Below are 112,624 nucleotides of genomic sequence, written 5' to 3'. Positions count from 1 at the left end.
TCTGGAAACGCCGTCGCCGTTCACGCCGCTCGGCGCGAAAGGACTCGGCGAGGGCAACAACATGAGTACGCCGCCGTGCATCGCGAATGCGGTGGCGGACGCGCTCGGCGTCGACGATATCCGTTTGCCGCTGACGCCTTCGAAGGTCATGGCGCTGATCGGCATCGACGATCCGGAGCCGTCGCGACCCGAGTTGCGTGAAGCGCCCGCCGCCAAACCGGCGGCGCCGGGTGGCGGCAAGGCGCTCACCGCGCAGGGCAGCGTCGATTTGCCGGCGTCGCCGGAAGCGATTTTTGCCGTGCTGCTCGATCCGAACGCGCTCGCCAGGGTGATACCCGGCTGCCATGCGCTCGAAGCCGAAGGCACGAACCAGTATCGCGCCGACGTGACGGCAGGCGTCGGCATGATCAAGGCGCGTTTCGAAGCGAAGATCGGCTTGTCGGAGATCGACGCGCCGCGTCGGCTGCGTCTGGCGGGCGCGGGCATATCGTCGCTCGGCAGCGCGCGTGGCAGCGGCCTCGTCGAACTGACGCCGATCGAAAACGGCACGCGTCTTTCCTACGACTACGAAGCGCAGGTCTCGGGCAAGGTCGCGGCAGTGGGCGGACGCATGCTCGAAGGCGCGGCCAAGGTCGTGTTGCGCCAACTGTTCGAATCGCTCGGCCGTCAGGCGGCGGGCAAACCAGTTCACACCGGCGGCTCATGGCTTTCGCGCCTGCTGGGCCGTTTCAGGAGACAGCCATGAAGCCCGCGCCGTTCGATTATCTGCGGGCCATGACGACGCAGCATGCGCTCGACGCCCTCGCGCAACACGGCGAGGACGCCCGCGTGCTGGCCGGCGGCCAGTCGCTGATGGCGGTTCTGAACATGCGCCTCGCGCAGCCGCGCATGTTGATCGATATCTCGCGCACCGACGAGCTGAACTCGGTGCGTGTCGATCACAAGGCCGGCTTGCTGGCGGTGGGCGCGGCGGCGACGCAAGGCAGCGTCGAGTGGCGCGAATCGCTGCGCGACGAAGTGCCGTTACTGGCGATGGCGTTCCCGCATATCTCGCACTTTCAGATCCGCAATCGCGGCACGGTGTGCGGCTCGATAGCGCATGCCGACCCGAGCGCGGAATTGCCGCTGGTGCTCGCCGCGCTCGGCGGCGACGTGATGCTGCGCTCGAAAAAGAAACACCGCGTGGTGCCTGCCGGCGAGTTTTTCCAAGGCATGTTGATGACTGCGCGCGAGCCGGACGAACTGGTCGAAGCCGTGCGCTTCCCGTTGAAGCGGCCGGGCGAGCGCTATGGCTTCACGGAGTTCTCCGCGCGCCACGGCGACTTCGCGATGGCCGCGTGCGCGGCTGTCGTGACGAGCGATTCGATCCGCCTCGCGGTGGGTGGCGTCGCGGACCGGCCGGTGGTCGAGCAATGGCCGCGTCTGCGTGACGAGGATCTGCGCAGCGCACTGAACGATTTGAGCTGGAAACTAGGCGCACAGGACGACGCGCATATCAGCGCGGCGTATCGCCGGCATCTGGTCCGGCAACTGGGATGGCGCGTGATCGAGGAGGCGAAGTGAGCAACACATCGAACGGCAACGTCGTGCACATAGTGCGGCAGGGCGAACGGCAATGCGTCACGCTGACGCTCAACGGCCGTGAACGCAGCGGCTATTGCGAGCCGCGCGAACTGCTGTCGGATTTCATCCGTCATGAACTGGGCGCGACCGGCACGCACGTCGGCTGCGAGCATGGCGTGTGCGGCGCGTGCACGGTGCACGTGGACGGCGTGGCGGGACGCTCGTGCCTGATGCTGGCGGTGCAGGCCGATGGCCGCCGCATCGACACGGTGGAGGGACTCGCACCCGACCTGAAGCTCGGCGATCTGCAGCAGGCGTTCCAGCGTCATCACGCGTTGCAGTGCGGTTTCTGTACGGCCGGGATACTGATGTCGTGCGCGGACTATCTGCAGCGCGTGCCCGATCCGAGCGAAGCCCAGGTGCGCGACATGCTCTCGGGCCATCTGTGCCGCTGTACGGGCTATACGCCGATCGTCGCCGCGGTGCTCGACGTGGCGGCACGGCGCCGGCAAGGCAAGGCGGCTAGTGAAACCGTGGAGGCCGCTCATGCTTGACCTCGGCCGAACTTTTTTGCAGAGCGTGGAACGCAGCCCCAATGCGCTCGCTCTCGTCGACGGTGAACTGGCGCTGACGTACGCGCAGTGGCATCCCCTCATCGTGAAGGTGGCCGAAGGTCTGCGCGGTCTGGGTCTCGGGCATGGCGACCGCTTGCTGGTGGTACTGCAAAACCGCTGGGAAATGGCGACCCTGCATTGGGCCTGCCAGTTCGCGGGCGTGGTGATCGTGCCGCTGAACTGGCGCGCGAAACCCGATGAACTCGAATACTGCGTAACCGATGCCGGTGTGAAGGCCATCGTGTACGAACCGGTCTGCGCCGATGCCGTGGCGCAAAGTCCCGCCGCGCAGCGCTTGCCGCGTATCGGTCTCGACGACGTGCAAGGCTGCACCGCGAGCTTCGACACACTGCTGGCGCAAGCCGCGCCGGACACGTCGAACGACGCGCAAGCGCGCGCGGATGCCAACGACTACTCGCTGATGCTCTACACATCAGGCACCACCGGCAAGGCCAAAGGCGTGCCGCGCCGTCATCGCCATGAACGCGCCGCGGCGCTCGCGCATGTCGCGCAGAACCAGTACGGCCACGGCGAACGCACGCTCGGCGTGATGCCGCTTTATCACACCATGGGCGTGCGCTCGCTGCTCTCGATGGCGCTGGTGGATGGCCTGTTCGTCTGTGTGCGCCGCTGGAATGCGCGCTTCGCACTCGCTGCGATCGAGCAACACAAGCTCACCTGCCTCTATCTGGTGCCGACGCTGTACCACGATCTGCTGGCCGATCCGGCTTTCGCGTCGACGGATACATCGACGGTGAGCAAGCTCGGTTTCGCCGGCGCGCCGATGAACGACGGTCTGCTCAAGCGCCTCTCAGCGGCGTTCGAACCGGACCTGTTCGTCAATCACTACGGCTCGTCCGAGGTCTACACCTTCAGCATCGATCAGGACGCCACGCGCAAGCCAGGCAGTGCGGGGCGCGCGGGCATCAACACGCGCTTGCGCGTCGTCAGGCTCGACGCCCTCACGCCCGAAGACCTGGCGCAAGCGGGCGAGGAAGGCCAGATCATCGCCGACCTGCTCGGCGACGAAGCCTTCGAAGGCTACTGGAATCGTCCCGATGCGAACGCCAAATCGTTGCGTGAGGGCTGGTACTTCACGGGCGACACGGGTTTCTTCGACGCCGACGGCGACCTGTACGTCTCCGGCCGCGTCGACGACATGATCATCAGCGGCGGTGAGAACATCTCGCCGGTCGATATCGAGTCGGTGCTGTCGCTGCATCCCGCGGTCGACGAGGTCGCGGTGGCCGGCGTGAAGGACGAGCGCTGGGGACAGCGTGTGGTCGCCTTCGTGAAACGCCGCGAGTACGTCGACGCCGACGCACTCGACGCGCACTGCCGCACCTCCGACCTCGTCAACTTCAAGCGTCCGCGCGAATACGTATTCGTGGACGACATACCGAAGTCGCCGGTCGGCAAGATTCTGCGCCGCAAGCTGTCCGCGGGCGAGTACGAGCCCGACACCCGCGGCGAAGCTATTGCATCTCACACGCAAACTACCAAGGAGTGAACCCATGACCGAATTGACTCACCGCGGCCAGAGCCTGTTGCAGGATCTCGACGGCTTTTCCATCGAGATCGACGCAGAGCGCGAGCGTGCCGACATCGTCCTGCACCGGCCGCCGTTCAACGTGATTTCGATGCATGCGCGCGATCAGTTGCGCGCCGCCTTCGAGGCGCTCGACGACGACCCGCGTGTGCGCGTGATCGTGGTGCGCGCCCAGGGGGAGCACTTTTCGAGTGGCGGCGACATCAAGGGATTTCTGGAAGCATCGCCGGAAACCGTGTCGAAGCTCGCCTGGAATATCGCGGCGCCCGCGCGTTGTTCGAAGCCGGTGATCGCGGCCAATCGCGGCTTCTGTTTCGGCGTGGGTTTCGAACTGTCGCTCGCGTGCGATTTCCGCATTGCCACCGACACCAGTTTCTACGCGCTGCCGGAACAGAAACTCGGGCAGATTCCGGGCTCCGGCGGCTCGGCGCGGTTGCAGCAGATGGTCGGCATCGGCCGCACCAAGGACATCGTGATGCGCTCGCGCCGCATTCCGGGCAAGCAGGCTTACGAGTGGGGCATCGCAGTCGAATGCGTGGCCGACTCGGAACTCGAGGCGACGACCGACGCGCTGGTGGATGAACTGCGCGCGTTCTCACCGCTCGCGCAACGCACCGCGAAGAAGCTGCTCAACGATACCGAGGACGCACCGCTGTCGATCGCGATCGAACTCGAAGGGCACTGCTATAGCCGGTTGCGCGCCTCGGACGATTTCCGCGAAGGCGTCGAGGCGTTTCACGGTAAGCGCAAGCCGGTGTTTCGCGGCAGTTGAGGCGAACGCTGGGCAAAGGGAAATCGGAAGATGCTTCGCATGGGACCGGAGTAAGCGCTGAAGCGCTAACTCCGGTCGACAAGGGAGACAGGTAGATGGAACGCTTCGATTACGTGATCGTCGGCGGCGGATCGGCAGGGTGCGTGCTCGCGCATCGTCTGTCGGCAGTCGCGTCGCTGCGCGTCGCGCTGATCGAAGCCGGCGCGGATACGCCGCCCGGCAAGGTGCCCGCGGCGATTCTCGACAGCTATCCGATGCCGGTTTTCTGCGGCGACAAATACATCTGGCCGGAACTGAAGGCAAGCGCCTCACGCACCGCCGCGCCTCGCGTCTACGAGCAGGGCCGGGTGATGGGCGGCGGGTCGAGCATCAACGTGCAGTCAGCCAATCGCGGCCTGCCGCGCGACTACGACGACTGGGCCGCCAACGGTGCGAGCGGCTGGGCATGGCAGGACGTACTGCCGTATTTCCGCAAACTCGAACGCGATGTAGATTTTCCGGCCGGTGAGTTGCACGGCAGAGATGGTCCGGTGCCGATCCGCCGCATTCTGCCGGCGTACTGGCCGGCGTTCTGCGATGCCTTCGCCGACGGCATGCGGAAAAATGGTTTCGCGGCCTTGCAGGATCAGAACGCCGAGTTCGGCGACGGTTATTTTCCCGGCGCGTTTTCGAATCTCGACGACCGGCGCGTATCGACCGCAACGGCCTATCTGGACGAAGCGACGCGTCAGCGCCGCAATCTGCGCATCTATGCGGACTTGCGCGTCGAGTCGATCCTCATGGAAGGGCGTGTGGCGCGCGGCGTGGTCGCGGTAGAGCGCAGCGGCGCGCGCATCCGTTTCGACGCCAACGAAGTCATAGTGAGCGCGGGCGCGTTGCAATCCCCCGCGTTGCTGATGCGCGCCGGCATCGGCGCGAAGGCGGAACTGGACGCGCTCGGCATCGAGTGCAGAGTCGATCTGCCGGGCGTGGGACGCAATCTCCAGGATCATCCGTCGCTCACGTTCTGTCATTTTCTCGAGCGGCGTTTTCGCATGCCGCTCTCGCGCCGCCGCGCGAGCATGACGGCCGCGCGTTTTACCTCGGGCATAGCGGGCTGCGACGAGTCCGATCTGTATCTGTCGAGTGCGACGCGCGCCGCCTGGCATGCGCTCGGCAACCGGCTCGGCCTGTTTTTCCTCTGGTGCAACCGGCCTTATTCGCGCGGCCGCGTGCAACTCGTGTCCGCCGATCCAGCGGTGGCGCCGCGCGTCGATCTGAATCTGCTCGATGATCCGCGCGATCTCGCGCGCCTCGTCCACGGCGTGCGGATACTCGCGAAGATCGTCGAGGCGTCGGGTCTCGGCGACAATCCGCGCGACTTTTTCCCGGCCGCGTTTTCACCGCGTGTGAAAGCGCTAAGCCGCGTCGGCAAGGGCAATGCGGCGCTAACCTCGCTGCTCGGCATGCTGCTCGATACGCCCGCGCCGTTGCGGCGTCTGCTGATCGAGCGTTTCTTCACGCGAGGCCAGCGCATGTCGGCGCTGCTGGCCGAGCCGGGCGCGCTCGAAGACTTTGTCCGCGCGAATGTGTTCGGCGTCTGGCACGCGAGCGGTACTTGCCGGATGGGCGACGCGCACGACGCCACGGCGGTAACCGACACTTCCGGCCGTGTGCACGGCGCGCACGGCCTGCGGGTCGTCGACGCCTCGCTGATGCCGCGCCTGCCCGCGGCGAATACGAATATCCCGACCATCATGATGGCCGAAAAGATTGCCGACGCGATGCTCGCGCGACGCGAGGCAAATGCTGGATCGAAGACGGCGCCGCTCACCGCGGCCTCGCCATAAGGTTTCTTAACACCACCAAGAGCACGCGCAAGAGAACGTGCCTACAAACGGGGACGATCGAGAGACGGCCCGCTGATAGTCAAGGAGATGACGATGTCTGTAGCAGCGCAAAATGGCGCCGCCTTGCCCGCGGTAGACCAGCGGCAAGTGATGGGTGCGGTAATGGCCTCGTGCCTGGGCTGGGCACTGGATCTGTTCGATCTGTTCGTATTGCTGTTCGTCGCGCCGGTGGTCGGGCGGCTGTTCTTTCCGTCCGAGCACGCGATGCTCTCGCTCGCGGCGGTGTATGCGTCGTTTGCCGTGACATTGCTGATGCGCCCGCTGGGTTCGGCATGGTTCGGCTCCTACGCGGACCGCCACGGACGCAAGGGCGCGATGATCATCGCGGTGGTCGGCGTGGGACTTTCCACGGCCGCGTTCGGCGTGCTGCCGACCGTCGCGCAGGTGGGTCTCGTCGCGCCGATCCTGTTCCTCATGCTGCGGCTCGTGCAGGGCGTGTTCGTGGGCGGCGTGGTGGCATCGACGCATACCATCGGCACCGAATCGGTCGCGCCGAAATATCGCGGCGCGGTGTCGGGGCTGATCGGCGGCGGCGGAGCGGGGCTCGGCGCGTTGCTCGCCTCGCTCACGTATCTGGCGATGTCGGCGCTATTCCCCGGCGCGGCGTTCGAGGTGTGGGGCTGGCGCTGCATGTTTTTCACCGGCATCATCAGTTCGGTGCTCGGACTGTTCGTCTTCAGCAGTCTCGAAGAGTCGCCGCTGTGGAAAAAGCTCGCCGCCGAAAAGGCCGCCAAGGCCGCGGCACAGAAGCACGACACGCCGGTCGAAATCGCGCGCTCGCCCGTGCGCACGCTGTTTTCCCGCGACTATCGGTCGATTCTGTTCGTCAACCTGCTGCTGACTATCGGCGGCGGCAGCGGCTATTACCTGACCTCGGGCTATCTGCCCACCTTCCTCAAGGTGGTCAGCCACGCGCCGAACGGTGCCGCGGCGGCGATCCTGCTGATCTGCAGCGTGGCGGTGGTTATCGCGTCGGTGGCGGCGGGGCATCTGAGCACTTTCATTGGCCGCAAGTCCACTTTCATCTGGCTCGGCCTGATCCGGCTCTTCGCGTTGCCCGCGCTGTTCCTGCTGCTGCCCACGGCGCAAAGCGTCACCATGATCGGCGTGTACGCGGTGATTCTCAGCGCGCTCGGCAGCGCGGGCTATGCGCCGATCCTGATCTTCCTGAACGAACGGTTCCCGACCGCGATTCGCGCGACCGGCACCGGGCTTTCATGGAACATCGGCTTTGCCATTGGCGGGATGATGCCGACCGCCGTCTCGCTGGTGGCGAAAGATGCGAGCGAGTTGCCGATGACGCTGGCGATCTTCGTCGGCGCGATCAGCGTGATTTTCCTGATCGGCGCGTTCGTCGTGCCGGAAACGCGCGGGCGGCTCGAACAGGCCGCGGCGCGCGAACCGGCTTAGCTCGCGGAGGGGTCGACGGGTGCGCCCGTCGTCACGCGCCGGATCTCTTCGCCGATGATCTCGATCAGCGCGTGCGCCGCGGGCCCGATCGGCCGCTTCGGATGGCTCACGCGGATGATGTGCCGCACGATCGGCGGCGACGTGATGGTGCGCGCGCACAGCACCCCCTCGTCGACCTTGCGCTGAACCACCACGCGCGGCAGGATCGTCGCGACACTGCTCTGTTCGACGAACTGCACGATGGTGTTCAGCAGGTCGATCTCGAACTTCGGCTTGATGACCACGTCTTCGGCCAGCAGCGCCGCGTCCAGTACGCCGCGCAGGCCGTTGCGGCGGGTCGGCAGCACCAGCTCGATGCCGGCCAGCTGCGCGAGATCGACGGCCGGCGGCAACTCGGGGCCGAGCGCGGCGCTCGTCACCAGCACCATTTCCTCGTCGACCAGCGGCACCACGTCGAGCGTGAGACGCCCGCGCGGCTTGTTGATGATGGCTGCATCCAGCCGGCCCGCTTCGACCGCGTCGATCAACTGCGCGCTGAACCCGTCGGCGACCGATACTTCGACTTGCGGGAACATTGCGTTGAACCTGGCGAGCGACTCCGGCAGCACGCTTTCCGCCTCGGACGACACCATGCCGAGCGACACTCGCCCGGTCACGATCGCGTCCTGGCGGCTCAACTGGTCGCGCGCCCGCTCGATATCGCGCATGATCGGTGTGTACAGGCGGAACATCTGGCGCGCCGCGTCGGTCGGCGTCATGCCGTGCGGGCCGCGCTCGAAGAGTTTCTGGCGCAATTCGGTTTCGAGCTTCGAAATCTGCATGCTGAGCGCGGGCTGGACAATATTGAGCCGCTTCGCCGCGCGCGTGACGGAGCCGTCTTCGAACAGCGTGATGAAATACTGGATTTGCTTGAGGTCCATGAAACGCGGGAGCGGGTCGGAAACCGATGTAAAAAACGCGGGGAAACAGGGCGGGAAGGACCGGAAGCTCCGAGTTTAACCGTGCCGCGCCGCGCCTGCTTGCAAGCCCGCGCGGCGCGGCGTGCGCGTCGTCACGAACCTGTTTCCTTACACTGCTACAATCTCGTCTTTCTCGATCGACTGTGCGCTATGGGTTTCGAACAACTCGCTGAACTGAAGAAGCAATTGGCCGCGGCTCGCCGCGAGGCTGCGCCTGCCGCGAAGTCCGGCGCCAGGCCTGCTTCGAAGGACGCATCCAAGCCGGCCAAGGACGCTTCCAAGCCCGCTTCCAAGCCCGCCGCCAAAGACGCCGCCAAAGACGCCGCCAAGCCGGGCGCGAGGCCTGCCCGCAAGCCGGCGCCGCCGCGCCGTGCCTCACCTGCAGCCGCGTCCGACGCCAAACCGGCGGTGGAGGCGAAGCCGGTGGACCCGGTGGTGAAATCGATCGGGCGGCTGCAGAAACGCTTCCCCATTGCTTTCCCCAAGAATCCGGCGCCCAAGCTGCCGCTCAAGGTCGGTATTTTCGAAGACCTCGTGGTGCACGCCAAGGAACTGTCGCTGAGCGAAGCCGAATTGCGCGACGCCATCAAGACCTGGTGCCGTGGCAGCCGCTATTGGAAATGTCTCGTGGAAGGCGCGGCGCGCGTCGATCTGACGGGCGCCGAGGCGGGCAAGGTCACGGCGCAGGAAGCCGCCGGTGCGCAGCGTCTGCAGGCGCATCGCGCGGGCAGGGGTGCGGCGAAGGCGGCAGCCGGCGCGGCGAACGCAAACGCGGCCGGCGAGGCAGGCACGGAAGCGGGCGCTCAAGCCGCTGCCGAAACGCCGAATGCGCCAGCCGACACAACCATTGCGCCGGCCGAAGCCGCTGCGGACTCGCAAGCCGCCGAAGCAGGCACGCCGCAGGCCGATTCGACGGCTACGCCGGTCGCCCACGAAGCGGCCGCCGAACCGGCCGACTCGCCGGCCACCCGCGAAGCGTAAAACCCGCCACCCCGCCTAAGGGTGGCTGCCTTGCCGCGACGCAGCCGCCAGCCGGCTGCGCACGAAGCCGACGTGTTCACGCAGTACATAGAACGCGTCGGCGTAAGCGAGCGGCATGCGCAGCCGATTCAACGAATCCTCGATCTGGTCCAGTTCCGCGAAGAGCCGCTTGCGCTCCTCGTCGGTCGAACCGATGAGCGCGCCGCGTTCGATCGCAATCAGCGAACCATAGTAGCGATAGATGCGCGAGCGCACCCGCCAGCGATACAGCGCCGGAATCAGGCGCATGGCCGGGAACAGCAGCACGGCCAACGGCAGCAGCAGAACCAGCGTACGGTCGCCGATGCTGGCCAGCCAGAACGGCAGCGTGCGGTACAGAAAGCTCTTGCCGGTTTTGTAGTAGCGCTGCGCGTCCTCGCTGATCTGATATTCACGCGCGACCGGACTCGGAAATTCTCCCGCCCGCTGCAACAGCCCCGGCATGCCGTGCACTTCCTGCGCCGCTTCGATCAGCAGGTCGGAAATGGCCGGATGCAGCGTGGTGCGCGCCACCAGTTCGCCGGTCGGGCTGATCAGATGCACCGTTTCCGGCGGAATCCGGCGCTTCAGATCCAGCACGCCGGCGGGCAGGTCGATCTGGTCCAGATAGGGAAAAAGACGCGTATAGGCGCCCGCTTCGTCGAAGTTCATCACCGACACGCCGGGCACCTTGAGCAGGCGCAGCATCAGGCCGCGCGTGGCAGAGTCGCCGTTCAGGATCGCCGCGTCCACCTTGCCGGCCACCAGTTGGGTGGCGGCCTGCAGGCCGTCGCTCGGCACCAGCGTGGTGTCGCCGCCCGGCTCGATGCCGTTCGCTTCCAGCAGTTTCAGTGCGAGCAGGCGCGTGCCGCTGCCTTCGCGACCCACCGCGATGCGCTTGCCTTCCAGTTGAGAAAGCTGGCTCAAGCCCGTGCCGCGATAGAACACCACCACCGGAATATAGAAAACGCTGCCGAGCGACATGAGCGACGAGGTGTCGAGCCCGTTGGCCACGCCGCCTTGCACGAGCGCGACGTCGACGTGCTGCTTCGGGTCCAGCAGCCGTTGCAGATTCTGCACGGAGCCATCGGACTCCAGCACGTTCAGCTTGATGCCGTTGCGGGCGAGAATTTTCCGGTACTGCTCGGCGGCGATGAAAAACGAGCTGTCGCGCGGGCCGGCGCTCAAGGTGATCGTTTTGGGCGGCGCCGGATCGATCAGCCAGACGACCAGCGTGACCGTCAGAATGATGGCCGTCGCCACGACGGCATAGAGCAGGGTATGGTCGCGCCACTCGGCATGCGGTTCTTCGCCGGGAAAGTGCGGGGGACGCGGGCGCTGCGCTTTCATGGACACTCCGTGCCGGGAGCCGGGATGATCGCATTGTCCACTGTCCGTGGCGGCTTTGCCGTCGGCAGTTTGCTCTATTGACCGTGGCATAATCCGCGACAGCTTCCCCATTGTGGCGCCGGGCGCATCGTGAGTCGTTTCTATCGGAAGATCGGCAGTTGGCTGGGATTGTTCGCGATCCTGATGGCCACGCTCGCGCCGACGATCTCGCACACGCTCGCCGCTCGCGCCGATGAAGGCGCCATGTCGGACGAGCATTGCGATATGCCGTCGATGGCGTCCATGGGGTCGATGGACGCCATGCGAAAGGACATGCCGGACGCGTCGTCGGTCGTGTCGGGCACATCCGGTCAGGCCGCCGGCAAAGACACCGACCATACCGGCCATACCGGCCACACCGCCATGTCCGACGGCGACGCCTGCGGTTATTGCAGCCTGCTCGCCCACATGCCGGCCGTGCCGAGCGTCGAGGCACTGTTCGTCGTTGCCATCCGCGCTCTGCAGCACACCGTCGCGACCCGCTTCGAAAGCGTGCGTCGCGTCGAGCCGCTTACGTTCGCTCAACCCCGCGCCCCTCCGTTCGCATCCTGATTCGAGTCACCACGGCGCGATGCATCGACTGCATCGCGGCTGCCGCCGCACGTCCCTGTCGACTGTGCGCGCCGGCATTGTCACGACCCATGAAACAGGATGAATCATGCTTATCCCCTCGACGCCCCGCGCGCAGCCGCTGCGCTCGGCGGCGCTGCTCGTCACTATTGCCGCCATTGCCGGCGCCTTGCTGTGCGCGCCAACGCTCGCCGGCGCCCACGCCATTGCGGGCAACCGGGTTTTCCCAGCGACGCTGGCCGTCGACGACCCCGGCGTCGGCGACGAAGCCAACCTCCAGTTCGGCCATCAACGCGTGCCTGGCGAGAACGGCGACCAGAGCATCAATACCTTCGACTTCGAGTACGACAAGCTGATCACGTCGCGGCTCGCGGTGTCCGTCGACGGCACGTATGCGATGCAGAACAACCCGCGGGCGAGCGGTTTCGACAACTTCGGCGTCGGCTTGAAGTACCTGCTGTACGTCAACGACGCGCACGAGTTCATGACCTCGATCGGCGTGGATGCCGAACTCGGCGGCACGGGCAGCCGCGCGATCGCGGATAACTTCTCGACCATCTCGCCCACCGTCTACGTCGGCAAGGGCATGGGCGATCTGCCCGAGTCGCTCGCGTATCTGCGGCCGATCGCGATCACGGGCGAAGCGGGGCCGGCGCTGACCACCGGTGCGGGACAGCCGAACGCGTTCAACTACGGGTTCACCGTGCAGTACAGCTTGCCGTATTTGCAGCAGCACGTGCGCGATGTCGGCCTGCCGCAACCGTTCGCCAATCTGATTCCGCTGGTGGAAATTCCATTGTCGCGCAGCCAGGGGCAGACGACCGGCACGGTCAATCCGGGCTTCATCTGGATCAACCGTTATGGACAGTTCGGCGTAGAGGCGCAAATCCCGATCAATCGCGCAAGCGGCTCGCATGTGGGCATCCTGGTGCAGGCGCATATCTTCTTCGACGATGTCGCGCCGACCACGATCGGCAAACCGCTGTTTCAGTGACGCAGGAGAGTAACGATGAATGACACGATGAAACATCCACGTTTGCGTGGCACACGTACCGTGGCGAAACTGGCGTCGTTGTTCGCCGGACTTGCATTGGCAAGCGCGGCTTTCGCGCATGTCTTTCCGCAGAAGCAGGAGCCGGGCGCGGGCGCAACGGTGACGTCACCCGCGCAGGTGCGCGTGATGTTCGACGGCCCGCTCGAAGCCGCGTTCAGTTCGCTGACGGTGACCGACGCGAGCGGCAAGCAGGTCAACACGGAGAAGGCCACGGTCGATGAGCATCAGCGGGCCTTGATCACCGTGCCGTTGCCGGCGCTCGCGGCCGGTCACTACACGGTGCACTGGGTGGCCGTGGCGTCGGACGGACATCGCACCCACGGCGACTATGCGTTCAATGTGAAGTAGCTGAAGCGGTGATGCGCTGCGTCATCCATCGGGCGATGGCGCAGCGTCTGAAAAGGTCTATTATCGAAAAGACGCTTTGAGCGCCAGGCTGTGCAAAGCAGCCGTCTTCGCCTTCGCTCTGAGGAGAAGAACACATGACGGAGTCCGTGAAGGCGTTTCCGACAGCGGCGCCGGGCCACCAGCGCCGGCGGATCGCCTGGCTCTACGCGTCGCTATTGACCTTCAATCTCGCCGCATGGCTTGCGGCCCTCGCGGCGTTTCGCGGCTATCCGCTGCTGATGGGTTCCTGCCTGCTGGCTTATTCGCTCGGCTTGCGGCACGCCGTGGACGCGGACCACATCGCCGCCATCGACAACGTCACGCGCAAGCTCATGCAGTCCGGCCAGCGTCCGCTGAGCGCAGGGCTGATGTTCTCGCTCGGCCATTCCACCATCGTCGTACTGGCGACGCTCGGCATTGCCGTCACCGCGATGGCCCTGCAAACCCGGCTGGGCGGATTCAGGGAAACGGGCGCGATGATCGGCACGCTCGTGTCGACGTTTTTCCTGTTTGCCATCGCGCTGCTGAACCTCATCGTGCTGCGTTCCGTGCTGCGCGCGTTTCGGCGCGTGCGCCGCGGCGAGCCGTATGTCGACGAAGATCTCGACATGCTGCTCGCCAATCGCGGCTTTCTCGCGCGCTTCTTCCGTCCGCTGTTTCGCCTGATCACACGAAGCTGGCATATGTACCCGCTCGGCTTTCTGTTCGGCCTTGGTTTCGATACCGCGACCGAAGTCGGCTTGCTCGGCATTTCCGCGGCGGGCGCCGCGCAAGGCATGTCGATCTGGTCGATCCTCGTGTTCCCGATGCTGTTTACGGCGGGCATGACGCTGATCGATACCACCGACAGCATCCTCATGCTGGGCGCCTACGGCTGGGCCTTCGTGAAGCCGGTCCGCAAGCTCTACTACAACCTCACCATCACGACGATTTCGGTGCTGGTGACACTGCTGGTCGGCAGCATCGAAGGACTTGGGCTCGCGGCCGACAAGCTGCATTTAAATGGCGGATTCTGGCAGACGGTGGCGCTTCTTAACGATCACGTCGGCATGCTCGGCTATGCGATCGTTTGCGTCTTCGCGGCCGCCTGGTTATTGTCCGCCGCGGTTTATAAGTGGCGGCGAATCGGCGAAATGGAAATCCGTTCCTGATGACCGCGCATGAAAAATAAGCGTGGCCCGAACCCTTAAGGGCTATCGTCAGAGAATTGCACAGGCGCACGGATGCGGTTATCGCCGCACGCGAAGTTTCACGAAAAGCTATGAAAATTGGGGTATTTCGTATCGCTGAACTATACTCGAACAAGTTTTTCGGGCTCATTGCGATGAGCACCATTCAAACGAAAACATGCAGCAAATCCGATCTTTTTAACCGCTCCCCACGCGGAAATGACCCCTGATCGATTGCTGGACACGTGACTGCCGTGCGGCGCTCGCCACGTATCTTTGCTTGTCCAAAAAGAACGTGAACGTAGTGGAGACACATCATGGCGGAAGCAGACAACGTCCCCTATGGGCGCAAGACTCAGCACGCGCCGGCCCTCAAGGAAGTGCACATCATCTGGATTACCGCGGGCCTCGGCTGCGACGGCGATTCGGTATCCATCACCGCGGCCACCCAACCGAGTATCGAGGACGTGATTCTCGGCGCGATTCCCGGCTTGCCGAAGGTCCATCTCCACAATCCCGTACTGGCGTACGAAAACGGCGACGAGTTTCTCAAGCCGTTTCATCAGGCGGCGCGTGGCGAACTGGATAACTTCGTGCTGGTGATGGAAGGCTCGATTCCCAATGAGCGTATCAATCGCGAGGGCTATTGGGCCGCCCTGGGCACCGACCCGGACACGGGCGACCCGATCACGATTCCGCAATGGCTCGACCGGCTCGCGCCGCGCGCGCTGGCGGTGGTCGGCGCGGGAACCTGCGCGACGTATGGCGGCATTCACGCGATGCAAGGCAACCCCACCGGCTGTATGGGCCTCGCCGATTATCTCGGCTGGGACTGGAAGTCGAAAGCAGGCCTGCCGATCGTCAACGTGCCGGGCTGTCCGGTGCAGCCGGATAACTTCATGGAGACGCTGCTGTATCTGCTGTATCAGCTCGCGGGCCTCGCACCCATGATTCCACTCGACGACGCATTGCGGCCGAAGTGGTTGTTCACGCGCACCGTGCACGACGGGTGCGACCGGGCCGGTTCGTACGAGCAGGCGATCTTCGCGACCGAATACGGCAGCCCGAATTGCATCGTCAAGCTCGGTTGCTGGGGACCGGTCGTGCAATGCAACGTGCCCAAACGCGGCTGGATGGCGGGCATAGGCGGCTGTCCGAACGTGGGCGGCATCTGCATCGGCTGCACGATGCCGGGCTTTCCTGACAAGTTCATGCCGTTCATGGACGAGCCGCCCGGCGCGGTGCTGTCGTCGAATCTGATCAGGAGCTATGGCCCGCTGATCCGCAGCTTGCGCAAACTGACCAGAAACACGCTCAACGATGAGCCGAAATGGCGTCACAACCGTTCGGAACTCACCACCGGTTACCGTCGCTGAGCAGGCGGATTTCGCGCAGTCAGTGTCGTCAGCATAGTCAGCAGGAGAAGGTCATGGCCGTCAGCACCGCACCTGAAGCGACCAGCACCACCCAGGCAGCGCCGGGCAAGCTGGTCGAAATGAACTGGGATCCGATTACGCGGATCGTCGGCAGTCTGGGGATTTACACCAAGATCGATTTTGCGAACCGTCGGGTGGCGGAATGCTACAGCACGTCGTCGATCTTTCGCGGCTATAGCATTTTCATGAAGGGCAAGGACCCGCGCGACGCGCATTTCATTACGAGCCGGATCTGCGGCATTTGCGGCGACAATCACGCGACCTGCTCGGTCTACGCGCAGAACATGGCCTACGGCGTGAAGCCGCCGATGATCGCCGAGTGGATCGTCAACCTCGGCGAAGCGGCCGAATACATGTTCGACCACAACATCTTCCAGGACAACCTGGTGGGCGTGGACTTCTGCGAGACGATGGTCAAGGAAACGAATCCGGGCGTGTGGGCCAAGGCGCAAAAAACACCCGCTGCGCATGCGGACAAGCACGGCTATAAAACCATCGCGGAGATCATGACCGCGCTCAATCCGTTTACCGGCGAGTTCTACCGCGAGACGCTGATGGTGAGCCGCTACACGCGCGAAATGTTCTGCCTGATGGAAGGGCGCCACGTGCATCCGTCGACGCTATATCCCGGCGGTGTGGGCACCGTGCCGACCATTCAGCTCTTCACCGACTACATCACGCGCCTGATGAAATACGTGGAGTTCATGAAGAAGGTCGTGCCGCTGCACGACGATCTGTTCGACTTCTTCTACGAGGCATTGCCCGGTTATGAAGAAGTGGGCCGGCGCCGTGTTCTGCTCGGCTGCTGGGGCTCGTTCCAGGACCCGAACGTGTGCGACTACAACTACAACACCATGACGCAATGGGGTCGCGGCATGTTCGTCACGCCGGGCGTGGTGGTGGACGGAGAACTGGTCACGACCGATCTCGTCGACATCAACCTGAACATTCGCATTCTGCTCGGCAGTTCCTATTACGACGACTGGGATCACGAAGAAACCTTCGTGAAGAACGACCCGCTGGGCAATCCGGTGGACCGCAAGCATCCGTGGAATCAGACCACGCTGCCGCATCCGCAGAAGCGCAAATTCGACGGCAACTATACGTGGGTAATGTCGCCGCGCTGGCTCGACAAGCGCACGGGCGACCACCTCGCGCTCGATACCGGTGGCGGTCCGATTGCGCGACTGTGGTCCACGGCGTTGGCGGGACTGGTGGATATCGGCTATATCAAGGCGACCGGTCACAGCGTGAAGATCTATTTGCCGAAGACCGCGCTCAAGCCCGAGGTCGAATTCGAATGGAAGATTCCGAAGTGGAGCAATGCGCTCGAACGCGATCGCGCCCGGACGTATTTTCAGGCTTATTCGGCAGCCGCGGCGCTGTATTTCGCCGAGCAGGCGCTCGCCGAATTGCACGCGGGCCGCACCCGCACGTTCAGCGACTTCACGGTGCCGGAAGAAGGGCTCGGCTGCGGCTTCCATGAGGCGGTGCGCGGCGTGCTCTCGCATCACCTGGTGATCCGCGAGGGCAAGATCGCCAACTACCATCCGTATCCGCCCACGCCATGGAACGCCAATCCGCGCGATATCTACGGCACGCCCGGACCTTATGAAGACGCCGTGCAGAACACGCCGATCTTCGAAGAGAACGGCCCCGACAAGTTCAAGGGCATCGACATCATGCGCGCGGTGCGCAGCTTCGATCCATGCCTGCCGTGCGGCGTGCATATGTACGTGGGCAACGGCAAGACCATCGACACCTCGCACTCGCCGACCTTCGGTGTGATGCAGGGAGCGCATACGTGAGCACCCGCACGAGCGACCAAAGCCCGGTCGCCGCCCAGCAACGCCGCATCGAGGAACTGATTGCGGCGCTGGAGACGCTCGACGATCCGGCGGCGCGCGAGAGCGCTCAGGAACTGCTGCAGGTGGTGCTCGATCTGCATGCGAACGGGCTCGCGCGTCTGCTGGAAATCGTTTCGTCCGTCGGGGCGATGGACGACGCCATGCTCGAAGCATTCGAACGCGACGCCGGCGTATCGGCGCTGCTGCTGTTGCACGGTTTGCATCCGCAAGACCTGCCGACGCGCGTGTCGCGAGCGGTGGAGAAGATGCGGCCGTTGCTCGGCGTGCAGGGCATCCAGATCGAATTGCTCGACGCCGCCGAAGAAGCGGTACGCGTGAAAGTGGCCGGGCGTCTGCAAGGCAAGCACAATTCGATCGGCGAATTGCGGCAGGAAATCGAGCTTGCGATTTTCGAAGCCGCGCCGGAGGCGACGCGTGTCGACATTGCGGGTTTGCAGGACGTCAACGTGCATGAACTGCGCTTCATGCCTAATACGCGCACTGAGACGCAAACCAGGGTAGCCGGCCGGACCGAGGCCGGCGCGCAATGACGTCCGCCGTCGCCACGACGCGCGGCTGGGTCGCGGCCGTGCGCCATTTCGTGCGCAAAGCCGACGACACGCACTGCGAGTTGTGCGGCGCGCTGCTGCTGGCCGACCATCCTCATCTGTTCGAGATCGCCAAACGGCAACTGCATTGCTGCTGCCGTGCCTGCGCATTGTTGTTCGGCAATCAGCAGAACGCGCGCTATCGTCCGGTGCCGCGCGACGCGCGTTATCTCGACGGCTTTCGCATGAGCGACGCGCAGTGGGACGCGCTGGCGATTCCCATCGACATGGCTTTCTTCTTTCACGACAGTTCGGCGCAACATATCGTCGCGCTGTATCCCGGACCGGCGGGCGGCACGCAGTCGCTGCTGGATCTGCAGGCGTGGACCGAACTCGTTGCCGACAACCCGTGGCTCGCGCAACTGGAGCCCGACGTCGAAGCGCTGCTCGTGAACCGCAGCGAAGGCGCGCGCGAGTATTACCGTGTGCCGATCGACCAATGTTATGCGCTGACCGGCGTGATTCGCGCGCGATGGCGCGGCGTCTCGGGCGGCCGGCAGGCCTGGGATGCGATCCATCGTTTCTTCGCCGCGTTGAAAACTCATGGCCGCGTACCGGAGGGCTTGCTTCATGCCTGATCTCGCATTCACCGTCGAGTCGGCGGAAGTGGTGCCGTTTGCGGTGGCGCCGCTGCTGATGTTTAAGCTGCATATCGTCGATACGGCGGCTGACCCATCGGCGCAGCTCGAGATCGCCAGCATCATGCTGCAATGCCAGATCCAGATCGAGGCCGCGAAACGTCGCTACGCATCCTCCGAGCAGTACGGGCTCGAAGACCTGTTCGGTATTCCACCGCGCTGGGGCGATACGTTGCGCACGATGCTGTGGACGCATGCGTCGGCGGTCGCGCCACCGTTCACCGGCGAATGCACGCTCGATCTGACCGTGCCGTGCAGCTACGACTTCAATGTGGCCGCCACCAAATACTTTCACGGTCTGGAAGAGGGCGAGATTCCGCTGATGCTGCAGTTCAGCGGCACCGTATTCTATCGCGAGCCCGACGGCGCATTGCAGGCCGCGCCGATTCCATGGCACAAGGAGGCGGCGTACCGTCTTCCGGTGGCGTTATGGCGCGACATGATGGCTCGCTATTACCCGAACGGCGCGTGGCTATGCCTGCATCGTGACGTGTTCGATCGCCTCTCCCGTTTTAAAACCCGTGGCGGTCTGACGAGTTGGGAGCAGGCGGTGACGAGTCTGCTCGACAAGCTCGAGGAGGACATATCGTGAACGCGGTCGAGAGCGTGGTGCAGGCGGTGCTGTACGAAGGCTACATGCTGTATCCGTACCGGCCGACTTCGGTGAAGAACCGGCAACGCTGGACCTTCGGCGGCGTTTATCCGCGCGCCTATGCGGAGGCATCCGGCAGCGATCCGTGGGTGACGCAAAGCGAGTGTCTGCTGCGCGGCGGCGAGCACACGCGCGTGGCCGTGCGGCCCGGCTTTTTGCAGGTGATCGAGCGGACGGTGCTGGACGTCTCGGAGAGCGCCGCGGTGCGGCCGGAGTCGGGCGAGCCGGCATGGCGCACGGTATCCCGGCTCGATATCGACGAACAGCGCTACACGCCGTGGCAGGAAGCGGCGGAACAGCATCTCGCGCTGCCCGTGCTGGTGCTCGGCGAGTTGCTGAACGCCCCACGTGAGATTCCCTTTTCATTCGATGCCGGCCATGAACTCGAACCGCTGGCGGACTGGCATGGCACGCTGCGTGGCGCGTTGCGCCGCACGCGTGCGGCGCTGCAAGGCCGCGTCGAAATCAGTGCGGCGAGCGTGGCGGCGGGCGTCTATCGGCTGAAGGTGCGCATCGTCAATGAAACGCCGCTCGAGCAGGCGCGCAACCTCACGCGCGATGCCGCGTCGCTGTATGCACTGGTCTCGTGCCATACCGTGCTGAACATCGAGCGCGGCACATGGATCTCGTCGATCGATCCGCCCGACGACCTCGCGGCGGCCTCGGCCGCGTGCCGCAATATCGGCGTGTGGCCGGTGCTGGTCGGCGATGAAAAGCGGCCCGACACGATGCTCGCCTCGCCGATCATCCTCTACGATTTCCCGCAGATCGCGCCCGAAAGCGCAGGCGATCTGTTCGACGCTACGGAGATCGACGAGATTCTCACGCTGCGCATTCTCACCATGACCGACGATGAAAAGCGCGAAATGGTCGCCACCGACGAGCGCGCTCGCGCCTTGCTCGCGCGCACCGAAGGTCTGGGCGCCGAGCAGATGCAGAAGCTGCACGGCACCTTGCGGCAGGTGCGCGCGCTCGATGCGGCGAGCGTGGACGCGCCGGTTTCTCCGGCACGGAGCGCCGTGCCGGCTTCGCCGTGGGCCGAACTCGATGCGCGACCGCATCTTGCCTGCGTGCGGGTCGCGGGCGTGGAGATTCGCATCGGCGATCAGGTGCGTCTGCGCCCGCGCGGCCGCGCGGACATCTTCGATATCGCGCTGAGCGGCATGGTCGCGACGATCGAATCGATCGAGCGCGATTTCGACGACCACGTGCACGTTGCCGTGACCATCGACGACGATCCGGGCAAGGACTTCGGCGTGCAGCGCATGCCGGGCCACCGGTTCTTCTTCGGGCCGGACGAAATCGAGCCGCTCGGCCAGGCCGCCGGCGCACGGCGGGGGCTCGTATGAGCGCGATTCTGGTGGCCGGCATCGGCAACGTGTTTCTCGGCGACGACGGCTTCGGCGTCGAAGTGGTGCGCCGTTTGCAGCAGCAGTTGGCCGCGGGCGACTTGCCGGGATTCGCGGCGGACGTGGACGTCGCGGACTTCGGCATTCGCGGCGTCGATCTGTGTTACGCGCTTCTCGACGGCGTGGACAGCGCGATCCTGATCGACGCCACGCAGCGCGGCGGCGCGCCGGGCACGCTGTACGTGATCGAGCCGTCCATCGACGAGTCGGGCAGTACAGCGAGCGAAGATCCGTACGCGCTGCCGATCCTGATGTCGCCGCATGAGATGGTCCCCGCCAAGGTATTGCATACCGTGCGCATGCTCGGCGGCGGCTGCGAGGACATTGTCGTGCTCGGCTGCGAGCCGCAGGATTTCGGTTGCGAACAAGGCGAAGAAGGGCGAATGAGTTTGAGCCGCCCCGTGGCGGCTGCGGTGGAACTGGCCGCTGACGTAGTGGTGCGGCTCGTGACGGCGAGGCTCGCGCAGCGCGCCGCGCGCGTGGCCTGATATGCGGGGTGTGCGGACACGTCATGCATACGGCGTGGAATAACTGAAGCGGGAGACATCATGAAAGGTTTTTTCAAGTACCTCTTATTGCCGGCATTGGTGGTGAGCGTGTTGGCAAATATGAAGGACATCAAGCGCTATATCCGAATTCGCAACATGTAGGCGGCGTCGGTCAGGGAGATGGCGATGAGCACGCATGCACAGCCCGCCGGGCCGGGTTCGACGCAGCATCCGGCGGTCGCGGGACCGGTGGGTGAAGAGATCCGCGTGCGCGGGCTGGTGCAGGGCGTCGGCTTCCGGCCGACCGTGTGGCGGCTGGCGCATGCCTGCGGCGTGGTGGGCGACGTGTGCAACGACAGCGACGGCGTGCTGATTCACGCATGGGGCGACGCGTGGATGCTGCAGCGTTTCATCGACAGCCTGAGCGCCGAGTGTCCGCCGCTCGCGCGGATCGACGCGATCGAGCGGCATGAGTTGAACGAGGCGGCCGGAGCAAGCGACTTTCGTATCGTGCCGAGCGTGCGCGGCCCGGTGCAAACCGGCGTCACGCCCGACGCGGTCATCTGCGCCGACTGCGCGGCGGATACCGCCGACCCGGCGAACCGCCGCTATCGCTACCCCTTTACGAACTGCACGCACTGCGGCCCCCGGCTGTCGATCGTGCAGGCCATTCCCTACGATCGCGCCAATACGACCATGGCGGCCTTCGTCATGTGCGACGCGTGCCGTGCGGAATACGACGATCCCGCCAACCGGCGCTTTCACGCGCAACCGGTCGCGTGCCCCGCATGCGGCCCGCGTGTCTGGCTGGAGAGCCGCGATGGCGCGCGCGTGCGCGGCGACGATCCGTGCCGCGCGGCAAGCCAGTTGCTGCGGCATGGCGCGATCGTCGCGATCAAGGGCTTAGGCGGTTTTCAACTGGCCTGCCGCGCGAACGATGAAACCGCGGTCGCGCGTCTGCGGCGGCTGAAACGGCGCGAGTGCAAACCCTTTGCGCTGATGGCGCGCGACCTGCAAGCCGTGCACCGGTATTGCACACCGAATCAAGCCGAATGCGCGCTGCTCGCGAGCGCCGGCGGACCTATCGTGATTCTGTCAGCCGATGGCGCCGAATGCGTCGCGCCGAGTGTTGCACCGGGCGTCGGCACATTGGGCTTCATGCTGCCGACCACGCCGCTGCATCGGCTGCTGATGGAGTCGATCGATTCCGCGCTGGTCGTGACGAGCGGCAACACCAGCGACGAGCCGCCGTGCATCGATAATGCGGACGCCCGCGCGCGTCTCGGCCGTATCGCCGATGTCTTCCTGATGCACGACCGCGACATTTCGCGCCGGGTCGACGATTCGGTCGCGCGCGTGGTGCGGGGAACGGCGCGGATCGTGCGGCGCGCGCGCGGCTATGCGCCGGCGCCGCTGCTGTTGCCTAAAGGTTTCGCCGATACGCCGGCCGTGCTGGCGACGGGCGGCGAACTCAAGAACACCTTCTGCCTTGCGCGAGATGCGCAGGCGATCGTCTCGCATCACATCGGCGATCTGGAAGACGCGCTGACGTATGCGGACTATCGCCGCGCGGTGGCGCAGTATCTGCGTCTGTTCGAGCATGAGCCGCGGGCAATCGCGCTCGACCTTCATCCTGAGTATCTGTCGCGCAAGATCGGCTACGAGCTCGCGCAAGCCTCGCAGATTCCAGTGGTCGAAGTGCAGCATCATCACGCCCATCTCGCCGCGTGCATGGCCGAAAACGGCGTGCCCTTCGATGCGTCGCCGATGCTGGGCGTCGCGCTCGACGGTCTCGGTTACGGCGACGACGGCACGCTGTGGGGCGGCGAATTCATGCTGGCCGACTATCGCGGCTATACGCGGCTCGGCCGCTTCAAACCGGTGGCGATGCCGGGCGGCACGCGCGCCATCGACGAGCCGTGGCGCAATGCCTACGCGCATCTGCGGGCGGCTTTCGACTGGTACGGATTCACGCGGCACTACAGCGGTCTGGAGATGCAGCAATTCCTGAGCAGCCGCCCGCGCGCGGCGCTCGACTCGATGATCGCGCAGCGCGTGAACAGCCCGCTCGCGAGTTCGGCGGGCCGTTTGTTCGACGCGGTGGCCGCCACGCTCGGCGTGTGCCGTGAGCGCGTGCTTTACGAAGGTCAGGCCGCGATCGAACTGGAGGCGCTGGTCGATCAGCACACACTGCGCAACGACAGCGACGCGCATGCGTATCCGTTCGAGCTGACCAACACCATGCCAGGAGGGTTGCGCTGCATCGAACCCCGGCCAATGTGGGAAGCCTTGCTCGACGATCTGCTGCGCTGCACGCCCGTGCCGGTGATCGCGGCGCGTTTTCACAAGGGCATGGCGATCGCGATCGTGCGCATGGTGGAGTGTCTTGCCGATCTGCTGACGGGCCCGGCCGACACGCGCAGCGTCGCGCTGTCGGGCGGCGTGTTCCAGAACCGCATCCTGTTCGAACAGGTCGCCACGCGCCTCAACGAAGGGGGTTTTCGCGTGCTGACGCATCGCCAGGTGCCGGCTAACGACGGCGGATTGTCGCTCGGGCAGGCGGTGATCGCGGCGGCACGGACGCGCGATGAGGGTTGATAGTTTGCACGGGGTAGAGGGGAGAGCGACATGTGTCTGGGCATTCCAGGGCAGATCGTCGAAGTGACGGATGCGGCGAACGATCTCGCGCTCGTCAATGTCGGCGGTGTGCGGCGCGTGATCAACATCGCCTTCGTGATCGACGAAGACCGGCCGGCTAGCGCGTGCGTCGGCGAATGGGTGCTGGTGCATGTCGGCTTTGCGATGAGCCGCGTCGACGAGCGGGAGGCGGCGCGCACGCTTGCGCTGCTGCATGAACTGGGCGTCGCGCAGGGCGAGATGGATGAGTTGCGCGGCGCGCCGTGAGCGCGCCGGCACCCGCACACGGAGACCGGTCATGCCCGAACACGAATCGCTGCAAGCGCTGTATCCGTTCCTGCATGGCGCGCATCAGGACGCGGAGCGGCTCGACGCCGCCCTGCTCGAATCGGTGCGTCGCAAGGCGCAGGACAGCGTGGACGCGAAAACGCGTTTCTTCGAGGAAAGCGCGCCCGAGGTCGTGCGCGTGGCTCACGCGATTGCCGATGTGTATCGCCGTGGCGGACGGCTCTTCGCGATGGGCAATGGCGGTTCGAGTTGCGACGCGGCGCATATCGCGGTCGAGTTTCTTCATCCGGTCACGACAGGACGCCCCGCGCTCACCGCCGTCAATCTCGTCGCCGACATGGCCATGTTGACGGCGGTCGGCAACGACGTCGGCTTCAATCATATTTTCGTCCGGCAACTGGTGGCACAGGCACGGCGCGGCGATGCGCTGATCGGCGTGTCGACGAGCGGCAATTCGGAGAACCTGCTGGCGGCATTCGCGAAGGCGAAAGAGATGGAACTGCTGACCATCGGACTCTCCGGTCACGACGGCGGACGCATGGCCACGAGCGCCGCGCTCGATCATTGCCTCGTGGTGAGAAGCGACAGCATTCATCGCGTGCAGGAGACGCATGTCGCGATTTATCACATTCTGTGGGATCTCGTGCATACGCTGCTCGCCGACGATCGCGGCGGTCTCGGCGCTTCGGCCACGGTTGCTGCGGGAGGCACGCCATGAAATACGTCGATGAGTTTCGCGACCCGGACAAGGCGAAAACGCTCGCGAAAGAAATCCGCGCGCTGGTGTCGCGCATCGAGCGCGCGAAGCAAAGGCCGCTGCAAATCATGGAAGTGTGCGGCGGCCACACTCACACGATTTTCCGCTACGGCATCCAGCAACTGCTGCCCGACACCGTAGAGTTCGTTCACGGTCCCGGCTGTCCCGTGTGCGTGCTGCCGATGGGTCGTGTCGACGATTGTGTCGCGCTGGCGGAGCGTCCGGAAGTGATTTTCACGACATTCGGCGACGCGATGCGCGTGCCCGGTTCGAAGAAAAGCCTGCTCAAGGCGAAAGCCGACGGTGCCGACGTGCGCATGGTCTATTCGCCGCTCGACGCATTGAAGATCGCGCAACTCAATCCGCACCGCGAGGTGATCTTCTTCGGCCTTGGCTTCGAGACGACCATGCCGAGCACCGCGATGACCGTCTTGCGGGCGCATGCGCAAAAGGTCGCGAATTTCTCGCTGTTCTGCAATCACATCACCATCATTCCGACCATCAAGGCGATTCTCGATTCGCCGGACTTGCACCTCGACGGCTTTCTCGGCCCCGGACATGTCAGCATGGTGATCGGCACGCGCCCGTACGACTTCATCGCACGGCACTATCGCAAGCCGATCACGGTGGCCGGCTTCGAGCCGCTCGACGTGCTGCAGTCGATGTGGATGGTGCTCAGGCAGATCGCGGACGGCCGCTGCGAGGTCGAGAACCAGTATGGACGCATCGTGCCGGAGGATGGCAACGCGCAGGCGCTGTCGGCGGTGGCGCGGGTGTTTGAGACGCGTGAGTTTTTCGAATGGCGTGGACTCGGCTCGATCGATCATTCCGGCGTGCGGATGCGCGAGACATTCGCGGCATTCGACGCCGAGCGCAAGTTCGCGGTGCCGAATCTGAAGATCGCCGATCCGAAAGCCTGTCAATGTGGCGAGGTGCTCAAGGGCGTGATCAAGCCGCATCAATGCAAGGTGTTCGGCACAGCGTGTACGCCCGAGTCGCCGCTCGGCGCGCTGATGGTCTCGAGCGAAGGGGCGTGCGCGGCGTATTACAACTATGGGCGCATCGATACGTCGCGGATCGATGAACGGCGCGCGGCGCGGCAAGCGGCGGCTGAGTTGGCGACTCAGGTAGCGCCGTGTCTCGGCGCGGGCGGCGTGGCCGATGCGGCTGCGGCGATGCTCGCCACCTCCACCGTGCGAGGCGGCCCATGAATGACCGCGCTGCCACCTCGATCAAATCCAGCGCGCCACGCCGCGTGCGGGACGCATCCGTCAATCTCGCGCACGGTGGCGGTGGCCGCGCAATGCGCGATCTGATCGAAGACGTGTTCGTGTCGGCGTTCGACAATCCCACGCTCGCGGCGCTGGAAGATCAGGCCGTCTTCGCGCTTGCCGATCTCGCCGCGCACGGCGACCGGCTTGCCTTTACGACCGATAGCTATGTGGTCGATCCGCTGTTCTTTCCGGGCGGCGACATCGGCACGCTGGCGGTGTCCGGTACGGTGAACGACCTGGCGGTGTGCGGCGCGACGCCTTTATATTTGTCGTGCGCGGTGGTGATCGAAGAGGGATTCTCCGTCGATCTTCTGCGCCGCGTGGCGGCGAGCATGCAGCGTGTCGCGCTCGAAGCCGGCGTCGCGATCGTCACGGGCGACACGAAAGTGGTGGAGCGCGGTTGCGCCGACAAACTGTTCATCAACACCGCGGGAATTGGTGTGGTGCGCCGCGATGTCGCGATCTCGGCGCGCCACGCGCGTCCCGGCGACGTGGTGATCGTCAACGGGTATCTCGGCGATCACGGCGCGGCGATTCTGGTGGCGCGTCAGCAGCTTGCCCTCGAAGCCGACATGGGAAGCGACTGCTGTCCGCTCAACGGCCTGATCGCGGCGATGCTCGACGCGTGCCCGCAGATCCACTGTCTGCGCGATGCGACGCGCGGCGGCGTCGCGACCGTGCTCAATGAATTCGCGCAAAGTTCGAACGTGACGATACGGCTCGTTGAAGCCGCGCTGCCCTTGCGTGAACAGGTGAAGGGCGCGTGCGAGATTCTCGGCCTGGACCCGCTGTATCTCGCCAATGAAGGCAAGCTGGTGGCCGTCGTGCCGGCCGATGCCGCCGAACGCGTGCTGGCGGCCATGCGTGCGCATCCTGAGGGACGCGAGGCGGCGGTGATCGGCACGGTCGAACGCAGCGAGGCGGAGGCGAGCGGACTTGTCGTCATGCAGACGGTGTGCGGCGGACAACGCATCGTCGATATGCTGGTGGGCGAGCAACTGCCGCGCATCTGCTGAGCGGTCAAAGGGAGCGCGGCGTGCACGAGTTGAGCATTGCGAACAGCGTCGTCGAGATTTGCGCGGAACAGGCACACGGCGCGCGCGTGCGGCGCGTGACGCTGGAGATCGGGCAACTGTCGGCGGTGATGCCGGAGGCGATCCGGTTCTGCTTCGACGTGTGCGCGAAGGATACGTCGGTGGAAGGCGCGGCGCTCGAGATCGTCGTGATGCCGGGCGAGGCGCGCTGTCTCACGTGCGGTGCAACGGTCGCGCTCGAGGTGCCGTACGGGCAGTGCGCCTGCGGGAGCGAGAGTCTCGAACTGATTTCCGGTCAGCAGTTGAAGATCCGGCAGATGGAGGTGGTGTGATGTGTACGACATGCGGATGTTCGAATACGCAGAGCGCGGCAGTGACCGATCTGGATGAGACGGTGGAGGGTGGTGCACAGACGCGGCCGGAAAGCAGCAGCGCGGGTTCAGCTGCAAACGCTTATCGGCGAGTCGGCGCGCATCCGCATGCGGGTGTCGGTGGCCATTTGCATTCACACTCACACTCACACTCACACAGCCAACGCGATGATCACGAGCATGAGCACGGAGATGTCCCACACCATCATCACGAACATGAACACAGCACCTCGATCGACCTCGAACGCGACATCCTGGCAAAAAACCAGCTACTGGCCGAACGCAATCGCGGCTGGCTCGCCGGCCGTTCGATACTCGCGCTGAACCTGATGAGTTCGCCGGGCGCCGGCAAGACGACCTTACTCGAACGGACGATCCGCGATCTGGGTAACGCGTTCCCGCTGACAGTGATCGAAGGCGATCAGGCTACGCTCAATGACGCCGAGCGGATTCGCGCAACCGGCGCGCGAGTGGTGCAGATCAACACCGGCACTGGGTGCCATCTCGACGCGGAGATGGCGTCGAGGGCGCTGACACAACTCGACCCGCCGTTGCATTCGGTGGTGATGATCGAAAACGTCGGCAATCTGGTGTGCCCGGCGTTATTCGATCTCGGTGAAGCGGCCAAGGTTTTGATTCTTTCGGTGACTGAAGGCGAGGATAAGCCGATCAAGTATCCGCATATGTTCCGGGCGTGTTCGCTGCTGTTGCTGAACAAGATCGACTTGCTGCCGCATTTGCGCTTCGATGTAGAGCGCTGTGTCGCGTATGCGAAGCGTGTCAATCCGCAAATGGAGATTCTTCAGGTGTCGGCGCAGAGCGGGGAGGGGATGGATGGGTGGTATGGGTGGTTGCGGACGAGAGCAACCTCGATTCACGCGTAGAGTGAGGAGCGAGGCCACCGCATATACACGGTGAGCCACCGCTTCTGCGAGCCAGAGTCAGAATTTATGGCGCATGCCAATCCGCACCACCGCCTGCTTATCATCCGCCGAAGCAGATGGCCCGTTGATCGCGGCAACCGCCTGTTTCATGCCGACCTACGGGCAAATCGGTCGGCCTGCGATTATCTGATCGACTGTTTCGTCGAAGCCGTCGCGTCGGCACCGGTTTTCCAGTTCGATACCGTTCGCGCTGATGCGCTCTGACTGCCACACACACCGCCACTGTGCGTGATCAATGCGATGCCACGCGTTTGATGCGATGGAAGTTGCGATCGAAGTAGATCAACCCGTCGCCATCGCTGCGCACGCTGATGCGTGTGGTCTTCACGAACATCACCGAGTGCGAGCCGACTTCCTTCAGGTCGACGATCTCGCCTTGCAAACTCGCCAGCGCGTCGCGCAGGACCGGCACGCCGTGCGCGCCTTCATCCCAGATCGGCCAGCCGAAGCGTTCTTCCATCGGCACCTGGGTCATGCCCGCGAAGTGGCGTGCGAGCAGTTCGTGTTCGCCGGGCAGCACATTGACGCAAACCTGCCGGTTGCTCTGGAAGGCCGCATGCATCGCGCTCGACCGGTTCAGGCAGACCAGCAGTGTGGGCGGCGTATCGGTGACGGAGCACACGGCGCTGGCGGTCACGCCGCAACGTCCGTGCGGGCCGGCTGTCGTGATGACGTTCACGGCGGCACTGAGGTGCGCCATGGCTTGACGGAACTGCTGTTTGACGTCGATAAGAGCGTCGGCGTCGGGCATCGCGTGTTGGGTCGGCGTCATCGTTTGGATTCCTCGGGCAGGTGTCGAGTGATTGGATTCAAGCGTACCCAATCGCCATGCAGAAAAAAATCCGCGCGAGCGGCAGGCGGGCAGGCGTGTTTCCCAGTGCATCTAAAGCTTTCCCCAATGTGTGGTTGAACACTGGACACACGCACCACGATTAATGAGTCTTTCAGGGTAACTATCGCTTTGCAGCGCTTTTCTCGCTGGTTATGATGAACCGGGTATTACGCTTCGAATCGCATCTACAACGACCACCATGCCCCAACCCTCGCCATCCGCCACGCCCCTCGCACCGATCGTCTATATCGTCGATGACGACAGCGGCATGCGCACGTCGCTCGCGTGGCTGCTCGAATCGGTTGGCGTGAAGTCGGCGGGTTTCGCCAATGCGAGCGAGTTTCTCGGCGCATTCAATGCGGACGTGCCCGCCTGTCTCGTGCTCGACGTGCGCATGCCGGAGCAAAGCGGCTTCGACGTGCAAGCGGAATTGAATCGCCAGGGCGTCACGTTGCCGATCATTTTCGTGAGCGGCCACGGCGATATTCCGATGTCGGTGCGCGCGCTGCAAAACGGCGCGATCGATTTCGTCGAGAAACCGTATAACTCGCAGCAGATGCTCGACCGCGTGCAAAGCGCACTGAAGCTCGCGGCGCATCGTCATGCGGCCGGCCAGAAGCAGCGCGAGTTGCGCAAGCGGATCGAGTCGCTGACCGCGCGTGAAAAAGAAGTCTTGCGTGGCGTGATCGACGGCAAAGGTAGCAAGCGCATCGCCAGCGATCTGTCGATCAGCGTCAAGACCGTCGACGTGCATCGCGCGAGCATCAAGGACAAGCTCGGCGCGGCGTCGATTGCGATGCTGGTGCGCGAGGTGATGGCGGTGTGGGATCAGGACGCGAACGTGGGTGCCATTCCGCGTTGATGCATGCATGCCGCTGTGGCGTTCGCGCGCGACCGCAACTGAATCAGCATCAACATCAGCGCATGAAGAGTCCGCCGTTCACATCCCAGCACGCGCCGTTCGCGAAGTAGGCATGTTCCGCGGCGAGCATCACCGCGACATCGGCGATATAGTCCGCGGAGCCCAGACGTCCCGCTGGAATGTTCGCGATCACCGCCTTCAGTTTGTCGGGCGCCACGCTTTCATGCACGATCGGCAGATCCATAGGTCCGGGCGAAATGGCGTTGACGGTCACGCCCGCCGCGCCGAGATCGCGCGCGAAGACCTTGGTGAGCGTAATCACACCGCCTTTCGCGGCCGCATAATGCGCGCCGGTTGCGGAGCCGCCGTTCTGTCCCGCAAGCGACGCGATATTGACGATACGGCCCGCGCCGACGTCGGCGAAGTGCTGGCCGAAAACCTGGCAGCCGAACAGCACGCTGCGCAAGTTGACGTTGATGACCTGATCGAATTGCTCGGCCGTTATTTCCATCACGGAGACGACTTTGGAGGCCCCCGCGTTATTCACCAACGCGTCGATACGCCCCCAGCGCTGCAGGATCGCGTCGCGCGCCGTCGTGAAGGCGGCTTTCGCGGTGACGTCGAGATTCAGCGCGAACGCAGTGGAACCGTCGGCGCTGAGATCACGCGCGAGCGCTTGTGCGGCATCGAACGCGATATCGCCGATGGCGACCGCGTAACCCGCCGCATGAAAGCGCGTGGCGATCGCGGCGCCCAGACCGCGCGCGGCGCCGGTGACAAGAACGACTCTCTTCTGCATTGCATCCACTCCACTTCGAAATAGCGGCCGCTGTTCGAGCGGCCCGAGGCATCGCCGAAGCGAATCAAGCGGCGAGGGCGGCTTCGAAACGCGCCGCGATCGCGCATACCTGCTCATCCTGGCCTTTGCGTCCGACGATCTGCAAACCTGCCTTGAGCGACGAGCCGCGGATCGGCAACGGCAAACTCAGCGCGGGATGGCCGCTCAGATTGAACGGCCGGATCAGCGACGACATGGCGATCACCGACGTGCCGCTGCGCGCCTGTTCAAGTGTGATCGGCAGCGCAGGAAGCGTGGGCAGAATCAGCACGTCGACATTGTCGAGCGCGTGGTCGACCGCCGCGGTGAAGTCGCGGCGCACCTGTTCCGCCGCGTCGAGTTGCGCGGCGGTGGTGTTGGCCGCGGCGCGCAGGCGCGCGTCGAGATCCGCGCCGAGTTTGCCGCTCGCCACCAGATGCCCGAACGCGCGCGAGGTCTCGACGTTGATCACGGCGACGCCCGCGTCGAAGGCGGCGGCGAGACCTGCAAGCGCCAGCGTATGCGCGACACAATCCGCCTTGTCGGCCACGCGCGTGACGGCGTCGAGGATTTCGGCCGTGGCCTCCGCCTGCACGATGCCGACCTTGCACGCACCTTGCCGCGCGTGCGCGGCATTCGTATCGAAGTTAGCGGTGATGGCCTGCATCGCGGCAACGAGCGTGCGCATGTCGCGTGCAAACGGTCCGACACAATCGAGCGTGGATTCTCGGGGCGCCACGCCGAGCCGCGACACGCGCCCGAAGGTGGGCTTCAATCCGATCACGCCGCAGCAGGCGGCGGGTCCGCGAATCGAGCCGCCGGCGTCGGTGCCGAGCGCGGCGTCGGCGAGTTTCAGGCCGACTGCCGCCGCCGATCCGCTCGACGATCCGCCCGGGATGCGCGCAGCGTCCTGCGGATTCTGCGGCGTGCCGGTGTAGTCGTTGATACCGGTCATGCCGAACGCCAGCTCATGCATGTTCGCCTTGCCGACAATGTGCCAGCCGGCGGAAAGCAAACGTTCGACGACTTCCGCATGCCGTTGCGCGGGCGGCGTATCGGCGAGCGCGCGGCTCGCGGCGGTGGTGGCGTAACCGGCGATATCGATCGTGTCCTTGATCGCGATGCTCGGACCGGTGCCGCCTAACGACAGCGTCTGGATAAACTCGTTCATGGGTGCGGTTTCCTTGCATTGACTTGCCACGGCGCGTCGAACAGGCGCTCCGTGCGAAAGTGCGTGATGAGCCAGTCGCGGCCGTTATCGGCAGGCGCGAAATCCACTTCGAGACGCGCCGAGATCAGTTCGGCCGGCGCATCGACATAGCCCGATGCCTGCAGCATGATCCAGCGGCCTTTCGCGCTCGCCGCCTGAACGTCGATGGTTTCCGACGTGAGGAAGTGCACGTTCACCGAGAAATGCGGCGAGGGCGGCAGGTAGCGTGTGAGCATAGCGAGAATTTCAGCGTGGCCAGTCAGGCGGCCGAACTTGTTCGCGTACTGTGGGCCGATGCCTTCCCAGATCGCGTCGGCGCGGAAGAGAGCGGCGAGCGTTTCGCCTTCGACCACACCGGACGGAACGTCGCATAGCGCCATATAGCGCGCCATGGTGCGGCGCACGGCCGATTCGGCTTCGAGCGCGGCAAGCCGTTCGGTCAACTTGGCAAGCGTATCCTGGTTCGCGTTCATTGCAGTGCGCTCCGATACACTTAAGCGGCGTTGGCATGTTGCGGCGGCACTTGCAGCGCGCGTCCGACACGCGCTTCGATCTTGCCATAGCGCCACAGGTTGTATTCACCCACCGGCGTGGTGCGATACAGATTGCACACGGCGACAGTCGTGTCGAAATCGCGCACGTCCGCCATGATGTAGAAGGTCCACGGCGAGTTGTCGGCATGGCCCACGGTGAGGCGGTCGTCGTCCATGATGCCGAGCACCTTGACGCCTTCCATCGACTCGATCGCGGCCAGCATCTTGCCGTAAGCCTGCCAGACTTCGCCGATCTGTTCGCGCGGCAGGTCGAAGAAATTCTGCGTGACGCCGCAGCAGAACAGAACACGCAGTGGCAGCGTTGAGGTATCGGACATGAGAGGTTGCTCCTTGCAATCTGGTTGTGCGGATAGTGACGGATCAGAAAATGGCTTACAGGTAGCCCGGAATCGGCGGCACGCCGACAAACACCGCGCCTGCGCCGTCATAGTTGCCTTCGCCGAGAAACGCGTGCTGGGTCACGACCATCGAATCGCGCATCAGGCGTTGCAGCGGATGCGAGCGATATATCGCCATCGTGCCGCCGAGCCGGTAAGCGCGCTGCACGACGTCGGCGCCTTCGCGGGCGATCTGCGTCGCCGAAAGACGCAGCAGGCTCACCTGATCCGCGGTGACGGGATTGCCGGCGAGGATCGATTGCCAGACCTGGTGAGTGGTGTCGTAGAAAAATGCGCGCGCCGAGCGCAATTGGGCCTCGGCTTTCGCGAGTTCGATGCGGTAGTACGCGCGGTCGGCGTGTTGCGGCGCGCCTGTGGTCGTCTTGCGGCCGCCGGCCATGTGGTTGGCGACGTCGAGCGCGGCGCGGGCGAGTCCGAGGTTGACCACGGCGAGCACTTGCGCGGCGTAGGCGATGGTTGGATAGCGATACAACGGCTCGTCCACGCACGGTTCGCCGCCACGCACGAAGGTCCAGTCATCCGCGACGAACTGGTCGGAGACGCGCAGATCGTGACTGCCGGTGCCCTGCATGCCGACCACCTCCCAGTTCTCGACGATCTCCACCTGATGCGCACGGAACACGGCCGTGCGCGGTTTGCCGCCCGCACCTGGAGCACCGACACCGATGCCCACGCCGAGCCAGTCCGCGCCTTTGCAGCCGCTCGCGAACTTCCATGTGCCGTTCACACGCCAGCCGCCTTCAGCGGGCTGCGCAGGCTGCACCGGGAAGAGGCCGCCCGCGAACACCTGGTCGGGGCCGTCGGCATAGATTTCCGCTTGCGTATGCAACGGCAGCGCCGCCAGATAGACGTTGGCCGAGCCGAAGCTCGCGACCCAAGCCGCCGAACCGTCCGCGACCGCGATGCGCTCGATCATGTCGAGAAACAGGGCAGGCGCCAGCGCGTCGCCGCCGAACCGCCTCGGCGTGGCCGCGCGATACACACCCGCACGCTTGAGCTTCGCGATCACGTCACGCGGCACATGCGAAAGGCGGTCGAATTCATCGCGGCGCGCGACGATCTCGGCGATCACTTCGTCGAGCGGCAGGCGGGCGGTATTCGACGTGTTCGATGTATTCGATGTATTCGATGTATTCGACTGTTCGGCAGCAACGGTGGCGGTGGCGGACATGGTGGGGCTTCTCCTTGATTCGTTATTGACTGAAACGCACGACGTTGGGCCCGAAACGACGAGCCGCGCAGATTCAGACCAGTCTAGAAATGCAAAAAGAACGCTTCAATTGGGACGCGGCGCGCAGTTTTAGGTAATGCTCCGGGGTCGTCTAAAGAAATCTTCAGAGGCGCAACACGCGCACTGGTGTTATGTTTCCGTCCATACGTAATCGAACCTGCGTGCCGTACTCCCCGATGAATTTCCCCGCCGAAGAAGACTTCCACCGCCTGCTCGACGCGCTCACGCTGTGCGTGCTGCTGCACGACGCCGACACCAAGGCGATCGTGTGGGCCAATCGCGCGGCCTGCGAGGCGCTCGGCTTCACGCTCGCCGAATTGCTGCCGCTCAAGGCGAAGGACATGACGCGGCCGGTGCCGAAATACCGCCGCGAGATCGGCGTCGGCGCGATGGACCGTTCGATCACCGAAGGCCCGCAGGTCTACGAGTGGTGTTACCGCTCGCGCACCGGTGCCGACATGTTGTCCGAGGCAATCGCCACTTACGTGCCGCTGCGCGAGCGCGCGGTGGTGATGGTGCAGTTCCGCGACATCAGCGTCGAAGACACGCTCAAGCAAACGCTGCGCCGTTACGAATCGCGGCTGCGCGAATTCATGCAGGATCTCGGCGAAGGCGTCGCGGTGCTGACGCCCGTGGGCGAAGTGGAATTCGTCAGCGAATCCGGCCGGCGCGTGCTCGGCCTGGAAGAGGGCGCGCCGATGGGCGCCGTGCTCGACTATTGCAGCGAGCCGGACCGCGAGCGTCTGCTGGAACAGCTCGCGAACGCGCCGCGGATTCAGCCGTCGGTGCCGCAGCGTTACCGCATCACACGCCGCGACGGCAAGCCGCGCTGGCTGCGTATTACGTGCCGCCGTATCGAGATCGAAAACGACCTGAACGGAAGGCTGCTGCACTTTCGCGACGTGACGGACGAAGTCGCCGTCGAAGACGCGCGACGCAACGAAGCGCGTTTGCTGGAATATGCGGGACGTTACAACGCGATGGGGGAAATGGCGACCGCCATCGCTCATGAATTGAGCCAGCCGCTTGCCGCCGTGCGCAACTTCATCGAAGGCTCGATCCGGCGGCTCGCGCAACCCGCTTCGATCGACGACGCCGTATGGGGTTTGCGCAGCGCCGATCGTCAGGCTGAGCATGCTGCATTGATCATCAAGAGTGTGCGCGATTACATCGTCAAGCGCGAGCCGAGCGAGACGCATGCGGATCTGCGCGAGGTGCTCGCGGACGTTGCGTACTTTATCGAGTTGCGCGCGCGCGAGGCGGGCGTGACGCTCACGATCGAGCAGGCGACGCAGCCGCTGCCCGTGTACGTTGAGCGTGTATTGATCGGTCAGGTGGTGTTGAATCTGGCCTTCAACGCGATCGAAGCGCTGGGAGAAGGGACAAACAAAAGCGTAACCCCGGAGAGCCGTGAGCTTCGCCTCGTCACGCACCTGCGCGGCAAATACGCGATTGCCCAGGTCATCGACAACGGCCCAGGCGTTCCCGCCGATGCTCACGGCCGTCTGTTCGACGGCTTCTCTTCGTCGAAAGCGGGCGGCAACGGCATCGGGCTTTCGCTGTGCAAGAACATCGTCACGCGACACGGCGGCGAGATCTGGGCAAAACCGGCTAGGCATGGCGGGCTCGAATGCAGCTTCTCGCTGCCGCTCGCCGCCGCGCCGGCCGGTTGAGTGCAACAGATCAATCATGCGTGGTGCTGGTGTTGCGCGGAATCGTCACGAGCGTGAGCGCGGTAATTACGCCGAAGCCGATCAGCATCAGCGCGACCGGCCACGGTGCGCGCACTTGTGCGTACAGCGCGGTAGCGACGAGCGGCGCGAGTCCGCCCGAAAACACCGAAGCGATTTCGTGGCCGAGCGCCATGCCCGAGTAGCGCACTTCGGTAGGGAACAGTTCGCCCATCAACGCGGGTTGTGTGCCGATCATGGCCGCGTGGCAGAAGGGCAGGCCGAGCACCAGCGAGAGGAACACCAGCATCGGTTGATGCGTGTCGATCAGCCAGAAGGCGGGAAATGCAATCACCACCAGCCCGAGCGCGCCGATCATATACACGGGCCGCCGTCCGATTACATCCGATAGACGTCCCCACAACACGATCGTCACGAGTTCGAGCAGCATGGCGGCCATCACGCCGCCGAGCATCACCGAAACCGGCACGCCGATCGTCTTGCCGTACACCAGCACGAACGACAGAAAGATATACGTTCCGCCGTTTTCGGCGACGCGCAGCCCCATCGCTTGCAAGACCTGCTTCGGATGATTGCGCAGCACCGTCAGCACAGGCATGTGTTTCGGTTTGGCGGCGGTGAAGTCGCGGCTCTCCGGCAAGCGCCGGCGAATGTACACGCCGACGCCGAAGATCAGCACGCTGGCCAGAAACGGCACACGCCAGCCCCACGACATGAAGCTTTCCACCGGCAAGCGCTGCACCAGATAAAACGCAGCCGCCGACAACACGAAGCCACCCGCCACGCCCAACTGGCTGAACGCCGCATAGTAGCCGCGACGATTGGCCGGCGCGCTCTCGCTGATCAGCAGCACGCCGCCGCCCCATTCGCCGCCTGATGCGATGCCCTGCACGACTCGCAAACACACGAGCGCGGCGGGCGCAAGAAAGCCGACTTGCGAGAATGTGGGCAACAGGCCGATACCGAAGGTGGCCACGCCCATCATCATCAGCGTGATGACGAGCGCGCGCTTGCGGCCATGCCGGTCGCCGATATGGCCGAACACGACACCGCCCAGCGGCCGCGCGAGGAAACCGATCGCGAAGCCCGCGAAAGCGGCCAGCGTGCCGAGTAGCGGATCGCCGTGCAGCGGGAAGAACAATGGTCCGAAGATCAGCGCGGCGGCCGTGCCGTACAGAAAAAAGTCGTACCACTCGAGCGCATTGCCGAGCACGGAGGCGACGATGATCCGCCGCAAGGTTTGCGAGGTGGCCGGTGCCGTGGTTGCAGGTGGTGATCCGGCCGTGGGAGAAAGCGTGTCGTTTTGCATCTGCGTGCCCGTTGGTTCGCGTCGACTAAAAGGAAAGGCGCTAGCGCCCCAGTGATTTCGCGGTCTGCCCGCCGATGCCGAAATCGGTATTCGGAATGTCCTTGATCATCACGCGGGCGGCGTCGAGCGGCGTGTCGAGCACGTCCGCGCCGGTCCGGCTGAGCGCGGAGATCAGGGCTTCCTTCTGCGCGGGCGTGCGGCCCGCGATCAGGATGGCCACGATGGTCAGCAGCGGCGCCCGACCATTCGCGTTGCTCACGCCGCCAGAACCGAAATCGTGCGACGGCAGTTCACTCAGCAGAATCCGCACCGATTCGGCGGGCGCGCCGATGGCCTTCACGGTCGCCTGAGTGAGGCCCGCGATCAATTGCGCCTTGCGCGCGGGCCAGTGACCATCGGGCAAATAAACTTCTAGTGTAGGCATGGCTGCGCTCGCGGTTTTTGAAGACCAGAAGATCAGAGCAGGAAGCCGATCGCGCTCAACGCTTCGGTCGAATCGATCAGACGGATCACCTTCTCCACGATGCGCGGCTCGCCGCTCGTGAAACTGATGCGATGCGTGAGGTCCGCAGCGAACAGCGTCGACTTGCCGCGTTTATAAGCGACGATCACTTGCGCCGAATTCACCGTCACTTCATCGTTGGCGTCGCTCGTGAGCGTGAAGCGCGACACGGTGCGAACGGTACGGGCGGCGTCGGTGGCCGATGCAGAATAGCCAGACGTCATGCGTTGCACGCGCTTTTCGCGCATGTCCTGGTCGTCGTACGCGTAGTTCAGCGTGGCGGCGAAGTCGGTGGTGTCGTGCTCGATCGGCACCACGTAGAAGCCGGCCGGGTCCCACAGCGTGAGCCACTCGCGATAGTCCTTGCGGTCCAGCAACTCGGCTTCGCGCCAGATGAGTTCGATTGCGCCGGCAAAAGTCTTCTGCGAAAACAGTGTGTTCCTGTCGTCCATCATGCCTGCTCCATCATCGTGCGCCATTGCGCGTACGCTTCGCGCATGCCGGTTTCGTCGGTGGCGTGCGCGGTCTTTTCGCCGTTCGGCGCGGTGCTCTCGCGATTCAGGCCTCGGTTGACGAGAATCGGCAGATCGGGGCCGGCATGCGAGCCGCGCTGCACGCGCTCCCATGCTTCGGCGTCGTCCGGGCTGCCGAAACCGAACGGGCCCTGGAAGTGCTCGTGAATGCGCAGGCGCACGCGGTTCGCTTCTTCGGGGCCGCCGTCCATGGCGAGCGCGACGTGACGGATCTCGGTCTCGTTCGCGGAAATGGGCCGCAGTACGCGGAAAAACGCCATCGACAGCGCGAGGTTCGGAAACAGATTCAGGTTGAAGCCGACGCCCATCAGCGAGCGCACGATGCGGCGCACCTGTTCCGGCGTGTGGTCCTTCGCGAGCGAGGCGGCGAGTTCTTCGAAGCGCTCGGGAATCGGCGCACCGTCGTCCTTGTCGAGATCGACGATTTCCGGCACCAGCACGGCGAGGCTGTGACCGTTGCCGAGCGAGCGGCAAAAGGCCTGGTCGCTCGTCATGAAGCTGGTGATCGCGGCGGCGGTTTCGTCGTCGATCGATTTCATCCACGATTTGTGGACCACGGGGAAGTGATACAGGTCGGTGGTGTTCTCGAGCTGGATCTTCCAGTTGCCGTTAAAGCGGAAGCGGTGTTCGCCGTTGGCCTTGATCGGATAGCCCGCGCCTTGCTTCATGAACAGATCGATCCACGGCCTGGCGCCGCCGAGGAAATCTTCCAGCGGCTCGATCTCCTGATTGAAGCTCGCGAAGATCAGGCCTTGATAGATGCCCACGCGCAGACTGGCGAGCGGCAGTTCGGTCTTGTCGATCACGCCTTCGTAACCGTCGCCGTACGGCAGCGCGCGCAAGGCGCCGTCCAGGCCGTAGGTCCAGCTGTGATACGGGCACGTGAAGCCTTTCGCGTTGCCCTTGTGCTGTTCGCAGACGGTCGCGCCGCGATGACGGCAACGGTTCTGCAAGACGTTGACCGCGCCGCTCTTGTCGCGCACCACGATCACCGGCTGGCGGCCGATCGTGGTGGTGCGGAAGTCGCCCGGATTCGGCAGTTCGCTTTCGTGCGCGACCCAGATCCACGTCTTGTAGAAAATGCGCTCGAGTTCCGCTTCGAAGACAGCCGGGTCGTAGTACAGCGAAGGGGCCACGCGGTCGGGCTGCGCGCGCTGATACAACGCGCTCGTATCGACGGTCTGATATGAGGATTCGCTCATGGCTTGTGTAAGTGGGGTGGTCGATGAAGGCAAGTTTCGTCGACTACTTGATATGCGTCAAATTGATCTAAAATGAAATATAAAATCAACCGCATGGATATCTCGATGAACTCGCTGGATCACGTCGACCTCAATTTGCTGCGCGTTTTTCAGGCGATCGTCGAAGAGCGCAGCCTGACTCGGGCGGGCGAGCGGCTGGCGCTGTCGCAGCCTGCCATCAGCTATTCGCTGGGTCGTTTGCGCACGCTGTTCGACGATCCGCTTTTCATCCGCACGCGCGCCGGCATGCAGCCCACGCCGATCGCGCTGGAACTGTCGACCATCGTGTCCCGCGCGCTCGACACCGTGCGCGAAGCGCTGCGTTACGCGGAGCATTTCGACCCGGCGGTGAGCACGCGGACCTTCCGGCTGTCACTGTCGGACGCGGGCGAACTGGCCTATCTGCCGCCGATCTGCGAGGCGTTGCATCGGCAGGCGCCGCGTGTGAGGCTGCGTATCGAGCCGCTGCCGGTCGAGGAAATGGAAGATGCACTGCGCGCGAGCCGGCTCGATTTCGCCATCGGCAATCTGCCCACGCTGACCGCGCGCACGCGGCATCAGGCGCTGTTCGAAGAGACGTACGTGTGTATGACGAGGAAGCGGCGCGGCTTGCCGCGCACAAGGGAACTGAGTTTGAAGGCGTTTCTGGACGCTTCGCACGTGCAGATCACGTCGGTCGAGCACAGCCATCACGCGCTCGACGACGAATTCCGCACGCAAGGTGTCGGGCGTCATATCGCGCTGGAACTACCGCATTTCGTGGCGTTGCCGAGCGTATTGGCCGTGACCGATCTGTTCGCTACGCTGCCGCGCCGCCTCGCGCACATTTTCAATCGCGACGGCGGTTTTCAGATCTATGATTTGCCCGTGACCTTGCCGATCGCGGCGGTCACGATGCATTGGCACGAGCATTTCGATCAGGACGAAGGCAACGTGTGGCTGCGCAATCTGATGGCGGATATCGTGAAGCGCTTCGACGAGAAGTGAAGGCCAGGCTCTCAGTACTTCAGACCTTTTTGAACAGGTCTCGCGCGATCGAACACAGCAACGTGGTGGTCGGCGATTCGTCCTGCAAGCGGCGGCTCATGATGATCGGCGAAGCGACGTTGGCCGCCGGAATGGGACGGTACACCACACCGTGCGCGCGCAAACCTTCCACGCTTTCCGGCACGAGACACACGCCCACTTGCGCCGCCACCAGGCCCAACGCGGTCTGCAATTCGCGCACTTCATGAATCGCCTTCGGCTCCAACGCATGATCGTGCAAGGCCGATAGCTGCTGATCGGCGTAGCTCGGCCGCGGCGTGCTCGGGTAGACGATCAAGGTTTCCTGCGCTAACGCTGCCAGCGTGAGCGGCTTCTTTTGTCGGGCGAGCGGATGGTCTTGCGGCAATGCGGCAATCATTCTTTCTTCTAAAAGAACCTCGCGCGCGAGTTGCGCGTCGTCGAAACGCAGGCGGCCGAAGCCCACGTCGATGCGGCCGCCCTTGAGCGCGCCGAGTTGTTCGATGGTGAACATTTCGATCAGCGACAGCTCGATATGCGGCGCGGCCTCGCGAAAGGCGCGGATCACGGCGGGGAGCGCGCCATACAGCGTCGAGGGCACGAAGCCGATCACCACGCGCTCAGCCAGCTGCGCAAGACGGCGCGTGAGCGGCGCGAGTTCGTCCGCTTCGTCGACGAGCCGCCTGGCCTGGGTATAGAAAATCCGCCCGGCTTCGGTTAGCCGCAGCGGCCGCGAGCCGCGCTCGAACAGCGCCAGGCCGACGCTTTCCTCGATCTGCTGGATCTGGCGGCTGAGCGGCGGCTGGGTCATATGCAGGCGTTGGGCGGCCCGCGTGATGTTCATTTCTTCGGCGACCGCGATGAAATAGCGGAGTTGGCGAAGTTCCATGCATACCCCTACGGTATGGAAGTAGTCGGAATCGGTGTTGGACTGCTTCGCGGGTTGTTTCTACTATTGGGGCTCCCGGTTCAGCAGTTCAGGAGGGCAACGAATGATAGCAACACCCGTGAAGATCGAGAGCGTGGAGACGATTCTCGTCGACGTACCGACGATCCGTCCGCACCGTCTCTCGGTCGCAACGATGAACTGCCAGACGCTGGTGCTGGTGCGCATCCGTTGCGCCGACGGGTTGGTCGGCGTGGGCGAGGGCACCACGATCGGCGGCCTCGCGTATGGCGAGGAAAGCCCGGAAAGTATCAAGGTCAATATCGACACCTATTTCGCGCCATTGCTCAAAGGCATGGACGCGACGCGTCCAGGCGCCGCGATGGCGAAACTGCGCGAGCTGTTCCAGGGCAACCGCTTTGCGAAGTCCGCGCTGGAAACGGCGTTGTTCGATGCGCAGGCACAGCGCCTCGGCATGCCGCTGTCGGAACTGTTCGGCGGCCGTGTGCGCGATTCCGTGGACGTGGCGTGGACGCTCGCGAGCGGCGACACGCAACGCGATATCGACGAAGCCGAACAGGTGTACGAGACGAAGCGCCATCGCGTGTTCAAGCTGAAGATTGGCACGCGCGCCGTGGCCGAGGACGTGGCGCATGTCGTCGCGATCCAGAAAGCGGTGCAAGGACGCGGCGAAGTGCGCGTCGACGTGAACCAGGCGTGGAGCGAATCCGACGCGATCTGGGCCGCGCGGCGTTTTGCCGATGCGGGCGTGACGCTGATCGAGCAACCCATCGCGGCGGAGAATCGCGCGGGCCTCAAGCGTCTGACCGACCTCGCTCTCGTACCGATCATGGCCGACGAAGCGCTGCACGGTCCGGCCGATGCATTTGCGGTGGCCAGCGCGCGCGCCGCCGATGTGTTCGCCGTGAAGATCGCGCAATCGGGCGGCCTGGTGGGCGCCGCGCACGTGGCGGCCATAGCGTCGGCCGCGAACATCGATCTGTACGGCGGCACGATGCTCGAAGGCGCGGTGGGCACGATCGCTTCCGCGCAACTCTTCAGCACCTTTGGCGAGTTGAAGTGGGGCACGGAACTGTTCGGCCCCTTGCTGCTGACCGAGGAGATTCTCACCGAACCGCTGTGCTACGAGAATTTCGCGCTGCATCTGCCGCAAGGTCCGGGTCTTGGCATCACGCTCGACTGGGACAAGATCGACCGCCTGCGGCGCGATACGCGCAAAGGCGCCAGCGTAAGCACGAACTGAAGCAGTGAAGCACTGAAGGCTCATCCGTTAGCCATCCAGAACATCAATCGAAGGAGATACCCCATGAACAAGCAAGCTATCGACGCGCTGCTCAATAAGATCAACGACAGCGCCACCAGCGAAGGCAACCCGCGCACCAGGCAGATCGTCAACCGGATCGTGCAGGATCTGTTCTATACGATCGAAGACCTCGACGTGCAGCCCGCCGAATTCTGGACCGCGCTGAATTATCTCGGCGACGCCGGCAAGAGCGGCGAACTCGGTTTGCTGGCCGCGGGTCTGGGTTTCGAGCATTTTCTCGATCTGCGTCTGGATGAAGCGGAGGCGAAGGCCGGCATCGAAGGCGGCACGCCGCGCACGATCGAAGGCCCGTTGTACGTGGCCGGTGCGCCGGTCTCCGACGGACATGCACGACTGGACGACGGCACCGATCCGGGCCAGACGCTGATCATGCGAGGCCGCGTGCTCGGCGAAGACGGCAAGCCGCTCGCTCACGCACTCGTCGAAGTGTGGCACGCGAACCATCTGGGCAACTACTCGTACTTCGACAAATCGCAACCGGCCTTCAATCTGCGCCGCTCGATCCGTACCGACGCCGAAGGCAAATACAGCTTCCGCAGCGTCGTGCCGGTCGGCTATAGCGTGCCGCCGCAAGGGCAGACCCAACTGCTGCTCGATCAGCTCGGCCGGCATGGGCATCGTCCGGCACATATTCACTTCTTCGTGTCCGCGCCGGGGTTCCGCAAGCTGACCACGCAGATCAACATCGACGGCGATCCGTATCTGTGGGACGACTTCGCCTTCGCCACGCGCGACGGTCTCGTGCCGGCGGTCAAGCAGGCTGAAGGCGCCGAAGGCAAACCGTATGGCGTGGACGGCAATTTCGCGCTGATCGATTTCGACTTCACGCTGTTCAAGGAGCGCGACAACCTGCCGGACGCTGAAGTGGAGCGTCTGCGCGCTGAAGCCTGATGTCGCTTTTGCAGCGCTGAAGCAGGGCGTTTGAGAGAAAAGGCCCGCACGTATCGCACGAATCTGTCGGCCCTGGTTGCGCGGCGCGATTGGCCGGGCCGCCAGGGCTTTTAAGTTACCGATCAGAGAGGAGAGCAAGCATGCTGTTTCACGTTGAGATGACCGTCCACCTTCCGGCCGATATGGATGCCGAACGCGCCGCGCGCCTGAAGGCCGATGAGAAAGCGATGTCGCAAAGGCTGCAACAGGAGGGCGTGTGGCGGCACCTGTGGCGCATTGCCGGCCGCTACGCGAATGTCAGCGTGTTCGACGTGCAGAGCCCCGCGCATCTGCACGACGTGCTGAGCCAGTTGCCGCTGTTTCCGTATATGGATGTCAAAGTGCGCGCGCTGTGCCGGCATGCGTCGTCGATTCGCGATGACGACCGGTAATAGAAGGCGTTTGAGAAAGGTGCTGTCAATGCAGCACCTTGTTGATGCATTAAAGATCCAGCACCAGCACCGGCGACGTAGCGCGTGAAATGCAGCAGCAGATCACCTTGCCGCTCGCGCGTTCCGCTTTGCTCAGGCAATGGTCGCGATGCTCGGGCGTGCCGCTGACCACGTCGACCATGCACGTGCCGCACACCCCTTCGCCGCACGACGTATCCACCTCGATGCCGATCGACGCCAGCGCCGCGACGATGGTCGTGTCCTTGTCCACCCGAACGGTCGCGCCGCTGCTCGCGATCCGCACGTCGAAGGTATCGAGCGCGGCCAATTCGGCGCTCGTAGTCGACGCCGGCTCAGCAGCGAAGCGTTCGAGATGGATCGCTTCAGAGGCAAGGCGCGATTCACCGATCGCCACCACGCGTTCCATGAAAGGTGCCGGCCCGCAGGTATAAACGTGCGTGCCTTCGCGCGCATCCGCGAGACAATCGCCGAGCACCGCATCGAGTTGCTCGCGAGCGACGCCGAAGTGCAGCTTCACATACTCACTGAACGGCGCGCGTGAGAGCAGCGGCAAAAACGCGGCGTGTTCCGCGCTGCGCGCGAAATAATGCAGCACGAAGCGCTGTTGCTGTTTGAGCAGGCGATACGCCATGCTCAGCAGCGGTGTCACACCGATCCCTGCGGCGATCAGCACATGTTCTTCGGCGCCCGGCGCGAGCTGGAAAAGATTGCGCGGCGCGCCGATGGTCAATTCGCTGCCGACTGTGACATCGTCATGCAGCGAACGCGAGCCGCCGCGTGACGTGTCTTCGCGCTTCACGGCGAACAGATGCGCGTCCCGCTGGTCCGGGTCGCCACACAACGAATATTGCCGCGTGACGCCCGATGGTCCGGTCACGTCGATGTGCGCGCCGGGTTCGTAGTGATCGAACAGTTGCCCGTCCAGTCGCGACACGCTGAACGAGCGCACGCCATGCGCTTCGTCGCGGACGCTATCGACACGCACGTTGAAGGTGGTTCTTTCCATGATCTTGCCGGCAAAAAAGTGGCGGACGGCGCATGCATCGAAGTGCACGCGGTTGTGCGTCAAGGATAAGAAACCACGCTACATCAGGCAAATCGATTAAAAATAGTTAGTTGGATAAGCCGGACTGATAATAGCGCGGCGCGCGCATTCCAGACGGAACATTCAGATTCCGGCCAGATGACGCACCAGCGCCTTTTCCGGCCGCGCCATTGCGTTCAGCTCGCGCATGCAGATCAGCAACTGGCGCGCGGCCCAGCTATCGGTCAGCTCGATCGTACGGATGCCGGGCGTGCCGCGATAGCGCTTCGCCGCAGTAGCCGGCACGATACCGAGGCCGGCGCCTTGTTCGACCATGCAGCAGATGGCGTCGAAGGTCCGCACGTGGGTGCGGAAGCTGAGCGGCTGACCGGCCAGCAGCGCGCGCTCGCCGAGGTAGGCCTGCAATGCGCTGTCCGCGCTCAGTCCGATGAATTCCCGCTCCGCCACTTCCGCCAGCGTCGTGCGGCGCAGTGCGGCAAGCGGATCGTCGCGGCTCGCAATCAGCACGAGTTTGTCGATGGCGAAGGGGAAGGTCTGCAGCGCGCCGTGATCGACCGCATCGGAAATGATGCCGATTTCAGCCGCGCCGGTCAGCACCGCCTTGACCGTTTCGCTGCTTTGACGCTCCTTCAGATCGATCTGCACGTTGGGATGATCGCGCAGAAACAGACCGATCGCGGAGGGCAGGAACTCGGTGATGGCCGCCGTGTTGGTCCACAGCCTGATGCACGCTTTGCGGCCTTCCTGATGCTCGCCCAGTTCACCCTGCATGCGTTCGATCTGCCCGAGCACGAGCCGCGCGTGATGCGCGAGCGTGTCCCCGGTCGGCGTGGATTCGACACCGCGGCGGCCGCGTTCGAGCAGCGGCATGCCGAGCGCGTCTTCCATGCCGCGCAGCCGCGCGCTCGCCGATGGCAGCGACATGTTCGCGCGCGCGGCGCCGTGGGTGATGCTGCCGGTTTCGAGGATGAGCAGAAACAGGCGGAGGTCGATGAGGTCGAAGCGCATGGAAGACGGATCGTTATGGGGAAGCGGTGGGATTCAGCCCGGGTCACAGCCTTAGCCCCAGCCTAAGTCACGCTAAGTATCTTACGCATTGTGGCCGGCCTTGCGGCGATTGAAAATTGCCGGCATCACTTCAATAACAAGCTTCCAATGATCTCTTCGTTTGCGATGCGTGCGGGCGTGGTCGCCGCGACTTTCGTGGTCGCCGGCTTCGTCAAGGGAGTGACCGGCATGGGACTGCCGACCGTCGCCATGGGCGTGCTCGGCACGCTGATGCTGCCGGCCCAGGCCGCCGCGATGCTGCTGTTGCCGTCGTTCGTGACGAACGTCTGGCAACTGTTCGCGGGGCCGAGCGTGCGGGCGCTGCTCAAACGCTTGTGGCCGATGCTGCTCGGCATCGTCGCCGGCACGGTCGCGGCCGCGTCGTTCATCGCGGGCGGGGGCGGGGAATGGACCGTGGTCGGACTCGGTGCCGCGTTGACGTTGTACGCCGCGGCCGGTTTGCTGGCGTGGCGCTTTTCAGTGCCGGCGCGGTACGAGCGCTGGTTGTCGCCGGCGATCGGCGCGGTGACGGGCCTCGTCACCGGCGGCACTGGTGTGTTCGTCGTGCCGGCAGTACCGTATCTGCAAGGGCTGGCGTTGAAGAAAGAGGATCTGGTGCAGGCGCTCGGCTTGTCGTTCACGGTGTCGACCATCGCGCTGGCGATCGGCCTCACCAGAGAGCACGCGTTTGCCGCCGGCGATCTGGGCGAGTCGCTATTTGCCGTGGTGCCGGCGCTGTTCGGCATGTGGATCGGACAGCGCGTGCGCGGACGCATCGGCGCGGACACGTTCAGACGCTGGTTCTTTATCTGTCTGCTCGGGCTGGGTATTCAATTAATGGCACGAGCATTCGTTTAATCAGGCAATGGTGAAACGAGTGTGGAAGGAGCGATATCGTGTGGCACGTTATTCTGGATACACTCGGCGCGCTGGCGGTGCTGGCCAGCGTGGCCGCGCAAATCATGTTGCTGCGTAAGTGCTGAATTCATTGCGTGGCACGCTGCGTCACAGTTTTTTGACGGAGCCGTTGCTGATAGAACGACTCCGCTGTCGGCTCAGAAAGGTTTGGTCGGCAGATACTTTCCGTCGAGTGTGATCACGGCACGCTGACCGCCTTCCGGATCGTCGACCTTCTTGATGTCGAGCTTGAAGTTGATCGCGCTGATAATGCCGTCGCCGAACTGCTCGTGCACCAGTGCCTTTAGCGTCGAACCGTAGATCTGCACCATTTCGTAGAAGCGGTAGATGGTCGGATCGGTCGGCACGCCGCCCGGAATGCTGCCGCGTAACGGGATGGTTTGCAGCAGGCGCACCGCATCTTCGCCGAGTTCGAGTTTGTCCGCCACGACCTTCGCGGCGTCTGCGGGCAGCGGATGCTGGCCGAGCAAGGCGGCGGTGACGAATGCAAGACTCAGGCCGGTGCCTTCGTTGATCTGCTCGAACGTGAGATTCTTGCGAACCTTCGCGTCGATGATTGCGTCGGTCAGTGCTTCACGCGGGGCCTGGCTGTATTGGGACTGCGTCATGATGAATTTCCTCAGAGTAAGTAAATAAAATAAGTGCGGTCAGGCCGCGACGTCGAGTCGAGCCGGGGTGGCACACGTATGCGGATGTTCCGCAAGAGAAACGAAGCGATTCGTCGAGCCGTCGAGCGCATCGATCGAGCCGGTTTCGATGTCGTACACCCAGCCGTGCAGCGCGAGATGTCCCTGTTCGAGGGCGAGCCGCACGGAAGGATGAGTCTTGATATTAGCGAGTTGCGCGATCACGTTTTCGCGGACCATCGAGTCGACCCGGTCGCGTTCGCTCTTGTGCTCGCGCGCCTCGTTGACGACTTTCGCGGAGTCCGCGTAGTGCAGCCAGTTGCGCACGGCGGGCATATGGTCCATGCATTTGCAGGTCGCGATGGCCGTCATCGCGCCGCAGTCGGAATGACCGCAGATCACCACATCGGTGACGCCGAGCGCGGCGACTGCGTACTCGACCGTGGCGGTCACGCCGCCCGGCTCCGGACCGTACGAAGGCACGATGTTGCCCGCGTTGCGGATCACGAACAGATCGCCCGGTTCGCGCTGCGTGACGAGTTCCGGCACGAGCCGGCTGTCTGAGCACGAAATGAACAACGTGCGCGGGTTCTGGGTCGTGGCCAGTTTCCTGAAAAGCTCGGAGCGCTGCGGGAAGGCGTCGCGCTGAAACTTCAGGAAGCCGTCGATGATGTCTTGCATGTTTCGCTCCATCAGGTTGTTCGTGGGGAATCGATGGATGAACAATGCGCCGATCGAGCTATAGCGTCCAAGACCGGTTTATTATTCTCTCGATAGGAAACACCAATAGTTCGAGAGGACGCCATGCTACTCAGGCACATCCGTTACTTTCTTGCAGTCGCCGAGCACCGCAATTTCACGCGCGCGGCCGAGGCGCTGCACGTATCGCAGCCGACGCTGTCGCAACAGATCAAGCAGCTGGAAGACACCTTGCGAGTGCAGTTGCTCGACCGGTCCGGCCGCACGATCCAGCTGACCGATGCCGGCACCGCCTATGTGCATTACGCTCAGCGCGCGCTGCAAGACCTCGAGGCGGGCAAGCGGGCGATACACGACGTGGAGGAGTTGAGCCGCGGCTCGCTGCGTCTTGCGATGACACCGACCTTCACGGCCTACCTGATCGGCCCGCTTCTGGAGAAGTACAACCGCCGCTATCCGAACATCACGCTGAACATCCTCGAAATGCCGCAGGACCGGATGGAAGCGTTGCTGAGCGAAGACGCGCTCGACGTCGGCATCGCATTCGACGACACGAACACGCCGGACATCGAGACGCAAACCCTATTCGTCGAGGCGCTGGCGATGGTGGTCGGCAAGGCGCATCCGTACGCGAAGCGTCGTTCCGCGTTAAAGCTGAGCCAGTTCCAGAACGAAGCGCTCGTTCTGCTCAACGAAGAGTTCGCAACGCGTCAGTACATCGATCGTTATTGCAAGCTGCATGGCGTGTCGCCGCGCATCGCGATGGAGGTGAATTCGATTGGCGCGATCGTCCAGATCGTGCGCCGCAGTGCGCTCGCCACGCTGCTGCCGGCCGCGATCGCGCGCGAGCAGAGCGAACTGTTTCTCGTGCAGTTGGAGCCGGCCCTGCCGCAGCGTACGGCTGCGCTGCTATTGCGCAAAGGCGCGTACCGGAACGCGGCAACGCGCGCGTTCATCGAACTCGCGATGGAGGAGCATGCGGCTGATACAGGCGGGCGGCGTACCAAGGCTGTTTTATAGAAACGCCGAGGCTTCGAACCGCCTACACTGACAGGGGGAAGTGCTGTTCGCTCTTATGTGCGTGCTTACTCGTGCTTTCCCATTCGCACTGGCGGGTTGCACCGCCGGTCACATCGAGCCTTCGGGCCATCCGCGTCACCTGTCTTCCGATTGTTCGTCTCAACCGACGTATCTATTCGCCTTCAGCCGCTTTATCCGCGCGGCCGACGTAACTACATTGTCACCAGTGTCAGCGCCAGTGCATTTCCACCGCTGCCCGCGAATCTTCGCGATAGCGTCGGCGCCAATCCCATCTACAGGAATCGATCATGAGCAAACTCACAGGTAAGGTTGCAGTCGTAACCGGTGCATCGAAAGGTATCGGCGCGGCAATTGCCAAGGCTTTGGCCGCGCAAGGCGCTTCAGTGGTGGTGAACTACGCGTCGAGCAAGGCCGGCGCGGAAAGCGTGGTCGAGGCGATCACCGCTGCCGGCGGCAAGGCCGTGGCCGTCGCGGGCGATGTGTCGAAAGCGGCGGACGCGCAAGGCATCATCGATACGGCGGTGGAAACGTATGGCCGTCTCGACATTCTCGTCAACAACTCGGGCGTGTATGAATTCGCGCCGATCGAAGAGATCACCGAAGAGCATTTCCATAAGCACTTCAACGTGAACGTGCTGGGTCTGCTGTTGACCACGCAGGCAGCGGTCAAGCATCTCGGCGAAGGCGCGAGCATCGTCAATATCAGTTCGGTGGTGAGCCGCATCACGCCGCCGGGCAGCGCGGTCTATACCGCTACCAAGGGTGCAGTCGACGGTATCACCGGCGTGCTTGCACGTGAGCTCGGCCCGCGCAAGATTCGCGTCAATTCGGTGAACCCGGGCATGGTCGCCACCGAAGGCACGCACACCGGCGGCATCCTCGGCTCCGACTTCGAAACGTGGGCGGTCAGCACGACGCCGCTCGGCCGTATCGGCCAGCCTGACGATATCGCCGATGTGGTCGCCTTCCTCGCTTCCGACGACGCCCGCTGGCTGACTGGTGAAAGCCTGATTGCCAGCGGTGGCTCGCGTTAAGCAGTTCGACGTGAACGGATAAAGCGTGGCCGCATAGCGCCACGCCATATCGCAGCACGAGGAAGAAAAGCCGCCCGCAGGCAGCGCCTGCCGGGCGGCTTGTCGTTTCATTCAGCCGGAGCGGCGTGAACTGGCTCGTCGTGTAATGCCGCAGCCGGCTTTCCCAACTCCACCGCGAACAACGCGTCCAGCAGATTCGACCCCGGCCGCTCGGCGAGCCGCGTCAGCGATTCGGTCATCTGCACCCGGCAGTCCTGCAGCGGAATCATCCTGATCCGCCGAGATTCGTTGAATTCGGCGCGCGCGATGACGCCGACGCCCATGCCTTGCGCGACTGCTTCTTCGAGCGCCTCGCGGCCGTCCACGTACATGACCGGTTCTACCTGCAGCGACTCGCGAACCAGTTCGATTTCGAGCAACTGCTGCGTGACGGATTGCGACTCGCGGAAAATCATCGGCTGCTGCACCAGTTCGGCGTAGCTCAGCCTGCGTTTCTTCGCCACCGGATAGCTCGCCGGCACCATCGCCACCAGCGGATCGCGCCGCAATACGCGCGCCTCCAGACGGCTGTGCACTTGCGGCGCGGCGGTAATGGCCGCGTCGACGACGCTGGAGAGCACGCGCTGCATGCAGTCCGCGGCGTTCGCGATAGACAGCGTCACGACGATGCCCGGATGCAGCTTGTGAAACGCGCTGATCAGCGCGACCGCCAGGTCGGGCGCGTCCGCGGCCAGCGACAGCGAGCCGGATTCGAGCCCGCCCGCCGATTCGAGCAATTGCCGCGCGTCGCGCTCGCAACTGAGCATCTGCCTTGTCACGCTGAAGAGGCGCAGGCCGAGCTCGGTAGTCTCGACGCCGCGCGGCCCGCGTTCGAACAGTTTGACGCCGTAATCCTGTTCCAGCCGTCGCACGTGATCCGACACGGCCGGCTGCGTGAGCGAGAGCGCCTGCGCCGCTTTGGAAAACCCGCCATGTTCCGCGACCGCATGAAACGCCCGCAATTGCGCGTATTGCACGTGTGCCTTGCCAACCTATAAGTTATTACGATACCCACATCAATTATATCGATTTTACCGATGGCGCGCGTTTCTGTACTGTGTCATTCACCAAACCAGCGATATCGGAGATTCCGAACATGGACAGCGTGCTCGACCGTTCCCCAGCCGTGAACGCCGCAGGATCGTCCGCCGTCACGTGCGCGGCACCGGCTAGGGGCGAGCCGTATCTGCTGACGCCCGGGCCGCTCACCACGGCGTTCTCGACCAAGGAAGCGATGCTGCGCGACTGGGGTTCGTGGGACGGCGATTTCCGCGCAATGACAGCGCTGTTGCGTAGCAGCTTGCTGGAGATTGCCGGAGACACAGCGGGAGAATACGACTGCGTCCCGCTGCAAGGCAGCGGCAGCTATTGCGTCGAAGCGATGCTCGGCAGTCTGATTCCGCGCGACGGCCACGCGCTCGTGCTGGCCAACGGCGCGTACGGCAAGCGCATCGCGACCACGCTCGGTTATCTCGGCCGCGCCTTTACGCTGCTCGACAAAGGCGACTACCTGCCGCCGCGCGGCGCGGAAGTGGAGCGCATGCTGGACGCCGAGCCACGCATCACGCACGTGGTCGCCGTGCATTGCGAAACCAGTTCGGGGATTCTGAACCCGCTCGCGGAAATCGCCGCCGCCACCGCGAAGAAGGGCCGCAAGCTGCTGATCGATTCGATGAGCGCCTTCGGCGCGGTGCCGCTCGACGTGCGCGAGATTGCCTGCGAGGCCTTCGTGTCGTCGGCGAATAAATGTATCGAGGGGGTGCCGGGTTTCGGATTCGTGATCGCCCGCAAGGGTGCGTTGCAGGAAGCGAAGGGACGCAGTCACTCGCTCGCGCTCGACGTCCATGATCAATGGGACGTGATGAACCGCACCGGCCAGTGGCGTTTCACGCCGCCCACGCACACCGTGGCCGCGTTTATCGAGGCACTGCGGTTGCATAAGATGGAAGGCGGCCAGCCCGGACGTCTCACGCGCTACGCGAACAACCGCGACGTGCTGGTGGCCGGCATGCACGACCTTGGCTTCGAGCCGCTGCTGAATGCGCGCTGGCGCTCGCCGATCATCGTGACGTTTTTCTCGCCGGCGCATGCGTCATTCAAATTCGAGCGCTTCTACGAATTGATGAAGCAGCAGGGTTTCATCATCTATCCGGGCAAATTGACGGTGGCGGACAGCTTCCGGATCGGCTGCATCGGTCAGGTGGACGAGCACGTGATGCGCCGCGTCGTGGCGGCGTGCGGCAACGCGCTCGAATCGATGGGCGTCGAACAGGCCGCTCCGCCGGCGGCTGCGCTCGAAGAGCGCAAGAGATTGGCCGACGCGGCCTGAAGCACACAGTTCGGGCATACCGCGCGAGCTTTCGGAATTCCATGGGGTCGAAGTAAATGAAACACGTAAAAGCAGTGATTTTCGATTGGGCCGGCACAGTGGTCGATTACGGTTCACTGGCGCCGATGGGCGCCTTCGTCGAGACCTTCGATCAGTTCGGCGTGCCGATCACGATCGATGAAGCGCGCGGTCCGATGGGCATGGCCAAGCGTCCGCATATCGCGGCGCTGATGGCGTTGCCGCGTGTCGCGCAGGCTTGGGCCGACAAGTACGGCCACGCGCCGGGCGAAGCGGATATCGACGCCGTGTACGACGTGTTCGTGCCGAAGAACATCGCCGTGGCGGCGAGCTACAGCTCGGTGATTCCGGGCGTGGCCGACGTGGCGAGCGCGCTGCGCAGCGACGACATCCGGATCGGCACGACCACCGGCTATACGCGCGAGATCATGGCCGAGATCGTGCCGGGTGCGGCCGCGCAGGGGTTCTCGCCGGACAGCATCGTGTGCACCGGCGATACGCCGGAAGGCCGCCCGTCGCCGTACATGATCTACAAGACGCTGCCGGAACTGGGCGTGTGGCGTGCGAAGGATGCGATCAAGGTGGACGACACCGAAGTCGGCATCGAAGAGGGCATCAACGGCGGCACGTGGGCGGTCGGCGTCGCGGTGAGCGGCAACGCGTTCGGCATGGCCGAAGACGACGTCAAGGCGCTGGCGCCAGATGAGTTCGCATGGCGTCGCAAGGCGGCAATCGAGAAGCTGCAGGCGGCGGGCGCGCACTATGTGATCGACAGCGTCGCGGATCTGATGCCGGTGGTGTATGACATCGAAGCGCGTTTGGCGCGAGGCGAGCGGCCTTGACGACGTGAGGGCGCGAAAAGCCTCTCTATTCCGGCGGAATCACTCGAAGAACCCCACCGCCAGATCGATAAACTCGCGGATCTTGCGCGGCACGAACTCCCGGCTCGGATACACGAGCGACACCGCCACGTCTCCGTTGAGCACGGCGTGATCTTCAAGGATCCGCACCAGCGTGCCCGCGCGCAATTCGTCGTCGACCATTTCGAGCGGCAGTAGCGCGATGCCCATCGCGCCGAGCGCCGCCTGTTTCTGCATGATCATGCTGTTGACGGTGAACGACGCATCGAGCGCGATGCTGTCTTCGCCGCCTTCGCCGTTGTCGAACACCCAGGTCTGCGGGCTGGTGTCGAGCGGTGCGGTGATTACGCGGTGCCGCGTGAGATCGGCGGGCGTTTTCGGATGACCGGCCTGCGCGAGGTAAGCCGCCGACGCCACCGGCACCGCGTGCGAGTTGATCAGCCGGCGCACCACCAGCGACTCCGAGCGGATCATATGCTCGGTCACGATCCCCACGTCGAAGCCGCCTTCGAGCAGATCGACGCGTTTCTCCGTCAACGTGACGCGCAGATTCACACGCGGAAACTTTGCCTGATACTCGGCGAACAGCGGCGTGAGGCGAAATAACGAAAAGCTGCCCAGCGCGACGATGCGCAGATCGCCGGCGACTTCCTTCGACGCGGTGGTTGCGCGCGATTCGACTTCTTCGAGTTCGGTTATCAGGAGGCGGCAGCCGTCGGCGTACTCGGCGCCGGTTTCGGTCAGCACGACCTTACGCGTGGTGCGCTGGAACAGGCGAATGCCGAGATGCTTTTCAAGGCTCGACACGTGGCGCGTGACCACCGAGGTCGAGACGCCGAGTTGCTCGGCGGCCTGCGCGAAGCTGCCCGCGTCGGCGACCTTGACGAACGCCTGCATGGCCTGAAAGAGATTGATCATGTGAATGCGAAATACGCGCGGCGAGAGCGGGTGCAAATGTCTGTTGAAAGGGACGCACTGCCCGTTTCTTGAGCAGACGCAAGCGGTATGAGACCGGCGCTGAATTGTACTTCCTGGCGCCACGCGTCGATCCGCGCCGCCATGCCTGACTTTGCGCGCCGACAAGCTTCACCGCTGCTCAAGTTTCGCGTGATTGTGCCGTTGACACGAGCTAATCACATTCTGGAACCCAGCCGTGCAACTCGCCTTCAGTAACGACCGTCTGTCCAGCCGCATGCAGTTCGATTCGTCCTGCGCCGGTGAACCCGAGGTGGAGTCGTCGGTCATTGAATGGCTGTTGCACGACGATCAGGTGATGCGCGAATGCTTCACCCACGCGGCGGAAATTCTCAAGAGCGTGACCGGCGCGGCGATCACCGCGATCACGCTGCTCGACGAGGAATACCAGCATTACCGCGCCGAGGTCGGCATGGCGATGCCGCTCGTCACGCGAGCCCGCTCGCTCGCCGACTATGCGGTGCGCGACGAAGAGTTGTTCGTCATCGAGGATGCGCACGACGACACCCGTTTCGGCGAATGCATGCTGGTGCAGCGGCATCCGTTCGTGCGCTTCTACGCGGCGATCGCGCTGCGCGCGCCCAATGGCGAGATCGTCGGCGCCTTGTGCGCGATGGACCCTGCGCCCGGCCGCCTCGACGCCGGGCAGCGCGGCGTGTTCTACCACCTGCGCGCGATGATCGAGAACGATCTGAAGATGCGCACGGCCACCGCGATCGATCCGCTCACGCAGTTGTACAACCGTCGTTTCCTGCTGGAGAGCATCACGCGCCGCTGGAAGGAGGCACGGGACGGCGACGTGATGGGTTCGGTCGTGGTCGACGTGGACTGGTTCAAGCAATACAACGACACCTACGGCCACCAGGCGGGCGATCAATGCCTGCGCAAAGTGGCCTCGGTGATGCAGGCCGCGGCCGATGGCGAACGCATCATCGTTGGGCGCATGGGCGGCGAGGAGTTCGGTCTGCTGGTGCTGCACGCGGAGCGCGCGGCGCTCGAAGACACGCTCGCCACGCTGCGCCAGGGCGTGGAGGATCTGGCGATCGAGCATCGCGCGTCGCCGCTCGGCAGGGTGACGGTGAGCGTGGGCGCGTCGTTGACGCGTATCAGCGAGGCGTCACGGCCGGCGCATCGCGACGGTTTCGCGAGCGCGGATCGCGCGCTGTATCGATCGAAACATGGCGGTCGAAACCGGGTGACGATGGCGTAACGCGCCTGCGCGTTCAGGCGGTCTCAAGCTCCGCGTAGAGCTGGCTCACCCAGTCGGCGAACACGCGGAGTTTGGCGCTGTAACGGCGGCTCGGCGGATAGACGAGATAAACCTGCAGCGGCTCCGGCCGCCAGTCCGTCAGAATCGGCACGAGCTCGCCGCGCTGCACGGCCGGCCCCACCATGAAATCCAGCGTATGAACGATGCCGAGTCCCGCTAGCGCCGTGGCCAGATGCGCATTGCTTTCGCTCACCATCACCGTATTGCGAACCTTGTCGAGCACGATGCGCTCGCCGTCCTTGAGGAAATGCAAGGGCTGCGCGAGTCCGCTGCTCGCTGAAAAATAGCCGGCCACCGCGTGCCGATCATCAACGATCTGGCGCGGATGCATAGGCGTGCCATGTTCGGCCAGGTACGCCGGGCTCGCACATGTGGTCCAGCGCAGCGTGCCGATGGCGTGCGTCACCAGATTGGGATCGTCTCCCGTGCTGCGAATCGCGCAGTCGATGTTCTCCGCGATCAGATCGGCGGTCCGGTCGGTCACGCTCAGGCGCACCTGAATGTCCGGGTAGCGCGCGCAAAATTCGGGCAGCGCGGGAATCAGGATGCCGCTCGCGGTCGAGCCGCCGCTGTCGACCCGCAGCACGCCGCGCGGATTCGCGTGGTCGCGGCCCAAGGTCGCCTCGATATCGTCGAGTTCACTGAGCAAATGCCGCGTACGCTCGTAATACGCCGCGCCGTCCGTCGTGACGCTGACGCTGCGCGTGCTGCGTTCGAGCAGTTTCACGCCCAGATGATCTTCCAGCGACTTCACCCACTTGCTGACCGTTGCGTTCGGCATCTGCAGCGACTGCGCCGCCCGGCCGAAGCCGCCGGTCTCCACCACCCGCGCAAAGATGCGGATGGCCTGCAAATGATCCATATCGACTCCATTTCCCGATGATTATCCATGCACGTGGATAAAGAAGTCACAGAATACCTATTTATCTCTATTCGTGCATGGCATAAGCTCGTCGTCATGGTCAACCGACCTCACAAACCCAGGAGCAGATGATGAACACGTGCACACTCAATAACGTCAATCCCCGCAAACACGCCGGCAAGATCGTGCTGGTGACCGGCGGCAGCAGCGGCATCGGCTTCGCCGCCGCCACGCGTTTCGCTCAGGAAGGCGCGACTGTTTATATCACCGGCCGGCGTCAGGCCGAACTCGACGACGCCGTGGCGCGCATCGGCCACGGCGCCATGGCGATTCGCGCGGACGTTTCTTCAGCCGACGACCTCGACCGGATGTTCAGCACGGTGCAGGCCGCCCATGACCGGCTCGACATTCTGTTCGCGAACGCGGGCGGCGGCGAGTTCTCGCCGCTCGGCGCGATCACCGAGGCGCAGTTCGACAAGTACTTCGGCATCAACGTCAAAGGCACGCTGTTCACGGTGCAGAAAGCCTTGCCGTTGATGCGTCCCGGCAGCGCGATCGTCATTACCGGTTCGATCGCCGGGAACAAGGGCATGCCTGCCTTCGGCGTCTATGCGGCGACCAAGGCCGCGCTGCGCTCGTTCGCGCGCACATGGGCGACCGATCTCAAAGGCCGCGGGATTCGCGTCAACGTGGTATCGCCCGGCGTGGTGGTGACGCCGGCCTACAAGTCCGAACTGGGCATGAGCGACGAGCAGATCGCCGCTTTCACCCAGCAGGCCAGCGAAACGACGCCGCTTGGCCGCGTGGGCGAACCGGACGAGATCGCCAAGGCCGTCTCCTTCCTGGCATCCGACGACGCGAGCTACATCACGGGGATCGAAATGGCTGTCGACGGCGGCATGGCGCAGGTGTAGCACTACCAGGCAATCGTCGGGTCCTCAGGTGAAAAGGCCGGTTTTTCCGGCCTTTTTTGCATGTGAAGCGCCAAACGCCACGACGCATGCAGCAAAACATTCCGATTGCCATCGCGCGAATGGATTGCGTTTCTCAGGCGTGCGTCCGCGTGAGCTTTTATCCGCTACGCATAAGGTTCTCTTAAGCTTGAACTGTTCAGATAGAAGGAGATGGTTGCGTCAGAGCGGAGCATGAGAGCGCTTCGCCTCGCCAGCGGAAGGAGCCGCTGGTTGCACGCGCAACGAAAAAAACAACTGAGAAAGACAACGATGCGTAACGGACGAAAATCCGCTCGAGAGGCAGACAAGGCGCTGTGCAGATCCACCTACATGATGGAGTTGGCGCGCGGCAGTTCGTATATTGCCAGCACGTTGACGCCCATTACGCAACGAACCGCCATTGCTGAAGTGCTGAACGGATTTCGCGAGCAGCACGGCGCCGACACCGCGCTCATCTTCCGTGATCTGCTGGCCGAGAGCCTCAAGAATCGCAAGGACGCGCTCGCGGCTGAAGCGGTGCTTAATTTCGAGCTGCACTAGTCGCGCGAGCCACCGCCCGCGATCAGCTTCAGTCCCGCCGGCAGCGACTCGCCGAACACGCGGCCTTCGTCGGCGTCATCGAGTTCGACGCTCTCGCTCACCATGGTGATCCACGCGCGCGGCGCGTTGGCCGCTTCGAGGCGGCGCACTACCGCAAGACGCAGGTCTTCGGGCAGGTCGCGCGAGCGGTCGCCGGTCAGGCGGGCGATCTGCACGGCGGCGAACGCGGCGGGATCGACCTTCTTCCAGTCGAGCGCGAGGATCGCGTTGAGCCATGCGCCGGCAGTCTGCGGCGGCACGACGCTGTGCGCACTGCCGTAGAACGGCCGCCGCGCACCGATACGGCCGACCGCCCACCAGCTTTGATGATTTTCAGCAGGCTTCTTCAGACGCGTCAGCACCGATTCGCCGAGCTCGATCTTGCGCTCCACCGGAATGCGTTCGAGCGATGCGCTGAGCCGAACCATGTCGGTGAAGCCGGTTTTCGCCACGTCGAACGGCAGCTTGTGGCGCGATTGCGCGGCGCCTTGCAGATAGGCCATGGCGTCGAGCACGCGCAGTTGCGCGCTTTCGTCGAGGCCGCCGGCGGCGCGCCGCCAGAGCGTCCACCATTCCGACCAGACCTGGCTTTCGTTGACGTACTGGATGCCGTCATCGAACAGCGACCAGAGTTGTTCGACGCGCCATTCGTCGAGTGGGTAGCCGAAGCCGGGCCGCACGCAATAGCCGGCCAGATTCAGCCAGAGGCGTTCATGATCCGCCGAGCGGCGCCGGCGGCGCGCGCGTTCCCACAGTGCGCCGAACAGTTCGCGTAGCAATGCGCTGTTCCAGCTTTCGCGCGCGCCCAGTAGTTGTTCAAGTTGCGAGCGCAACCGTTTGACTTCTTTCGGATCGACTTTCTGCGCGCGCGAGCCGAAGCAGCGGTCGATGTGGTCGATCGCCTGGTCGAGCGCCGGATGGCGAGCCGGCGCGGTATCGTCCGCCAGGTTTGCTTGCGCGTCTTCACGGCGCAACTGGAATTCGAGCAGCCATCGTTGCGCGGGATTGTCGAGTTCAATGCAGTGGACGTCGAGCGTGCCCACTTCGGTGAGCGACGTCGCGATCCGCACCGCGGTCTCGCGCGCGCTCTTCGCGCCGCGCGGCTGCACGATGGTCGCGAGCGGCGGCAGGCGGACGAAATCGCCGCCGGCCAGATCGATCAGTTCGCCGGGCCGATACACCGTATCCGCGATCGACGAGACAAGGTGAAACCGCACCGGATGCCCGAGACGCAGCGCGAAGGTGCGATCCGCGATCAGAATCTCGTGGCCTTCTTCCGTGCCGCGCGGCAGCAGGCAGATGCCGCGTTGCACGGGCTCGCCATTGGTTTTGCCGTCGCCGGTTTCGTCGAGCACGAGGAAGTAGCTGCGCGGCGAGCCGCCGCCGATTTTCGGCGCGTTGCCCGAGCGCGCGAGCGAATAGGCGACCGCGCCGCGCGCCACGGCCACGTCGGGATTGTCGTTGTGCAGCACGTTGAGCGCTGCGCCGCGCCACGTGCCCAAGGTGCTGGCCAGACGCTGCGTAAGCGCCTCGGCGCGGAACACGCCGCCGTTGAGCAGCAATGTGTCGGGCACTGGCAGCGCTGCTTCGTCCGATGAACCGGCGGACTCGACGATGCCCAGCGCCTTGCGCGACTGCGCCGCGAAGCGGCTCAGAAACGCCGCGATATGACGCGTGACGGCGGCATCGGTCGCATAGGGCAGGCCGAATTCGACGATCGCGCCACGCGGCCGCCCAGGCCGTTCATGCGACGCCACCGCCGGAAAGAACCCGTCGACGATGATCCGTTCGACCTCGTCGCGCGTGACTTGCGCCGTGCGCGCGCCGCCGATCAGCTTCGAGCCCGCGCCGAGCAGTGTGATCGACGTGGAGTCGGGCGCCTGCGCGCCGAGCAGCTGTTCCTTGGCGTTGCGGCAACGCTCGACCAGTTGCGACAGGCTCGCCGCCGACAAACGCGCGCGCTCGCCCGGCTGGTTCGAGCCGCCCGGCAGCCGCGCTTCCACCAGATGCGCGAGCGCCAGATCCATGTTGTCGCCGCCGAGCATCAGATGATTGCCCACGCCGATCCGCGTGAGCTGCGGCTCGCCGTCGCGCAGGCCGACTTCGATCAGCGTGAGGTCGGTGGTGCCGCCGCCCACGTCGCAGATCAGCACGAGACGGGTGTCCGCGAGTTCGCTTGCCAGTTGCTCGCGGTGATGAAACAGCCAGTCATAAAACGCCGCTTGCGGCTCCTCCAGCAGCCTCAAAGCAGGCAAGCCGGCCATGCGGGCGGCTTCCACGGTCAACGCTCGCGCGCCTTCGTCGAACGACGCCGGCACTGTCAGCACTACATCCTGGTGTTCGAGCGGCGCGTCTGGAAAACGCTGGTTCCAGGCCGCGCGCACGTGCGCCAGATAGCTCGCGCTGGCTTCGACCGGCGAGACTTTGCGGACGTCGTCGGCGGCGCCCCACGGCAGGATCGGCGCGGTGCGATCCACCGACGCATGCGAGAGCCAGCTCTTCGCGCTCGACACCAGCCGGCCCGGCACCTGAGCGCCCAGCACGCGCGCGAGCCGGCCGATCACGACCGGTTGCGCGTCCTGCTGTGGATCTTTGCGCGCGCCGCTCTGATCCGCACCGGACCACGGCAATTGCAGATCGCCGGGGTTCAGTTCGCCTTGCGCGGCCTGATAGCGCACCGAGGGCAGAAGCGGCCGCGCGGCCACTTCGCCGGGACTCACCAGCTGCTCGATCTCGAAGACGCGGATAAGCGGCGACCCACCCGGCGATCCCGCCTGCGCATAGGCGAGCACCGTGTTGCTGGTGCCGAGATCGATACCGACGCTATACCGCTTCATCTCATTCACGCATTCGCGTTGCCGCGCACGTCGAACTCGACTTTCCAGCGCTCGTCGGTGCCACGCGGCACCGCTTCGAGTTCGAGCGTGCCCGCTTCGGTGACGCGCGCGTGCAGCTTCACCGGCACGACTTCACCGGCGTTGCGGCCGGAGGCGGGCAATGTCGCCTGAATCTCTTCGAGTTCCTGCAATTCCTCCGGACCCCAGAAGTCGAGCAGCGTGCCGACCTGATCCTGCCGACGCACCGACGACCCGAAGAAGCGGAAGTGCACCGGCTCGCCGACCACGAGGCCGAATTCCTGCGCGGGCAGTTCGGCCTCGGTGCCTTCCTCCATGCCGAAGGGCGCCACGCACAGCGCCTGGATTGGCGGTTCGAGGCCGGGCACGGCGGGCATCGCCGATTCGATCGCGATGTAGTACGCGCGCGCCGTGCCGCCGCGGATCCGCACGCCGCGGCCGCGTCGCACATAGCCGTAATAGGCCGCGCCGCGCGCCACGGCGAGGTCGAGATCGGCGCCTTCGAGCAGCCGTGCCGGCGCCGCGCCTTCGGCGGCGAGCCAGTTGTTCAGCGTGCCCATGATGCGTTCGACCAGCAGCGGCGACTTGAACACGCCGCCGTTGAACAGCACCGCCGTGGGATGCAGGAAGCTCGCATGCTCCGCAGCCGCGATGCCGCTCGTTCCCGCCAGTTCAGCGAGGGCGCCCACCTGCCGGCCGAGGAACGCCGCCAGATGACGCGTAATGCCGGCGTCCTGCGCATACGGCAGGCCGAGCTGCGTCAGACCGGCACGCGCGCGGCTCACCGGACGCGCGGCGCTGTCCACCTGCGGGAAGAAGCCTTCGAGAATCGTCTGGGTCAATTCGGCGCGCGTGAGTTCGGTGCGGATCGAGCCGCCGATCAGCTTCGAGCCGCGGCTCGGCACGACGAGCGGCACGGTATCGGTGGCCGGATCGCTGAGCAGCGTTTCCTTGGCCGAGCGGCACGCGTAGGTGAGGGCGCGCAACTGCCACGCGTCGGCCTGGGTGCCGGCTGCCGCCAGCTTGCGCGCCACCACGTGCGCGAGCGCGAGGTCCATGTTGTCGCCGCCGAGCAGAATGTGTTCGCCGACCGCCACGCGATGCAGTTCGAGATTGCCTTCGCGTTCGATCACGGCGATCAGCGAGAGGTCGGTCGTGCCGCCGCCCACATCGACCACGAGGATGATGTCGCCGATCTTGACCTGCTTGCGCCAGTCGCCGCCGCTCTTCTGGATCCAGCTATACAGCGCGGCCTGCGGTTCTTCGAGCAGCGTCATGCGGCCGAAGCCGGCGGCCTCGGCGGCTTCGGCGGTCAGTTCGCGCGCGGCCGGATCGAACGATGCGGGGATCGTCACTGTGATGTCCTGCTCGCTGAACGGCGCGTCGGGATGCGCGTGGTCCCAGGCTTCGCGCAAGTGCGTCAGGTAACGCACCGAGCTTTCGAGCGGCGAGACGCGCGCGACTTCGGGCGGCGCGTCGTTGGGCAGAATCGCCGCGCGCCGGTCGACGCCCGGATGGCACAGCCAGCTCTTCGCGCTCGATACAAGCCGGATCGGCGTGGCCGCGCCGCGGCTGCGGGCGAATTCGCCGACCGCGAATTCGCGCTGGCCGGTCCACGGCAGATAGAGGTCGCCCGAGGCGAGTTCGTCCGGGTGCGGCAGATAGAGGAACGAGGGCAGCAGATCGAGGTTGTCGATTGCGCCGGGGCCCGTGAGCTGCGCGATCGGCAGCACGCCTTGCGAGGTCTTTTCGCCGTCGCTGGCGCTGGTGTCCACATAGGACAGCGCGCAGTGCGTGGTGCCCAGATCGATGCCGATGGCGTAGCGTGACTGGCGTGCGTCGCTCATAGCTCCACCTCGGCCGGTGCGATCACTTTCGCGTTGTGGCTGTCCGCGAGCTTCGGCAGACGCACTTCGTCGACGCGCCAGCCGCGATGGCTGATGCTGCCGGTGAACGGCGCCTTGCCGACGACATTGCCGGTCAGGCGAATCGAAGCCGCGTCGAAACCTTCGGCCAGCGTGACGCGGCTGCCTTCGGCTTCGTCGCGCACCGGACGGATCGTGAAGTGCTCGCGCAGCGTCGCGCGGCAACCGTCGTGCACGAGGCGCGCGGCCGCGCCGATATCGGCGTCGCTATAGTTCTTGATGTCTTCCTCGACGAAATCGATGAAGCGCGCGTCGCGTTGCAGCAGGCCGAGCAGTTGCAAGGCGGCGTCGGGGCTTGCTTCCTTCAGCATGGGCGCGGGTTGCGGCGCGGGTGCTGGCGCCGGCGTGGGAGCCGGGGCAGGCGCGGCGCTGGCGGCAACGCCACCGTCACGCAGACGCAGCACTCCGGCGGCGAATTCGCCATCGCCGAGGATGCGGAAGAACGTGCCCACGGCCAGGGAAATCCTGCCGAGGAAGGATGGGTTCGAATCGGTCATAAATGCTCCTGAGGTGCTCTGTTAAAGGACGAGCTGTCCTGACTGCGCCGCACGCGGCCGGCCGCTGAAGTCCGGTTGGGCTTGAGCGGGCGATCGTCGTGCGAGATTGCGAAGGCCGTCGGCAGTCGTGCCGCCGGCGTCTGATTTACCGGGCCGCGCGGCGCGGTCGGCGCGCGCAAAACCCGTATTTTGCCTTGCGGCGAGCCCGAAGCGGGCAAAGGCGGCCATTCTAGCGGGCAATGCGGCGAGATTGGCGGCTTGTCACGGGCGTGTGATGAGCATTTCCGTGCGGCTCGTTCGCGCGAAGTTCACGTAGAGTTCACGCCTTGTGCGGGCCGAATTCGGCCACGACCTGGTCGATGAACGCACGCAACTTCGGCGTGACGCGGCTGGCGGGGAATACCAGATGCATCGGCCGCGCGGTCGCCTCGTAGCCGGTCAGCAGGCGCACGAGGCGGCCCGCCGCGAGTTCGTCTTTCACGGCCACTTCGGGAGCGAGCATCACGCCGCCGCCGTTGAGCGCGGCGGCCAGCAGCGCCTTCACGTCGTTGGCCTCGAAGCGGCCGGCAATCGGCACCGCCTGTTCGCCTTGTGCATCGGCGAAACGCCATTCGGTATCGGCCGGCATGCTCGTGTAGGCGAAGCTCAGACACTCGTGGGCCGTCAGTTCCCGCGGCGTGCGCGGTTCGCCGCGTTCCGCCAGATAGCCGGGCGATGCGCACGCGACCAGCCGGTACGGCATCAACGGCCGCGCGATCAGCGACGAATCCGACAGCGCGCCAAGGCGGATCGCGGCCTCGTAACCCTCGTCGATCAGATCGACGAAGCGGTCCGTCAATGTCAACTCGACGCGCACCTCGGGATGCGCTTTCAGATAGCGCGTGATAAGCGGCGCTAGGCAGCAGGCGCCGAACGTGACGGGCGCGGTAATGCGCAGGCGTCCGCGCGGCGACGCCGACAGTTCCTGAGCGACCGACTCCGCCGCCGCCGCGTCGGCGAGCAGCGCCTTGCAGCGCTCATAGAAGATCTGGCCGATTTCGGTGAGGCTCTGGCGGCGCGTGGTGCGGTTCAGCAGCCGGGCGCCGACACGCTCTTCGAGCGTGCTCACGTGCTTGCCGGCCATCTGCGACGAGATGCCGAACGCGAGCGCGGCCGCGGCGAACGAGCCGCTGTCGGCGGTTTTGACGAAGATTGCCATGCTGGTCAGTCGATCCATGGTTTCCCCATTCCTGCTTTCGACAGTCGTCGAATTTCGCGTATTTATCCCATTCAAGTTTTGAATCATAGTGGTTCTCACCGGCGAGCGTGGCTCGTCGGAGCGATCCTCGGACATGCATGGAGTGTGAAACATGAAGATAGGCATTCTCGGCGCCGGATTTATCGGCCGCGCGATGGCGACGTTGGCGAAGCAAAATGGTCACGAAGTCATGATCAGCAATTCCCGCGATCCGCGGACCTTGATCAGCACCGCCGCGGCGCTCGGTTGCGCGGTGGGCACCGCGCAGGAGGCGGCGAGCTTCGGCGAAGTGGTCGTGGTCGCCGTGCCGTTCAGCAGCATCGGCGCGTTGCCGGCGGCGGCGCTCGACGGCAAGATCGTGATCGACACTTGCAATCATTATCCCGAGCGCGACGGCGAGATCGAGGCGCTCGCCAGCCACGCCACGACCACCAGCCAATTGCTCGCGGCTGCGTTGCCCGGCGCTCGCGTGGTGAAAGCCTTCAACGCGATTCTGGCGAGGGACCTCGAAACCGACGGCTCGGCGCCGCATACAGCGAAGCGTCGCGCGCTGCCGTTCGCCGGTGACGACGAATCGGCCAAACGCGTCGTAAGCGAACTGCTGGATCAGTTCGGTTTCGATCCCGTCGATGCCGGCGCGCTGGCGGACAGTTGGCGCTTTGAGCGTGCCAAGCCGGTGTATTGCATTGCGCTCGATCGAGCCGGCATGCTGGAAGGATTAGCCGCGGCACAGCGGGATGTGGAGATGGCGCATGGGTCGTGGCGGCATTGAGTGACGGGCGAATAGCGCCACATTCGAGCCGACGGCACATGAGTGGGCCGCCATCGTCCGTGACATAGGACCCTGCGTGACTTTCGTGTTGAATACAGCGGACGACTGCTACGGACCTGGCATCGTCACTGTGCAAGTGCAGCCCGCTTCGAAAACGGTCCCGGGAGACGATAGATGCGCCGGACCATGCCGCTCTCTGCGCGAGCGAGTGAGGAAGAATTTGCGGAGCACCAGGCCGCGAGTTTTGTCCGGCCAGAGGCCGGACAAAACAAGCTGTTCACCTTCGACGGACTCGGACCCCGATCCGCCGTGCACCGTCTCCCGAAAGTCGCTTCAAACCTTGACGACGGAGGCCTGATAGATTTCGTCGACGGCCTTCTCGAGCGCCGCGTCGAACTCGCTGTCGCTCATCGATTCCTTGAGCTCATTGATCAATGCCCTCGAAAAGCTGGCGATCATGCCGTGATTCGAAGCGAGCCGTTTGCACGCGTCGGCTCGCGAGTAGCCGCCGGACAGCGCCACCACCCGTGCGACCCGCGGGTGCTCGATCAGCGGACGATAGAAGTCGGCCGCATCGGGTATGGTCAGCTTGAGCATCACGCGGCGGTTATCCGGCAACGCGTCGAGACCCTTGGTCAGTTCCGCGCGGAGGGTGGCTTCCGCGCCGGGCTTGTCCGGACTCTTGATCGAAATCTCGGGTTCGAGGATCGGCAGGAGGCCGTGCGCATCGATCTGCGCCGCCAGTTCGAACTGTTGCTTGACGATCGCGGCGATCCCGCTTTGCGAGTTCAGATTGATGACCGATCGCATCTTGGTGCCGCAGATGCCGAGCTTCACGGCCCGGGCGAGCAGATCGTCGAGGCTAGGAATCGGCTTCATCAACTGGACACCGTCCGCTTCGGCTTGCAGGCCCTTGTCGATCTTCAGGAAGGGCACGACGCCGCGCTCTTCCCACAGAAAGCGTGGAACGGGTTTGCCCTGAGCCTGTCCGTCCATGGTCGCCTCGAACAGGATGGCGCCGATGATTTTGTCCCCCGTAAAGGCGGGCGCCGTGATGATGCGCACACGCATCTCGTGTATCAGCTTGAACATTTCGGCGTCACCGTTGTAGGCGCTCTCCGGAATGCCGTAGAGCCGCAGTGCGCCAGGGGTCGAACCGCCGCTCTGGTCCAGGGCGGCAAAAAATCCCTGCTTCTCACAAACTTGCGCCAGCATCTTCTCATCAGCCACGATCGTCTCCCTCTCTTTCACAGTGGAATATCGAACCAGCACGTCCGGTCGCGACGCGTCGAGTTGCATACATTCAGTGTCACGATGTTAATGCAAATGTCGGATTTGGCGAAAAAACGGTGGCCGGCGCGGCTAGTCGCCTGGTGCGGGCATTCTTTGGCTACGGCATTCAGGTGTCGCCGCGAGTGCGTCAGCGGATCGGCGTGAACGGGACTACGCGCTCATTCGATCGCGACAGGTGCAGTCAATGAGCACCGTCCTGCCCGGCATACGTCGATTCCCATCCGCCACCCAGCACCTTGCACAGCGTGATGAGGTTCGCGTCGGCTTCAGCCCTGCTTTGCTCCAGATTGCTCTGCGCTTCAAGCAGTTGTCTCTGCACGTTCAGCACCTCGAGGAAATCGACCGCACCCGCCTTGTACCGTTGCTGCGCAATCGACAGCGCACGCTGGTTCAGACCGACAACCGTTTTCAACCGGTCGCGCCGCCGCTGTTCGGCGTCATAGACGACCAGCGCGTCGTCCACCTCACGCCATGCCTGAAGCACGGTATGCTGGTAGACAATCGCCGCCTCCTGCTGCTGTGCCTCGCGCAGATGAAGCGTGCCCTTGAGACGTCCGCCTTCGAAGATCGGCAGCGTGATCGAGGGTCCCACGACAAACTGGCCCGACGCCCAGTCGGCGAGATTCGACAGTTGCAGGCTCTGGAATCCGGCGCTGCCGTTCAGAGAGATGCGCGGATAGAAGTCGGCCTTCGCCATGCCGATCGTCGCGGTGGCCGCATGCAGCTGGGCCTCGGCTTTGCGGATGTCGGGCCGGCGCTGCACCAGTTCCGACGGAACGCCGATCGGCACCTGATCGGGCAGTGCCGGCACATCGCGCGGCTCGGCGAGCACCGCTTGCAACGCGCCCGGTTCCTTCGCCAGCAGCACGCCTATCGCGTTGATGGTGGTCGTGCTGCGCGATTCGAGTGTCGGGATCAGGCTTTCGATCGACTCCGCCTGGGCCATCGCGTTGGCCACGTCCAGGTCCGTCGTGACGCCTTCATGCACGCGGTTCTGCGTGAGCTTCGTGGCGTCGTGGGCGATGTCGAGGTTCTGTTTGGCGATCTGCAGCAGCGCCTGCGTGTCGCGCAACTGGATGTAGTCGCGCGCGAGTTCGGCGCGGGCGGACAGCAGGATCGCGTTACGGTCTTCGTACGAGGCATCGGAGAGCGCCGAGGCGGCCTCGACACCGCGTCGCACGCGGCCCCAGAAGTCGAGCTCCCATGACGCGTCGAAGCCGAACTGGTACAGATCGTAAGCGGGCGAGCCCTTGGCGCCCGGCAGCGGCGCGACACCGAGCGGCGCGCTGCCCGAGGCCGACTGCGTCTGACTTGCCGTCGGCGTGACGCCAAGCAGCGACAGGATGCCGTTCGGACTGCCGCGCTCGCGGTTGTAGGAGGCGGCACCGGTCAGCGTCGGATATTCGTCGGCACCCGCGATGCGCTGTTGCGCCCGGCTTTGCCGCAGACGCGCCGAGGCCGCCGCGACATCCAGGTTTGCGTCGGTCAGCTGCTGTTCCAGCGAGTCCAGTACCGGATCGTTGAACAGCGTCCACCATTGCGGCGTGAATCCGGATTCGACGGCCTTGCTCGCGGCCTGCGCGGTCTGGGTGCGGTTGAACACATCGGGCGTGGCCGTCTGCGGAGCTTCGAAGTTCGGACCGACCAGGCAGCCCGTGAGCAGGGAGCACAGCAGCAACGCGAGCGCCGGCGTGCGCAGGGAGAAGTCGCTCGCGTTCATTTCGCGTCGGCTCCCGCGATCCGCGCGATCCGTGCATCGGCATGCCTGCCGACGGCGACCTCCGTTTCCACCGACAACCCGACGCTCAACGCGGACGCGGCCTGCTGTCCGTGATCGATGGTGATCCTGACTGGCACGCGCTGCACGATCTTGGTGAAGTTGCCCGTTGCGTTGTCGGGTGCGATAGGCGCGAAGCTCACACCTGTAGCAGGCGCAAGACTATCGACGTGTCCGCGGATCGTCACATCAGGCATGCTGTCGACCTTGATACGCACGCTGTCGCCGGGGCGCATCCGGGCGAGCTGGTTCTCCTGGTAGTTGGCGACGATATAGGCGTTCGACAGCGGGACGATCGCAAGCAGCGGCGCACCGGTCGTCACGAATGCGCCGACACGTGCCGAGCGCCGTCCGACCTTGCCGTCGATGGGCGCATGAATCTCCGTGTACGACAGGTTGAGTTTCGCCTGTTCAAGCATGGCTTCGGCATGCGCCAATGCACCCGCCGCCTTGTCGCGCTGTGTCTTCAGAACGTCGAGGTTCTGCCCGGTCGCCACGAGTGCGGCGCGGTTGCGCGCCTGCTGCGCGAGTTCCTCGGCCAGCGCGCTCGCGGCATGCTGCTGCTCCTGTGTCGTTCCCGCACCGGTCTCCGAAAGATTGCGATAACGCGCGGCGTTGGCGCGCGCGAATTCGAGCGTCGCGTCATCCGCGCGCAGCGTGGCACGCGCCTGATCGACGAGCGCGGGCTGCCGTGCGATTTCGGCTTCATAGTTCGCCACCGATGCTTTGGCGGCCACCACGTCCGCCTCGGCACTCATCAATGCGGCGCGAAAGTCGCGATCGTCGATGCGAACCAGCAATTGCCCGGCCTTGACCTGCTGGTTGTCTTCGACGAGCACCTTCGAAACCTGACCCGCGACACGCGGCGCGACCAGCGTGAAATCGGCCGTCACATACGCATCGTTCGTGGTCTCGGTGGATGAACTGGAAAATAGCGCTATACAGGCCAGCACGGCAGCGCCGAGTATGACCGCGAACGCGGCAAGACGAATCGTTCCGGGAGAAAATCGGGTAGCGGATGACATGGATAGCGTCGCTTAACGGGAGGAGGGCTGCGTCGTGCTCCAGGGCGGATAGACCCGCACGGGCAACACCGGGATAACGAAAAGAAAGGCGACGGCGATGCCCGCCATCACGCGATAGAGATCCGCCGATGTGAGCACGACGGCCTGCTCGTGGATCCGGTGTGCGAGTTCGCCGAGACCGTGAGCGGCATCGAGGCTCTGGCTCGTGACCAGCGCGTTGTTGCCCAGGTGGTCCACCAGCATGCCCGAATGAAAATGCTCGCGCGCCGTGCCGAGACCTTCAATGAGGCCGGTTGCCGCGGCGCCGGTAAACGTCTTGAGCGTGTTGAACATGGCCGAGGCAAACGGGCCCTCCGTTGGCGGCAAGCCGGTCGTGACGCCCATCAGGATTCCCATGATGACCATCGGTTGCGCGAGGATCTGTAGCGACTGAAGCCAGTAGAAATTATTGCGAATCCAGTCGGAGGTGACGAAGCTCCCCAGAAAGCACGAGACGGCCATCAGGCAAAGTCCGGCGGCCATGACCCAGCGGTGGTCGACCTGCTGGAGATTGAGCAGCGCGGCGGTCGCGGGCAGCGCAATCAGAAGGGGAAGGGCCACCAGCAAAAACAGCGGCGTGGTTTGCAGCGGCCTGTAACCGTGAATCTGCGCGAGATACTGACTGGGTATGGCGGCAACGCTCACCAGCAGGATCACCGCACCCACGAGGGTCAGCAGCCCATGCGCGAAGTTCCTGCGGGCAAGCAGCTGAAGCTTGAAAAACGGCACAGGATGAAACCACTCGTTGACCAGAAACGCCGCGAACAACAGCGTCCCGCCGCAAAACATGGTGGAGATGAAGGTGGAGTGCAGCCAGTCGAGGCGATCACCCTGCAGCAGGCCGATCACGAGCATGGCGATGGCGGGATATCCGAGCAGGAATCCGGTCCAGTTGAATGAACGCAGCCGTTCGAGTCTGGCGGGATCCGTCGGCAGTCCCTGATGGATTGCCACGCAGCTGACGAGTCCCAGCGGCACGATCTGCCAGAAGGCCATTTGCCAGCCGACATATTCCGTCCACAACGCGGCGAGCGGCGTGCCGAGCGCCGGTCCGAAGGTCGCGGTCAGCGCATAGCCCGCGAGCCCGTATAACTTGACCTTCGGTGGCAGATAACGCAGCGCGACGATGATCAGCATCGGCGGCAGACATCCACCGGCGACGCCCTGCAGCGCACGCAATACATAGAGCGTCAGCAGGTTCGGTGCAAACGGGCAGAGCAATCCAAGGATCATCACGGCGAGCACGGCGCCGATCGTGAAGCGCTTGAGCGTGAACGTCACGCCGAACCATGGCGCGAATACCATGGTGGCGACGTTGGTCGCTTCGAACACGGTGGTCAGCCAGGTTCCGTCGTCCCGTCCGATCGAGAACGCGCCGCGAATATCCGCGAGCGCAACTGCGGTGACCTGTTCGTTCAATATCGCCAGCAGAGAGGCCAGCAACATGCCGAGCAGGCCGATCGCGAGGCGAAGGGGCAACTGCGCTTCTGTGGGCGTTTGCTGTGCCGGCGTCCATGTGGCGGGTACGGAGGCAGGCGCCGATGGAGAAATTTTCGGCTCTCCCGTTCCAGTCAGCGGTGAGTTGGCGCTATTCATAAGAGTCCGGCCACCCGTATTTAATGGGGTATTACGTCGGATATCTCTCTGCCACGCCCGACGCCTGAAAAGATCCCGGATGCTCCGCAAAGAGGTTCGATTCGCTAACCTTATCGTTTTTTCTGCGCTAGTTCCAGCCGGTCCGCTCACGTCTTATTGCCACGCTACGAGTTCATTTCATTCCAGGAGACAGGTCTGCTCTCCGGAGGTCAAAAAAGTCCGCACATCGGTCCATTCCACTCTCAAATCCAGCCAATGTCACCACAGTGACAAGGACAACACACTCGCCTGGAAATGATCTTTTTCCATTCGGCTACAGAACAGAACTCAGTAAAAGGTGCAGCGACTTATGATGGCGGCGCCCAGCGCTCCATGGGTTTTCCGGAGACTGCATCGGCATCCTAATGATCGCAGAGCGACGGCATTCAAGCGAATACCTTTTCTCGCCTACCCGATTGCCGGTGACTTCGTGGCGGCGTTCAAACCACCGCCCTTCGTCAGAGCTTTTCCGCAGTCCCATCATTCGCACGGTGGAGTGGCCTCGCGGCACGCGCGTGCCTTGCAGACTTTGATCACGCAACAGTTGACCAGCAGTGAACAGTACCTACGTGTTGTTGCATGGCGGGTAATGACGCAGGGTGCAAGCCGTACTCTGCTGGAATCCAACGCTGTCGCCCGGTGATTCCTTTGCTACACTTGATCACGACGCGGCCCTGTATGGCATTTGGTTGACGCTGACTACCGCGACTGAGTTGCGGATCCTCGCCACTCGATTCGATCGCTTCACCTTCAGCACATTCAACACCATTACGGCCTGAAAGAGAGAAGGGTGTTAGCGCCACCGTTGTGCTCCCTTGTGTTGCCGAGCGACGCCAACTTCTCTGCCAAAGCCACAACGTCGCGCCCTGTCGCTGAAGCGGCACTTCACAACCGGCTGAGTCAAGAACCCGGTGTAAGCAGTTCACGAATTCGCCGGCCGGGAATCAGGATCAAGCGGTGATCCGACACGGGTACGTTGACGTTGTTGCGTTCATGGACCCGGCGCCGCGATTGCGGGCCCTGACGTCGGTCCTTATCACAGAGCATGCAATAGTGCAGAGGTGTCGCCATGAGTGAGTCTTCCGATTTCCGGAGCAGAACGCTAGCGCTTAATCACGGAGGCGGCCGCATGCCCGCGCTCGGATTCGGCACCCTGATTCCCGATGCAGCTACGACGATCAGTGCTACCGCAGCCGCGCTGGAAGCCGGCTATCGGCACTTCGATTGTGCCGAACGATATCGAAACGAGCGCGAAGTGGGCGAAGCTCTGCGGACAGGGATTGCTGCGGGAGGGATCGCGCGCGAAGACATCTTTGTGACGACGAAACTATGGAATTCGAATCATCGGCCCGAACGCGTCGAACCGGCGTTCGATGCAAGCCTTGAAAGACTCGGACTCGACTATCTCGATCTCTATCTGATCCATACACCGTTCGCGTTTCAGGCGGGCGACGAGCAGGATCCGCGCGACGAAAACGGCGACGTCATCTACGATAAGGGCGTGACTTTGCAAGACACGTGGAAGGCGATGGAGGATCTCGTCGACGGTGGAAGATGCCGGGCTATCGGATTGTCCGATATTGGCCTGGACGAATTGCGGCCTCTCTATGAATCGGCGCGAATCAAGCCGGCGGTGGTGCAGGTCGAAGCACATCCGTATCTTCCGGAAACGGAGCTCCTGGAGTTCTGCAAGGAGAAAGGAATCGTGTTTCTGGCCTTTGCGCCACTGGGTCACGGAATCAGGCCGGGGCCGCTCGAAGATCCGGTCATCGTGCGGATTGCCGAACAAACTGGAAAGACATCGGCCCAGGTACTGCTTGCGTGGGCGATACAGCGTGGCGGAGCGTTGCTTACCACACCCAGGACGGCGCTCCGCGCGCGCGAGAGTTTCGATGTCTCCGCGCTTCCTGCAGAGGCATTCGACGAGATCAACCGGATCGAGACGAGGCAGAGGTACAACGAAGTCGTCAAGACAGGCAGCCCCGGGTTTATTCCGCGGCGTCCGCAATAGATAGACCTTAACGTTATCGGAGGCACCCCATGCAGGAAGACAGGATACGTGAAGCACTGAACGCGCACTGGCAAGCGTCGGCGGTCGGCGATCTCGACGCGGAACACGCCATTTACGATGATGATGCCATCTGCGACTATCCCCAATCAGGGGAACGGATCATGGGGCGAAGCAATTTGCAGGCGCTGCGGAGTCATCATCCGGAGAAGCCATCCGGCTTCAATGTCAGGCGAATCCAGGGTGAAGGCAATCTCTGGGTCACGGAGTACACCATCAATTACCAGGGGCGGGCGGCTTACACGGTAAGCATCATGGAGTTCTGTGACGACAAGGTCATTCACGAGACCCAGTATTTTTCGGATCCGTTCGAGGCGCCGGCCTGGCGGAGTCGCTGGGTTCAGCAGATCGCGTGACGCCGCCTGGTGGACTCACGGCGCAGCAGCAAAAAGAAGGCAGCAACATGCGTAATCATCAGTGCCGGCACGTAGATGATCGGAATCGCGTACGTAGCGCCCAACTCCCCCGCGCGCGCGGGAAGATCGGACTTGATAGCGTGATAGTAGTCGACGATGAGGTCGGTCGCCCCCACAAGATTGAAGGCTACGACGAACAACCAGAACAGTGGGCGTACCCGTGCTGTGAGTAGTGCCAGCATCGCCAGAACGCCGGTTGCGAAGTCACCGTATGCGGCGAACGCTGCGAAGCCGGCAGGCAGATCGGGACTAACCACACCCGGCAGAATAAAGACCAGCCCGAAGAAACGGAAGCTGTGCAACATGGCGATGGCGCGTTGCGCTTCAAATGGGTCCATCGGCCTTAGCCTCGGCCAGACGTATGCACGGAAGACAAGCAGCCACGCGACATATCCCAGCGCGAGCTGCAATTGAAAGACAAGTTCCGGTGACATGTTGCCTCCTGACAGATGTTGTCTGGCGCATTAAAGGCCATGATGAAGATCGCCAACTTCAACCGCGATGGGGACGGCGGTCATCAGCGGTTCTCCCGGTGATTCCCAGCCATCGGGGACGCGTTCTCGAACACCGCTGTCAAGATGCCGAGTCTGTCTTCCAGGAGATTTCGGCCCAGGTTGGTCGTGAGCTGGGCGAAGTCCGGGCCCATCACCACGCCGAGATTAGGCGAGGGCGGCGGTCCTGACACACGCATCTGCGCAAACCAGGCCTTTGCGCTCTCGGTGTCGTCTTGCGATACCAGCGTGCGGAAACCTGCCTGTTCGATCGCCGCGTGCGTCGCATCGGCCGTGAGCAGAAAGCTGGTTGTCGGCGTCCGCGCCCAGGGAACGGGATAGTGCGGTTCGCCGCCGTTTGCGACGACGTCGAACGTCGCAAACCTACCGCCCGGCTTCAGCACGCGTTGGATCTCCCGGTAAAGCCGAGTGCGCTCGGCGATGTTCATTGCCACATGCTGCAGAAATACGGCGTCGAAATGGTCGTCGGCGAACGGAATTTCCAGCGCGCTGGCGGCACGGAACGACACCTGTTCACTCTGCCCCGTGCGCTGGGTGAGATAGCGCGCGGCATCCACGAACGGCTCGCTGAGGTCGATACCCGTCACCCGGCAGCCATAGGTTGCTGCCAGAAAACGGGCCGGGCCGCCAACACCGGAACCGACGTCCAGCACCTGCGTGTCAGCGGTGATTCCGGCCAATCCGGCAAGCTCGGCCGTGGCAGCAAGCCCACGGGTGTGAAACTGGTCGAGGGCGCCCAGTTGCTGGGGTGTGAGCGGCTCGTTCTCCGGTCCGAAAACCGTGAGCGCGCTCTTCAGCCGCTCGGTCAGTCCGGTCGCACGATAGTGATCGCGCACGTCGTCAAGCGCATCGTTCATTGCAAGGTTCCTCCACGGTTCTGGCGGATGGTTCAGGGCTTGCGCGCCGACATCGGCGCGAATCCTCGTCCACAGGCATAGGTGTACCATCGTCTCTCGCGAGCGACTATTCATCACAATGTTGACGGGTTATGAAGCAGATCTTCACAGTGAGGCAGGGCGCGCTCGATGGCGTGGAGGCGTTCCTGTGCGTTGCCCGGCATCGCAGTTTTCGCAGGGCAGCCGCGGAACTCGGCGTGACGCCGTCGGCGATCAGCCAGGCGGTGCGTGTGCTGGAAGAGCGCATTGGCGCAACGCTCTTCATACGCACCACGCGTAGCGTGGGTCTGACCGAAGCCGGCGAACAGTTTCTTTCGCGCGCGAAGCCTGCCTTCGAGGAACTCGTCGCTGCCAGCGACGTTGCGCGCGGTCTCGGCCAGAGGCCCAGCGGATTGTTGCGTCTTTCAGTGCCGCGCGCGGTGGTGCCACTCCTGCTGGATCCCCTGATTGCATCGTTCCACCAGGCTTATCCCGAGGTCGAAGTGGAGATCGCCGCCAGCAACCAGCTGATCGACCTTGCGACTGAAGGGTTCGACGCCGGTATCCGGCTGGGTCAGTTCGTCGACGCCGACATGGTCGCGGTGCCGTTGACGCCACCGCTTCGTTTCGTCGTCGTCGGCACGCCGGCCTACTTCGCAGGGCGCAGCCAGCCGGAGCGTACAGACGATCTGCGGCAACACGCGTGCTTGCGATGGCGCAAATCCAGCGGCGCGCTCGCGCTATGGTCATTCGACAACGGCGGCAATACGATCGAGATCGCCGTAAGCGGTCCTTTCATCGCCCATGATTTTCCCACCATGCTGGGTGCGGCAATGGAAGGTATGGGCCTTGCCCAGTTACCTGAGCCGATGGTCGCTGAAGGACTGCGGACCGGAAAACTCATAGAAGTCCTGAAGCCGTTAGCGCCGGTGATACCGGGCGTGTTTCTGTACTACCCAAGCCGCCGGCAAGTCATGCCGAAGCTGCGCGCCTTCATCGATCATGTGAAGACCCGCCAGGCAAGCCAGGCCAAAGTGCCGCGTACAGAATGACGTTGCCCTGGTGCTATACACCCCACCTTAGCGCCGGCGTGTGCACCGCGCTGTCCCAATGCTTCGTCATCTCATCGTCGAGCATGCAAAGTGTGATCGAAGCGCCTGCCATCTCGAGTGAAGTGGTCAGCGCGCCCACCTGCACGCGCGCAATTTTCAGATCGCGCTTTTCAAGCCAGACGCGCGTCGAGTTGAAGAGCAGATAAAGCTCGCCAAGCGGCGTACCGCCAAGGCCGTTCACGAGCACCAGCAAGCCGGCCCCCGCAGGCGGCTTGAGGTCGTCGACGATAGCCGTTAGCAGCTCCCCCGCAATCGTATCGGCCGACGCAAATTTCGCGCGCCGCCTGCCCGGTTCGCCATGAATGCCGACGCCGACTTCGATCTCATCATCGCCGATCTTGAAGGTCCGCGTGCCGGCTGCCGGCACCGTGCAACTGGAAAAAGCAACACCCATCGAAGCCGTGTGCTTGTTGACCCGGTCACCAAACATCTTGCATTCATCGAGGTTCGCCCCGCTTTCGGCCATGCTGCCCACCAGCTTCTCGACGATCACCGCGCCCGCAACGCCGCGCCGTCCGGTCGTATAGCTGGAGTTTTCCACCGCGACGTCATCATTGATGAGGACCATCGCATTCGGCGCCTCGGACATCTCCGACGCCATTTCGAAGTTCATCAGATCGCCCGAATAGTTCTTCACGATGAAGAGCACGCCCGCACCGGTATCGACGGCCTTGGCGGCGGCCATCATCTGGTCCGGCGTCGGCGACGTGAAGATCTGGCCGGGGCAAGCGGCGTCCAGCATGCCATAGCCGACAAACCCTGAATGGAGCGGTTCATGCCCCGAGCCGCCGCCCGATATCAGCGCAACCTTGCCAGGCTTCAGGTGCTTGCGCCGCACGAACACCGGTTCCCGATTGAGCACGATCAGATCGGCATGGGCTGCGGCGAATCCCGCCAGACTCTCGGCGAGAAAGTCGTCCACGTGATTGATGAATTTTTTCATGGTCTCCCGCTCCTTTATCCGTTGTCTCGCGCAAGCCGCGCGCATACCGAAGCAATCATGATCTGGCTGGAGCGCGCGCCGGGATCGATATGTCCGCGCGAACGCTCGCCGAGAAACGACGCCCGTCCCTTGGTCGCCAGCATGTCGCGGGTCGCCAGCATGTTTTCCTCGGCGATCTGCGGCAGCGTGTCGAGCACCACGCGCGCCGCAGCGCTTTCGGCGGCCAGTTCCTCGAAGCGCTTCGCGACCGGAATCAACACGTCCATCATGGTCTTGCTGCCGAGGCCGGTCTTGCCGCGTTGCCCGACGGCCTCGACACCCGCCGCGAAGATATGGGCGAAGCCGGCCACATCCATTCCATTGATCGCGGACGCTTTCGCCATGCCGTTCAACAACGAGAAGAATAAAGGCCCGGACGATCCGCCCACCGTCGACAGCACCTTGGATGCAGCGATGTCCAGCGCGGGGCCGAAAGCTTCGGCCTCGATCTCCGCGCGCACGGCGAGCAGGGCGTCCATGCCGCGCAGCAGATTGAAGATGTGATCGCCATCGCCGATCTGCTGGTCGAGTGACGCGATCTCGTCGGTATGCTCCTTCAACGCCGCATAGGCAGAGTCGATGCACGCCATGACCGTTTTGCCGTTCATGTCGGGATCCTCCTGCCGTCGGCACGGAAATATAAAAGGCTGCGCGCCGGCAGCGACACGCCGACCGATTGCCCCGGCGAAAAATTGCGCTCCGCAATGGTCGTTGCCACGACGGCGGTTCCCGCCCGATCGAGAATCAGCAGATGGCGCAGCGGCGAATATTCGAGCACCGTCAGATTCAGTGCGTCCTGTGCGCCACGCGCATCGCCCACGTCAGGGTCATGCAGCACGATATCCTCGGGACGGATGGCGACAGTCGCCGTTCCCGCCGGCATGTGAGCCGAATCGAACAGCGTGGGCGGCAGCAGGTTGATCGGCGGAGAGCCGAGCCGCTGCGCGGCGCTCAGCGACACCGGATTTCCATACACCTCGCGCGGCGTGCCGATCTGCACGAGACGCCCATGATCGAGAATGCCGATTCGATCCGCGAGCGTGGTCGCTTCGACCTGATCGTGGGTGACGTAGATGATCGTCGCGCCGATCGTACGATGCAGGCGCTTGAGTTCGATGCGTAATTCTTCACGCAGCTTCGCATCGAGCGACGACAGCGGCTCGTCCATCAGAAACACCTTGGGTTGCCGCACGAGCGCGCGCCCGATCGCCACCCGCTGCATTTCGCCGCCGGACAGATGCGTCGCCATGTTGTCGAGCTTTGATTCCATATGCAGCATCTCCGCGACCGCGTGAACGCGCGCACGCACGTCCGCCTCGCTGCTGCGCCTTCTTGGCGAGCGCAACGGAAACGCCAGGTTGCCGAACACGGTCAGATGCGGGTACAGCGAATATTGCTGGAAGATAAACGCCACGTCGCGCTCGGACGGATGCACGCCGGTCGCGATCGCTCCGTCGATCAGCACGTCGCCCGCATCCGGCTGCTCCAGCCCGGCGATCAGACGCAGCGTCGTGGTCTTGCCTGCGCCGCTCGGCCCGAGCAGCACCACGAACTCGCAGTCCATCACATCGATCGACAGATCGTCGACCGCGACGATATCGCCAAATCGTTTCGACACATTGCGCAACTGGATTTCAGCCATGAGCTTCTCCGTGTGCAGGAATCGTGTGAGCGGCGCCTGGCAACAGCCGGCCGCTCTGCGCGTCGTACAGCAGCGTGCGCTCCTTGCGAAACGACAAACCCACCGGTGATCCGGCAGGCAGACCGTCGTCTTTTCCCACCCGTACCCTCACCACGCCCAATGCGGTCTCGACCACCAACACCTGATGCGAACCGAGGTATTCATCGGCAATCACCTTGCCGCGCAGCGGGCCGTGTTGATCGATCGCCACATGCTCGGGACGAATGCCTAGCAGCACGCGTTCAGCGGCCGCTTCGCAGTGGGGTACCGGGACCCGCGCGCCGTGCAAGCGGACTTCTTCGTGGCCCACGTCTACGCCGCCATCGACTGGCAGGAAATTCATCGGTGGACTGCCGATGAAGTTGCCGACGAACACCGTGGCCGGAAAGTGATAGATCTCGTGCGGCGGACCGGCCTGCAGCAACTCACCCTTGTTCATCACGACGATGTCGTCAGCCATTGCCATCGCTTCGCTCTGATCGTGCGTAACGTAGACCGTCGTGGCGGCCAGCGCGTTGTGCAGCTTGCGCAACTCGAGACACATCAGTTCGCGGAAATCCGCATCGAGCGTGCCGAGCGGTTCGTCCATGAGAAACGCCTTCGGCTGACGCACGATCGCGCGCCCCAGCGCCACGCGTTGCCGATCGCCGCCTGACAGCCCGCCGGTTTTGCGATCGAGAATGTTCTCGATACGCAGCATGTGCGCGGCCGCATCCACTCGTGCCGCGATTTCCTTGCGCGACGCATGCTCGTTTTTCAGCGGGAAGGCGATGTTATTGCGCACCGTCATATGTGGATATAGCGCGAACATCTGGAAGACGAACGCGATATCGCGCTGACGTGCGCGCAATGCCGTCACGTCCTCGCCGTCTATTAAAATCCGGCCGGAGGTCGGCAACTCGAGGCCGGCAATCATCCGCAGCGTGGTGGTCTTGCCACAACCCGATGGACCGAGCAACACGACAAAGCGCCCGGCGCCGATCGTCAGACTGGTGTCGCGTACCGCGACGAAGTCGTCGAAGCGCTTGTGAAGGTTGGCAAGAACGATCGTGGACATGATGTCAGTCCGGGAAATGGCTGGTCACGACAAACGCGAGCGCACCCACCAGGATGACCGGAAACGACCATGTGAACGCCGTCAGTGAAAACGGCTGCACTAGCATCACCATGCCGAAACCAATCAGCGCAGTCGACGCTGCTTCGCCGTAGCCGCGACGCAGCGAGTGTCTTTGCGGAAAAACGGAGTCACGTTTCATTTACGCACCGCGCCGAAGGTGATGCCGCGCAATAAATGCTTGCGCAGTACCACAGTGAAGATAAGGATAGGCAGCACGAAAAGCGTCGTCGCCGCCGCGACGGCCGGCCAGTCCTGGCCGCCTTCGCCGATGATGAACGGAATGAACGGCGGCATGGTCTGCGCGTCGCCGCTTGTAAGCAGTGACGCGAATGCATACTCGTTCCACGCGAAGATCAGGCAGAAAATCGCGGTCGCGGCGATACCGGTAATCGCCTGCGGCAGCACCACTTTGACGAAAGCCTGCAGGCGCGTGTACCCGTCGACGAGCGCCGCCTCTTCGTATTCGCGTGGAATCTCGTCCATGAACCCCTTCAGCAACCATACCGCCAGCGACACATTCACCGCCGTATACAGCACGATCATGCCGACATAGCTGTCGCTCAAGCCCAGTGCCCGGTACATCAGGTAGATCGGAATGGCGACCGCGATCGGCGGCATCATGCGGGTCGACAGGATGAAGAAGAGCAGGTCGTCGGCGAGCGGCACCTTGAAGCGCGAGAACGCATACGCCGCCAGCGTGCCGAGAAACACGGCGAGAAAGGTCGAACCGAAACCGATCACGAGCGAATTCACGAAGCGCGGCAGGACCTTCGACGGTCCCGCGATGACCATGCCGCGCTTGCGCACATCACGCTCATACCAGGTGCGCGCGGGCGGCAGACTGGCGATGAACTCGGGTGTCTGCCGCGAACGGATCGTGAACAGGTTCACATAGCCTTCCATCGACGGCTGAAACAGCACGACAGGCGGATAGGCAATTGCGTCTTCCTGCGTCTTGAAGCTCGTCAGGAAGATCCACACCATCGGCAAGGTTGCAAGCAGCGCGTAAGTGATGACAATCGCCGCCGCGAAGCGCTTGCCGCGCGGCGACGACGCCACCACCGAGTGTTGGGTAGCCGTCGGTCTCATCGCTGTTTCACCCGGTTCAACGCCTTGACGTAGATGTTCGCCGCACCGAACACCGTCACGAACAGAATGATCGCCAGGGCCGAGGAATAGCCCGTCTGCCATTTCTCGAACGCGGCACGCTTTAAAGTGATCGACACGGTTTCGGTAACCGAACCCGGGCCGCCCGAAGTCAGCAGATTCACCATGTCGAACATCTTGAAGTTCTCGATGCCGCGAAACAGCACGGCGAGCATCAGGAACGGCAAGGTCATCGGCAAGGTGATCGACCAGAACTGCCGCCACGGTGTGGCGCGGTCCACTTCGGCCGCTTCGTAGATGTAGTCGGGAATCGACCGCAGGCCCGCGAGGCAGATGAGCATCACGTAAGGGGTCCACATCCAGGTATCGACCATCACGATGGTCCACGGCGCGAGTGACACATCGCCGATCATCTGGAACGAGCCGGGCGCAATGCCGGTGAAGAAGCCGACGATATCGTTGAAGAGGCCCGTTTGCGGTTGCAGCAGAAAGGTCCAGAAGTTGCCCACGACCGCTGGCGACAGCATCATCGGCAGCAGGATCAGCGTGGTCCAGAAGCTATGACCGCGAAACTGCCGGTTGATCAGCAACGCGAGGCCGAAACCCAGTAGAACCTCGAGCCCGACCGACCAGAATACGAAACGCGCCGTCACCTGCATCGCGTACCAGATGTCTTCGTCGGTGAGAATGTCGACGTAGTTGTCGATACCGACAAAGCGCGCCGGCACGCTCGGCATATTCGACTTGAAGTTCGTGAACGACAGACGTAACGCCCAGATCAACGGAAAGATGTTGATCGCGAGCAGCAGCAGGATTGTCGGGAGAATGAACAGCCACGCAATGGTCCTGTCCGATAACCCGGCCAGACGTGTGCGCGCCCGCGCCGACGCCCGCGACTCCAGTCCCGCTGACGAAAAAGGCTTGTTGGCCAACATGCCTCGCTCCTTTAAGTGAACCGGCGGCAGCCGTGCAGGGGGCGCCGGTCCAGTCCCGGACACACGCTAATTCTTGCCTTCGGCCTTGAAGACCTTGTTCCAGTCTTTGACCAGCAGATCGAGCGCCTCTTTGGCCGTGCCCTTGTCGGCCACCACATAGTCATGCACGCGCTTCTGCATGTCGAGCAGCAGTTCCGCATACGCGGGTTCAGCCCAGAAGTCTTTCACGATCGACATCGACTTGAGGAATGCCGGCGCAAAAGGTGCACTCTTCGGAAAGTCGGGCGCATCCACCACCGACTTCGCCGCCGAATAGCCGCCTAACTGCCACCACTTCTTCTGTACATCGGGTTGCGCGAACCACTTGATGTATTCAAGTGCGTCTTCCTTGTGGTCCGAGTACGACACAACCGAGATGCCCTGTCCGCCGAGCTGCGTGAACTGCTTGATCTCACGCGGATTCACGAAGAAGCCGATCTTGTCGCCGCCCACGTTCGGGTCTTTGTAGAGTCCTGGGAAGAATGCAAACCAGTTCATCTGCATCGCCACCTGACCAGACTTGAAGGCGTCGAGTCCTTCCTGCATATACGCGTTGGTCATGCCGGGCGCCGTGCAGCACTTGTAGAGCGCCTTGTAATACTCCAGCCCTTTGACCGCGCCCGGCGAGTTGACGAAGCCATCCAGGTGATAGGGTTTCTTGGGGTCTTCATATTCGAAGCCGAAGTTGTAAAGCGCGTTGGTCACCCCCATCGTGATGCCTTCGGAACCGCGCTCCGTAAAGATATAGGCGCCGTATACAGTCTTGCCATCGATCTTGCGGCCCTGGAAGAACTCCGCGGTCTGCTTGAGTTCGTCCAGCGTGGTTGGCGGTTCGAGTTCGCGTTTATATTTCTGCTTGAACTCCGCGCGCAACTCAGGGCGCGCAAACCAGTCCTTGCGATAGGTCCAGCCGACCGCATCGGCCATGGCCGGCAACGCCCAGTAGTTCGGCGTATTCTTTGGCCACTCCGCATAACCGACAACCGTCGCCGGTACGAAGTCGTTCATCGATATCTTGTTCTTCGCGAAAAAATCGTTGAGCTTGACGTAGTGCCCGTTGACCGCTGCGCCGCCAATCCACTGGCTGTCCCCAATGATCAGATCACATAGTTTGCCATGCGAATTAAGTTCGTTGATAAAGCGATCGGCGTAACTTGTCCATGGCACGAACTCGAACTTCATCTTGATGCCGGTTTTGCTGGTGAAATCCTTGGACAGTTCGACGAGTGCGTTGGCCGGGTCCCATGCCGCCCAACATAAGGTCAACTGCTTGTCCTGTGCTTGCGCGCCCGTTGCCATGCCGAGTCCCAACGATACTGTGGCCGCCGCCATTACCCTTGCTGACGTAAGACGTAACATTTGTCTTCTCCTTGTCTTTCTCGGGTCTCCAACCTGCTGTGGAACAGCGCCCATGCGCCGGGTGCTGTGTTTCGGCTCCAGCGGACTCAGACGCGAATCCGTGTGTCGCGAGCTTCAGGCATGCGCATTCTCACGAAGATAAATCCGGGTTTCCGGCGTTGGGATGGCGAGCGCGCCACGCACGTCGTTAAAAAAATTGATGGCGGCGAGGCCTGCCCAATGAACGATGCCGCGCACATCCTGATCGAGGATCACGTCGATCGCGCGCTCGGAGAGTTGCGCGCGGGTCTCCGCGGTGCATTCATGCCCGATCAGTACCAGGCGTGCCTTGTCGCCGGATTCCTGCAACGCCGTTGCGATGCCTGAGATGCCGCCGCCCGTCACATAAACCCCGACCAGATCCGGGTAACGCGCGAGGAGCCCCTGCACGGCAAGACCTGCGCCGTCGTCATCTTCGGCGAAGTCCGGTTCGGCAATCCAGCGCAGATTGCGAAAGTCCTCTTCCAGCACCTGCGATAAGCCGGTGCGTCGTTCCAGTTGATCGTGCAGGCGCGACGAGGCCGATAGAATCGCCACCGTGCCGAGCCGCGCGCCGAGAAAGCGGCCCATCAGAAGTCCCGCGGTGCGTCCGGCAATCCGGTTATCGACGCCGACATACGCAACGCGGCGACTGGCGGGCAGATCGGAGAACACCGTGACAACGGGCACGCCCGCATCGCTCATATCCTCAACGAGGCGTTCGACCGCTGGGTAGTCGAGCGGCACAAGCACGAGTGCGTCGTAGTCGATCACCTGCTCAGCGAAAGCAATGGTGTCGCGATGCGTCGTGAAATCGCAGCGGTAGAACGACGGAATGATGCGGTGCTCGCGAAAGAAGCTGGCGGACAGCGCGATATTGCGCTCGACGTGGTCGAGAAAACGCGAGTTGACCTGAGGGAGTACGAAGGCCACGCGATAGGTATTGATCTTCGCCGGGCGGCCGCGACTTGCCCGTTCGTCGCGCAGGGCTGCGAGCGCGAGGTGGACGCGCTCCGCCGTTTCCGGACGCACAGCCTGGTCGTCGCGCAACACACGATCGACCGTGGCGACGCTAACGCCCGCACGACGCGCAATCATCATACGTGTTGCCGGCATGTGGCTCTCCGGTGCCAGGCCTGAAGCTTTTCGTTAAGTTAGTTTTTCCGGAGAGAAATGCAAGTTTTTTTGCGGCAATAAACGCATCATTCTTGATGGTATTGGTGAACCGCGTTTCGGCTCACATGAGTGAACGCATGAATTGCCTAAATCAGTGGACGGTGCGTTGCACAAGAAACTTCTGGTCAACCGCCTCCCATGGAGCAACGACACGACTCCGGCGACCGGCGCGAGATTACCGCCAATTCAATCCTCGAAAAGCTTCATGGACTTTGTTAGCGAATCAGCGGATCGGAACACTAGAAGCGCGTGCGCATGCCCACCGTACCGACCACCTGGTTCGCCGTCGACGACGCACCACCGGCCGTATTGATGAAGGCCACAACGTTCTGGCCGATCGCATGCTGATACATGCCTTCGGCGTAGACATCTGTGCGTTTGGAAAGCGCGTAGACAGCCTGCAGATTGACCTGGTTCCACTTCGGATCTGAACCGTACTTCGTTCCCGTGGCATTGAACGCGCCCGACAGATGAGCATCGGTATACGTGTCAGTGATGCCTAGCGTGACCGCTGGTGTAAGCGTGTACTTGGCGTTCAACTCGTAGTTGTCGAAGTGCTGCGAACCGTTGTTGAGGTTGAAGGACTGCGTGCCCTGATAATGGCTGTTTGTATACACGAATCCGACGACTGCCGGTCCGAAGGTGTAGCTCAGACCCGCGCCGAACGTGCGCTGGACGTCTGCCCCGAACCTGAAACCACCCGTTGTCGACGCCGGTTCGCCGAGGTCAACTGCGCCGCTGGCGTTCGCCTGGGGGACGGCGCCATTGCCGTTGATTTGCAGGTAGCCGGCAGCCATTTTGAACGGGCCATAATCGAAGCTCGCCCCCGCACTGTATGCACGGTTCAGCGTGAAGTCGGTACTGTTCGAGAAGGCATAAAGGCCGCCGAACTTCAGGCCTGCATAGTTGCTGCTCGTGTACTTGACCGCGTTGCTCATCCGTAGCGTGTGGTTCAGGTTGTCGTTGTCGAACGGGTGCGCGAAGCCTGTGTCGCCGAACGTGCCGGCCGTGCCCGACAGCGGTGCAACGAAGTCCACCAGCGAGTCATATTGACGGCCCAGCGTCACCGTGCCGAACTCGCTGCTCAGGCCCACAAACGCCTGTCGGCCAAACATCCGGCCATTCTGGCCAAGCTTGCCGTTTTGAACGTTGAAGCCGTTTTCCAGCACGAAAATGGCCTTCAGGCCGCCGCCGAGGTCCTCGGCGCCCCGCATGCCGAAGCGGCTGCCATTAATGTTGCCGCTGGTTGCCTGAACAAGGCTGCCGTGCGCAGTGGGGGAGGTCTTCACGTTGTTCGTATACATCAGACCAGCGTCGATGAGGCCGTACAGGGTGACCGAACTTTGCGCATGGGCAGCCGAAGCAGCGAATGCAGCAGATACGGCGAGGGCGACAGGGATTCGTTTCATGACTTCACTCCAATGGGCGGGGGGCGAGACAGAAAGCAGGGCACGAGGATGAAAGGCAGGAAACTGCATGATGTCATTTCAAAGCTCGATTGACCGGTGCGTTTCGTCGAGCCAATTCGTCATAAATCCGAAATAATTTTGACGAACCCTTACTGCAAAAGGTGCGTTGCTATTGTTCCCACCCAATCCGGCACGCATCACCGTTGTATTGAAGCGACGGCGTGGGCTCGCGGGTATGCCACCGGGTCGAAAGCACGACGGTGGCCAGTCGCCGCGTCAATACGTGTAAGAGGCAATCACGCTTTTAATCTTTTCCAGCGACTCGCGGAGTATGGGCAAATCAACCGAGCCCAGCGCCACGCGAATCGCGTGGGGTACATGCTCCGAAGTCGAGAAAGGCTCCGCCGTCGAGACAGAGATTCCGTCGCGCACAAGCGCCATCGCCACCACGTCGGCGCGGACCTCTTCCGCGAGAGGAAGCCAGACGAAGTAGGACGCGGGATGGCAAACACGCCGCAGTCCGGCGAGAACTTCGGCGGCCATCGATTGACGGACCGCCGCATCGCGACGCTTCTCTGTCTCCAGACGTGTGACCGTGCCGTCGTCCAGCCAGCCGCAGGCAATGGCGGTCATCACGGCGGCCGTGTTCCAGGTGGTGGCCCGAATAGCACGTTCGATAGGTGCGACCCAGCGATCGGGCGCGGCGACAAATCCGACGCGCAGGCCGGTCGCGATGCTTTTCGACAGACCCGAGACGTACACCGTCGTTTCAGGGGCGAGCGCCGCCAACGGGGGCGGCGGGTTGTCCGCGAGGAAGGCATACGCGGCGTCCTCGATAATGAGCAGCCCGTGCTGGCGGGCAATCGACACCAGTTCGTGCCGACGCTGCGCATTCATGACCCAGCCTAGCGGGTTATGGAGTGTCGGCATCGTGTAGATGGCGCGCACTTTTCTGCTTCGACACAAGCGTTCGAGCGCGTTCAGGTCGGGGCCCAACTCCGAAACCGGAATCGGCGCCAGTTCGAGCCGCATCGTTTCGGCGAGGACCTTGAACCCCGGGTAGGTCAATGCGTCGACCGCGACCACGTCGCCGGGCTTCAGGAGCGCCAGAGCGGCTGCGGTCAAACCATGCTGCGCGCCGTTCACGATCACGACCTGAGCGCCTTCGACGGCGAGTCCCCGGCACGACAGGTGACGCGCGACAATCTCGCGTTCATGCGTCCGGCCTCCATGTGGCTGATAACGGAGTAGCGCATCCAGATCGCCGGAGGACGCGAGTTGGCGCAACGCGCTTCTGAGCAGTTCGGCCTGGCCGGGGAGCGACGGATTGTTGAAATTGAGGTCTGCCAGGCCCGCGTCGCCGGCATGCTGGTCGATGCCCAGGCGCGCAGGCAAGGCTATTTCCCGTACGAAAGTGCCGCGGCCGGTTTCGCCGCTGACCAATCCCATCGCGTCCAGTTCGGCGTAAACGCGCGACGCGGTGACGAGCGCGAGTCCCTCTCGCGAGGCGAGCTGGCGGTGAGTCGGCAGGCGCGTGCCGGGCGCGAGGCGTCCGCTGCGAATGTCGCTCGCCATTCTGTCGACCAGCAATTTGTAGCGGGGCGTCGGCATGCGCGAATGTATCCATGACAATTATTTGATTGTATTGATTCTCGGCCATAGGATGGCATATCGCAACTCTGTTTGCGCAGTCGTGGGCCTGGCCGGCTTCATTGGGGTAGGCTCATGACGGCGGCGAACGGTACGCGCCCCTCGGCTCACGGACGACATCATGCACATCGCCATTCTTACCTTCGAAGGCTTCAACGAACTCGACTCGCTCATCGCACTCAACGTGCTCAATCGCGTCAAGAAACCGGGCTGGCGGGTGTCGATCGCCTGTCCCACCGCGCGAGTCAAGTCGATGAATGGCCTGGTCATCGAAGCGCAGGCTACGCTGCAAGAGGCTTGCAATGCCGATGCGGTGATCGTGGGCAGCGGCGTGCGCACGCGCGAAGTCGTCGCCGATACTGCGCTAATGGCCCAGTTGCAACTCGATCCATCCAAACAGCTGCTGGGCGCGCAATGTTCCGGTACGCTGGTTCTTGCGAAGCTGGGGCTGCTCGACGGCGTGTCCGCGTGCACCGATCTCACGACCAAGCCGTGGGTTCAGGAAGCCGGAATCGCCGTGTTGAATCAGCCCCTTTTCGTCAGCGGAAACATCGCGACGGCCGGAGGGTGTCTGGCCGCGGTTTATCTCGCTGCCTGGGTCATTGCCCGGCTGGAGGGTATCGATGCAGTGGCGAGCGCATTGCATTACGTCGCGCCCGTCGGAGAGAAAGAGGACTACGTGTCCCGCGCGATGGGGCATATCACGCCGTTCCTCGAAGCGAACCTGAAGACGGCATGAGCGAGCGAGGTAAACCGCCTGCGCGGTCCCCTTGAACATTCCTGTTATGAAACCCGCCATTTAAATCGCGTTGCAGACCGCGGCGTTTCGCCCGCGGACTGCACAAAAAACCAACACTCGTTCCGCGACAACGTTTGCGCCGATTCAAACCGTCCCCATCGGTATGTTTGGCTATTTACAAAAGCGGACGCTACCGAAATACTCCAGCCACAACTTGAAAGTTACGTGTCAACGAGAAGTCATGCTAGTCCGTTTACCACCCACGTCACCCGTAGCGGGTCGGCGCAACTTCTAATTCGCTTCCTCCCATAAACACAGCGTTTCCCCCAGGTTCGCAGCAGTCCGGGGTAAATATTACCAACGATTACAAACCGGCTCGTCGTTCGCAGGAAGGGTCCGGAAGGCCAGCAGCGCATGAAAGCATTAAGTGTTCTCCACAGCGAGTCGTCGCGGGGGTGGGGAGGGCAGGAAGTTCGCACGCTCAAGGAGATGATCGCGTTGCGGGCGTTGGGTCATCACGTCGAGTTGGTGTGTCCGGAAGACGCGCGTCTTGGCATGCGCGCGCGTGCCGATGGCTTTGCCGTGCATCACGCGCGTATGCGGGCCGGCGCCGATTTGCGTTCCATGCTCACGATCCGCGCGCTGCTCGCGCGTCGCCGCTTTGATGTGCTGAATACGCACAGCGGCCATGACAGCCTCGTCGCCGGCATGGCCGGGCGGCTCGCGGGGACGCCGTTCATCGTGCGCACGCGGCATCTGGCGCTGCCAATCACGTCGCTTGCCACGTACAACTGGATTCCCCATCGCGTAGTGGCGGTCAGTCATCACGTGCGTAACTATCTGATCTCCGCGGGCGTGCAGGAAGACCGCGTGGAGACGATCTACGACGGCATCCTGAAGCCGGAAACGGCAGGCTCCTCCACCTTGCGCGATGAACTCGGACTGGACGCCGACGCGGTAGTCGCCGGCATGGTGGCGATCGTGCGCGAGAAGAAAGGCCACGAGGATCTGATCGCAGCCGTCGCGCCGATGCTGGCCGAGCGCCCCAATCTGCATGTCGTGATGGCGGGGGACGGCGTGTGGTTCGAGAAAATCAAGGCGATTGTCGACGGCATGGGCCTCGCGCATCGCATTCACTTGCTCGGCTTTCGCACCGACGTGACCAACGTGCTGCGCGGCTGCGATCTATTCGTTTTGCCGACGCATCAGGAAGCGCTCGGCCAATCGTTTATCGAAGCGATGGCGGTGGGTTTGCCGGTGATCGGCACGCGCGTGGACGGCGTGCCCGAGTTGATCGACGACGGCGTGAATGGCCTGCTCGTGCCGGCGCATGACGTCGATTCGCTGCGCGGCGCGCTCGCGCGTCTGATCGACGATGCGCCGCTGCGCGCGCGCCTGGGACTCGCCGCGCGTCTGAAGACCGACAGCCGCTTCACGGTGGACGCCATGGCGAACGAGACCATCGATTGCTACATGCGCGGCATCTATGCCGGGCGCGCTTACTACGGTGAAGGGCGGGCGGCGGCATGACGAAGTTCGCGCGCGCGGTGCCCGTGCTGATGTATCACCACATCAGTACCTCGCCAGGCATGATCACCGTCTCGCCGGAACACTTTACCGCGCAAATGGCGTATCTGGCCGGCGCGGGCTATACGACCATCGGCAGCGCGCAGCTGTCGGCTTATCTGGCGGGCGAGCCCTTGCCGAAGAAGGCCGTCGTGCTGACCTTCGACGACGGCTATCTCGACAACTGGGTGCACGCGCATCCAGTTCTCCGGGCTCACGGACTGACCGCGTTGTGCTTTCTGGTGACGAACTGGATCGGCGAAGGCCCGGTGCGTGCGCACGCGCGATCGGGCGGCGCGCTGCCGGCCTTGCTCAATCATCGCGAGGGCGAGGTGGCGATCGAGAACGGTGAACCCGATCACGCGATTCTTCGCTGGGCGGAGATCGATGCGATGCGTGAAGCCGGCACGTTTGAATTTCACAGTCATACACATAGCCACGTGCGGTGGGATCGGGTGTCCGCCAATGCGGAGGAAAAGTGCGCCGGACTGACACGCGATCTCGCCAGCGCACGCGCCACGCTCGAGCACAAACTGGGCGCCGTGTCGGATCATCTGTGCTGGCCGCAGGGCTACCACGACGAGGATTATCGGCGCATCGCGGCTGAGGCCGGCTTCCGGCACTTCTACACGTGCGAGACCGGTTCGAACTATTCGGGACGCGACGATGGCGCGGCGCGCTCGATCACTCGCCTCGAAGTGCGTGACAGGCCGGCTTCGTGGCTGGCCTCGCGGTTGTGGGTGCATACGCGGCCCGCGATCAGCCGCGCGTATCTGAAGATCAAACGGTAACGCGCTGGAGTCTTGCTCTGCGCCGCAGGATTCTTTCCCTGGGCCCGCTGTTGCTATGACGCCCCATGCCGGGCCGCTTCATCACAGTTGCGACTCGATCGGCAACAAACCCAGAAACCAGATGCCGACGCGCTTCATGCGCGACACACCGGGCTCATCGAGTTCGCTGACCTTGCCGTCCGGTGCGGTGTCGATCCAGACGATCCGGCTCGTGCCGTTCGCATTCGTGCGGGTTTCGAGCCGCCATGCGAGCTGATCCAGCTTCGGCTCGACGCCGTCCGCGACTTGCGCGGCGAGTGGGGCGCTTTCGCAGTACACGCCGATTTCCGTATTGAGCGTGATCGACCGAGGATCGAGATTCATCGAGCCGATGAAGATGCTGGTCCTGTCGAACACGTAGGTCTTCGCATGCAGCGAGGCCTTCGACGAACCCAGAATCGATTTCTTCTTCTCGCCGGCGTCCTCGTCCGGCGCAGGCTTCAATTCATACAGATGCACGCCGGCGTCGAGCAGATCCTTGCGATAGCGCTGATATCCGGCGTGAACCGCGGCGACGTCGGTGGCGGCGAGCGAATTCGTCAGCACCGTGACGCGCACGCCGCGCCGCGTTTGCGCGCGCATCCATGCCACGCCCTTTTTGCCGGGGACGAAGTACGGCGAGATGATCAGCACTTCCTTCGCGGGCTCGATACTCAATGCATTGAATTGCGATAGCAGATGTCCCTGCGGGTCGTCTGGCGAACGGGTGATCTTGGCAGGATCGTCGTAGAGAAGCGTCGCCTTGCCCCAGGAGAAGTCGGTGTCGCGCGCCTGCAGCGTGTCGCGCAGGCGTGCTCTCACCTGCGTGACGTAGGCCGAATCATGCTCGGCGGCGACGAACGCAGTGAGCTTCGCGCGATACTTCGGCAGAGCATCCGGCTCGGCGGCGTGTCCGGTCAGGCTGGCGATCGGGTACGCGGCATCCGAGTTCCAGAATTCGTCGAAGGCATTCGAGACCTTATGGACCACGGGCCCGAAGGTCAGCACGTCGAGGTCGCCGAAGTCGACCTCGCTGGATGCGCCGAAGTATTCATCGCCGATATTGCGGCCACCGAGAATCGCGGCCTGGTTGTCCGCGATCAGCGCTTTGTTGTGCATGCGCCGATTGACCCGGCTGAATTCGAGCAAGGTGCCCAGCTTCTTGAAGCTGCGGCTGGCGATCGGATTGAAGAGCCGTACTTCGATGTTCGGGTGTGAGCTGATGGCGAGCAGCACTTTGTCGTCGGCGCCCGTGCCCAGATCGTCCAGCAGAACCCGAACCCTGACGCCGCGATCGGCGGCCTTGAGCACCGCGTTGGCGAGGTGGCGGCCGGTCAGATCGTCGTGCCAGATGTAGTACTGCAGGTCGAGCGTGCGCTCGGCTGTCTCAGCCAGCACGACGCGGGCGAGCAGGGCGTCGACGCCATTGGGCAGCAGATGGAACGCGCTGTCGTCGGGATGCTTGCGCTCCTGCGGGATGAAGGCGGTGGCGAGACGTGTGCCGTCCGTATCGGTCAGTGCGTGCGTCGTAGTACGGCCTGTTTGCGGCGGCAAGCTCGCGCAGGCGGACACCAGCGTGATCAGCAAGACTGCAACGAGACCGCGGAACGTCGCCATGGTTGTGCCCTTCGATCGTGCGTATCCGTAAGATAGCCGCAAGCGTGGGGCACGTCGAGCGCGGCGCACGGACCGTGCGGCCGCCTCGACACAAGCACGGTCTCAGTTGAGCGCGACCGCTGCGGCGGCACTGACCGGTGAGCCTTCGATCGCCACCGATTGCGCGCCGTCCGGGCCGACCGGCACGTCGCCGACGAGCGTCGTGCGATACAGTTGCCGGTCGAACTCGAGGTCGAAAATATCCGTGGGCGCGAGATGTGCCGTCGCCCGGTTGTCCCAGAACGCGACGCTGCCGGCTTCCCATTTGAAGCGCACGGTGAACTCCGGCCGCGTCACATGTTCCCACAGCAGTTCGAGCAACACCTGGTTTTCGCGCGGGCTCACGCCGACGATCGACTTCAGAAAACTCGGGCTCACATAGAGCGCCCGCTCGCCCGTTTCCGGGTGAACCCTGACCAACGGATGTTCGGTGACGAGCGTGCGCTGCTCGACTGCCCGGTTGAACGCCTCCGTGCCACTCGCGCCGGCCGGCGGCGTGAAACGGTGCAGCCCACGCAGACCGTCGACGAACGCACGCAGCGGTGCGGAAAGCTTTTGATAGGCAGCCACCAGGTTGGTCCACTGCGTGTCACCGCCGTAAGGCGGAATCGTCACGCCGCGCAGGATCGACGCCCACGGCGGATTGAGCGCGGCCGTCACGTCCGTGTGCCAGCCGCTCCAGGGTCGTTGCAGCGTTTGCCCCTCGAAACGCGTCGCTTTGCGGTACTTCGAAATCGAGTAGACCTCCGGGTGACCGTCCACGTGACCGAACACCGGATGCCCCAAGGTCGGTTCGCCGAACTGCGCCGAGAACGCGACGTGCTGCTCATGCGTGAGGAACTGCTCACGAAAGAAAACGACGCGCCACTTCAGCAGCGCCGCGCGAATCGCCGCGATCTGGCGCGCGTCCAGTTTCTGCGTGAGATCGACACCATGAATTTCCGCGCCGATATGCGCGGAAAGCGGCGTGACCTGAATCGACTCGATGTCCTGCACTGCGGCTGCATTCATGAAAGGCTCCTGATGTCCTGATGTCTTTGTGAAGAAAACATATGCTGTCGCTCGATCAGCTCGCTATGGCGGCTACTTGCTGCGTTGCTGACACATAACGATTCACAGGGCGCGGCAGGCCCAGGTTTTCGCGCAGCGTGCTGCCCTCGTATTCCGTGCGGAACAGTCCGCGCCGCTGCAACTCCGGCACGACCAGTTCGGCGAATTCCGTCAAGCCGCCCGGCAACCATGGCGACATGATGTTGAAGCCATCGGCGCCTTCTTCTTCGAACCATTGCTGCAACTGATCCGCAATGCTCTTTGGCGTGCCGACCACTTGCTGATGCCCACGCGCGCCGGCGATGCGCAGATACAGATCGCGAATCGTCAGGTTCTCGCGCCGCGCAAGGTCGAATAGCAGCCGCTGACGGCTCTTGCCGCCGTTCGTTTCCGGCAATTCGGGCAACGGGCCGTCGACGGGATACTGCGAGAGATCGACACCGCCCGACATATTCGACAGCAGCGAGAGACCGACGGTCGGATGAATCAGGTCCTGCAGCGCGGCGAATTTCTCCTCGGCTTCCTCCTGCGTGCGGCCGACAATCGGGAAAATGCCCGGCATGATCTTCAGATGATCCGGCGCGCGCCCATATTTCGCGAGACGCCCTTTGACGTCGCGATAGAACGACTGCGCTTCCTCGAGCGTTTGATGCGCGACGAAGATCACCTCGGCAGTTTGCGCGGCGAGCTCGCGCCCCGCCTCGGACGCGCCGGCCTGCACGACGACTGGCCAGCCCTGCGGCGAACGCGCGACGTTCAGCGGCCCCCGCACCTTGAAGTGCTTGCCCGCATGGCCGAGCACGTGCAGTTTGTCCGGGTCGAAGTAGACGCCGCTCTCCTTGTCGCGCAGAAACGCATCGTCTTCCCAGCTGTCCCACAGGCCCGCCACCACGTCGTAGAACTCGCGCGCGCGCTCGTAACGAACCGCGTGATCGGGATGGCGCTCGAAACTGAAATTGAGCGCCTCGGATTCCGTGCTCGACGTGACGAGATTCCAGCCCGAACGGCCGCCGCTCAGATGATCGAGCGAGGCGAATTTGCGCGCGAGGTTATAGGGTTCGTTGAACGTGGTGGAGACCGTCGCGATCAGGCCGACGTGTTTCGTCACGACCGAGAGCGCCGACAGCAAGGTCAACGGCTCGAAATGATCGGCGCGCGCGGTGCGGGACAACGAAGGCAGATTGGTGTCGCGTACGCTCACGCTGTCGGCGAAAAAAATTGCGTCGAATTTGGCGCGCTCGGCGATCTGCGCGAGTTCCGCGTAGTGCGCGAAGTCGAGCCCACCACTCGCATGAGCATCGGGATGCCGCCATGCGGCGATGTGATGGCCCGTCTCCATCAGGAAGGCGCCCAGTCTGATCTGCCGCTTCGGCTGTGTTTCACCGCTCATCGTCTGCTCCATGAAGATTCGTTGTGTGTGGGGGAGAGCGCGTGCCTCACCATGCGAGCCGCCATTCCGTGATCGGCGGACTCGCTACCGGAATGCGCGTGCCGTCGTGCGGCTCATCGACATCGTGGCCAGCGCGCTCATTGCGTGGTCCGCGTCGTGTGCCGTCGTGCTCGGCGAAATCGGCCAGCACCTCGTCGCGCAAACGGATGAAGCGGGGATCGTTGCGCTCGCGGGGGCGCGGCAATGCCACATCGACGATCCGCTTGATGCGGCCCGGTCGCGGCGCCATCGTGACGACGCGGTCGCCGAGGTAAAGCGCTTCGTCCACATCGTGCGTGACGAGGATCATCGTGATGCGTTCGTGTTCCCAGATGCGCTGCAGCTCGTTCTGCAAACGGCCGCGCGTGAGCGCGTCGAGCGCGCCGAACGGTTCGTCCAGCAGCAGCACGCGCGGACGATTCACGAGACCGCGCGCGATTGCCACGCGCTGCGCCATGCCGCCCGACAGTTGATGCGGGTACGAATTTTCAAAGCCCTTGAGGCCGACCAGGTCGATATGCTCGGCCACGGCTTCGCGTTTCTCGCGTGCGGAAAGCGGCGCGTTACGCAGCGCGGCGAGAATGTTTTGCGCTGCCGTGAGCCACGGAAACAGCCGGTGATCCTGGAACACGATGCCGCGTTCGAGCGACGTATCGCGCACCTTGTCTCCCGCAACGACGATGTCGCCGCTATAGTCGGTATCGAGCCCCGCGATCAATCGCAGCAGCGTGGATTTGCCGCAACCGCTCGAACCGAGCACGCTGACGAACTCGCCGGCGCGCACGCGCAGGCTGATGTCGTCGAGCACCGCGAGCGGCGTGCCGCCTTGCTGCGCGTAGTGCTTGCTGACGTGAAGAATGTCGATGCTCTCGGAGAGCGTGGAAGAAGTCATAAGCGGTCCGGAGAGTAAATGTTCGTCTACAGGTTCAGCGCGTCGCCGAGTTGAACCGGCGCGCAAAGATCGCCCGCTCCACGGCGCGCGCCAGCGCGTTCAACGCCCAGCCCGTCGCGCCGATCACGATCACGCCGAACAGCACCAGATCCATGCGGAACTGCTCGCTGCCGTCGATCAGCGTATTGCCGATGCCGCTGCCGGCCACCAGCAGATATTCAGCGCCGAGCGTGGCGAGCCACGAATAGATCAAGGCGAGATAGATGCCGGTGAAAATCGACGGCAGTGCGGCCGGCAGAATCACGGCGCGGATGAGCTGCCATCGCGAGTAACGAAAGGCGCGAGCGACTTCGATATAGGCGCGCGGCACAGCGTGGATGCCGTCGCAAGTGTGCGCGGTGACCGGCAGAAGCGCGGCGAGCGAGAGGAACACGACTTTCGCGACGTCGCCCAGACCGAACCACACGGAAATCAACGGAATCCACGCGAATAGCGAGATCTGTTTGAAAGTGTCGAAGCTCGGTCCGATCATGCGTGTGGCGAGCCGTGAAAAGCCGAGCACGCTGCCGAGCAGCAGGCCGCCCAGCGTGCCGATCACGAAGCCGCTCGCCTCGCGCGCGAGCGACGCCGAGAGCGCTTTCAAAAGCGCGCCGCTTTCGAACTGCTGCCACGCGGTGGCGAGAACCTGCGCCGGGCTGACGAGCAATCCGCTTTTGCTCACGTGCGCTGCTGAGACGGCCCACCAGATCGCGATCGCGACGACGGGCAAGACGGCGCCGCGCCAGTCGACGCGTGTCAGTAACGGGCGGCGCGGCTGGGCCGCGCGCCGGAAGGAAGCGGGCGCGCTGCAATCGCAGGATGCGCCGGCGGACTGTTGTTCGGGCTGATTGGAACGCTTGAAGAGCTTCATCGTAGTGGCCTCGCGTGTGGCGCCATGTGGGTGTCGTTCATGCGATCACTCGCGAAATGCCGATGGCTGTCCGCGGCGCAGGCGCGCTTCCAGCGCATCCAGCGCACGATTCACCGCATAACCGATTGCGCCGACCACGACCACCGACGCCATCACCAGATCGAGTTGAAAGAGTTGCCGTCCGTAGACGATCAGATAGCCGAGCCCTTCGGACGACGCCACCAGTTCGACGACCACCAGCGCGAGCCAGGCCTTGGTGAACGCGAGCCGCACGCCCGTGGCGAGCGTCGGCACCGCGGCAGGCAGCACGAGATAGACGATCCGTTGCCGGCCGCTGTACTCGAACACGCGCGCCACTTCATTCAACGCGGCGGGTGTCTGGCGGAATCCTTGCAGCGTGCTCAACGTGACCGGCACGAGCGCCGCGTGCGCGATCAGAATGTATTTGAGCGGCTCGCCCACGCCCACGAGCAACAGCAAAAACGGCAGCCACCCAAGCACTGGAATCTGCACCAGCGCATTGAAGCTCGGCAGCACATAAGCTTCGAGCGTGCGCGACAACCCGAGCGCCGCCCCGAGCGCAAAGCCGAGTAGCGTGCCCGCGCCGAAACCGAGCAGCACGCGTTGCAGGCTGACCAGCGTATTGCGTGCGAGGTCTCCGCTCTTTGCCAGCTCAATCAGCGTCTCGAACACGCGCTCAGGCGGCGGCAGAATCTGCGGCGCGATCCAGCCGCGCTCGCAACCCACGGCCCATAGTGCGAACAGCAGCGCGGGCAACGCCCACGGCGCGAGCCGCCACGCGAGTGCGCGCAGGCGCGGCTCACGAAACAGCGGAACGTGCGACGTTTGCGGCGTACCGGGCGGCGCGAGGCGTTCGCGTTCGACGTGGATTGCGGTTTCGCTCATCGTGATCGCTCCGGTAGTTAGCTGAGCGGTTTGCCGGCGGCGTCGTAACGCGTCCAGTAGTGGTCGAGTTTCTGCGTGCGCAGCGCGTTGTCGAGATATTTCGTTTCGAACCAGCCATCGACCTCGACCGGCTGGCGGATCAGTTTGAGGTTCAGCGCATCCGTCGCAACCGCTTTGTAGCGCCCCACGATGAACGGATCGATCAACGGCGAGTTGCGGTCCTTCAGCTTCTGATTGGCGAACTCGGCCTGCCACGACGAATAGGGCACGCCGCTCTTTGCCCACAGCTTGAAGAGCGCATCGCGGTTGGCTTCGTCGGAGGACCATTGGGCGCCTTGCACGAACACGTTGACGACGCGCTGCACGATATCCGGATGCGCATGATCGAAGTCGTCGACCACCAGCAGATGCGCCTGCCGCGTGAACTGCGGACCGTCGTTCTGTGATTCGTAGACCACTTTCGCGAGGCCTTGATCACGCAGTTTGTACACGTGGTAATCGTTGACCGACGCGTCGATGCCCTTGGAGGCCAGCGCTGCGAGCGAACTCGCTGTATCGAGATTGATCACGCGCAGATCGCGTTCGTTCAACTGATTGGCGGCGAGCGCGTTGTCGGCGACGAGTTGCAGATTGGTGCCGCGAAAGATCGACACGCGCCGGCCTTTCAGGTCCTTGATCGAATGCACATCCGAATCGGTCGGTACAGCCACCTTGATGCCGGTGCGCACGCCCGAGGCAAGTAGCAAGTGTGTTTTCAGGCCGTTGGCGCGGGCGAGCACAGCGGGCAGATCGCCCTGAAAGGCGAAGTCGAGCGATTTGTCGGCGATTGCTTCGTTGACCGCCGGGCCGGCGCCTTTGAAAAACAGCCACTCGACCTTGATGCCGTCGGCGGCGAATTCCTTTTCGAGCGACTGCTGCAATTGCACGGTCGCCGCCGGCGAGCCGCCGAAAGTGGGCGGATCTCCCGTGCCTTGCTGCGCGACGCCGATGCGGATCACCGCCGGCTTGTCGGCATAGGCGTGAACCGCGGCAAGCGAGAGGGTCGCCACGGCGACGAAAGACTTCAGCAGACGGAAATAGCGCATGCGCAGATACCAATCGATGAGTGGGGGAACGGGTGTGAAAGCTCGGGCTGGCGGTTAACCGGCGCGCCGGCCGCCGGGTCGCCGACCGTAGGAACTACACGTTAGATTCGCGTGCGCTCGAATCCAACCAATCATTGCAGATAAGAAAATCTGCAGAAGTGCGAACCGTGCCGCCAATAGCGCCACTGCACGGCACACCACCAGGCAAGCGCGGAAATCCCGATTTGCATAGTTGAATTCGTCGTTTTGCCGGCGTGTAACGAATGGCTACCATGCAACGCTTCAGCCATTCATGCGAAGTCCGGATCATGTCCACTGTTGCCTTTCCGTCGACCACCGTCGACACCCAAACGCCCGCTGAGAGCGCGGCGCGGCCCGCCGTCATTCGCAGCGCACAAGACGTTTCACGCATCGTCAATGCCGGCGCGGCGAAGGGCAGCAATGCGCGTATCGTGATTGCGATCGCGCTCGGTGGCGTCTTTCTGGATGCTTACGATCTGACCTCGCTTGCTTACGGCATCAGGGACATCGCGCGCCAGTTTGCGCTGTCGCCGGTACAGGTGGGCTTCGTTTCATCGGCCATTACTTTTGGGGCGATTCTTGGCGCGCTGTTCGGCGGCTACCTGACCGATCGCATCGGCCGTTATCGTGTCTTTATGGCTGACATGCTGTTCTTCGTGGTCGCGGCAATCGCGGCGGGCCTCGCGCCGAATGCGTGGGTGCTCGGCGGCGCGCGCTTTCTGATGGGTTTCGGCGTCGGTCTCGATCTGCCGGTGGCGATGGCGTTTCTCGCCGAGTTCTCGCGTGTAGCGGGCAAGGGCAACAAAGCGGCCAGCGTCGCTGCGTGGTGCCCCGCCTGGTACGCCGCCACGAGTACCTGCTATCTGCTGATTCTCGGGCTCTATGCGATTCTGCCGGAGCATCAGCTTGGCTGGCTGTGGCGTCTGACGCTCGCGTTCGGTGCCGTGCCCGCCATCGCGATCATTCTGGTGCGCAGCCGCTATATCAGCGAATCGCCGGTATGGGCCGCGAATCAGGGCAATCTCGACGAAGCCGCACGCATCCTGAAACGCACGTATGGCGTGGATGTCGTGGTCGAGAAAAACGACGCGCCGGTCAAAGCGCCGCGCGCCGCTTCATGGCGCAACTACGGCGTGCTATTCAATGCAACGTATCGCCGCCGCACGATTCTCGCGGTGGTGATCGGCAGCGCTTCTTCGTTTGGCTATAACGCGATCATCTTCGGCTTGCCGGTGATCATCACCAGCTTCTTTCATCAAGGACCGCTCACGACGATCATCGCCGCGCTGGCGTTGAACCTGGCATTCGCGTTCGTCGGCGGGCTGATCGGTGTGCGCACCGCGCCGACGGTCGGCGCATGGAAGATGACGCTGCTCGGACACGCGCTGCAGTTCGCCTCGCTGATCGGCCTCGCGCTGATCGGCAAACCCGGCAGCGGCGCGCTTGTCGTAGTGGCGATCCTGCTGCTCGGCGGCTATCTGTTCGGGCAAGGTTTCGGACCCGGCTCCCATTCGATGACCTATGCGTCGCTGAGCTATCCCACGTCGTTGCGCGGCATCGGGGTGGGTTTCAATCAGACCCTGGTGCGTTCCGCGTCGACGATCTCGCTGTTTCTCTTTCCGGTGCTCGCCGCCGCGCTCGGCACCAAGGTGTTCTGGCTCATCGCAATCGCGCCGCTGAGTTCGCTGCTCACGTTGCTGGTGATCCGGTGGGAGCCGTCGGGCTATGACATCGACAGCGAGGATTACGACGTCGAGTCGACATTGGCGGGAACGCGTTAATGTCCTCGCGTATCGCCCAACCGGATTCGCCGCCGCCGTCGCGCGCTCGCCGTCGCGTGCTGGGCCGTCTGGCGCTCGGCAGCCTGGTCGCCTCCCACGCCGCGGCAGCGAGCGAATTGCTCAAGCCGCTGGAGGTCGCGCCATCGAGCCGCGTGCCCGGCGCGCCCATCCTGGAGCATCCATACGGTGTGCCGTCGACGCATGAGGCGGATGTCGTGCGCCGCAGCGCACGCGCGTGGCCGCTGCCCGGCGCGGCTTCGTCGATGACGCCGCTCGCCGAATTGCACGGCACGCTCACGCCCAATGGTCTCGTCTACGAACGTCATCACGGCGGCGTGCCCGACATCGACCCCGATCAGCACCGGCTGGCGATTTACGGACTCGTACGGACGCCGAAACTCTTTACGATGGACGATCTGCTGCGCCTGCCCTCCGAATCGCGCATTCATTTTCTCGAATATTCCGGCAATACCGGCAATGAATGGAACGGGCCGAGCGGCATGCCGGTGCAACTCACGCATGGACTGCTGTCGTGCTGCGAATGGACCGGCGTGCGTCTTTCCACCTTACTCGAAGAAGTGGGCGGCGTAGCGGTCTCCGAAAGCGGAACAGCGGGCGGTTGGTTGCTGGCGGAGGGCGCCGACGCCGCTGCCATGACGCGCAGTTTGCCGTTCGAACGGATACTCGAGCGCGCGCTCGTGGTCTACGCGCAAAACGGTGAACGCTTGCGCCCCGAGAACGGCTATCCGTTGCGGCTGATCGTGCCCGGCTTCGAGGGCAATACCAACGTCAAGTGGCTGCGCCGGCTGAAGGTGGTCGACGCGCCGTTGCAGACGCGCGAGGAAACCTCGAAGTACACTAGCCTGCTTGCGAACGGCACCGCGCGACAGTTCGCGTTCGAGATGGACGCGAAGTCGGTAATCGCGCGGCCGTCGCCGGGGCACCGTCTGACCACGCACGGCTATTACCCGATCACCGGCCTCGCGTGGTCAGGACGCGGCACGGTTCGCAAGGTCGAAGTCTCGACCGATGGCGGCGCGACGTGGCGCGCCGCGCGCCTGGTCGGCGCGCTTCACGATCGCGCGTTGACGCACTTCGAGGCAGACTGGTGTTGGGACGGCGGCGCGGCCGCAATTCTCTCGCGCGCCACCGATTCGACCGGCTACGTGCAGCCGACACGCGCCGAGCTCGTCGCCGCGCGCGGTCTCAACTCGCAATATCACTACAACGCGATCCAGCAATGGCGCGTCGAGGCAAGCGGCGAGGTGCGTAATGCGTGAGGCACGTTTAAGACGCAAGCCCGCTCGCGTGGCGCTGGCCGCGTTGCTGTCGCTGACGGCGCTGACGTCGTGTTCGTCGGTGGCGCCGTCAGCGCGCAACGCCCCGGCGAGCCACGACATCGGCACGCCGCTCACCGCGCAAGACCTCGCGGCATGGAACATCGACATCGCGCCGAACGGCCGCGGCCTGCCGGCGGGCAGCGGCGACGTCGCCACCGGCGCGCACATCTTCGCCGCGAAATGCGCGGCGTGCCACGGCGCGCAGGGCCAGGGCGGCCTCGGCGATCAGCTGATAGGCGGGCAGGGCACGTTGACGAGCGCGAAGCCGAAACGCACCGTGGGCAGCTACTGGCCGTATGCGACCACGCTGTTCGACTACATCCGCCGCGCCATGCCCTACACCGCGCCCCAATCGCTTTCCGCCGACGAGGTGTACGCGCTCAGCGCATACCTGCTCAACCAGAACGGCATCGTGCCGGCGAATACGCGGCTCGACGCGGCGTCGCTGCCGCGCGTGGTCATGCCCAATCGCGACGGTTTCGTCGCCGATCCGCGTCCTGGGCGGCTTTGACGGGGCCTCGCGGGAACCCATCTGGAGTCGGCCGGCTGGCCGCAGCGCGTTAAAGCATCGGGTTTATCACTGCAGCAGATATCGGTATCGGATTTGCTTCGTTGTCGAGGCGCGCGCGTGCCGGTAAATTCGTCTGACTGCGCCCTTGCCGGCGTTTCCGAACAGATTCGACCAAGAGTTTCCTGTGACGACTGCCTTTGCATCCACCGCCGCCAGTGAGACTGGCCACGCTCATCAGACCCAGCCCATCGAAATTCGCGCGTTCGGCGGCCCCGTCGGCGCTGAAGTGCTCGGCCTCGATCTCAGCCAGCCACTGAGCGACGACGATTTCCGCCGCATTCACCGCGCGCATCTCGATCATCACGTGCTCGCGTTTCGCGATCAACGCATCACGCCGGATCAGCAGATCGCCTTCAGCCGCCGCTTCGGTCCGTTGCAGATTCATGTGCTGCATCAGTTCCAGTTGAAGGGCTATCCGGAAGTGCTGATCGTCTCCAACATCGTCGAAAACGGCCAACCGATCGGTCTCGGCGATGCCGGTCACTACTGGCATTCCGACCTGTCGTACAAGGAGAAGCCGAGCCTCGGCTCGCTGTTGCACGCGCAGGAATTGCCGTCGGAAGGCGGCGACACGCTGTTCGCCAACATGCATCTGGCGTACGACGCGCTGCCCGCGCATTTGCGTGCCGCCGTGGAAGGACGTTCGGCGGAACACACGTATCTCGCGAAGTACGCGGAACTGCAAAAACGCAGCCCGTGGCGCCCGAATCTCTCCGCCGAGCAGATCGCGCAGGTCAAGCCGGTGGTGCATCCGATCGTGCGCACGCATCCGGAGACCGGGCGCAAGGCGCTCTTTGTCAGCGAGCATTTCACGACCCGTGTGATCGGTTTGCCCGAAGACGAGAGCAAGCAATTACTCGATGAACTCTTCGCGCATAGCGTGCGGCCGGAACATTTGTACCGGCATCAATGGGCCGAACACGACATGGTGTTCTGGGACAACCGCTCGTTGATGCATCTCGCGGCCGGCACACCGGATCATCTGCGCCGCAAACTGTATCGCACGACGATTGAAGGCGACGTGCCGTTTTAACGACAACGTAGCCCGCTTATTACCATCACACGCTGACCGGAGTTCCGATGCTCGCCATGTTTCGCCCGACCGCTGCGCGGTCGTCTTTCCCTCACCGTTTAACCGCGACGTTGCTGACTTTGTCGACGGCGGTGGCCGGCCTCGGCGCAGCCGTGCCCGCGCATGCCGAAGGGCAGATCCGCGTGGCCGAACAGTTCGGCATCGTCTATCTGCTGCTGAACGTGGCGCGCGATCAGCAGTTCGTCGAGAAGGAAGGGCGCAAGCAGGGGCTGGATATCAAGGTCGACTGGGTGAAGCTCTCGGGCGGCGCCGCCGTCAACGACGCGCTGCTTTCCGGCGCGGTGGATATCGCCGGCGCGGGCGTCGGCCCCCTGCTGACCATCTGGGATCGCACGCATGGCAAGCAGAATGTGAAAGGCGTGGCGTCGCTCGGTAATCTGCCGTACTACCTGATCAGCAACAATCCCGACGTCAAGACGATTGCCGACTTCACCGAGAAAGACCGCATTGCGGTGCCGGCCGTCAACGTCTCGGTGCAATCGCGCGTGCTGCAATACGCGGCGGCGAAACGTTGGGGCGACAAGGATTACAACCGGCTCGACAAGTTCACCCAGGCTTTGCCGCATCCGGACGCGGCCGCGGCGATCATCGCGGGCGGCACGGAAATCACCGGCCACTTCGGCAATCCGCCGTTCCAGGAGCAGGAACTGGCGGGCAATCCGAAGGCGCACATCGTGCTGAATTCCTACGATGTGCTGGGCGGCCCGAGTTCGGCGACCGTCCTGTACGCAACGGAAAAATTCCGCGACAACAATCCGAAAACGTATCGCGCATTCGTCGACGCACTGGCCGACGCAGCGCGCTTTATCACGGCGAATCCCGATGCCGCGGCCGATATCTACATCCACACGAATCAGTCGAAGATCGACCGCAATCTGCTGCTGAAGGTCATCAAGGATCCGCAGGTGCAATTCAAGGTCGCGCCGCAGAACACGTTCGGGCTCGCGCAGTTCATGCATCGAGTCGGCGTGATCAGGAACGAACCGAAGTCCTGGAAGGATTATTTCTTCGACGACCCGGCGACCGCCACCGGAAGCTGATCATGAAGGCATACGCGAGCATCGCTGGATATTTAACGGCCCGAGTGGTCGGCTTACAGGGAGCGATCTGATGGTGGCCAATCCTACCGTGCTGTTTCCGAAGCAGGCTGAAGCAGCCGCGCCGGCGACCAGCGAAAAACTGCTCGCGGTCGAAAACGTCAACCTCGAATACCGCACGCGTGAGCGGATTGTGCGCGCGACCCACGACGTGAGTTTCGACGTCTACGGCGGCGACCGTTTCGTGCTGCTGGGACCGTCCGGGTGCGGCAAGTCGACTTTGCTCAAGGCGGTGGCCGGCTTTATCGAACCGACGTCCGGCAGCATCTCGCTCGACGGCCAGATTGTGCGCGGTCCCGGCGCCGATCGCATTGTCGTGTTCCAGGAGTTCGACCAGTTGCCGCCGTGGAAGACCGTACTGCAGAACGTGGCCTTTCCGCTGCGTGTCGCGAAGAAGCTCTCGCGCGCCGAGGCCAACGAGCGGGCGCTGCACTATCTGGAGAAGGTCGGGCTGGCGTCGTTTGCCAATGCTTATCCGCATACGTTGTCGGGCGGCATGAAGCAGCGCGTCGCGATTGCCCGCGCGCTGGCGATGCAACCGCGCGTGCTGTTGATGGACGAACCCTTCGCCGCGCTCGACGCGCTGACTCGCCGCAAGATGCAGGAAGAACTGCTGCGTCTGTGGGAGGAAGTGAACTTCACCCTGCTGTTCGTCACGCATTCGATCGAGGAAGCGCTGGTGGTCGGCAATCGCATCCTGTTGCTGTCGCCGCATCCCGGCCGTGTGCGCGCGGAACTCAACAGCCATCAATATTCGCAGGACAGTTTCGGCCGCAGCGATTTTCAGCGCAGCGTCGCGCGTATTCATCACCTGTTGTTCGAAGAGACGGAGGCCGGGCAATGAGTTCTCCCGCCACTTTGCTGCCGCCGGTTCGCGACGAGTACGAGCGTCCGCTCGAACCGCTCGGCGAACTTGTGCTCGAAGCGCCGCTGCCGCTCGGCAAGCGCATTTTCGCGCAAAGCTGGTTGCGCAAGACGCTGATTGCACTGGTGTTGATCGGCATCTGGGAAATCGCCGCGCGCGCGATCGACAACGATCTGTTGCTGCCCACGTTCGGCGCGACGTTCAGTGCGTTCGTACAAGGCGTGTGGTCCGGCGAACTGCTGCAAAAAACCGCCGTGTCGATGTCCGTGCTGCTGCGCGGCTATCTGCTCGGCGCGGCGCTCGCCTTCTTGCTGACGTCGCTCGCGGTGTCGACGCGTCTGGGCCGCGATGTTCTGTCGATGCTGACGGCGATGTTCAACCCGTTGCCGTCCATCGCGCTGTTGCCGCTCGCGTTGCTGTGGTTCGGCCTGGGCACCGGCAGCCTGCTGTTCGTGCTGGTTCATTCGGTACTCTGGCCGCTCGCACTGAACACCTATTCCGGTTTTCAGTCGGTGCCGGCGACGCTGCGCATGACGGGTCGCAACTATGGGCTCACCGGCCTGCGCCATGTGCTGCTGATCCTGGTGCCGGCGGCGTTGCCGGCGATTCTCGCGGGCTTGCGGGTGGGTTGGGCGTTTGCCTGGCGCACGCTGATTGCCGCCGAACTCGTGTTCGGCGCGAGTTCAGGCAGTGGCGGCCTCGGCTGGTACATCTTCCAGAATCGCAACGAGCTGTACACGGACCGCGTTTTCGCGGGCCTCGCCGCGGTGATCGTGATCGGCTTGCTGATCGAACACGTGGTGTTCGATACGCTCGAACGCGTAACCGTGCGGCGCTGGGGCGTGCAGCACTGAAGGCTCCTCAGCGCACATACGGACACGCCGTATACGCGACGGGCGGCGGCGCATCGCGTTGACGAGTACGATAGTGCGGCAGGGCGCTTGCATAGCTCGCACGCTGCGCCGCACAAAGCAAGTTGACGAAAACTCCCGGTTGCTCCCGCTGCCGCCGTGGACTACAAACCTGAAGCTGCGCACGGTCCGCCGCCAACGGGCCGTGCATCTCATTGAGCACGATGTTTCGTAACGAGGCGTGCGGCCCGTCGGTGACGGTGAATACGCGGACGCCCTGGCCCCGAACCGGTTAGACAAGGAGAGCTCGCCATGGGTATGCGCCCAGATCCCACCTTTCATGCGTCACCGAAACTCGCCATGGATGCGCCCGCGGAAGAGTACGCGTACACGGTGCTTCTCAGCCCCGACTTCTCGCAGCCCGACGCGCTCGCCGTGATCGACGTGAAGCCCGGTTCGCCCACCTACAGCCAGGTGGTTCACACCGTGCCGGTGCCGTACAAGGGGGACGAGTTCCATCATTTCGGCTGGAACGCCTGCTCGTCGTCGCTTTCGCCGCTGACCGGCCACGCGTTCCTCGAACGGCGCTATCTGATCATTCCGGGCATGCGTTCTTCACGCATCTACATCGTCGATACCCATCCGCATCCGACCCAGGCGAAGATTCACAAGATCATCGAGCCCGAAGAGATTTTCCGCAAAACCGGCTACTCACGTCCGCATACCGTTCACTGCGGGCCGGAAGGGATTTACGTCAGCACGCTGGGCGGCGCAGGGGAAGATGGCACCGACGGGCCGCCGGGTATCTTCATCATGGACTGCGAAACGTTCGAAGTGCTGGGTCGCTGGGAGATCGATCGCGGGTCGCAGGAGAAGCACTACGATTTCTGGTGGAACCTGCCGCGCGACTATATGGTGTCGAGCGAATGGGCATTGCCGCCGCAGTTCGAGAACGGCATCGTCCCCGAAGATCTGCTGTCGAACCAATACGGGCACCGGATCCACTTCTGGGATCTGCGGGGCCGGCGCAACGTGCAGACGCTCGATCTCGGCGCGAACCATCAGATGGCGCTCGAAGTGCGGCCCGCGCACGATCCGAGCCGCGAGTACGGTTTTATCGGCGTGGTGGTCGATACGACGAATCTGGAAGGCTCGATCTGGACCTGGTGGCGCGAAGGTGGCGAGTTTCACATCGAGAAGACCGCCACCATTCCGCCCGAGCCCGCGGCCACCGAACAATTGCCGCCGTTGCTGCAGGGTTTCGGCGCGGTGCCGCCGCTCGTTACGGACATCGACCTCTCCATCGACGACAAATTCCTCTACGTCGCCTGCTGGGGCACCGGCGAGATGCGCCAGTACGACGTGACGGAACCCCGCAAGCCGAAGCTCACCGGATCAGTTCATATCGGCGGGATCGCACGGCGCACGCCTCATACGAACGGCAAGAACTTCGCGGGCGGTCCGCAGATGGTGGAGATCAGCCGCGACGGCAAGCGTGTCTACTGGACCAACTCGCTCTATTCGACGTGGGACAACCAGTTCTACCCGGACGGCGTGCCGGCGGCGCAGGTCATGGCGCGAGCCGAACCTGGCGGCGGCCTCACGTTGGCCGACGAATATTGGGTGACGTTTCCGGAGGGCTACCGCGCTCATCAGATCCGGCTCGAAGGTGGAGACTGTTCGACCGATTCGTTCTGTTACCCGTCGGTGGGCGTTTGATTGGGGGAGGCTGGTCGCAGACCGGCTTGTGGCTGGCCATTCTGGCGAGCGGTCTCTATCACGGGATCAACCCGGCAATGGGATGGCCGCTCGCCGTGTCGAGCGGTCTGATGGAGCGGCGCGCGCGGGCGTTGTTCGGCGCGCTCGTCTATCTCGCGGTCGGGCATGTGCTGGCCGTGTTACTGGTGATGCTGCCGTTCGCCATGCTGACCGTCCTGCTCGCCTGGCAGCGCGCGATACAGGTCGGCGCCAGTCTGCTCGTGATCGGCTTCGGTGTGTTTCTGCTGATCCGGCGACGCCATCCGCGTGTCCTCGTGCGAATTCCTCCGTCACGGCTCACGCTGTGGTCGTTCGCCGTTGCCATTGCGCACGGCGCCGGACTGATGCTCGTACCGATCTATCTCGGGCTGTGTAGCGCTTATGACATGGATCGAGGGCACCGGGCCGCGCAAACCCTGGTCGAAGCCAATCTCGGCATGGCGCTGCTCGTCTCAGGTGTACATGCCTGCGCGATGATGGTTGCCGGTGGGCTTCTGGCCTGGCTGGTCTATCGTTACCTGGGGTTGAAGTTCGTGTCGCGGAGCTGGTTCAATCTGGATGCGGTGTGGGCGTTGAGTCTTGTTCTGGTTGGCGCGCTCTCGCTGGCGCTCAACGCAGCGGTGGTCGGCGAGGTTTGAGCGGGCGTGTGTACGTTTTCGCTGGCCGAACCGCATGAGCCCGCAGCGCAACGCATATACGGCTGGCAGCGCATCGGCCAGCCCCATCACGAGCGGCTAGCGCGCCTTCAGCGCCTGTGCCGCATCACTTCCCAGCAGTCGCGATGGTCCATCCGCCTGAGTTGGCGGCGCCTGCTCATCTCGCGCCAATAATGTCCGGCGACCAGCAGCATGGCGACGCCCAACCCGCATAGACCCACGACGATTCCCGCCGCTGATTCGGCCATGCAACACTCCTTGACTGTGAAACTGATCAAGCGATAGGTGTCATTCGTCGTTCGGGATACGAGCGGCGGCCTTCAGAAATATCTGTCCGTCAGCGGTAATGAGCGGGCGTTGCTGCCCGGAAGCGAGGTCTTCCAGCGTGACGAGTTGGCGCTCCAGAAGCGCTTCCAGATCGGCACCGTCCAGACTCAGCAGATCCGGTGCATCCTTGAGCAACATAAGGGTCGCGAATTCGTGTGGACTGAGCATCGTTGTCTCCTGGCTGAGCTTGCTGCCTGGCTGGGAACCTGATCCGTTGACCTCGTGTTGCGAGCAGGATCAATTCGGGGTGTCGGCTGCGCGATGTCATTGTGTCGCGCGCCGAGGTGCCCATCTTAATGCTCAGGCCAGCGAAAGATCAACATGTGGGAAAGGCTTTTTTCGATCTGCTTTGCGTCATGGGTTCGTCAGCGCATACTTAATGCGTGCGACATCTGTCCTGACGAATAGCCTGGCAGCGCTTCCATACACCAGCCTCTCTACTCGAAGCGAGGCCCGTATGCCGGGCGCCGCGATCGAAACCTGAAGGAGACATCAGTTGACCACCTTCGTCCTACGTAACGGCGCGCTTCTCGATCCCACCCGTCCTGATCTGCTGGAAGGCTTTGAAATTCTCATCGAGGATGGCTTCGTGCGCGAAGTCTCCGACAAGCCGATCAAAAGCAGCAGCGCGCATGTGATCGACGTCAAAGGCAAAACGATCATGCCGGGTCTGATCGATCTGCATGTGCATGTCGTTGCGATCGAATTCAACTTGCCGCGCGTGGCGACGCTCCCCAATGTGCTCGTCACGCTGCGCGCCGTGCCGATCATGCGCGCGATGCTGCGGCGCGGTTTCACCACCGTGCGCGACGCGGGCGGAGCGGGGTATCCATTCAAGCAGGCGGTCGAGTCGGGGCTCATCGAAGGTCCGCGCCTTTTCGTCTCCGGCCGCGCGTTGAGCCAGACGGGCGGTCACGCCGATCCGCGCGCCCGCTCCGACTACATGCCGCCCGATGCTCCCTGCGGATGCTGCGTGCGGGTGGGCGCGCTCGGCCGCGTGGCGGACGGCGTCGATGAAGTGCGCCGCGCCGTGCGCGAGGAACTGCAGATGGGCGCGGACCAGATCAAGATCATGGCGTCGGGCGGGGTGGCTTCACCTACAGATCCCGTCGGCGCGTTCGGCTACTCGGAAGACGAGATCCGCGCCATCGTCGCCGAAGCACAGGGGCGCGGCACGTACGTGCTGGCGCACGCCTATACGCCCGCGGCGATCGCGCGCGCCGTGCGGTGCGGCGTGCGCACGATCGAACACGGCAATCTGATCGACGAGGAGACCGCACGCCTCGTCGCGGAGCACGGCGCGTATGTCGTGCCCACGCTCGTCACTTACGACGCGCTCGCCAGCGAAGGCGAGAAATACGGACTGCCTCCGGCCAGCATTGCGAAGGTCGCGGACGTGCATGGCGCGGGTCTGCATTCGATCGAAATCATGAAGCGCGCCGGCGTGAAGCTGGGCTTCGGCACGGACCTGCTCGGCGAGGCGCAGCGGCTGCAAAGCGATGAGTTCCGGATTCTGGCCGACGTGATGTCGCCGGCCGAGGTGATCGCGAGCGCGACGCTCGTCGGCGCGGAAGTGCTCGGCATGCAGGACAAGCTCGGCAGAATCATGCCGGGCGCGCATGCCGATCTGCTGGTGGTCGACGGCAATCCTTTGAAGTCCGTCGATTGCCTGTTAGGTCAGGGCGAGCATATTCCGCTCGTCATGAAGGATGGCCGGATCTTCGTCAACGAACTCGAAAGCGCTTGACCGTACCCGCGCGCGTGCGCGCCGCCCCCGTGTCCTGATCGGAGCTTGCCCCATGTCGATGATTGCCGCCCGTATCGAGCGCTTGCCGTTTTCAGGTTTTCACCGCCGTTTATTGCTGATGGGCGGCCTTGGCTACACCTTCGACGCGATGGATGCCGCCGTGCTCGCGTTCCTGCTGCCGGTGCTGCGCACGCAATGGGGCTTGACTAGCGTGCAGACCGGCGTGCTGGGAAGCGGTACGTTCATGGGCTATTTCTTCGGCGCGATGCTCGCGGGCATGCTCGGCGACATCATCGGCCGACGCAAGGTCATGATGTATGCGCTCGTGATCTACTGCGTCGCCTCGCTTGCCAGCGCGCTCGCGAACGACTGGGGCTTTTTTCTGGCGACGCGCATTGTCGCCGGGCTGGGGACGGGAGCGGAAAGCGCCATTGTCGCGCCGTTCCTCTCGGAGTTCGTGGCGCGGCGGTATCGCGGCAGTTTCACCGGCAGCCTGGCGGGATTTTTCTCGTTTGGCTTCGTGGCGGCTGCACTGCTCGGCTATCTGGTGATCCCGCTCGCGCCCAATGCATGGCGCGCGGTCATGGTCATCACCGCACTGCCCATCGTGATGCTGCTCTGGTGGCGTCGCGCGTTACCCGAGTCGCCGCGCTGGCTCGAGGCACGCGACCGGCACGCGGAAGCCGATGCGATCGTGTCGCGCATGGAAGCGGAGGTGACGAAGTCCGGCGTGCGGTTGGAGCCATTGCCTGCCGTGCGCGAGGAAGCCGTTCCGCTCGCCGCCGGACGAGCCTCGATCATCGCCAACGTCAAGGCGTTATGGGCAGCGAAGCTGGCGCGCATCACGGCCATGACCTGGCTGATGTGGCTATCCATCACGTTCAGCTACTACGCGTTTTTCACGTGGATTCCCGGTTTGCTCGTTCAGAACGGAATGACGATCACGCGAAGTTTTTCATATTCGCTCGTGATTTACATTGCGCAGATCCCTGGATACTTTTCGGGCGCGTGGCTCAACGAGAAGATCGGCCGGCAGGCGACGATTGCGTCGTACATGATCTTGGGCGGCATCTCGGCGCTCGGGCTCGCGTTGACGGGTACGGATACAGGCATCATGGTGTCGGGCATCCTGCTTTCGTTCTTCATGAACGGCACCTATGCCGGCGTTTATGCCTATACCCCGGAAGTGTTTCCCACCGACGT

The 112,624-nt window shown here is 63.6% G+C and carries 110 protein-coding genes (2 of these 110 only partly in view); 60 read left to right on the top strand and 50 right to left on the bottom strand.

Annotated elements, in window-relative coordinates; genetic code table 11:
• From B0G71_RS10835 to B0G71_RS10805, 7 genes are all read left to right on the top strand, one after another.
• Positions 1-745 carry the final stretch of a molybdopterin cofactor-binding domain-containing protein gene (locus B0G71_RS10835; protein ID WP_116141676.1) on the top strand. The gene continues 2,294 nt to the left of window position 1, outside the view, so 745 of the gene's 3,039 nt are visible here — the last part of the coding sequence; its start codon lies beyond the left edge, outside the window; its stop codon occupies positions 743-745.
• Positions 742-1,563, top strand: coding sequence for a xanthine dehydrogenase family protein subunit M (locus B0G71_RS10830; protein WP_106284347.1), 822 nt, complete (start codon positions 742-744; stop codon positions 1,561-1,563). Before B0G71_RS10835 ends, B0G71_RS10830 begins: the two co-directional genes overlap by 4 nt.
• Positions 1,536-2,117, top strand: a complete 582-nt coding sequence (locus tag B0G71_RS10825; protein ID WP_116141606.1) for a (2Fe-2S)-binding protein — start codon at positions 1,536-1,538, stop codon at positions 2,115-2,117. Before B0G71_RS10830 ends, B0G71_RS10825 begins: the two co-directional genes overlap by 28 nt.
• On the top strand, positions 2,110-3,687 hold the full coding sequence (locus tag B0G71_RS10820) for an AMP-binding protein (protein ID WP_116141604.1): 1,578 nt from the start codon (positions 2,110-2,112) through the stop codon (positions 3,685-3,687). The genes B0G71_RS10825 and B0G71_RS10820 overlap by 8 nt, the downstream gene beginning before the upstream one ends.
• 4 nt (positions 3,688-3,691) lie before the next feature.
• A complete protein-coding gene (locus B0G71_RS10815) occupies positions 3,692-4,498 on the top strand; it encodes an enoyl-CoA hydratase/isomerase family protein (RefSeq protein ID WP_116141602.1) in 807 nt (268 codons plus the stop codon).
• 95 nt (positions 4,499-4,593) lie between these two features.
• Entirely contained in the window at positions 4,594-6,327 is a 1,734-nt protein-coding gene (locus B0G71_RS10810; RefSeq protein ID WP_116141600.1) for a GMC family oxidoreductase, read from the top strand.
• Positions 6,328-6,420: 93 nt separating this feature from the next.
• Positions 6,421-7,797 (top strand): MFS transporter, encoded by a 1,377-nt coding sequence (locus B0G71_RS10805; RefSeq protein ID WP_116141598.1) that lies wholly within the window; start codon positions 6,421-6,423, stop codon positions 7,795-7,797.
• On the opposite strand, the gene B0G71_RS10800 is transcribed toward B0G71_RS10805, so the two are convergent.
• Complete coding sequence (locus tag B0G71_RS10800) at positions 7,794-8,717, bottom strand: LysR family transcriptional regulator (protein ID WP_116141596.1); 924 nt, start codon at positions 8,715-8,717, stop codon at positions 7,794-7,796. The genes B0G71_RS10805 and B0G71_RS10800 overlap by 4 nt on opposite strands.
• Positions 8,718-8,906: 189 nt before the next feature.
• On the opposite strand from B0G71_RS10800, the gene B0G71_RS10795 reads away from it, so the two are divergent.
• A complete protein-coding gene (locus B0G71_RS10795) occupies positions 8,907-9,737 on the top strand; it encodes a ProQ/FinO family protein (protein ID WP_116141595.1) in 831 nt (276 codons plus the stop codon).
• Positions 9,738-9,752: 15 nt separating this feature from the next.
• Here B0G71_RS10795 and B0G71_RS10790 read toward each other — a convergent pair whose 3' ends face one another.
• Positions 9,753-11,105 (bottom strand): TAXI family TRAP transporter solute-binding subunit, encoded by a 1,353-nt coding sequence (locus tag B0G71_RS10790; protein ID WP_116141593.1) that lies wholly within the window; start codon positions 11,103-11,105, stop codon positions 9,753-9,755.
• A gap of 129 nt (positions 11,106-11,234) precedes the next feature.
• Here B0G71_RS10790 and B0G71_RS10785 point away from each other — a divergent pair, with 129 nt between their 5' ends.
• From B0G71_RS10785 to B0G71_RS41310, 20 genes are all read left to right on the top strand, one after another.
• On the top strand, positions 11,235-11,696 hold the full coding sequence (locus B0G71_RS10785) for a DUF2946 domain-containing protein (protein ID WP_181916752.1): 462 nt from the start codon (positions 11,235-11,237) through the stop codon (positions 11,694-11,696).
• Positions 11,697-11,802: 106 nt separating this feature from the next.
• A complete protein-coding gene (locus B0G71_RS10780; protein WP_181916751.1) occupies positions 11,803-12,708 on the top strand; it encodes a hypothetical protein in 906 nt (301 codons plus the stop codon).
• Positions 12,709-12,723: 15 nt separating this feature from the next.
• Entirely contained in the window at positions 12,724-13,116 is a 393-nt protein-coding gene (locus B0G71_RS10775; protein ID WP_116141589.1) for a copper resistance protein CopC, read from the top strand.
• A 134-nt stretch (positions 13,117-13,250) separates the two neighbouring features.
• A complete protein-coding gene (locus B0G71_RS10770; protein WP_116141587.1) occupies positions 13,251-14,306 on the top strand; it encodes a HoxN/HupN/NixA family nickel/cobalt transporter in 1,056 nt (351 codons plus the stop codon).
• 335 nt (positions 14,307-14,641) lie between these two features.
• Positions 14,642-15,700 (top strand): hydrogenase expression protein HypE, encoded by a 1,059-nt coding sequence (locus tag B0G71_RS10765; protein WP_116117091.1) that lies wholly within the window; start codon positions 14,642-14,644, stop codon positions 15,698-15,700.
• Between the two features lie 53 nt (positions 15,701-15,753).
• Positions 15,754-17,568 carry a nickel-dependent hydrogenase large subunit gene (locus B0G71_RS10760; protein WP_116141585.1) on the top strand — a complete coding sequence of 605 codons (1,815 nt, stop codon included), beginning with the start codon at positions 15,754-15,756 and terminating at the stop codon, positions 17,566-17,568.
• A complete protein-coding gene (locus B0G71_RS10755) occupies positions 17,565-18,158 on the top strand; it encodes a NifU family protein (protein ID WP_158608151.1) in 594 nt (197 codons plus the stop codon). The genes B0G71_RS10760 and B0G71_RS10755 overlap by 4 nt, the downstream gene beginning before the upstream one ends.
• Entirely contained in the window at positions 18,155-18,793 is a 639-nt protein-coding gene (locus B0G71_RS10750; RefSeq protein ID WP_116141581.1) for a DUF5947 family protein, read from the top strand. The genes B0G71_RS10755 and B0G71_RS10750 overlap by 4 nt, the downstream gene beginning before the upstream one ends.
• Complete coding sequence (locus tag B0G71_RS10745) at positions 18,786-19,445, top strand: DUF6084 family protein (protein ID WP_116141579.1); 660 nt, start codon at positions 18,786-18,788, stop codon at positions 19,443-19,445. Before B0G71_RS10750 ends, B0G71_RS10745 begins: the two co-directional genes overlap by 8 nt.
• On the top strand, positions 19,442-20,854 hold the full coding sequence (locus tag B0G71_RS10740) for a hypothetical protein (protein WP_116141577.1): 1,413 nt from the start codon (positions 19,442-19,444) through the stop codon (positions 20,852-20,854). The genes B0G71_RS10745 and B0G71_RS10740 overlap by 4 nt, the downstream gene beginning before the upstream one ends.
• On the top strand, positions 20,851-21,402 hold the full coding sequence (locus B0G71_RS10735) for a hydrogenase maturation protease (RefSeq protein WP_116141575.1): 552 nt from the start codon (positions 20,851-20,853) through the stop codon (positions 21,400-21,402). The genes B0G71_RS10740 and B0G71_RS10735 overlap by 4 nt, the downstream gene beginning before the upstream one ends.
• 60 nt (positions 21,403-21,462) lie before the next feature.
• Positions 21,463-21,564 (top strand): DUF6893 family small protein, encoded by a 102-nt coding sequence (locus tag B0G71_RS42635; protein WP_404935329.1) that lies wholly within the window; start codon positions 21,463-21,465, stop codon positions 21,562-21,564.
• A gap of 24 nt (positions 21,565-21,588) precedes the next feature.
• Positions 21,589-24,000: a carbamoyltransferase HypF gene (hypF, locus tag B0G71_RS10730; protein WP_116141573.1), complete on the top strand. Its 2,412-nt coding sequence runs from the start codon at positions 21,589-21,591 to the stop codon at positions 23,998-24,000.
• Between the two features lie 30 nt (positions 24,001-24,030).
• Entirely contained in the window at positions 24,031-24,306 is a 276-nt protein-coding gene (locus tag B0G71_RS10725) for a HypC/HybG/HupF family hydrogenase formation chaperone (protein ID WP_116117083.1), read from the top strand.
• Positions 24,307-24,337: 31 nt separating this feature from the next.
• Positions 24,338-25,045, top strand: a complete 708-nt coding sequence (locus B0G71_RS10720) for an SIS domain-containing protein (protein ID WP_116141571.1) — start codon at positions 24,338-24,340, stop codon at positions 25,043-25,045.
• Positions 25,042-26,295 (top strand): hydrogenase formation protein HypD, encoded by a 1,254-nt coding sequence (gene hypD, locus B0G71_RS10715; protein ID WP_116117081.1) that lies wholly within the window; start codon positions 25,042-25,044, stop codon positions 26,293-26,295. Before B0G71_RS10720 ends, hypD begins: the two co-directional genes overlap by 4 nt.
• Positions 26,292-27,374, top strand: a complete 1,083-nt coding sequence (gene hypE, locus B0G71_RS10710; RefSeq protein ID WP_116141569.1) for a hydrogenase expression/formation protein HypE — start codon at positions 26,292-26,294, stop codon at positions 27,372-27,374. Before hypD ends, hypE begins: the two co-directional genes overlap by 4 nt.
• 20 nt (positions 27,375-27,394) lie before the next feature.
• Entirely contained in the window at positions 27,395-27,724 is a 330-nt protein-coding gene (gene hypA, locus B0G71_RS10705; protein ID WP_116141567.1) for a hydrogenase maturation nickel metallochaperone HypA, read from the top strand.
• Entirely contained in the window at positions 27,724-28,647 is a 924-nt protein-coding gene (gene hypB / locus B0G71_RS10700; RefSeq protein ID WP_116141565.1) for a hydrogenase nickel incorporation protein HypB, read from the top strand. Before hypA ends, hypB begins: the two co-directional genes overlap by 1 nt.
• A 66-nt stretch (positions 28,648-28,713) precedes the next feature.
• Entirely contained in the window at positions 28,714-28,911 is a 198-nt protein-coding gene (locus B0G71_RS41310) for a hypothetical protein (protein WP_181916750.1), read from the top strand.
• A gap of 28 nt (positions 28,912-28,939) precedes the next feature.
• On the opposite strand, the gene hpaC is transcribed toward B0G71_RS41310, so the two are convergent.
• The gene (gene hpaC, locus B0G71_RS10690; protein WP_116141563.1) at positions 28,940-29,479 is read right to left on the bottom strand and encodes a 4-hydroxyphenylacetate 3-monooxygenase, reductase component; all 540 of its coding nucleotides are present in this window, start codon (positions 29,477-29,479) and stop codon (positions 28,940-28,942) included.
• A 259-nt stretch (positions 29,480-29,738) separates the two neighbouring features.
• On the opposite strand from hpaC, the gene B0G71_RS10685 reads away from it, so the two are divergent.
• Entirely contained in the window at positions 29,739-30,401 is a 663-nt protein-coding gene (locus B0G71_RS10685) for a response regulator transcription factor (protein ID WP_116141561.1), read from the top strand.
• Positions 30,402-30,456: 55 nt separating this feature from the next.
• On the opposite strand, the gene B0G71_RS10680 is transcribed toward B0G71_RS10685, so the two are convergent.
• The 5 genes from B0G71_RS10680 to B0G71_RS10660 form a co-directional block, all read right to left on the bottom strand.
• Positions 30,457-31,200: an SDR family NAD(P)-dependent oxidoreductase gene (locus B0G71_RS10680; RefSeq protein ID WP_116141559.1), complete on the bottom strand. Its 744-nt coding sequence runs from the start codon at positions 31,198-31,200 to the stop codon at positions 30,457-30,459.
• Positions 31,201-31,264: 64 nt separating this feature from the next.
• Positions 31,265-32,389: an amidase gene (locus B0G71_RS10675; RefSeq protein ID WP_116141557.1), complete on the bottom strand. Its 1,125-nt coding sequence runs from the start codon at positions 32,387-32,389 to the stop codon at positions 31,265-31,267.
• On the bottom strand, positions 32,386-32,901 hold the full coding sequence (locus tag B0G71_RS10670; protein WP_116141555.1) for a nuclear transport factor 2 family protein: 516 nt from the start codon (positions 32,899-32,901) through the stop codon (positions 32,386-32,388). Before B0G71_RS10670 ends, B0G71_RS10675 begins: the two co-directional genes overlap by 4 nt.
• A gap of 20 nt (positions 32,902-32,921) precedes the next feature.
• Positions 32,922-33,299: a hypothetical protein gene (locus B0G71_RS10665; protein WP_106284362.1), complete on the bottom strand. Its 378-nt coding sequence runs from the start codon at positions 33,297-33,299 to the stop codon at positions 32,922-32,924.
• 55 nt (positions 33,300-33,354) lie between these two features.
• Positions 33,355-34,551 carry an acyl-CoA dehydrogenase family protein gene (locus tag B0G71_RS10660; protein ID WP_116141553.1) on the bottom strand — a complete coding sequence of 399 codons (1,197 nt, stop codon included), beginning with the start codon at positions 34,549-34,551 and terminating at the stop codon, positions 33,355-33,357.
• A 236-nt stretch (positions 34,552-34,787) separates the two neighbouring features.
• Between B0G71_RS10660 and B0G71_RS10655 the strand changes: the two genes are divergently transcribed.
• Positions 34,788-36,284 (top strand): ATP-binding protein, encoded by a 1,497-nt coding sequence (locus B0G71_RS10655; RefSeq protein WP_116141551.1) that lies wholly within the window; start codon positions 34,788-34,790, stop codon positions 36,282-36,284.
• 10 nt (positions 36,285-36,294) lie between these two features.
• Here B0G71_RS10655 and B0G71_RS10650 read toward each other — a convergent pair whose 3' ends face one another.
• The 4 genes from B0G71_RS10650 to B0G71_RS10635 are packed head-to-tail and all read right to left on the bottom strand — an operon-like array spanning position 36,295 to position 39,848.
• Complete coding sequence (locus B0G71_RS10650; RefSeq protein WP_106284365.1) at positions 36,295-37,611, bottom strand: MFS transporter; 1,317 nt, start codon at positions 37,609-37,611, stop codon at positions 36,295-36,297.
• Positions 37,612-37,651: 40 nt separating this feature from the next.
• Positions 37,652-38,035, bottom strand: a complete 384-nt coding sequence (locus B0G71_RS10645) for a tautomerase family protein (protein WP_116141548.1) — start codon at positions 38,033-38,035, stop codon at positions 37,652-37,654.
• 32 nt (positions 38,036-38,067) lie between these two features.
• On the bottom strand, positions 38,068-38,568 hold the full coding sequence (locus tag B0G71_RS10640) for an aromatic-ring-hydroxylating dioxygenase subunit beta (protein ID WP_116141546.1): 501 nt from the start codon (positions 38,566-38,568) through the stop codon (positions 38,068-38,070).
• Positions 38,565-39,848 carry a Rieske 2Fe-2S domain-containing protein gene (locus B0G71_RS10635; protein WP_116141544.1) on the bottom strand — a complete coding sequence of 428 codons (1,284 nt, stop codon included), beginning with the start codon at positions 39,846-39,848 and terminating at the stop codon, positions 38,565-38,567. Before B0G71_RS10635 ends, B0G71_RS10640 begins: the two co-directional genes overlap by 4 nt.
• A 105-nt stretch (positions 39,849-39,953) precedes the next feature.
• On the opposite strand from B0G71_RS10635, the gene B0G71_RS10630 reads away from it, so the two are divergent.
• Positions 39,954-40,874, top strand: a complete 921-nt coding sequence (locus tag B0G71_RS10630) for a LysR family transcriptional regulator (protein WP_116148495.1) — start codon at positions 39,954-39,956, stop codon at positions 40,872-40,874.
• A gap of 19 nt (positions 40,875-40,893) precedes the next feature.
• Here the strand turns inward: B0G71_RS10630 and B0G71_RS10625 are convergent, their stop codons facing one another.
• A complete protein-coding gene (locus B0G71_RS10625; protein WP_116141542.1) occupies positions 40,894-41,781 on the bottom strand; it encodes a LysR family transcriptional regulator in 888 nt (295 codons plus the stop codon).
• A 103-nt stretch (positions 41,782-41,884) separates the two neighbouring features.
• On the opposite strand from B0G71_RS10625, the gene B0G71_RS10620 reads away from it, so the two are divergent.
• From B0G71_RS10620 to catC, 3 genes are all read left to right on the top strand, one after another.
• The gene (locus B0G71_RS10620; RefSeq protein WP_116141541.1) at positions 41,885-43,042 is read left to right on the top strand and encodes a muconate/chloromuconate family cycloisomerase; all 1,158 of its coding nucleotides are present in this window, start codon (positions 41,885-41,887) and stop codon (positions 43,040-43,042) included.
• Between the two features lie 63 nt (positions 43,043-43,105).
• Positions 43,106-44,014, top strand: a complete 909-nt coding sequence (catA, locus tag B0G71_RS10615) for a catechol 1,2-dioxygenase (RefSeq protein ID WP_106284371.1) — start codon at positions 43,106-43,108, stop codon at positions 44,012-44,014.
• A gap of 140 nt (positions 44,015-44,154) precedes the next feature.
• Positions 44,155-44,445: a muconolactone Delta-isomerase gene (catC, locus tag B0G71_RS10610; protein WP_116141538.1), complete on the top strand. Its 291-nt coding sequence runs from the start codon at positions 44,155-44,157 to the stop codon at positions 44,443-44,445.
• A gap of 49 nt (positions 44,446-44,494) precedes the next feature.
• On the opposite strand, the gene B0G71_RS10605 is transcribed toward catC, so the two are convergent.
• Both B0G71_RS10605 and B0G71_RS10600 read right to left on the bottom strand, forming a co-directional pair.
• The gene (locus tag B0G71_RS10605; protein ID WP_116148493.1) at positions 44,495-45,472 is read right to left on the bottom strand and encodes a PDR/VanB family oxidoreductase; all 978 of its coding nucleotides are present in this window, start codon (positions 45,470-45,472) and stop codon (positions 44,495-44,497) included.
• 162 nt (positions 45,473-45,634) lie between these two features.
• On the bottom strand, positions 45,635-46,519 hold the full coding sequence (locus B0G71_RS10600) for a LysR family transcriptional regulator (protein WP_116141536.1): 885 nt from the start codon (positions 46,517-46,519) through the stop codon (positions 45,635-45,637).
• Positions 46,520-46,666: 147 nt separating this feature from the next.
• Here B0G71_RS10600 and B0G71_RS10595 point away from each other — a divergent pair, with 147 nt between their 5' ends.
• Positions 46,667-47,416, top strand: coding sequence for a sulfite exporter TauE/SafE family protein (locus tag B0G71_RS10595; RefSeq protein WP_258875550.1), 750 nt, complete (start codon positions 46,667-46,669; stop codon positions 47,414-47,416).
• A gap of 197 nt (positions 47,417-47,613) precedes the next feature.
• On the opposite strand, the gene cynS is transcribed toward B0G71_RS10595, so the two are convergent.
• Both cynS and B0G71_RS10585 read right to left on the bottom strand, forming a co-directional pair.
• On the bottom strand, positions 47,614-48,084 hold the full coding sequence (gene cynS, locus B0G71_RS10590) for a cyanase (RefSeq protein ID WP_106314314.1): 471 nt from the start codon (positions 48,082-48,084) through the stop codon (positions 47,614-47,616).
• Between the two features lie 39 nt (positions 48,085-48,123).
• Positions 48,124-48,783, bottom strand: a complete 660-nt coding sequence (locus B0G71_RS10585; protein WP_116148489.1) for a carbonic anhydrase — start codon at positions 48,781-48,783, stop codon at positions 48,124-48,126.
• 123 nt (positions 48,784-48,906) lie between these two features.
• On the opposite strand from B0G71_RS10585, the gene cynR reads away from it, so the two are divergent.
• Both cynR and B0G71_RS10575 read left to right on the top strand, forming a co-directional pair.
• Positions 48,907-49,821 (top strand): transcriptional regulator CynR, encoded by a 915-nt coding sequence (gene cynR, locus B0G71_RS10580; RefSeq protein WP_116141534.1) that lies wholly within the window; start codon positions 48,907-48,909, stop codon positions 49,819-49,821.
• A gap of 308 nt (positions 49,822-50,129) precedes the next feature.
• A complete protein-coding gene (locus B0G71_RS10575) occupies positions 50,130-50,876 on the top strand; it encodes a glucose 1-dehydrogenase (protein WP_116141532.1) in 747 nt (248 codons plus the stop codon).
• Between the two features lie 107 nt (positions 50,877-50,983).
• Here the strand turns inward: B0G71_RS10575 and B0G71_RS10570 are convergent, their stop codons facing one another.
• Entirely contained in the window at positions 50,984-51,892 is a 909-nt protein-coding gene (locus tag B0G71_RS10570) for a LysR substrate-binding domain-containing protein (RefSeq protein WP_116141530.1), read from the bottom strand.
• A gap of 119 nt (positions 51,893-52,011) precedes the next feature.
• Between B0G71_RS10570 and B0G71_RS10565 the strand changes: the two genes are divergently transcribed.
• Positions 52,012-53,244, top strand: coding sequence for a 2-aminoethylphosphonate--pyruvate transaminase (locus B0G71_RS10565; protein WP_116141529.1), 1,233 nt, complete (start codon positions 52,012-52,014; stop codon positions 53,242-53,244).
• 56 nt (positions 53,245-53,300) lie between these two features.
• A complete protein-coding gene (gene phnX, locus B0G71_RS10560) occupies positions 53,301-54,104 on the top strand; it encodes a phosphonoacetaldehyde hydrolase (RefSeq protein ID WP_116141527.1) in 804 nt (267 codons plus the stop codon).
• 39 nt (positions 54,105-54,143) lie between these two features.
• On the opposite strand, the gene B0G71_RS10555 is transcribed toward phnX, so the two are convergent.
• Positions 54,144-55,040: a LysR family transcriptional regulator gene (locus B0G71_RS10555; RefSeq protein ID WP_116141525.1), complete on the bottom strand. Its 897-nt coding sequence runs from the start codon at positions 55,038-55,040 to the stop codon at positions 54,144-54,146.
• A gap of 235 nt (positions 55,041-55,275) precedes the next feature.
• Between B0G71_RS10555 and B0G71_RS10550 the strand changes: the two genes are divergently transcribed.
• Positions 55,276-56,307 carry a sensor domain-containing diguanylate cyclase gene (locus B0G71_RS10550; RefSeq protein WP_258875549.1) on the top strand — a complete coding sequence of 344 codons (1,032 nt, stop codon included), beginning with the start codon at positions 55,276-55,278 and terminating at the stop codon, positions 56,305-56,307.
• Positions 56,308-56,320: 13 nt separating this feature from the next.
• On the opposite strand, the gene B0G71_RS10545 is transcribed toward B0G71_RS10550, so the two are convergent.
• Entirely contained in the window at positions 56,321-57,229 is a 909-nt protein-coding gene (locus B0G71_RS10545; RefSeq protein ID WP_116141523.1) for a LysR family transcriptional regulator, read from the bottom strand.
• A 131-nt stretch (positions 57,230-57,360) separates the two neighbouring features.
• Here B0G71_RS10545 and B0G71_RS10540 point away from each other — a divergent pair, with 131 nt between their 5' ends.
• Positions 57,361-58,143: a glucose 1-dehydrogenase gene (locus B0G71_RS10540; protein WP_116141521.1), complete on the top strand. Its 783-nt coding sequence runs from the start codon at positions 57,361-57,363 to the stop codon at positions 58,141-58,143.
• Positions 58,144-58,413: 270 nt separating this feature from the next.
• Positions 58,414-58,722, top strand: a complete 309-nt coding sequence (locus tag B0G71_RS10535; RefSeq protein WP_258875548.1) for a hypothetical protein — start codon at positions 58,414-58,416, stop codon at positions 58,720-58,722.
• Here B0G71_RS10535 and B0G71_RS10530 read toward each other — a convergent pair.
• From B0G71_RS10530 to B0G71_RS10515, 4 genes are all read right to left on the bottom strand, one after another.
• Positions 58,719-61,607, bottom strand: a complete 2,889-nt coding sequence (locus B0G71_RS10530) for an Hsp70 family protein (RefSeq protein ID WP_181916749.1) — start codon at positions 61,605-61,607, stop codon at positions 58,719-58,721. The genes B0G71_RS10535 and B0G71_RS10530 overlap by 4 nt on opposite strands.
• The gene (locus tag B0G71_RS10525) at positions 61,604-63,463 is read right to left on the bottom strand and encodes an Hsp70 family protein (RefSeq protein WP_116141519.1); all 1,860 of its coding nucleotides are present in this window, start codon (positions 63,461-63,463) and stop codon (positions 61,604-61,606) included. The genes B0G71_RS10530 and B0G71_RS10525 overlap by 4 nt, the downstream gene beginning before the upstream one ends.
• Positions 63,460-64,038: a DUF2760 domain-containing protein gene (locus B0G71_RS10520; RefSeq protein WP_116141517.1), complete on the bottom strand. Its 579-nt coding sequence runs from the start codon at positions 64,036-64,038 to the stop codon at positions 63,460-63,462. The genes B0G71_RS10525 and B0G71_RS10520 overlap by 4 nt, the downstream gene beginning before the upstream one ends.
• Before the next feature lie 319 nt (positions 64,039-64,357).
• Positions 64,358-65,254 (bottom strand): LysR family transcriptional regulator, encoded by an 897-nt coding sequence (locus B0G71_RS10515; protein ID WP_116141515.1) that lies wholly within the window; start codon positions 65,252-65,254, stop codon positions 64,358-64,360.
• A 133-nt stretch (positions 65,255-65,387) separates the two neighbouring features.
• Between B0G71_RS10515 and B0G71_RS10510 the strand changes: the two genes are divergently transcribed.
• Positions 65,388-66,047: an NADPH-dependent F420 reductase gene (locus B0G71_RS10510; RefSeq protein WP_116141513.1), complete on the top strand. Its 660-nt coding sequence runs from the start codon at positions 65,388-65,390 to the stop codon at positions 66,045-66,047.
• A gap of 333 nt (positions 66,048-66,380) precedes the next feature.
• On the opposite strand, the gene B0G71_RS10505 is transcribed toward B0G71_RS10510, so the two are convergent.
• The 4 genes from B0G71_RS10505 to B0G71_RS10490 form a co-directional block, all read right to left on the bottom strand.
• The gene (locus tag B0G71_RS10505; RefSeq protein WP_404935465.1) at positions 66,381-67,262 is read right to left on the bottom strand and encodes a fructose bisphosphate aldolase; all 882 of its coding nucleotides are present in this window, start codon (positions 67,260-67,262) and stop codon (positions 66,381-66,383) included.
• A 259-nt stretch (positions 67,263-67,521) separates the two neighbouring features.
• The gene (locus tag B0G71_RS10500) at positions 67,522-69,060 is read right to left on the bottom strand and encodes an efflux transporter outer membrane subunit (protein WP_116141511.1); all 1,539 of its coding nucleotides are present in this window, start codon (positions 69,058-69,060) and stop codon (positions 67,522-67,524) included.
• Complete coding sequence (locus B0G71_RS10495; RefSeq protein WP_116141509.1) at positions 69,057-70,142, bottom strand: HlyD family secretion protein; 1,086 nt, start codon at positions 70,140-70,142, stop codon at positions 69,057-69,059. The genes B0G71_RS10500 and B0G71_RS10495 overlap by 4 nt, the downstream gene beginning before the upstream one ends.
• Positions 70,143-70,154: 12 nt before the next feature.
• Positions 70,155-71,777: an MFS transporter gene (locus tag B0G71_RS10490; RefSeq protein ID WP_116141508.1), complete on the bottom strand. Its 1,623-nt coding sequence runs from the start codon at positions 71,775-71,777 to the stop codon at positions 70,155-70,157.
• A gap of 1,108 nt (positions 71,778-72,885) precedes the next feature.
• Here B0G71_RS10490 and B0G71_RS10485 point away from each other — a divergent pair.
• Both B0G71_RS10485 and B0G71_RS10480 read left to right on the top strand, forming a co-directional pair.
• Positions 72,886-73,827 carry an aldo/keto reductase gene (locus B0G71_RS10485; protein ID WP_116141506.1) on the top strand — a complete coding sequence of 314 codons (942 nt, stop codon included), beginning with the start codon at positions 72,886-72,888 and terminating at the stop codon, positions 73,825-73,827.
• 29 nt (positions 73,828-73,856) lie between these two features.
• Positions 73,857-74,240, top strand: coding sequence for a nuclear transport factor 2 family protein (locus tag B0G71_RS10480; RefSeq protein WP_116141504.1), 384 nt, complete (start codon positions 73,857-73,859; stop codon positions 74,238-74,240).
• Here the strand turns inward: B0G71_RS10480 and B0G71_RS10475 are convergent.
• Together B0G71_RS10475 and B0G71_RS10470 are read right to left on the bottom strand one after the other, a co-directional pair.
• Positions 74,225-74,734, bottom strand: coding sequence for a hypothetical protein (locus B0G71_RS10475; RefSeq protein ID WP_116141502.1), 510 nt, complete (start codon positions 74,732-74,734; stop codon positions 74,225-74,227). The two genes, B0G71_RS10480 and B0G71_RS10475, sit on opposite strands and share 16 nt — an antisense overlap.
• 83 nt (positions 74,735-74,817) lie before the next feature.
• Complete coding sequence (locus B0G71_RS10470; protein ID WP_116141501.1) at positions 74,818-75,669, bottom strand: class I SAM-dependent methyltransferase; 852 nt, start codon at positions 75,667-75,669, stop codon at positions 74,818-74,820.
• Between the two features lie 131 nt (positions 75,670-75,800).
• Here B0G71_RS10470 and B0G71_RS10465 point away from each other — a divergent pair, with 131 nt between their 5' ends.
• On the top strand, positions 75,801-76,739 hold the full coding sequence (locus B0G71_RS10465; protein ID WP_116141499.1) for a LysR family transcriptional regulator: 939 nt from the start codon (positions 75,801-75,803) through the stop codon (positions 76,737-76,739).
• A gap of 13 nt (positions 76,740-76,752) precedes the next feature.
• Here B0G71_RS10465 and dhaK read toward each other — a convergent pair whose 3' ends face one another.
• The 11 genes from dhaK to B0G71_RS10410 all read right to left on the bottom strand — a co-directional run bounded on the left by dhaK (position 76,753) and on the right by B0G71_RS10410 (position 88,233).
• Positions 76,753-77,742, bottom strand: a complete 990-nt coding sequence (dhaK, locus tag B0G71_RS10460; protein ID WP_116141497.1) for a dihydroxyacetone kinase subunit DhaK — start codon at positions 77,740-77,742, stop codon at positions 76,753-76,755.
• Positions 77,743-77,756: 14 nt separating this feature from the next.
• Positions 77,757-78,389: a dihydroxyacetone kinase subunit DhaL gene (gene dhaL / locus B0G71_RS10455; protein ID WP_116141495.1), complete on the bottom strand. Its 633-nt coding sequence runs from the start codon at positions 78,387-78,389 to the stop codon at positions 77,757-77,759.
• Positions 78,386-79,423, bottom strand: a complete 1,038-nt coding sequence (locus B0G71_RS10450; protein ID WP_116117043.1) for an ABC transporter ATP-binding protein — start codon at positions 79,421-79,423, stop codon at positions 78,386-78,388. The genes dhaL and B0G71_RS10450 overlap by 4 nt, the downstream gene beginning before the upstream one ends.
• On the bottom strand, positions 79,416-80,519 hold the full coding sequence (locus tag B0G71_RS10445; RefSeq protein ID WP_116141493.1) for an ABC transporter ATP-binding protein: 1,104 nt from the start codon (positions 80,517-80,519) through the stop codon (positions 79,416-79,418). Before B0G71_RS10445 ends, B0G71_RS10450 begins: the two co-directional genes overlap by 8 nt.
• Positions 80,520-80,523: 4 nt before the next feature.
• Positions 80,524-80,718 carry a hypothetical protein gene (locus B0G71_RS10440; protein WP_106281375.1) on the bottom strand — a complete coding sequence of 65 codons (195 nt, stop codon included), beginning with the start codon at positions 80,716-80,718 and terminating at the stop codon, positions 80,524-80,526.
• Positions 80,715-81,668: a carbohydrate ABC transporter permease gene (locus B0G71_RS10435; RefSeq protein WP_116141491.1), complete on the bottom strand. Its 954-nt coding sequence runs from the start codon at positions 81,666-81,668 to the stop codon at positions 80,715-80,717. The genes B0G71_RS10440 and B0G71_RS10435 overlap by 4 nt, the downstream gene beginning before the upstream one ends.
• Positions 81,665-82,621 carry a carbohydrate ABC transporter permease gene (locus B0G71_RS10430; RefSeq protein ID WP_116141489.1) on the bottom strand — a complete coding sequence of 319 codons (957 nt, stop codon included), beginning with the start codon at positions 82,619-82,621 and terminating at the stop codon, positions 81,665-81,667. Before B0G71_RS10430 ends, B0G71_RS10435 begins: the two co-directional genes overlap by 4 nt.
• A gap of 66 nt (positions 82,622-82,687) precedes the next feature.
• Complete coding sequence (locus B0G71_RS10425) at positions 82,688-84,019, bottom strand: ABC transporter substrate-binding protein (protein ID WP_116141487.1); 1,332 nt, start codon at positions 84,017-84,019, stop codon at positions 82,688-82,690.
• Positions 84,020-84,133: 114 nt separating this feature from the next.
• A complete protein-coding gene (locus tag B0G71_RS10420; protein WP_181196542.1) occupies positions 84,134-85,153 on the bottom strand; it encodes a LacI family DNA-binding transcriptional regulator in 1,020 nt (339 codons plus the stop codon).
• 299 nt (positions 85,154-85,452) lie between these two features.
• The gene (locus B0G71_RS10415) at positions 85,453-86,622 is read right to left on the bottom strand and encodes a porin (RefSeq protein WP_116141485.1); all 1,170 of its coding nucleotides are present in this window, start codon (positions 86,620-86,622) and stop codon (positions 85,453-85,455) included.
• 276 nt (positions 86,623-86,898) lie between these two features.
• Positions 86,899-88,233, bottom strand: coding sequence for a PLP-dependent aminotransferase family protein (locus tag B0G71_RS10410; RefSeq protein WP_116141483.1), 1,335 nt, complete (start codon positions 88,231-88,233; stop codon positions 86,899-86,901).
• Positions 88,234-88,393: 160 nt separating this feature from the next.
• Here B0G71_RS10410 and B0G71_RS10405 point away from each other — a divergent pair, with 160 nt between their 5' ends.
• The 3 genes from B0G71_RS10405 to B0G71_RS10395 all read left to right on the top strand — a co-directional run bounded on the left by B0G71_RS10405 (position 88,394) and on the right by B0G71_RS10395 (position 91,368).
• On the top strand, positions 88,394-89,011 hold the full coding sequence (locus B0G71_RS10405; protein ID WP_116141481.1) for a DJ-1/PfpI family protein: 618 nt from the start codon (positions 88,394-88,396) through the stop codon (positions 89,009-89,011).
• A 414-nt stretch (positions 89,012-89,425) separates the two neighbouring features.
• Positions 89,426-90,541, top strand: a complete 1,116-nt coding sequence (locus B0G71_RS10400) for a glycosyltransferase family 4 protein (protein ID WP_116141479.1) — start codon at positions 89,426-89,428, stop codon at positions 90,539-90,541.
• Positions 90,538-91,368 (top strand): polysaccharide deacetylase family protein, encoded by an 831-nt coding sequence (locus B0G71_RS10395; RefSeq protein ID WP_116141477.1) that lies wholly within the window; start codon positions 90,538-90,540, stop codon positions 91,366-91,368. The genes B0G71_RS10400 and B0G71_RS10395 overlap by 4 nt, the downstream gene beginning before the upstream one ends.
• Positions 91,369-91,449: 81 nt before the next feature.
• Here B0G71_RS10395 and B0G71_RS10390 read toward each other — a convergent pair whose 3' ends face one another.
• The 7 genes from B0G71_RS10390 to B0G71_RS10360 form a co-directional block, all read right to left on the bottom strand.
• Positions 91,450-93,003: a phospholipase D family protein gene (locus tag B0G71_RS10390; RefSeq protein WP_116141475.1), complete on the bottom strand. Its 1,554-nt coding sequence runs from the start codon at positions 93,001-93,003 to the stop codon at positions 91,450-91,452.
• Between the two features lie 102 nt (positions 93,004-93,105).
• Positions 93,106-94,053 carry a TauD/TfdA family dioxygenase gene (locus B0G71_RS10385; RefSeq protein WP_116141473.1) on the bottom strand — a complete coding sequence of 316 codons (948 nt, stop codon included), beginning with the start codon at positions 94,051-94,053 and terminating at the stop codon, positions 93,106-93,108.
• A 55-nt stretch (positions 94,054-94,108) separates the two neighbouring features.
• Positions 94,109-95,482 (bottom strand): LLM class flavin-dependent oxidoreductase, encoded by a 1,374-nt coding sequence (locus B0G71_RS10380; RefSeq protein ID WP_116148480.1) that lies wholly within the window; start codon positions 95,480-95,482, stop codon positions 94,109-94,111.
• Between the two features lie 46 nt (positions 95,483-95,528).
• Positions 95,529-96,413 carry an ABC transporter ATP-binding protein gene (locus tag B0G71_RS10375; protein ID WP_116141471.1) on the bottom strand — a complete coding sequence of 295 codons (885 nt, stop codon included), beginning with the start codon at positions 96,411-96,413 and terminating at the stop codon, positions 95,529-95,531.
• A 34-nt stretch (positions 96,414-96,447) separates the two neighbouring features.
• Complete coding sequence (locus B0G71_RS10370) at positions 96,448-97,323, bottom strand: ABC transporter permease (RefSeq protein ID WP_116141469.1); 876 nt, start codon at positions 97,321-97,323, stop codon at positions 96,448-96,450.
• A gap of 45 nt (positions 97,324-97,368) precedes the next feature.
• Positions 97,369-98,229 (bottom strand): ABC transporter permease, encoded by an 861-nt coding sequence (locus B0G71_RS10365; protein WP_116141467.1) that lies wholly within the window; start codon positions 98,227-98,229, stop codon positions 97,369-97,371.
• A 17-nt stretch (positions 98,230-98,246) separates the two neighbouring features.
• On the bottom strand, positions 98,247-99,314 hold the full coding sequence (locus tag B0G71_RS10360) for an ABC transporter substrate-binding protein (protein WP_116141465.1): 1,068 nt from the start codon (positions 99,312-99,314) through the stop codon (positions 98,247-98,249).
• 308 nt (positions 99,315-99,622) lie between these two features.
• On the opposite strand from B0G71_RS10360, the gene B0G71_RS10355 reads away from it, so the two are divergent.
• From B0G71_RS10355 to B0G71_RS10315, 9 genes are all read left to right on the top strand, one after another.
• A complete protein-coding gene (locus B0G71_RS10355; RefSeq protein WP_116148478.1) occupies positions 99,623-101,116 on the top strand; it encodes an MFS transporter in 1,494 nt (497 codons plus the stop codon).
• The gene (gene soxC / locus B0G71_RS10350; protein WP_116141464.1) at positions 101,116-102,396 is read left to right on the top strand and encodes a sulfite dehydrogenase; all 1,281 of its coding nucleotides are present in this window, start codon (positions 101,116-101,118) and stop codon (positions 102,394-102,396) included. The genes B0G71_RS10355 and soxC overlap by 1 nt, the downstream gene beginning before the upstream one ends.
• A complete protein-coding gene (locus B0G71_RS10345) occupies positions 102,389-102,967 on the top strand; it encodes a c-type cytochrome (protein ID WP_116141462.1) in 579 nt (192 codons plus the stop codon). Before soxC ends, B0G71_RS10345 begins: the two co-directional genes overlap by 8 nt.
• Before the next feature lie 184 nt (positions 102,968-103,151).
• On the top strand, positions 103,152-104,060 hold the full coding sequence (locus tag B0G71_RS10340; protein ID WP_116148476.1) for a TauD/TfdA family dioxygenase: 909 nt from the start codon (positions 103,152-103,154) through the stop codon (positions 104,058-104,060).
• A gap of 47 nt (positions 104,061-104,107) precedes the next feature.
• Positions 104,108-105,160, top strand: a complete 1,053-nt coding sequence (locus tag B0G71_RS10335) for an ABC transporter substrate-binding protein (RefSeq protein WP_116141461.1) — start codon at positions 104,108-104,110, stop codon at positions 105,158-105,160.
• 70 nt (positions 105,161-105,230) lie between these two features.
• Complete coding sequence (locus B0G71_RS10330; RefSeq protein ID WP_116141459.1) at positions 105,231-106,061, top strand: ABC transporter ATP-binding protein; 831 nt, start codon at positions 105,231-105,233, stop codon at positions 106,059-106,061.
• A complete protein-coding gene (locus B0G71_RS10325; RefSeq protein ID WP_116141457.1) occupies positions 106,058-106,936 on the top strand; it encodes an ABC transporter permease in 879 nt (292 codons plus the stop codon). Before B0G71_RS10330 ends, B0G71_RS10325 begins: the two co-directional genes overlap by 4 nt.
• A 309-nt stretch (positions 106,937-107,245) precedes the next feature.
• On the top strand, positions 107,246-108,652 hold the full coding sequence (locus B0G71_RS10320) for a selenium-binding protein SBP56-related protein (RefSeq protein ID WP_116141455.1): 1,407 nt from the start codon (positions 107,246-107,248) through the stop codon (positions 108,650-108,652).
• The gene (locus B0G71_RS10315) at positions 108,649-109,329 is read left to right on the top strand and encodes a hypothetical protein (RefSeq protein ID WP_116141453.1); all 681 of its coding nucleotides are present in this window, start codon (positions 108,649-108,651) and stop codon (positions 109,327-109,329) included. The genes B0G71_RS10320 and B0G71_RS10315 overlap by 4 nt, the downstream gene beginning before the upstream one ends.
• A gap of 107 nt (positions 109,330-109,436) precedes the next feature.
• Here the strand turns inward: B0G71_RS10315 and B0G71_RS41305 are convergent, their stop codons facing one another.
• The gene (locus B0G71_RS41305) at positions 109,437-109,595 is read right to left on the bottom strand and encodes a hypothetical protein (RefSeq protein WP_158608150.1); all 159 of its coding nucleotides are present in this window, start codon (positions 109,593-109,595) and stop codon (positions 109,437-109,439) included.
• Positions 109,596-109,635: 40 nt separating this feature from the next.
• The gene (locus B0G71_RS10310; RefSeq protein WP_106281325.1) at positions 109,636-109,842 is read right to left on the bottom strand and encodes a hypothetical protein; all 207 of its coding nucleotides are present in this window, start codon (positions 109,840-109,842) and stop codon (positions 109,636-109,638) included.
• A 328-nt stretch (positions 109,843-110,170) separates the two neighbouring features.
• On the opposite strand from B0G71_RS10310, the gene B0G71_RS10305 reads away from it, so the two are divergent.
• Positions 110,171-111,421, top strand: coding sequence for an amidohydrolase family protein (locus B0G71_RS10305; RefSeq protein WP_116141451.1), 1,251 nt, complete (start codon positions 110,171-110,173; stop codon positions 111,419-111,421).
• A 52-nt stretch (positions 111,422-111,473) separates the two neighbouring features.
• Positions 111,474-112,624: the 5' portion of an MFS transporter gene (locus B0G71_RS10300; RefSeq protein ID WP_116141449.1), read on the top strand. The gene runs 220 nt beyond the window's last position; 1,151 of the gene's 1,371 nt are visible here — the first part of the coding sequence; the start codon lies at positions 111,474-111,476; the stop codon falls past the right edge of the window.

Source organism: Paraburkholderia sp. BL27I4N3 (genome assembly GCF_003386115.1).
GTDB lineage: Bacteria > Pseudomonadota > Gammaproteobacteria > Burkholderiales > Burkholderiaceae > Paraburkholderia.
This window is presented reverse-complemented; position numbering and strand designations above follow the sequence as displayed.

What these genes read in the sequence shown, in the direction of transcription:
- B0G71_RS10565 (WP_116141529.1), top strand. Translation starts at nt 52,012, where the DNA reads ATGGACAGCGTGCTCGACCGTTCCCCAGCCGTGAACGCCGCAGGATCG.
- B0G71_RS10800 (WP_116141596.1), bottom strand. Translation starts at nt 8,717, where the DNA reads ATGGACCTCAAGCAAATCCAGTATTTCATCACGCTGTTCGAAGACGGC.
- B0G71_RS10830 (WP_106284347.1), top strand. Translation starts at nt 742, where the DNA reads ATGAAGCCCGCGCCGTTCGATTATCTGCGGGCCATGACGACGCAGCAT.
- B0G71_RS10500 (WP_116141511.1), bottom strand. Translation starts at nt 69,060, where the DNA reads ATGAACGCGAGCGACTTCTCCCTGCGCACGCCGGCGCTCGCGTTGCTG.
- B0G71_RS10425 (WP_116141487.1), bottom strand. Translation starts at nt 84,019, where the DNA reads ATGTTACGTCTTACGTCAGCAAGGGTAATGGCGGCGGCCACAGTATCG.
- B0G71_RS41305 (WP_158608150.1), bottom strand. Translation starts at nt 109,595, where the DNA reads ATGGCCGAATCAGCGGCGGGAATCGTCGTGGGTCTATGCGGGTTGGGC.
- B0G71_RS10435 (WP_116141491.1), bottom strand. Translation starts at nt 81,668, where the DNA reads ATGAGACCGACGGCTACCCAACACTCGGTGGTGGCGTCGTCGCCGCGC.
- B0G71_RS10520 (WP_116141517.1), bottom strand. Translation starts at nt 64,038, where the DNA reads ATGACCGATTCGAACCCATCCTTCCTCGGCAGGATTTCCCTGGCCGTG.
- B0G71_RS10670 (WP_116141555.1), bottom strand. Translation starts at nt 32,901, where the DNA reads ATGAACGCGAACCAGGATACGCTTGCCAAGTTGACCGAACGGCTTGCC.
- B0G71_RS10685 (WP_116141561.1), top strand. Translation starts at nt 29,739, where the DNA reads ATGCCCCAACCCTCGCCATCCGCCACGCCCCTCGCACCGATCGTCTAT.
- B0G71_RS10655 (WP_116141551.1), top strand. Translation starts at nt 34,788, where the DNA reads ATGAATTTCCCCGCCGAAGAAGACTTCCACCGCCTGCTCGACGCGCTC.
- B0G71_RS10545 (WP_116141523.1), bottom strand. Translation starts at nt 57,229, where the DNA reads ATGGATCATTTGCAGGCCATCCGCATCTTTGCGCGGGTGGTGGAGACC.
- B0G71_RS10765 (WP_116117091.1), top strand. Translation starts at nt 14,642, where the DNA reads ATGGCGGAAGCAGACAACGTCCCCTATGGGCGCAAGACTCAGCACGCG.
- B0G71_RS10480 (WP_116141504.1), top strand. Translation starts at nt 73,857, where the DNA reads ATGCAGGAAGACAGGATACGTGAAGCACTGAACGCGCACTGGCAAGCG.
- hypF (WP_116141573.1), top strand. Translation starts at nt 21,589, where the DNA reads ATGAGCACGCATGCACAGCCCGCCGGGCCGGGTTCGACGCAGCATCCG.
- B0G71_RS10400 (WP_116141479.1), top strand. Translation starts at nt 89,426, where the DNA reads ATGAAAGCATTAAGTGTTCTCCACAGCGAGTCGTCGCGGGGGTGGGGA.
- B0G71_RS10375 (WP_116141471.1), bottom strand. Translation starts at nt 96,413, where the DNA reads ATGACTTCTTCCACGCTCTCCGAGAGCATCGACATTCTTCACGTCAGC.
- B0G71_RS10720 (WP_116141571.1), top strand. Translation starts at nt 24,338, where the DNA reads ATGCCCGAACACGAATCGCTGCAAGCGCTGTATCCGTTCCTGCATGGC.
- B0G71_RS10370 (WP_116141469.1), bottom strand. Translation starts at nt 97,323, where the DNA reads ATGAAGCTCTTCAAGCGTTCCAATCAGCCCGAACAACAGTCCGCCGGC.
- B0G71_RS10450 (WP_116117043.1), bottom strand. Translation starts at nt 79,423, where the DNA reads ATGGCTGAAATCCAGTTGCGCAATGTGTCGAAACGATTTGGCGATATC.
- B0G71_RS10365 (WP_116141467.1), bottom strand. Translation starts at nt 98,229, where the DNA reads ATGAGCGAAACCGCAATCCACGTCGAACGCGAACGCCTCGCGCCGCCC.
- B0G71_RS10555 (WP_116141525.1), bottom strand. Translation starts at nt 55,040, where the DNA reads ATGATCAATCTCTTTCAGGCCATGCAGGCGTTCGTCAAGGTCGCCGAC.
- B0G71_RS10415 (WP_116141485.1), bottom strand. Translation starts at nt 86,622, where the DNA reads ATGAAACGAATCCCTGTCGCCCTCGCCGTATCTGCTGCATTCGCTGCT.
- B0G71_RS10645 (WP_116141548.1), bottom strand. Translation starts at nt 38,035, where the DNA reads ATGCCTACACTAGAAGTTTATTTGCCCGATGGTCACTGGCCCGCGCGC.
- B0G71_RS10505 (WP_404935465.1), bottom strand. Translation starts at nt 67,262, where the DNA reads ATGCTGGCGCAAGTTTGTGAGAAGCAGGGATTTTTTGCCGCCCTGGAC.
- hypD (WP_116117081.1), top strand. Translation starts at nt 25,042, where the DNA reads ATGAAATACGTCGATGAGTTTCGCGACCCGGACAAGGCGAAAACGCTC.
- hypE (WP_116141569.1), top strand. Translation starts at nt 26,292, where the DNA reads ATGAATGACCGCGCTGCCACCTCGATCAAATCCAGCGCGCCACGCCGC.
- B0G71_RS10680 (WP_116141559.1), bottom strand. Translation starts at nt 31,200, where the DNA reads ATGCAGAAGAGAGTCGTTCTTGTCACCGGCGCCGCGCGCGGTCTGGGC.
- B0G71_RS10385 (WP_116141473.1), bottom strand. Translation starts at nt 94,053, where the DNA reads ATGAATGCAGCCGCAGTGCAGGACATCGAGTCGATTCAGGTCACGCCG.
- B0G71_RS10810 (WP_116141600.1), top strand. Translation starts at nt 4,594, where the DNA reads ATGGAACGCTTCGATTACGTGATCGTCGGCGGCGGATCGGCAGGGTGC.
- B0G71_RS10410 (WP_116141483.1), bottom strand. Translation starts at nt 88,233, where the DNA reads ATGCCGACGCCCCGCTACAAATTGCTGGTCGACAGAATGGCGAGCGAC.
- B0G71_RS10775 (WP_116141589.1), top strand. Translation starts at nt 12,724, where the DNA reads ATGAATGACACGATGAAACATCCACGTTTGCGTGGCACACGTACCGTG.
- B0G71_RS10515 (WP_116141515.1), bottom strand. Translation starts at nt 65,254, where the DNA reads ATGGATCGACTGACCAGCATGGCAATCTTCGTCAAAACCGCCGACAGC.
- dhaL (WP_116141495.1), bottom strand. Translation starts at nt 78,389, where the DNA reads ATGAACGGCAAAACGGTCATGGCGTGCATCGACTCTGCCTATGCGGCG.
- B0G71_RS10825 (WP_116141606.1), top strand. Translation starts at nt 1,536, where the DNA reads ATGGCGCGTGATCGAGGAGGCGAAGTGAGCAACACATCGAACGGCAAC.
- cynR (WP_116141534.1), top strand. Translation starts at nt 48,907, where the DNA reads ATGCTACTCAGGCACATCCGTTACTTTCTTGCAGTCGCCGAGCACCGC.
- B0G71_RS10485 (WP_116141506.1), top strand. Translation starts at nt 72,886, where the DNA reads ATGAGTGAGTCTTCCGATTTCCGGAGCAGAACGCTAGCGCTTAATCAC.
- B0G71_RS10420 (WP_181196542.1), bottom strand. Translation starts at nt 85,153, where the DNA reads ATGCCGGCAACACGTATGATGATTGCGCGTCGTGCGGGCGTTAGCGTC.
- B0G71_RS42635 (WP_404935329.1), top strand. Translation starts at nt 21,463, where the DNA reads ATGAAAGGTTTTTTCAAGTACCTCTTATTGCCGGCATTGGTGGTGAGC.
- B0G71_RS10595 (WP_258875550.1), top strand. Translation starts at nt 46,667, where the DNA reads ATGATCTCTTCGTTTGCGATGCGTGCGGGCGTGGTCGCCGCGACTTTC.
- B0G71_RS10465 (WP_116141499.1), top strand. Translation starts at nt 75,801, where the DNA reads ATGAAGCAGATCTTCACAGTGAGGCAGGGCGCGCTCGATGGCGTGGAG.
- B0G71_RS10510 (WP_116141513.1), top strand. Translation starts at nt 65,388, where the DNA reads ATGAAGATAGGCATTCTCGGCGCCGGATTTATCGGCCGCGCGATGGCG.
- B0G71_RS10725 (WP_116117083.1), top strand. Translation starts at nt 24,031, where the DNA reads ATGTGTCTGGGCATTCCAGGGCAGATCGTCGAAGTGACGGATGCGGCG.
- B0G71_RS10355 (WP_116148478.1), top strand. Translation starts at nt 99,623, where the DNA reads ATGTCCACTGTTGCCTTTCCGTCGACCACCGTCGACACCCAAACGCCC.
- B0G71_RS10405 (WP_116141481.1), top strand. Translation starts at nt 88,394, where the DNA reads ATGCACATCGCCATTCTTACCTTCGAAGGCTTCAACGAACTCGACTCG.
- catA (WP_106284371.1), top strand. Translation starts at nt 43,106, where the DNA reads ATGAACAAGCAAGCTATCGACGCGCTGCTCAATAAGATCAACGACAGC.
- B0G71_RS10395 (WP_116141477.1), top strand. Translation starts at nt 90,538, where the DNA reads ATGACGAAGTTCGCGCGCGCGGTGCCCGTGCTGATGTATCACCACATC.
- B0G71_RS41310 (WP_181916750.1), top strand. Translation starts at nt 28,714, where the DNA reads ATGGCGCATGCCAATCCGCACCACCGCCTGCTTATCATCCGCCGAAGC.
- phnX (WP_116141527.1), top strand. Translation starts at nt 53,301, where the DNA reads ATGAAACACGTAAAAGCAGTGATTTTCGATTGGGCCGGCACAGTGGTC.
- B0G71_RS10750 (WP_116141581.1), top strand. Translation starts at nt 18,155, where the DNA reads ATGACGTCCGCCGTCGCCACGACGCGCGGCTGGGTCGCGGCCGTGCGC.
- B0G71_RS10330 (WP_116141459.1), top strand. Translation starts at nt 105,231, where the DNA reads ATGGTGGCCAATCCTACCGTGCTGTTTCCGAAGCAGGCTGAAGCAGCC.
- B0G71_RS10770 (WP_116141587.1), top strand. Translation starts at nt 13,251, where the DNA reads ATGACGGAGTCCGTGAAGGCGTTTCCGACAGCGGCGCCGGGCCACCAG.
- B0G71_RS10470 (WP_116141501.1), bottom strand. Translation starts at nt 75,669, where the DNA reads ATGAACGATGCGCTTGACGACGTGCGCGATCACTATCGTGCGACCGGA.
- B0G71_RS10495 (WP_116141509.1), bottom strand. Translation starts at nt 70,142, where the DNA reads ATGTCATCCGCTACCCGATTTTCTCCCGGAACGATTCGTCTTGCCGCG.
- catC (WP_116141538.1), top strand. Translation starts at nt 44,155, where the DNA reads ATGCTGTTTCACGTTGAGATGACCGTCCACCTTCCGGCCGATATGGAT.
- B0G71_RS10665 (WP_106284362.1), bottom strand. Translation starts at nt 33,299, where the DNA reads ATGTCCGATACCTCAACGCTGCCACTGCGTGTTCTGTTCTGCTGCGGC.
- B0G71_RS10605 (WP_116148493.1), bottom strand. Translation starts at nt 45,472, where the DNA reads ATGGAAAGAACCACCTTCAACGTGCGTGTCGATAGCGTCCGCGACGAA.
- B0G71_RS10620 (WP_116141541.1), top strand. Translation starts at nt 41,885, where the DNA reads ATGATAGCAACACCCGTGAAGATCGAGAGCGTGGAGACGATTCTCGTC.
- B0G71_RS10820 (WP_116141604.1), top strand. Translation starts at nt 2,110, where the DNA reads ATGCTTGACCTCGGCCGAACTTTTTTGCAGAGCGTGGAACGCAGCCCC.
- B0G71_RS10310 (WP_106281325.1), bottom strand. Translation starts at nt 109,842, where the DNA reads ATGCTCAGTCCACACGAATTCGCGACCCTTATGTTGCTCAAGGATGCA.
- B0G71_RS10815 (WP_116141602.1), top strand. Translation starts at nt 3,692, where the DNA reads ATGACCGAATTGACTCACCGCGGCCAGAGCCTGTTGCAGGATCTCGAC.
- B0G71_RS10745 (WP_116141579.1), top strand. Translation starts at nt 18,786, where the DNA reads ATGCCTGATCTCGCATTCACCGTCGAGTCGGCGGAAGTGGTGCCGTTT.
- B0G71_RS10805 (WP_116141598.1), top strand. Translation starts at nt 6,421, where the DNA reads ATGTCTGTAGCAGCGCAAAATGGCGCCGCCTTGCCCGCGGTAGACCAG.
- B0G71_RS10760 (WP_116141585.1), top strand. Translation starts at nt 15,754, where the DNA reads ATGGCCGTCAGCACCGCACCTGAAGCGACCAGCACCACCCAGGCAGCG.
- B0G71_RS10320 (WP_116141455.1), top strand. Translation starts at nt 107,246, where the DNA reads ATGGGTATGCGCCCAGATCCCACCTTTCATGCGTCACCGAAACTCGCC.
- B0G71_RS10735 (WP_116141575.1), top strand. Translation starts at nt 20,851, where the DNA reads ATGAGCGCGATTCTGGTGGCCGGCATCGGCAACGTGTTTCTCGGCGAC.
- B0G71_RS10360 (WP_116141465.1), bottom strand. Translation starts at nt 99,314, where the DNA reads ATGCGCTATTTCCGTCTGCTGAAGTCTTTCGTCGCCGTGGCGACCCTC.
- B0G71_RS10780 (WP_181916751.1), top strand. Translation starts at nt 11,803, where the DNA reads ATGCTTATCCCCTCGACGCCCCGCGCGCAGCCGCTGCGCTCGGCGGCG.
- B0G71_RS10585 (WP_116148489.1), bottom strand. Translation starts at nt 48,783, where the DNA reads ATGCAAGACATCATCGACGGCTTCCTGAAGTTTCAGCGCGACGCCTTC.
- dhaK (WP_116141497.1), bottom strand. Translation starts at nt 77,742, where the DNA reads ATGAAAAAATTCATCAATCACGTGGACGACTTTCTCGCCGAGAGTCTG.
- B0G71_RS10660 (WP_116141553.1), bottom strand. Translation starts at nt 34,551, where the DNA reads ATGTCCGCCACCGCCACCGTTGCTGCCGAACAGTCGAATACATCGAAT.
- B0G71_RS10600 (WP_116141536.1), bottom strand. Translation starts at nt 46,519, where the DNA reads ATGCGCTTCGACCTCATCGACCTCCGCCTGTTTCTGCTCATCCTCGAA.
- cynS (WP_106314314.1), bottom strand. Translation starts at nt 48,084, where the DNA reads ATGACGCAGTCCCAATACAGCCAGGCCCCGCGTGAAGCACTGACCGAC.
- B0G71_RS10675 (WP_116141557.1), bottom strand. Translation starts at nt 32,389, where the DNA reads ATGAACGAGTTTATCCAGACGCTGTCGTTAGGCGGCACCGGTCCGAGC.
- B0G71_RS10525 (WP_116141519.1), bottom strand. Translation starts at nt 63,463, where the DNA reads ATGAGCGACGCACGCCAGTCACGCTACGCCATCGGCATCGATCTGGGC.
- B0G71_RS10650 (WP_106284365.1), bottom strand. Translation starts at nt 37,611, where the DNA reads ATGCAAAACGACACGCTTTCTCCCACGGCCGGATCACCACCTGCAACC.
- B0G71_RS10325 (WP_116141457.1), top strand. Translation starts at nt 106,058, where the DNA reads ATGAGTTCTCCCGCCACTTTGCTGCCGCCGGTTCGCGACGAGTACGAG.
- B0G71_RS10630 (WP_116148495.1), top strand. Translation starts at nt 39,954, where the DNA reads ATGAACTCGCTGGATCACGTCGACCTCAATTTGCTGCGCGTTTTTCAG.
- B0G71_RS10625 (WP_116141542.1), bottom strand. Translation starts at nt 41,781, where the DNA reads ATGGAACTTCGCCAACTCCGCTATTTCATCGCGGTCGCCGAAGAAATG.
- B0G71_RS10575 (WP_116141532.1), top strand. Translation starts at nt 50,130, where the DNA reads ATGAGCAAACTCACAGGTAAGGTTGCAGTCGTAACCGGTGCATCGAAA.
- B0G71_RS10635 (WP_116141544.1), bottom strand. Translation starts at nt 39,848, where the DNA reads ATGAGCGAATCCTCATATCAGACCGTCGATACGAGCGCGTTGTATCAG.
- B0G71_RS10430 (WP_116141489.1), bottom strand. Translation starts at nt 82,621, where the DNA reads ATGTTGGCCAACAAGCCTTTTTCGTCAGCGGGACTGGAGTCGCGGGCG.
- B0G71_RS10345 (WP_116141462.1), top strand. Translation starts at nt 102,389, where the DNA reads ATGCGTGAGGCACGTTTAAGACGCAAGCCCGCTCGCGTGGCGCTGGCC.
- B0G71_RS10790 (WP_116141593.1), bottom strand. Translation starts at nt 11,105, where the DNA reads ATGAAAGCGCAGCGCCCGCGTCCCCCGCACTTTCCCGGCGAAGAACCG.
- B0G71_RS10540 (WP_116141521.1), top strand. Translation starts at nt 57,361, where the DNA reads ATGAACACGTGCACACTCAATAACGTCAATCCCCGCAAACACGCCGGC.
- hpaC (WP_116141563.1), bottom strand. Translation starts at nt 29,479, where the DNA reads ATGACGCCGACCCAACACGCGATGCCCGACGCCGACGCTCTTATCGAC.
- hypB (WP_116141565.1), top strand. Translation starts at nt 27,724, where the DNA reads ATGTGTACGACATGCGGATGTTCGAATACGCAGAGCGCGGCAGTGACC.
- B0G71_RS10440 (WP_106281375.1), bottom strand. Translation starts at nt 80,718, where the DNA reads ATGAAACGTGACTCCGTTTTTCCGCAAAGACACTCGCTGCGTCGCGGC.
- B0G71_RS10490 (WP_116141508.1), bottom strand. Translation starts at nt 71,777, where the DNA reads ATGAATAGCGCCAACTCACCGCTGACTGGAACGGGAGAGCCGAAAATT.
- soxC (WP_116141464.1), top strand. Translation starts at nt 101,116, where the DNA reads ATGTCCTCGCGTATCGCCCAACCGGATTCGCCGCCGCCGTCGCGCGCT.
- B0G71_RS10640 (WP_116141546.1), bottom strand. Translation starts at nt 38,568, where the DNA reads ATGATGGACGACAGGAACACACTGTTTTCGCAGAAGACTTTTGCCGGC.
- B0G71_RS10475 (WP_116141502.1), bottom strand. Translation starts at nt 74,734, where the DNA reads ATGTCACCGGAACTTGTCTTTCAATTGCAGCTCGCGCTGGGATATGTC.
- B0G71_RS10795 (WP_116141595.1), top strand. Translation starts at nt 8,907, where the DNA reads ATGGGTTTCGAACAACTCGCTGAACTGAAGAAGCAATTGGCCGCGGCT.
- B0G71_RS10380 (WP_116148480.1), bottom strand. Translation starts at nt 95,482, where the DNA reads ATGAGCGGTGAAACACAGCCGAAGCGGCAGATCAGACTGGGCGCCTTC.
- B0G71_RS10390 (WP_116141475.1), bottom strand. Translation starts at nt 93,003, where the DNA reads ATGGCGACGTTCCGCGGTCTCGTTGCAGTCTTGCTGATCACGCTGGTG.
- B0G71_RS10335 (WP_116141461.1), top strand. Translation starts at nt 104,108, where the DNA reads ATGCTCGCCATGTTTCGCCCGACCGCTGCGCGGTCGTCTTTCCCTCAC.
- B0G71_RS10445 (WP_116141493.1), bottom strand. Translation starts at nt 80,519, where the DNA reads ATGTCCACGATCGTTCTTGCCAACCTTCACAAGCGCTTCGACGACTTC.